We start from the raw sequence: 107420 nt of genomic DNA, 5'->3' as shown, positions 1-107420 counted from the left end.
CGAGCACCTGCAGGTCGTGCTCGGTGCCTTCGATGCGCAGGCTGAAGTGGGTTTCATTGGCCGGGTTGAACATGGCGATATCCTTGCGAAAGCGGTCATCCATTGGCCCGCCGCAACCAGCGTTGCAGGCGGGTCGGCGGGGTGGCCTGTAAGGTGTTCAGCAGCTCGGCGCAGTCGATGCGACGTTGCGCCTCGTCGAACGCCAGCGCGGTGCGCAGCGCCGGCCAGCAATGCGCCGGCAGGCGTTCCGGGCACTGCAGTTCCTTGTCCAGCTCCATGGCCTTGGCCTGCTTGGCGCTGAGGCGGCGGAACGGGTGGCGGCCGCTGCACAGCTCGTAGAGCACGCAACCGATGGCGTAGACATCGGCGGCGGCGGACAGTGGCGCGCCGTCGAGCAGCTCCAGTGCCGCGTAGCGTGGCGTCCAGGCCGCGAAACGGTTGCGGGCGATGCGCGGCAGGCCGGGCAGAACACCCTCCACGGGTTGCCCGAGACCATAATCGAACAGGCGCAGGCCGTCGTCGGCGAGCATCACATTGCTTGGCTTCAGATCGCCATGCAGCACGCCGAGGCTGTGGGAATAGGTGAGCGCTTCGAGCAGCGGGATGGCGATCTCGCGCAGCTCTTCCCAGGGCAAGCCCTCCGGACGCTCGCTGAGCAACTGGTCGAGGGTCGGGCCCTTGAGCAGTTCCAGGGTGATGAAGGCGCGCTGGCTGGCCAGGTCGACGTCGAAACCGAACAGCCGCACCACGTGCCGGTGACTGAGCCGCGCGGTGAGGGCGAACTCGCTGTAGAGCAGGGCGTTGGCGTCGGGGTATTCGGCGAAGTCGTCGCTGAGGGTCTTCAGTGCGACGTAAGGGTCGGGGTCGCCGAACTGCTCGCGCAGCAGGTCGCGGGCACGGTACACCGCGCCCATACCGCCGACGCCGAGCAGGCGTTCGATCTTGTAGCGGCCGCCGAGCACTTCCGGCAGTTCGCCGATGCGCAGGGGCTTGGCCGTTTCCGTTGGCTGGGCAGCGGTCGCGGCCAGGGCGAAATAGGTCAGGTCGGAGGCTTCGTCGGCGGCCAGCAGTTCTTCGCTCATCGGGACTCCTTTAGCGGCGGATCACCACCGCGCTGAGGTTGTCGCGCGCGGGACCGTCCAGGGCCTGCTGGAACAGGCGGGTGAGCGCCAGTTGCGGCGACGGCAGGTTCAGCGCGGCACCCAGGGCATCGGGGGTGAGGCTCTGGTAGAGGCCGTCGCTGCACAGCAGGAAGGTATCGCCGGGCAGGCTGTTCAGTTCGAGGATGTCCAGGCTCAGCTCCTCGCTGGCGCCGATGGCGCGGGTCAGCGCATGGGCGGCGGGGTGACGGGCGGCTTCCTGCGGGCTGAGCTGCTGCTCGTCGATCAGTTGTTGGACCAGCGAGTGGTCGCGCGATAGCTGGTAGAGCCGGCCGCCGCGCCACAGGTAGCAGCGGCTGTCGCCGGCCCAGACGCAGGCCAGGCGATCGCCCGCTGCGAGCAGGGCGACCACCGTGCTGCCGATTACCGGGTCGGGACGCTCGGCGGTCACCGTCAGTTCCTGGCCGAGGCGCCGGTTGAGGTTGTGCAGGCACTGGCGAACGAATGCCAGGCGCTGCTGCAGGTCGCCTGCGGCCGGCAGGTCGGCGAGATTTTCGACGATCAACCGGCTGGCCAGGGCACCGTTGTGATGGCCGCCCATGCCATCGGCGACCACCCAGAGACCCTGCGCCGGCAGGTCGAGAAAGGCGTCCTCGTTGCGCGCCCGCACCTTGCCGGTGTCGGTGCGCGCAGCGCTGCGCCAGGGGCTGGCAACGACCTCCATCAGAGGGTCGCCGGCAGCTTGAAGTCGCGCAGCAGGGCCAGGTCGAACGGGTTCGGCGAGCGCTGGCTGTGCAACAGGTAGTTGGCGCGCAGGCCGCCGAGGTCGGCCTTGACCATCAGCACGTCGCGACCGCTGTGGTACTCCATCTGCATCAGGTCGAGCAGGCGGAACAACGACCACGGGCCGGTGTTCTTCTCGATGCCCACCTTGCGCCCGCCCAGCTCTTCCACCACCAGGCTGGTGCGACCTTCGTCGGCATCGGCCGGCCAGACGAACGCGGTCTGCACGATCGGGCCGTGGCGGTATTCCAGGTGCTGGTTGCCGAAGCGGAAGTCGGCGCGGCCCAGGCTGGAGTCCAGCGAGTAGGGTTCGAGCTTGAAGCGGATCATCGGCTCGGCCGGGTTCTCGGCGAAGAAGCTGCGGCGGATGGTCTGCGCGTGGCTCATCTGCGCGAGGAACTCGCGGGACAGCGGCAGGCCACGGCCATCGACCCGACGCAGCTGGTATTCGCCGGCGCTGCCGCTGACGAAGGGCTTGAGGTAGCGATCGAAGAAGCTGTCGGCGACGCCCTGGGCCTTGAAGAACTCGCGGAAGTCGGCGATTGCCACATCGCTCTCGCTGTGGGCGCTGAACGGATAGCGCTGGCGCAGCGAGCTCTTGTAGACCGCATACAGCTCGTTGCGATAGCGCTGGTTCAGGTAGTGGTAGGCATCGTTGAGCACCAGCATCCAGCTGTCTTCGGCGAGCAGGCCGAGCCAGTTGCCGACCGGCTGTGGCAGCCGTGCGGCGCTGTTGCGAACCTGGTTGATGGCGTCGCGCTGGCCGGCCATGCGTGCCTTGGCCAGCTCGAACGCGGCCTGCTCCGGCGCGCTGGCGTGGGCCAGGCCGGCCAGTTGCAGCTGCAGAGCGTCGAGGGCTTGCAGGGTGGCACCCAGTTCGCCGGTGGCGCCGCCGTTCTCGTCGAGCAGGCGGTGCAGCGGTTCGAAGCGGCGTTCCAGGGTCTTGCGTGCGGTATCCGGCAGGTTCTTGGCCAGCGCGGCCTGGGTCTGCTCGGCGGCGGCGCTGGCCAGCTTGGCTACGCGACCGACCTTGCCCTTGGCGCCTTCCAGGGCTTCGGCGGCGTCGCCGGCGCCTTCAGCGGCCTCGGCCAGGCCGGCGAACTTGGTGTTGTCGCGGATTTCCACCAGCAGTTGCAGCAGCGGCGAGTTGGCGGCGGTCAGGCCGGCCAGTTGCATGGCGCCCTGGTTGGCGCTGCCGATCGGCTCCAGGCTCAGCTGCGCGAGGGCTTCGCCCCAGTAGTTGGCGTAGTCGCGGAAATACAGCTGCTCCATTTCCACCAGCAGGCGGCTGAGGTCGGCGGCGCTGAGGTTGTCGCCTTCGCCGAGCACCCAGTTGTCACGCAGGATCTCGCGTACCAGGTCGGTGCCCTGGGCCTGGTAGTACTTCTGGTAGCCCTTCTGGGTATAGAAGCCGGGAATGGCGTAGTCGGAACCGACGAACAGCGCGCCCTGCGGGCCGAGACGCTGGCTCAGGCGGTAGTCCGGCAGGCTGCGGGCCTGTTCGCGCAGCATGCGGTAGACCACGTTGGCCAGCGATTCGCTGCGCAGCACCTGGCGGGCCTGGGCGATCAGTTGGTCGTTCAGCGCGTAGGGGGCGAAGGATTCGTCGAGCAGGCGCGCAAAGTGGGTGTTCAGGCCTTGCTGGGCGACGGCATTGCCGGCGTAGCGCAGCGACCAGTCGGCGGCCAGCCAGTCCTTGAGGAAGGGCACGTCGCGGCGTTGCTCGAGGTTGAGCATCAGGTAGGCGCGCAGGCTGTTGAGCAGGCGCTCGCGGTCGTTCAGGTTGGCGCGGATCTGCGCTTCCAGCTGACTGGCAACGCGCGGCAGCAGCAGGTTTTCCAGCTCATGGCGATAGGCCTGGTGCACGGTCGGATCGACCTCCTCGCCCTGGTACAGGCCGCCGCGATGGGTGTAGGAAACGTCCTCCACCGGCGGGAATACCTGGGTCGCGGCGTAGCTGTTGTCCAGCGCGGCGAGGGTGCGCAGGGCGTCGTCCTGGGCGGCGATGGACTTGTGCTCGCGCTCCAGCTTGCGGGCGATGTCGCGCAGCTCTTCGAGGCGATCATGGTTGGCCGAGAAACCGTTGGCCCAGATCACGCCGAACAGCGCCAGGCAGGCGAAGGCGCCGGCGTACAGGGCGCGCTGGCCCCAATCGATGCGCCGCACTTCCTTCTGGTCGAGCCCGGCGAGGTCCGCCTCGGGGAAGATCACCCGGCTCAGCAGGTGGTTGATGAAGCGTGCGCGACCACTGCGGAACATCGGCAGGGCGCTGCGCGACAGGCCGAGGTTGCGGCCCAGGCCGGCGGTGTCCGGGTCGAGCTGTTCGGTCAGGTGCGGTGCGCTGGTCAGGTAGAAGCCGCGCAACTGGCTGGCGCGCTGGTAGCGGTTGCCGGAGAAGGCCAGTTCGGTGAACAGGCACAGGCGCTCGCCGATCAGGCCGAGCTGGTGCGGGAAGTCGAGGATGCGGCCGCGGCGCTGGGTGTCGCGCTCCTGGTGCATGCGCAGGATCACCTGGCTGTTCAGGCGGCGCAGCAGTTCCTCGAATTCCTGACGGATGACGTTGATGTCGGTGCCGTTCTGCTCCTTGCGGAAGCTGGCGCCGAGTACCTGGTCGCTTTCCTCGCGGGACAGCTGGTCGAAGAACTCTTCGAAACCGAGCACCTTGTCGGCCTTGCTCAGTACCAGGTAGACCGGCACGTCGGCGCCCAGGCGCTGGTGGATCTCGTGCAGGCGCTGGCGGGTCTGGCGGGCCAGGTTTTCCAGCTCGGCCTCGCTGCCCTCGGTCAGTTGCTCCACCGGGATGTTCACCAGCACGCCGTTGAGCGGGCGGGCACGGCGCTTGCGCAGCAGGCCGAGCAGGGTCTGCCAGGCATTGGCGTCGACCTGCGGGTCCGGCTGGGTCAGGTAACGGCCGGCGGTGTCGATCAGCACGGCGTGGTCGGCGAAGTACCAGTCGGCATAGCGGGTGCCGGAGACGTCCTTGGTCAGGCGCTGGTTGTCGCCGCGGTTGAGCGGGAAGTCCAGGCCGGAGAAGTCCAGCAGGCTGGTCTTGCCGCTGCCCTGCGGGCCGAGCAGCAGGTACCAGGGCAAATCGTTGCGCCAGCGCTCGCTGCGGCCACGATAGAGGTCGGAGCGGCGCAGGGTGCGCAGGGCTTCCTTGAAGCGATTGCGCAGTTCGAGCTGCTCCTCGCTGATCAGGCCTTCGCGGCGCAGGCGTTCCTGGGCCACTTCATCCTTCTCTTCGGCCTTCTTGCGGGCGGTGGCCTTCCAACTGGCGAAGACCATCGCCAGGCCCCAGAGCAGGAACAGCAGGCTGATGCTGAGCAGGCGGCTGGTGGCCGACTCCCAGAACTTGTAGTCGTTGACCGCCAGCAGCGGGCCGGCGAACCAGATCACCAGGGCCAGCACCAGTACCAGGCACAGGCTCCAGACCCAGGTCTTGCGGAAAAAGGCGCCGAGTTTGGCGAAGAAACCTTTCATCTCTTGTCTTCCCTGCTTACGGCTGAGGATCGAGCGCGTTCGAATCGAGCGCCTGATACGGTTGCAGAACGGTCTCGCGCTGTTCGTCGAGCACCCAGGCGAAGCCGGCGTACATCATCGCCAGGCACATCAGGGTGAACAGCGCCACCAGCCACCACGGCACGATGCGCACCAGGCGCCGGCGGGTGTCCTTCAGGCCCTGCCAGTGCGGCGAGATCTCCCGCGGCACGTCGCCACGCAACTGGCGGATCTGCCGGTACAGGCTGTCGCGCACCGCTTCCAGCTCGAGCATGCCGCGCGGCAGCACGCGGTACTTGCCCTCGAAGCCCAGCGACAGGCACAGGTACATCAGCTCCAGCATTGGCAGGTGCTTGACCGGGTTGCGCGACAGCCGCTCGAGCAGCTGGAAGAACTTCTCACCGCCGAAGGTCTCGTTATGGAAGGAGGACAGCAGGCTCATCTGCGACCACTCGCTCTCGTTGCCCCAGGGCGTGGTCACCACCGCCTCGTCGACCACGGTGCAGAGCACGTAGCGTGCGGCCATCACCTGGCTGCTCTCGGCGCCGTCGTGCAGGGCGCGGTGCTCGAACAGCTTGATGGCGCTGGACAGGCGCTGGTTCAGCGCATGCAGGTCTTCGGCCTCGAAACTGTGCTTGAGCCGCACCACTTCCGAGAGCAGCGAAGAAGCCGCGGCCACCAGCGGGTTGAGGCTGATGTTGAAGGTTTCCGCCGGGCGCAGCCGGGCGGCGTAGATCATGCGCTCTTCCAGTTGCTCGAACTTCGGCGCGGCGGCGAAATCGGTCAGCGGACTGTGTGCCGGCGCTTCGCCATGGCGGTTGAGGATGACGGTCTTGTCATCCTGGCCGTATTCCATTTCCTTGGTGCTCATAGTCAGTTCCTGATCGCCCAGAATTTCAGCTCAAGCCCGGAGAACTCCCCGGACACGTGGAAGGCGAAGCCGCCGGAGCCTTCCAGCTGCGCCAGTTCCTCGGAGGTGAGCTCCAAGGCGAAATAGGTCTTGCCGGAGTGGAACGGGATCTGCCGCGGCGCCACCGGCAGCGGTTTGACCTTGATCCCCGGCAGGTGCAGGTTGACCAGTTGGCGGATGCGCTCCACCGGGCCGATCTTGAGGTGTGCCGGCAGGCGCGTGCGCAGCTCTTCCGAGTCGCACTGGGCGCTGGCGGCGAGCACGAAGGAGGCCGAGCCGAGCAGCTTGTGGTCGTGCAGCGGCGACACCTGGATACCGTATTGGCGCTGCTGCAGCAGCAACTCGATGGCGTGCTGCTCGAGCACCATCGACAGCACCTGGCGGATCGCGTCCATCAGCTTGCGGAAGCTCAGGCCCTGGTCGCTGTGCAGGTAGCGGCTGTCCAGGCGCGGGCGTTTGGTTTCGCTGGCGAAGGTCGCCAGTTCGCCGAGCAGGCCGAGCAGTTCGCGGTAGATCTGTTCCGGATGCACCTGCTCCAGGCCGAGGTTGTGGCGCAGCATCGGTTCGTAGCGGTTGATCAGCTGCAGCATCATGAAGTCGCCGACTTCGGCGCCGCCGACCTTGCCGGTGGCGCGGATGCGCTCGGCGAGGATGTCGCCCCGGTGGGCGAGCATGCTGATCACTTCCTTCAGGCAGGACAGCAGGTAGCCGCTGGCGTGGAAGTGCACGAAGGTGGGGATGAATTCCGGGTCGAGGCTGATCACGCCGTCGGGCGTGGTATCCAGCACGTCGCAGAGCTTCAGCTTCACGTAGGCCTGGTCGCTCTGCTGCTCGCCGAGCAGCAGGCGGAAATCCGGGCGGCCGGTGCTGACCTGGCTGGCGCTGCTGTCGCCGGCGTTGGAGTCGGCGACTTCCTCGTCGAAGGCGACGTAGCGCGACAGCACGTCCTTCTGCTCCAGGCGGCGGCTCTCGATGTGGTTGCCGGTGACCAGCGGCAGGGCCAGGTAGACCGGCACGTTGCTGGTGTTCGGCGGCACGTCGAGGGCCAGCGGCTCGCGCTCGGCACCGATGTCGAACAGGGTGCCGTCGGGCAGGATGCCGGCGGCCTGGCTGACCACCAGCTTGCCCATGTTGAGGAACTGCCGGTCGATCTCCAGGCCGAAGAAGCCCCAGGCGTAGCTGTCCAGCTTCTGCGTGCGGGTCTTGAGCTGGTAGTCGTAGTAACGGTCGTTCTGCTGGAAGTGCTGCGGACGCAGCAGCATGCCTTCCTGCCAGACCACTTTATGCATGGTCATGCTTATTCCCCATCCTTGGCGGTAGCCGCCAGATCGCGAATGCCGCGCTCGTCGAGGCTCAGCTCGATGCGCGTGCGTTCCTCTTCTTCCAGCGGAATGACGAAGCGCCAGTTGGCCTCCGGCAGGTCGCGGTAGGCGGCGAGCACACCGACGTAGCGGCTGCCTCCCTGTACCGAGAGTTTCAGTTCGCGGCGTTCGCCAGGGCGCAGTTCGAGTTCTTCCTGGGCCACCAGGTCCGGGGACAGGGCTTCTTTCGGGCGCTGGTAGAGGCTGAAGAAGTCGGCGCTGGTGAAGGCCACCGGGTGCTTGAGTTCGACCAGGCGCACCACGATCGGCGACGGCCGACCGTTGAGATCGGGGTTGAGCCTGTCGCTGCCGGCCAGGGCCAGGTCGAGCTTGGTCATGTGCGAGTAGGGCGAGAGCGCCGAGCAGCCGCCGAGCACGGACAGCGTGGCGAGCAGGGCCAGGGTGAGAAGGCGAGGCATGGCGATCATCCTTGCAGGTCGGTGTTGAGGGTGGCGATCAGGCGCACCTGTTCTTCGTAGGCATGGGCGAAATCGCGGGCAAACAGCCGCTCGCCCCAGTCGTCGTCGCGCTGCATGGCATCGTGCAGGCGCCGATAGGCGCGCCAGCGGCTGCCAGCGGTGGAAATCAGCGGCTTGTTCTCGCGCTCGAAGCGCAGCGCCAGTTGTTGCGGCGAGAGCTGTTCGAGCACGCTCTTGACCGCCGCGCGGCTGGCGGCGAGCAGGGCCACCTGGTGCGCCTGCAGGTCGCGGTAGGCGCGGCTCATGGCCTGTTCGGCGGGCAGCTGGCCGGGTTTGCCGCCGCGCAGCAGGATGCCCAGGGCCTCGCCGGCGTCGGTGCTGTGCTTGAGCGGGTTGTTGCCGGCGCTCTGCACGGTGGTCAGCGCCAGGCGCATCTCGTTCTTCAGCTCGCTGCGGGTGCGCAGGGTCTGCTGCAGGCTGCCGACACTCTGCTTGAGCAGCTTGGCGGCGTTCAGCGCCAGGGCTTCGCGGGCGTCGTCGTCGAGGTCGTCGAGCTTGACTCCGAGGGCGTCGCCGAATTTTTCCCAGAAGGTCGGGGGCAGGCGCTTGGGCGCCGGCTCGGGCTTGGCCGCGGGTGGCGGGGTGGGTTGCACCAGTTCCGGCACCAGCAGGTTTTCCTCGTCGATCTGCGCGTAGTCGCGCTGTTGCGACGGTGTGTGGCGCGGGGTGATCAACGCGGTAAGGTCGTCCGCCTGGGCGTAGATGCGCTCCTGCTGGTCGAGTGCGGTGAGCGGGTCGAGGTCGAGGAAGGCGTCGTCCGGGATGATGCTGCCGGCGGCCTGCGGACGGCCGATATCGCCTTCGAACATGGCCGGGTCCTGGATCAGCCGGGCGCGGATCTCGAAGTCGCCCAGGCAATACACGCTGCCATGCTCGATGCGCTGCGGGCGGCCCTTGGTCAGGGCGGCGCCGCTGTCCTTGAGCTGGATACCGTTGCTGCTGGTGTCGGTCAGGTAGAAGGCGCCGTCGCGATAGCTGACCTGGGCGTGGCGGCTGGATAGCACGCGCTTGCGGTCGGGAATCACCCAGTCGCAGTCCTCGGCACGGCCAATCACACCGCCGGCCTGCTTGAAGCTCTTGGTGGTCAACAGCCCCGGCACGAATTGCTGTGCGCTGACCACATCGAAGACCAGTTCCATTGAAGTTTGCTCCTTGCGGTTACTTGCCGCGGTTGACCGTTTCGGGCTCGCCGAGGGGACGGTATTCGTCGTCGCTGAATTTGTAGTTGCCGGTGCAGCCGGCCAGGGCCAGGACGAGGGCCAGCAGGGCGGTGGTGGGCCAATGGCGCTTTAGCATTCGGTGGGCCTCTTGTCGGTGGATAGGGTGTCGGGGGTGGCATCGAGCAGCGGCTCGCTGGCGGCGCGCTCGGTGGTGTGGATGTTGAGTCGGCGCATGCGATAGAGCAGGGTGCGGCGCGGCAGCCCCAGCTCGTTGGCGGCGTTGGTCTGGTTGCCGCGGTTCTTGCGCAGGCAGTCCAGCAGCAGGTTGCGCTCGAGCCGGTCCATGCGTTCGCGCAGGGTCAGCGGGCCGTCGCCCGAGAGCAGGTCGTGGCGCAGGCTGAAGTGTTCGGGCAGCAGCTCGCCGCCTTCGCAGAGCAGCACGGCGCGCTCCACCAGACCCTTGAGCTCGCGCACGTTGCCGGGGAAGGCGTAGCCGGCGAGGCAGTCGAGGGCCGCGTCGGACCAGCGGCACAGGTCGCGCTGCAGGAAGCTGCTGGCCTTCTCGGCGAAATGCCGGGCGAGGGTCAGGATGTCCTCGCCGCGCTCGCGCAGCGGCGGCAGCTCGATGGGGAAGTGCGACAGCCGGTAGTACAGGTCCTCGCGGAAACGGCCGTCTTCCACCAGGGCGCGCAGGTCGCGATGGGTGGCGGCGAGGATGCGCACGTCGACCTTGTGGGTCTCCGTGCTGCCCAGCGGGCGTACTTCGCCTTCCTGCAGCACGCGCAGCAGCTTGGCCTGCAGCGACAGCGGCATGTCGCCGATCTCGTCGAGGAACAGCGTGCCGCCATCGGCCGCGCCGAACAGACCGGCACGGTCGCGCTCGGCACCGGTGAAGGCGCCCTTGCGGTAGCCGAACAGCTCGCTTTCCAGCAGGTTTTCCGGCAGCGAGGCGCAGTTCTGCACGACGAAAGCCTGGCTGCGGCGCAGGCCGCAATCGTGGATGGCACGGGCCACCAGCTCCTTGCCGGTGCCGGTTTCGCCGGTGAGCAGCACGTTCACCGGGCTGTGCAGGACCTTGCCGATCAGTTGGTAGACCGAGCGCATGCGCGGGCTGTCGCCGATCAGGCCGTAGCCGCTGCTGGCCGGTGCGCTGGCGGCCAGGACGGTTTCGCTCGGCGCGTAGGTCGAGCGCAGGCTGCGCAAGCGCTGCAGCTGGGCGACGACGAAGGCACCGAGGTGGCCGAGGGAGGCGGCGAAACCCTCCAGTTCGCGCGGCACACTGCTGGCGATCAGCAGCAGGCCGTTGACGTGGCCTTCGGCATCCAGCAGCGGCAGGCACAGCAGGCTGCGCCAGGCATGGGCACTGGGCAGGAAGGCGGTTTCGTGCAGGCTGAGGTCGAGTTCGGCGAGGCTCAGCACGCGGTTCTGGCACAGGCAGTACTGCAGCAGTTGCTCGCCGTCATAGTCGCTCGGCAGGCTGGCGGCTTCGCGCGGCTGCAGCAGGCCATCCAGCCACTCGGCGCAGAGCGTCAGGCGGGTGTGGGTCTCGTCCAGCAGATACAACTGGCTGAGTTCGCAGGTGGACAGCTGCGCGGCGGCCTCCACCAGGCCGCCGAGCAGGCCGGCGCCATCGGCGGCGCGGGCCAGGCTGGCGTAGCGTGCCAGCAGGGCCTCGGCGTAGCGCAGCGGCTGCGGGACCTGGGCGAACATCGGCGGCACCTTAGGCAAACTCACAGACCACCGACCCTTCGCCGTCAAGGGTGGCGTGCACGCGTTGCAGGGATTCGCCGGCCGCCATGGCATCCAGCAGGCGGTCGACCACCAGCGGCTGCAGGTGCTGGTCGATCAGGTGATCGATCAGCCGCGCGCCGCTGTCGCTGTGGGTGCAGCGCTCGGCAAGGTTGTCCACCAGCGCGTCGCAGTGGCTGAAGGCGAGCTGGCGGCGGGCCAGGCGCTCGCCGAAGCGGGCCAGCTTGAGGCCGACCAGCTCGCGCAGCACCTCGCCGTCCACCGGGTAGTAGGGCACCACGCGCATGCGGCCGAGCAGGGCGGGCTTGAAGTGCTGCGACAGCGCCGGGCGAATGGCCAGTTCCAGGTCTTCCGCCGCCGGGCGCTGGCCGCCCTGGCAGAGGTTGGCGATGCGCTCGCTGGCGAGGTTGCTGGTCATCAGGATCAGCGTGTTGCGGAAGTTGATCTCGCGCCCTTCGCCGTCGTTGGCCACGCCCTTGTCGAAGATCTGGTAGAAGACGTTCATCACGTCCGGGTCGGCCTTCTCCACCTCGTCGAGCAGCACCACCGAGTAGGGCTTCTGCCGCACCGCCTCGGTGAGCATGCCGCCCTCGCCGTAGCCGACGTAGCCGGGCGGGGCGCCGATCAGGCGGGAGACGGTGTGCTTCTCCTGGAACTCGGACATGTTGATGGTGGTGAGGAAGCGCTCGCCGCCGTACAGCAGGTCGGCCAGGGCCAGGGCGGTCTCGGTCTTGCCGACGCCGCTGGGGCCGACCAGCAGGAACACGCCGACCGGCGCGTCGGGCTTGTTCAGGCCGGCGGCGGTGGCGCGCATGGCCTTGTCCAGCGCGGCGATGGCCTGCTCCTGGCCGCGCACGCGCTGGCGCAGGTCGGCGGCGAAGGTGGTCACCTTGCTGTTGTGCTCGCGGGCCAGCTGCGACAGTGGCACGCCGGTCCAGTGACTGATCACCTCGGCGACCAGGCGCGGGCAGACCTCATGGCTGACCAGGCGCTCGTCGGCCTGGGCGCCGGCCAGCTCGGCCTGGGTGTTGCGCAGCTCGGCTTCCAGTTGCTCCAGGGTCGGCTGATCCTCGCCTGCTTCGGCCTCCGTTGTAGCCGGCGCCTGGCGCGCGCTGGCGCATTGCTTGCGCAGGTCGAGCAGGCGCTCGGCCAGGGAGCGCTGGATGCTCCAGCGGGTTTCCAGCTGTTCCAGTTCGGCGCGGGCCTCGCCCAGGCGGGTTTCCAGCTGGGCCAGGGCCTCGGTGTCGATCTTCAGGCCGGCGTCCAGGTCGCGGCGCACCGCTTCGCGCTGGCGCTCGCCTTCGGCGATCTCGCCGCGCAGGCGCTCCAGGGCTTCCGGCGCGGCGGCCAGGCTGATGCGCACGCGGGCGCAGGCGGTGTCGAGCACATCCACTGCTTTATCGGGCAACTGGCGGCCGGCCAGGTAGCGCGCCGACAGCTCGGCGGCGGCGACCACCGCGTCGTCGCGCAGGTAGATGCCGTGGCTCTTTTCGTAGACCGGGGCCAGGCCGCGCAGGATGGTCACCGCCTCGCCGACGGTGGGTTCGTGCAGTTGCACCGGCTGGAAGCGCCGGGCCAGGGCCGGGTCTTTCTCGAAGTACTTCTTGTACTCGCTCCAGGTGGTGGCGGCGATGGTGCGCAGCTCGCCGCGCGCCAGGGCCGGCTTGAGCAGGTTGGCGGCGTCGCCGCTGCCGGCCTGGCCGCCAGCACCGATCAGGGTGTGGGCTTCGTCGATGAACAGGATGATCGGCTTGGGCGAGCCCTTGACCTCGTCGATCACGCCTTGCAGGCGACGCTCGAACTCGCCCTTGACGCTGGCGCCGGCCTGCAGCAGGCCGAGGTCCAGGCACAGCAGCTCGACGCCCTTGAGCACGTCCGGCACTTCGCCGGTGGCGATGCGCAGGGCCAGGCCTTCGACGATGGCGGTCTTGCCGACCCCGGCCTCGCCGACCACGATCGGATTGTTCTTCCGCCGACGGGCGAGGATGTCGATCATCTGGCGGATCGCCGCGTCGCGGCACAACACCGGATCGAGCTTGCCGTCGCGGGCCTGTTGGGTGAAGTTGTGGGTGAAGCGCTTGAGGTTCGATTCGCCGCTCGCCGCGGCTTTGCCGGCGGCTTCCTGCGGCTGCTGGGCCACGGCGAAGTCGCGCAGGCGCTCGGCGTTGAGCTTGGCCAGCAACGGCTGGTAGTGGCTGCCGGCGTAGCGCAGCGGGTTGCGCAGCAGGGCGAGGATCAGCGCGGCCTGGTCGACCTGGCTCTGGCCGAGCTCCAGGTTGGCCACCAGCAGGGCGTCCTGCAGCCATTGCACCAGTTCGGTGGAGAACACCGGGTTGCGCGATTCGCTGTGCTCGCCGCGCGGTTGCAGGGCGCGAGCCAGCTCGCCGGGTTCCACCTCGGCGTCCTGCAGGGCGCGGCCGAGCAGCCCCTCCGGGCGCTCCAGCAGGCCGAGCAGCAGGTCTTCCACCAGGATCTTGCTGCCGCCACGGATCACGCAGCGCTCGGCGGCGGTTTCCAGGTCGCGGCGGGTGGCGGCGTCCAGGGCCTGTACCAGTTGTTGTAAATCGACGTTGATCATTTCATCGGTCCTTAATGGGCGCTTGATCCATGGTTGATGAGCCGGGTCTGCTCGGTGGGCGCGCTTCTGGCGCTGCCCAGGGTTACCAGGCCGTCGGCGTTCTCGCGGCCGAGCCAGCTGGTCCAACCGAGGCGGCAGGGGTTTTCTTCGCCGATGCGCAGGTCGCGGATTTCGTCCTGCCGCAGTTCCAGGCGGATGTCATAGTCCAGCGGATCGCGCAGGGTGAAGCGCACCAGCGCGCAGAGCGGCTGGTAACCCGTGCCGATCGGCAGGAATTCATGAAAACGGTCCCAGCTGAGCTGGCGGATATGGATGCGGAACTTGCCGCCGCGGTCGCGCACCCGCTCGCCGAGCACCAGGCTTTCGCCCAGCTGGCTGTTGCCCAGGCCCAGGCGGTTGCGCTGTTCGGCGAGGATTTCCACCTGGCGCTCCAGGCACTGTTCGATGAACAGCTCGGCGTGCTTGAAGTAGTAGCGCAGCACCGACTCGATCAGCGCCGCCGAGTGGGCGCGCAGGCTGAGCAGGCCGAGGTACGGCAGCAGGCGCTTCCAGTTCAGCTCCTCGGCCTGGCGAATGGTCTCGCCGCCGAGGCCGATCAGGGCGAACAGCTGGGCGGAGAAGGGGTCCAGCGCGCCGCTGCGAAAACGCGTGCGATAGCGGTATTTCTGCCAGATCGGCAGCAACAGGCGCTGCAGGCGGTTGTTGAACAGATCGAGGAAGTCGCGGGTCGGGTTGCCTTCGACACTGTCGCCCAGCGCCTGGTCGGCATAGAAGGCCGGCAACGGCGAGCCGGCGCCGAACAGGCTCACCAGGTTGATGCGCAGGCGCGCGCGCAGTTCGCCGTGCTCTTCGAAGAACTGCACGCGATCGATATCGCTGCCGGGGAAGCCCAGGCTCGGGTTGGCCTGGAATTCCAGGCGCTGGTACAGCGCCTCCTCATCCAGTTCGGGATGGGCGGCCTGCAAGCGGTCCAGCACCAGCAGCACACCCTGGAACAGGCTGTACTCGCGGATGCCCCGGCTGAGCCGGGTCAGAGCAGGGGCTGTTGCCCCATGCGCGGCGTCCATTGGTACACCTCTCCCTGTGTGCTCCTGACCACCAGCTCGTGATACGAGTTGAGGCTGGCGTAGAGCGCGAAAAATTCATTGAGTACCGAGGCGAAGAGGAACAGGTCGCCCTCGCCCAGGTAACCCTCGGGGTCCATCAGCATCTCGGTGCGCACGCCGCGCACCGGCAGCCCGCGGTGCAGGCGGTCGACGTGCTGGTGGCCGATTTTCTTCAACCCGCCGAGCAGGCGTTTGCTGACCTTCTCCGCGTGCTGGTCGTAGTAGCGCGGCAGGTCGTAGGTCTCGAGGATCACCTTGAGCGCCTCGACGTTGGCCAGCGACAGGTAGTTCAGCGACATGTTGCTGATCAGCTTCCAGAGGAAGTCGCGGTGCAGCGGTGGCGCATAGCTCGGCGTCACCGCGCTGATGTTGCGGAAGCTGAGGAATTCCGGGGTGTCCTCGCTGGGCATGCAGATATCGCCCAGGTGCAGCTGGCGCGGCAGGTTCTGGTTGGTGCAGGTCAGCTCGATGGACAGGGTCTCGTGCTGCTCCAGGTTGCGCAGGCCGAAGCTCAGGTAGGTCTCCAGGCCGTCGCCGAGCAGCGAGGGTTGCTGGCGCACGCTGTAGTGCGGGCGGGCCAGCGGCACGTCGAAGCTGGGGTCGTGCTCGAACGACTCGAACGGCACGTATTCCTCGTAGCCCTTGCCGCCTGGCTTCCAGCCGATCACCCGGTCCACCGAGAACACCCCGCAGTGCTGCGAGTCGAACTCGGCCGGCAGCAGCAGGTACTGGTCCTGCTTGCCGTCCAGGCGGATCGGCGTGGCGTCGTGGGCGAACAGGTTGACCACCGGCGTGCAGTACAGGCGCACGTTGTCCAGGGTCGGGCGGATGCGTTGTACGCCGGCCTTGTGGATATCGAAGCGCAGCTCCAGGCCGCGGGCCTGCTTGAGCAGGTCTTCCGGCAGGCGATTGAGCGCGTCGAGGCCCTTGAGGTCGACGAACAGGAATTTCTCCTGGAAGGCGAAGTATTCCTGCAGGTAGCGATAGCCGCGGAAGGTGTTCAGCGGATAAGGGATCAGCGCCTCGTCCTCGGCGAAGCCCACCGGCTGGACTTGGCTGGCGGCCAGCGACAGCGGCGGGATCGGCTGGCCGTAGCTGTCGTGCAGCGGCTTGCCGCCGTCGTCCAGCAGCACCATCTGGATCCCGCCCAGGTGGCGCAGCAGGCCGAGGTAGAGCAACTGGCTGATATAGCGTTCGCCGGCCAGGTGCAGGCGCAGTTGCTTGAGCTTCAGCTCGCCGAGGTGGCCGTCGGCGGTCATGCCCAGGCGCAGGCTGAGCAGCGCGCCGTCGCCCTTCACCGAATAGTCCAGGCCGTTGAGCGCCAGCGGCAGCACCTCGGTGGCGAAGGCCGTGCGGAAGCGGCAGGTCATGCCCTGGATCGGCTTGGACTCCACCGGTGTGTGGCGCGGTACCGGCAAGGCCGGACCGGGACGCTTGAGCGGGTCGAACTGCAGCATGCTGAACGCCGGCAGCGGGCGCATGTAGTTCGGCCACAACAGGTTCATCAGCGAGTGGGTCAGCTCCGGCAACTCGTCGTCGAGCTTTTGCCGCAGGCGTCCGGTGAGAAAGGCAAAGCCCTCCAGCAGGCGCTCGACATCCGGGTCGCGCCCGCTCTGGCCGAGGAACGGCGCCAGCGCCGGGCTGCGCTCGGCGAAGCGTTTGCCGAGCTGGCGCAGGGCGGTGAGTTCGCTCTGGTAGTAGTGATTGAAGGACATCAGCGGACCGTCCCTGTGGTGGGGGCGTCGAGCTGGACGGCAGGTTTGGCGGACATCGGGGATTTCCTTATTGGACCTTCACTTGTCCGCTGCCATCCAGGCGTGCGGAGAAACTCACTTGGCGTTTGAAACCGTCCACCTCCAGCAGCCCTTCGATGGCGAAGGACAGGGTCAGCGGATCGTGGTCGCGCGGCAACGACACCACGCGCACCTGGGACAAACGCGGCTCGTACGCTTCGATGAAGCGTTCGATGGCGGCACGCGCCTGCTGCAGCGAGTCGTGCAGCGACAGGCGCATGTCGTTCAAATCGGGCAACCCGTAGTCGGGCAGCGTTTGCACGCTGCCCGCACGGGTGCTGAGCATCTTGGCCAGATGGGCAGCCACCGAGGCCATCGCGGCGACTTCGCGACTCCAACCAGCACGCTGGTCGGCTTCGCCACCGAGACGTTCGAACAGGCTGCCGTAGGCCATGAGTGCTTACTCCTTGTCCAGCTTGCCGACCAAGGACAGGGTGAAATCGGCACCCATGTACTTGAAGTGCGGACGCACGTTGAGGCTGACGCGGTACCAGCCCGGCTCGCCTTCCACGTCGCTGACGATCACTTGCGCGGCGCGCAGCGGGCGACGGCTGCGGACTTCGGAGCTGGGGTTCTCCTGGTCGGCCACGTACTGGCGGATCCACTTGTTCAGTTCCAGCTCGAGGTCGGTACGCTCTTTCCAGGCGCCGATCTGCTCGCGCTGCAGGACCTTCAGGTAGTGGGCCAGGCGGTTGACGATGAACATGTACGGCAGCTGGGTGCCGAGCTTGTAGTTCAGCTCCGCGGTCTTGCCTTCTTCGCTGATGCCGAAGAACTTCGGCTTCTGGGTGGAGTTGGCGGAGAAGAACGCGGCATTGTCGCTGCCCTTGCGCATGGTCAGGGCGATGAAGCCCTCTTCGGCCAGTTCGTATTCACGACGGTCGGAGACCAGCACTTCGGTCGGGATCTTGGTCTCGATCTCGCCCATGCTTTCGAAGTGGTGCAGCGGCAGGTCTTCCACCGCGCCACCGCTCTGCGGGCCGATGATGTTCGGGCACCAGCGGAACTTGGCGAAGCTGTCGGTCAGACGGCTGGCGAAGGTGTAGGCGGTGTTGCCCCACAGGTAGTGCTCGTGGCTGTTGGCGACGTTCTCTTTGTAGACGAAGGTCTTCACCGGGTTGTCTTCCGGGTCGTACGGGTTGCGCAGCAGGAAGCGCGGTACGGTCAGGCCGACGTAGCGGGCATCTTCCTGCTCGCGGAAGCTCTGCCACTTGGCGAACTGCGGGCCTTCGAAGTGATCCTTCAGGTCCTTCAGGTCCGGCAGGCCGGTGAAGCTTTCCAGGCCGAAGAATTTCGGGCCGGCGGCGGCGATGAACGGCGCGTGGGACATGCAGGCCACGGAAGCGACGTACTGCAGGGTCTTGATGTCCGGCGCGCTCGGGTCGAAGAAGTAGTTGGCGATCAGGGCGCCGACCGGCTGGCCGCCGAACTGGCCGTACTCGGCGGTGTAGATGTGCTTGTACAGGCCGGACTGGACGATTTCCGGGCTGTCCTCGAAGTCGTCCAGCAGGTCCTGCTTGGAGGCGTTGAGGATTTCCAGCTTGATGTTTTCGCGGAAATTGGTGCGGTCCACCAGCAGCTTGAGGCCGCGCCAGGAGGATTCCAGGGCCTGGAAGTCCGGGTGGTGGAGGATTTCGTCCATCTGCCGGCTGAGCTTGGCGTCGATCTCCGCGATCATGCGGTCGACCATGGCCTTCTTCACCGGCTCGTTTTCGTTCTGCGGCTTGAGCAGTTCTTCGATGAAAGCGGAGACGCCGCGCTTGGCGATGTCGTAGGCCTCGTCGTCCGGAGTCAGCTTGGTTTCGGCGATGATGCGGTCGAGGATGCCGAGTTCGGCAACGCTCTGGCCGCTTTCTACTGCTGCGCTAGTAGTGCTCATAAAGATGCGTCCTTGTCAGAGGGGATCAGGAGTCCAGCTTGTCTTGCGCGGCCAGGCCGAGTTCGCCCAGCACGCGGTCGCGCGAGTCGTCGTCGGAGAGCACGCTTTCGATCGCCTTGCGGAAGGCCGGGGCGTTGCCCAGCGGGCCTTTCAGGGCGACCAGGGCGTCGCGCAGTTCCATCAGCTTCTTCAGTTCCGGAACCTGCTCGACCAGGTTGGCCGGGTTGAAGTCCTTCATCGAGTTGATGTTCAGCTGCACGGCCAGCTCGTCGTCGGTGGGCTCGTCCTGCAGGCGGTTAGGCACGCCGAAGGTCAGGCTCAGCTCCTGCTTGGCCAGCACTTCGTCGAAGCTGTTCTTGTCGATGCTGATCGGCTTGCGGTCTTCGATCTTGCGATCGTCGGCGCGCTGGGTGAAATCGCCGAGCACCATGAGTTTCAGGGGAAGTTCGATCTCTTCCTGGGCTCCGCCGGTGGCGGGCTTGAAGGTGACGTTGATGCGTTCCTTGGGGGCTACCGAGCCTTCTTTGGCCATGGTCGTTCTCCGTTGCGTTATGGCCCGGGGGCCTAGTCAAGTACCACTTCGAGGTCGAGGTGGCACAGCCTGCGATAGATCTCATCCTTGCGTTCGCGCACCGCGTGGTTCTGCGGCAGCAGCTCGCAGCAGCTGTGCAGGAGGCGCAGTACTTCCAGGGCGAGATCGGGTTCCCAGGCGCCGAGGCCGGAGGCTTCGAGCGTCTGGTCGAGTGTTTCCAATTGGTTCTTGGCCAGTTCGTACTTCTTCGCCTGGAAGCACAGGCGCGCCAGGGCGAGCTGCCAGAAGAAGCGTTCGCGGCCGCCGCGGGCGCCGGCCAGGCCCTGCTTGAGCTGTTGCACGGCGGGCTTGAGGCCATCCTTGCGCAGCTGCGGCAGCACCTGTTGCAGGGCCTCTTCCCAGGGCGGGGTGGCGCCTTGCTCGCTGGGTGCGCTGTCGCGTCCGGTATCCGGGGCTTGCAGGTGAGGCAGCACATGGGCACCGATCCAGGCGCGGGTGCCGGCGTCGGCGAACGGGCTGCCGTCGTGGAAGCGCAGTTCTTCCAGACCGGGCACGCGTTGCAGGAACAGCGCCAGCTGGATTTCCACTTCGCGCATGGCCTGCTCGGCGTTCAGCTCCTGCAGGCATTCCCAGACCAGGTGCTGGCCGTCCAGCCAGAAGGGTGCGCGGGCGATGCTGGCTTCCAGATCGGCCAGCAGGTCGGCGTACAGGCCCTGCTGGAAGCGTTCGCGGAAACTGGTCAGTTTGTCCGCCGGCAGGCCGCGCAGGGCGGTGATGTTTTCCGCGTTGCGTTCCGGCAGGCCGTCGATCGGCAGCCACAGCAGGGTGCGCGCCAGGCGCAGCGGCTTGAGGTCGGTGACTTTCTGCTTCAGCCACCAGGCGCACAGCGGGCGGGCAGCGTCCTGCTGGGCGCGCAGGGCCTTGTGGGCGTCCTTCTCGTTGTCGATCGGCGTGTTGGCGCCGAGCAGCTGGGTGGCGACCTGCTTGACCTGGGCGATGGCCGCGACCACTGCGCCGGACTCCGGCTGGCCCTTGTCGGCGCGGCTGACCATCTCGTCCAGGCGGCGGCACAGCGGCAGCAGCAGCGGGGCTTCCTCGCCGAGACGGGCGGACAGGCATTCTTCGAGGCCGCGCATGTGTTCGGCGAGCTTGCGGAACAGCGGCAGTTGCTCGGCCACCGGTACGTGTTCGGCGAGGGCCTGCTCCAGGCGCGGAATCAGCCAGGTGATGGCGGCGATGCGGGTGCGCGGCTTGCGTGGATGCAGCACGTCCCAGTGCTGCGCGCAGAGCTGGTGCAGCAGGCTGATGCCGGCCTGCAGGCCGGCGAAGGATTCACGCTGGTACAGGCCCCAGGTCAGCCAGGCGGCAGCGCGCAGATCCTTGGAGTGGCTGCGCAGCAGCGTTTCGCTGCCGTCACGCACCTTCTGCCAGTCGATGCCGCCGGTTTCGTGCAGGGAGCTGGCCTTGCTCAGCTCGTTTTCCAGCAGTTCGTATTCCGCTGAATAACGCACATCTTCGCCGGCGAAATTGCCTTCGTTAATAGGCAGTTGCGCAAGTTCGAGGTAGTGGGCGGTGAGCTTGTTTGAATAGGTCATTCCCTGACTCGGCAGATATATGCAAATTGGCAGAGCCTTCTTTGTAAGAAGGGTGGGTGAAGCCTGCGAAGTTGCTATGAGTGAGCAACTTCTTGCGCACTTGAGTTGTGCAATAAGTTGCGCATGTCCCTATGGGCTGGGCATGCTAGCGATGTGACGGCAGGGCGGCAACCCGTGAAAGTGTGAGGCAGGTAGCAATCGAAGCGTTTCGCCGACAATTAGTTGGGACGTTGGTTCTGCGCTTTTTTGCTATTCAGTTTGCAAGCTGGATGAGTGCCGAAAGTTGTAAGCAGGACTATTTGCGCGATGTAAGTAATTGCTTACTGGCAAATTGGTATTAGTTCACGAAAGTGTCGTGCGCTTTTCTGGTTTATGTGACGAGCGACAAGGTTCCAAGGCGATGGATATGCGAATCGCGCGAACCGCCGAGGCCGGGAACAATGGGTTGTCCGCCGGCTCGTTGACGTCATTATTACGCTTGTTGCGGAGCCGGTTTTCCGGCTCGCTGTTCAACCGTCGAGCGGCTCGCTCCACAGGCTGACTTCCAGGGTATGGCTGGCACCGGGTGCCAGATGCAGCGCATCGTCGAGCACGTTGGCGGTTTCGATGCAGAGCATGCGCTGCCAGGCATCGTCGGCGAACTGCGAGAGGCGCCGGGCCTTGTCGATCCACGGGTTCCAGACGACGGCCGAGCGCGAGCCGCTGGCCTGCAGGTGGATGCGCCGCTGCCACTGTTCGTCGCGAATGCTCAGGCGGGCCGGCACGTCGAGGTAGAGGCGGTCGGTCTCACCGGCGAAGCGTACTTCGCCGTGCTGGGGCAGCTCGCGCCAGTCCTGCAGGCTGTCCACGTAGCGGCAGCCGTCCAGGCCATCGATGGCGGCCTGGCGGATATCGCCGATGGCGAAGTAGGTGTGCAGCGCCTGGCTCAGCGCCACCGGCGTATCGCCCTGGTTGTGGCTGGTCAGGCCGAGGGTCAGGCGTTGTGCGTCGAGGCGAATGCGCAGGCTCGGCTGCACCGCATGGGGCCAGTCCGGCAGTCCGCCTTCCGGCAGCGGGAGAGTGAAGTCGAGGGTCACCGCGTCGCCGCTGTCATCGATACCGAGCAGTTGCCAGTCGAGATTGCGCACCTCGCCGTGGGCCGGCGCCGTACTCTGCGCCCGGCGCATGGCCTGCACCGCCGGCGGGTTGCGGGCGAGATCGCCGAACCATGGCCAGCACACCGGCACGCCGCCGCGCACGCCCTGGCCATGCAGGAAAGCCGCCTGCTCGCTGAGCCAGATCAAGGGCTGCTCACCATCGCGCTGGTAGCTTAGGACCTGGGCGCCTTGCTGGGCGACCAGCAATTCCGCACTGGCCGTGCGCACGCGCCAGCACACCAGTTCGCCGAGTTCCACGCGTTCCACTTGCGGTGTTTGGGTCTGTCCGGTCATGTCCGATTTCCACGCTGAGGGCATGTCCGCATTAGAAACCGGATGCCGGCAAAGGCCAACCTCGGCTTGCGGCTGACGCGAAACACTGAACGAATCGCTCACGCAGGCTAACCTGAGGCGGCCTGCTCGCAGAGGGAAGTTGCATGCGCAATACGCTGATCGTCCTGCCATTGGTGCTGTTGTGCGGCGTCCTGGCCTGGTGGTGGAGCCGTCCGCAGCCGCTGGCCGTGGTGCTGCTGGAGGTGACGCGCGGGCCGGTGGAGAGCCTGGTGGCCAATACCCGCGCCGGCACGCTCAAGGCCTGCCGGCGTACCCAGCTGTCGTTCAGCCTGGGCGACCAGGTCAGCGAGCGCCTGGTGGAAGAAGGGCAGCGGGTCGAGCCGGGCCAGGTGCTGATGCGCCTGCGCCAGGACGACCAGCGCTCCCGCGTGGCGGAAGCCGAAGCGCGCCTGGCGCTGCAGCGCAACCTGCGCCAGCAACGCTGCCAGCAGGCCGAGCTGGATCGCCGCGACTACCAGCGCCTGCGCCGTCTTGGCGAGCGGCAATTGGCCGCCGCCGACCGCATCGACCAGGCCCGCACCAGAGCCGAGCTGGCGCAACTGGTATGCGATGCCGGCGCGGCGCAGATCGACGAGGCCGAGGCCAGCCTGGCGCTGCAGCGCTCGCTGCTCGACCAGAGCACGCTGTATGCGCCCTTTGCCGGCATCATTGCCGAGATCAACGGCGAGGTTGGCGAGTACGTCACCCCGTCGCCGCCGGGCATCCCCACCCCGCCGGCGGTGGATCTGATCGACGACAGCTGCCTCTACGTGGAGGCGCCCATCGACGAGGTGGATGCCTCGCGGGTGCGCCTGGGCATGCCGGTGCGGGTCAGCCTGGATGCCTTCCGCGGCCGCCATTTCGACGGCCGTGTCAGCCGCATCGCTCCCTTTGTCCGCGATCTGGAGAGGCAGGCGCGCACGGTGGATATCGAGGTGCGCTTCGACCGGCCGCCAGCGGATGTCCAACTGCTCACCGGCTACAGCGCCGACGTGGAGATCCTCCTGGAGCAGAAGCCGCAGGCCCTGCGCATTCCTACCGAGACCCTGCTGGAAGGCCGGCACGTGCTGCGCTACGACGCCGAGGCCGGGGTCCTGCGGGAGGTCCCGGTGGAAACCGGTCTGAGCAACTGGCACTGGACCGAAGTGCTCGGCGGCCTGGAGGAAGGTCAGCGCATTCTCGCCAGCCTGGAACAGGAGGGCCTGGTCGACGGCGTAGCAGTCACGCCGCAGGCGGACCCGGCGCGATGATCCGCCTGCGTGGCGTGAGCCGCTGCTTCCAGCTCGGCGATCAGCAGGTCAAGGGCCTGGATGCGGTGGACCTGGACGTGGCCGCCGGCGACTACCTGGCGGTGATGGGCCCGTCCGGCTCGGGCAAGTCCACGCTGCTCAACATCCTCGGCCTGCTCGACGCACCGGATGCCGGTGAATACTGGCTGAACGGCGAGGCCACGGCGGCCCTCAGCGAGGACCGCCGGGCCGAGCTGCGCAGCCGACACATTGGCTTCGTGTTCCAGTCCTACCATCTGATCCCGCGCCTTACCGCTCTGGAAAACATCGAGCTGCCGATGGTGCTGGCCGGCATCGACCCGACCGAGCGGCGTCGGCGCAGCAATCGTCTGATCGAGCGCCTGGGGTTGGGCGACCGGGTGCGCCACCGCCCCTCCGAGCTGTCCGGCGGCCAGCGTCAGCGGGTCGCCATCGCCCGCGCCATGGTCATGCAGCCGGCGCTGCTGCTGGCCGACGAACCCACCGGCAACCTCGACAGCGGTTCCGGCGCCGAAGTGGTGGCGCTGCTGGAGGAACTCAATGGCGAGGGCCTGACCCTGCTGGTGGTGACCCACGATGCGGCGCTTGGCGCCCGCGCCGCGCGGCGCCTGGAAATGCGCGACGGCCGCGTGGTCAGCGATGTGCGCAAGGAATCCGACGATGCGCGCGGCTGATGCCGTCGGCCTGTGGCTCAGCGGCCTGCGCGGACATCGTTCGCGCAGCCTGATGCTGCTGCTGGCGATCGGCATCGGAGTGATCGCGGTCAACCTGCTGACCGGCCTGGCCGAGGGTGCGCGCGGTTTCGTCATCGGCGAGTTCTCGGTGCTCGGGCGTAACACCGTGATCGTCCTGCCGGGACGCAAGGAAACCACCGGCGGCATGCCGCCGATCACCGGGCTGGCGCCGCGCGACCTGACCCTGCGCGACGCCGAGGCCATTGCCCGTCTGCCCGGCGTGCGCCGGGTGGCACCGCTGCAGGCGGGGCAGGCCGAGGTCACGGCGGGCAACCGCAACCGCGAGGCCTTCACCCTGGGCACCAGTCGCGAATTCTTCGCCATTCGCCAGTTGCAGGTGACCCAGGGGCAGATGCTGCCGGCGCTGCCGCTGCACCAGGCCGAGGCGGTCTGCGTGATCGGCGCCAAGTTGCGCCGCGAGCTGTTCGGCAACCGGCCAGCGCTCGGCGAGTGGTTGCGTGCCGGCGACCGGCGCTTCCGGGTGATCGGCATCCTCGGCGAGCGCGGCGAGTCGCTGGGCATGGACTTCGGCGAGATGCTGATCATCCCGGTGGCCAGCGCCCAGGCGCTGTTCAATCGCGAAGGGCTGTTCCGGGTGTTCGCCGAAGTGCGCGGGCCGAGCTTTCTCGATAGCGGCAAGCGGCAGATCGTCGCCGCGATCAAGGCGCGCCACGAAGGAGAGGAGGACATCACGGTGATCAGCCAGGACAGCATGCTGGCGGCCTTCGACGGCATTCTCGATGCGCTCGGCCTGGCGCTGGCCGGTATTGCCGCGATCAGCCTGCTGGTGGCGGGCATTCTGATCATGAATGTCACCTGGATCTCGGTGAACCAGCGCACCGCCGAGATCGGCCTGCTCAAGGCCATCGGCGCGACGTCGGCGCAGGTGCGGCTGCTGTTTCTCGGCGAGGCCGGTGTGCTGGCGCTGAGCGGTGGCCTCGCCGGCCTGGCGCTCGGCGAGGTGCTGTTATGGCTGGGCCGGCAGGCCTGGGACATTCCCTTGCAGACGCCGGGCTGGGCCCGCGTCGGCTCGCTGCTGCTGGCGGTGGGCGCCGCCCTGCTGTTCGCCTGGCTGCCGGCCAGCCAGGCGGCCCGACTGGCGCCGCTGGTGGCGCTGCGCCCGCCGGGAGCGCGGGGATGAACAGAGACGGGATCGCGGACATGGCCCGCGAGAACCGGCGTCGTAGCCCGGATAAAGCGCGGAACGCAGTGCAATCAGGGAAACATGGACCCGGATTGCGCTGGCGCTTATCCGGGCTACGACCGGTACGCGGCAGGCAGTCGGTAGGAGCGGGCCAGGTCCGCGTAAACCAGGCGCCATGCAGGCAACCCCTGCATGGCCGGCGCCTGCCTGCCGGGAGCCGACAGCCATGATGCGCTGGCAGGACGGTTTCAAACTGACCGCCTCGGCGCTCACCAGCCGGCCGCTGCGCAGCCTGCTGACGCTGCTCGGCGTGGCCATCGGCATTGCCGCGGTGGCGTTGCTCACCGCCATCGGCGAGGGCCTGCGCCACTACGTGCTGGACAACTTCTCGCAGTTCGGCACGCGTATCGTCGCCATCCATCCCGGCAAGACCCAGACCGGCGGCATCGGCGGCATTCTCAGCAGCGTGCGCCCGCTGACCGTGCGCGACGGCGAGGCGTTGCGCGGGCTTGCCCATGTCGAGGCGGTGGTGCCGATCATCCAGGGGGCTGGTGAAATCCAGTACGGGGCCCTGGCGCGGCGCAGCGACGTGATCGGTGGCGGCTATCAGTTGGCCGAGGCCTGGCGCTTCGAACTGGCCCTCGGGCAGTTCCTGCCGCCGGATCGCGACGGCCGCTCACCGCCCTACGTGGTGCTCGGCCACAAGCTGCGCCAGGAGCTGTTCGGCACCGCCAATCCACTGGGCGAGCGGGTGCGGGTCGGCGGGATGCGCTTCCGGGTGATCGGCGTGATGGCGGAGAAGGGCCAACTGCTCGGCTTCGATCTGGACGATATCGCCTACATCCCGGTGGACTGGGCGCAGACCCTGTTCAACCGCGAGGGGCTGATGGAAATCGACGTGATCTTCAACGCCGGCACCCACTCCGCGCGGCTGGCCGAGCGCATCCGCCAGACCCTGATCGAACGCCACGGCGAGGAAGACTTCAGCCTGACCACCCAGGACGACATGCTGGCCAGCCTCGACCGCATCCTCGGCACCCTGACCGTCGCCATCGGCGCGCTCGGCGGGGTGTCGCTGCTGGTGGGGGCGGTGGGCATCCTCACCATCATGACCACCACGGTGGGCGAGCGCACGGCGGAGATCGGCCTGTTGCGCGCCCTCGGTGCCAGTTCGCGGCAGGTGCTCGGGCTGTTCCTCGCCGAGGCCACCTTGCTGTCCCTGGCTGGCGGCCTGCTCGGTCTGGCGCTGATGGGCCTGCTGCTGATCGCACTGCACCTGGCCGCGCCAGCGCTGCCGCTGGCCCTGCAGCCGCTGTTCCTGCTGCTGGCGCTGCTGCTCGCCGGGCTCATCGGCATGCTCGCCGGCATCGCGCCGGCGCGCCGTGCCGCGCGGTTGCACCCGGTCGACGCCTTGCGCAGCGAGTAGCGCGTCGCCGCGACTATTGCTCAACGGGGTCGGATCGCTCCGGCCAGTCGCCACGGTACTGCTGGGTCGGCGGCTCCTGTGCGTCGCGTTGCGAACCGGCGGCGGCCGGTTGCCGCTGGAGCATGCGCGAGAATGCCTCGCTTTCGTCGCCAGGCATCTCCTCGGATGGCTCCAGGTGCTGGTACAGCGGGGTCTGGTCGAAACCGTCTTCGGCCATGGCGAAGGGGCTCAGGGCGGCCAGCAGCAAGCATCTCGATAGCGTCTTCATCGTCGATCCCTCCTCAAGTGACGTCGTACTGCCGTGTCACCGAAAAGTGTAGTGCGCGCGCCCCTGCACCCGGCTTCCGGGTGACCGGAGGCCGAAAATTTTTCAGTTTGAAATCAATCGGTTGGACAGCGAAACGCGTATTTCCGCCCAATGGTCGTGGCGTCTTGCGTCGAGCGAAGCCCGCTTGGGGCGCACGGGCGCGCCCCAAGCGCAGCGCGGCTCAGTGGCCGTAGACCTCGTTCGGCAGCCAGGTAATCAGCTGTGGCCAGAGATAGGCCACCACCAGCATGATCAGTTGGATGACGATGAACGGCAGCACGCCCTTGTACATCACGCTGGTCGGCACCGAATCGGGCGTTACCCCGCGCAGGTAGAACAGCGAGAAGCCAAAGGGCGGGGTAAGGAACGAGGTCTGCAGGTTCAGCGCGATCATCACGCCCAGCCATACCGGGTCCAGGCCCATGGCCAGCAGCACCGGGCCGACGATGGGCACCACCACGAAGGTGATCTCGATGAAGTCGAGGATGAAGCCGAGCAGGAAGATCACCAGCATCACCATGAAGAAGGCGCCGAGCACGCCACCGGGCAGGTGGGCGAAGGCGTCCTCGATCAGGATTTCGCCGCCGAAGCCGCGGAACACCAGGGAGAACAGCGAGGCGCCGATCAGGATCAGGAACACCATCGAGGTGATCTCGGTGGTGCCGTAGGCGACGTCGCGTAGCTGGGCGAACTTCAGCTGGCCCTTGAGCAGGGCCAGCACGGTGGCGCCGAGCGCACCGATGGCGGCGGCCTCGGTGGGCGTGGCGTAGCCGGCGAGGATCGAGCCGAGCACCGCGGCGATCAACACCAGCGGCGGCAGCAGCGCGGCGAACAGCTTGCCCCACTCGATCGGCCCCAGTTCCTCCTGCGGCAGTGCCGGCAGTTTCTTCGGCTGCATCACCGCGACGAAGATCAGGTAGAGAATGTACAGGCCCACCAGCAGCAGGCCCGGCAACAGCGCCCCGACGAACAGGTCGCCGACCGAGACGGTCTTGGGCGAGAAGATGCCGAGCTTCAGCTGGGCCTGCTGGTAGGCGCTGGACATCACGTCGCCGAGCAGCACCAGGATGATCGACGGCGGGATGATTTGCCCGAGCGTACCGGTGGCCGCCAGGGTGCCGGTGGCCACCGCCGGGTCGTAGCCGCGGCGCAGCATGGTCGGCAGGGCCAGCAGGCCCATGGTCACCACGGTGGCGCCGACGATGCCGGTGCTGGCGGCGAGCAGCGCGCCGACCAAGCACACGGAGATCGCCAGGCCGCCGCGCAGGGTACCGAACAGGCGCGACATGGATTCCAGCAGGTCTTCGGCGACCCGCGACTTTTCCAGCATCACCCCCATGAACACGAACAGCGGCACGGCCAGCATGGTCTGGTTGTTCATGATGCCGAACAGCCGGTTGGGCAGGGCATGCAAGAAGCTGGGGTCGAAGGTGCCGGTGAGAATGCCGAGGCCGGCGAAGGCCAGGGCCATGCCGCCGAGGGTGAAGGCCACCGGGTAACCGGCCATCAGCGCCAGGCAGATGCAGACGAACAGCAGGATCGCCATCAACTCAGCCATGCTTCACCTCCGCCGACAGGCGCCCGGTGACCAGGTAGCCGCCCTTGATCAGGTCGGCCAGGCTTTGCAGCAACAGGCTGGCGACCAGCAGCAGGATGATGCTCTTCTGCACGTAGACGAAGGCCAGGCCGCCGGACTCGCTGGATTTCTCCAGGGTCGACCAGGAGGCGCTGACGTAGTCCCAGCTGTTCCAGCCGAGGAACAGGCACACCGGAATGAGGAACAGCAGGTTGCCGAGCATGTCGACCAGTGCCTGCCGCCGGCCGGAGAACTTCTGGTAGAAGATGTCCACGCGCACATGGGCGCCGCGTTGCAGGGTCCAGGCGGCGGCGCCCATGAACACCAGGGCATGGGCGTACATCACCCCTTCCTGCAGGGCGGTGGCACCGATGCCGAAGCCGTAGCGCAGCACCACCACCACGGCGGTGCCGAGCACCATGAACAGGGTCAACCAGGCGCAGGCCTGGCCGAGTACGCTATTGATCTTGTCGAACAGGCGCGCAGCGCCTAGCAGAGGAGGGGCCTTGGCGGACATCGTGGGTCCTTATCGTTATTGGTGAGGGGACACGCAGGCCCCCGATTTTAGGCAGGCGGCGGCGGGTGCAGCAATCGACCTACGACTTTAGTCTCAGCGGCTAGGCTTGAGGGGCACGCCACCCTATGTTACTCAGGCCCGGTCCAGCTTCGACGAAAACCGTGGTCAGACCATCGACCGCGGTCGCTACGTACAACCGCTAACAACAACAAGGAGTACACCATGAAACGTCGTGAGATTCTCGCCGCCGCGGGCGTGGGGCTGGCAGCCACCGCGCTGGCCGGCTGCCAAAAGCAAACCGACGTTGCCTGCGAACAGCAGAGCAGCGGCCCGACCTTCACCTGGAAGATGGTCACCTCCTGGCCGAAGAACTTCCCCGGTGTCGGCGTCGGCGCCGAGCGTTTCGCCAAGCTGGTCGACGAGATGAGCAGCGGCCGCCTGAAGATCAAGGTCTACGCTGCTGGCGAACTGGTGCCGGCCCTGGAAGTGTTCGACGCGGTATCCCGCGGCACCGCCGAAATGGGCCATGGCGCGCCCTACTACTGGAAGGGCAAGGTGCCCGCCGCGCAGTTCTTCTGCGCCCTGCCGTTCGGCCCCAATGCCCAGGAAATGAACGCCTGGCTGCACAAGGGCGGCGGCCTGCAGCTGTGGGAAGAGGTGTACAAGCCGTTCGGCGTGCTGCCGATGGCCTGCGGCGCCACCGGCGTGCAGACCGCCGGCTGGTTCAACAAGGAAATCACCTCGGTCGATGACTTCAAGGGCCTGAAGATGCGCACCCCGGGCCTCGGCGGCGAAGTGCTGACCAAGATGGGCGGCACCGTGGTCAACATGCCCGCCGGCGAGATCTTCACCGCGCTGCAGACCGGCGCCATCGACGCTACCGAGTGGATCGGCCCATACAACGACCTCGCCCTCGGCCTGCACAAGGCGGCCAAGTACTACTACACCCCGGGCTGGCAGGAGCCCAACGTCACCTTCGAGCTGGACGTCAACCTCAAGGCCTGGGAAAGCCTGCCGGCCGACCTGCAGGCGATCGTTCGCGCCGCCGCCCGCGACGTCAACGGCGACATGCTCGACGACTACAACGCACGCAACATGGAAGCGCTGGAGCAGCTCAAGGCCGAAGGTGTCGAGGTCCGCCGGCTGCCCGACGAGGTGCTCGCCAAGCTCAAGGAGGTCGCCGCCGAGGTGGTCGACGCCAGCGCCGCCGCCGATCCGGTGGCGAGCAAGGTGTGGGAGCAGCAGAAGGCCTATATGGCGCGTCTGTTCGCCTACGCGGAAGTTTCCGAGAAGGACATCTACAACATCCGCGGCTGACGCTGCGGGGCTCCGAGGAATGCCGGCAACTGCCGGCATTCTGCTTTCCGGGCACCTGAAATGCGCAATCCGGGTTAACCGACGGCGCTTAAGGTCGACTTACGCCGTGGCGACCGCCGCGGCGCGAACAGGGAGTCATCCATGAAAGCCGCCACTCGCCAACGCTACGCCGTCGCCTTGCAGCAGGTCCTCGACTGGCTGCTGGCGCACCTCGACGAGCCGGTGGATTTCTATCGCCTGGCCGACGAGGCCTGCCTTTCGCCGTTCCACTTCCACCGCGTATACCGCGGCCTGACCGGCGAAACCCCGCAGGACACCCAGCGGCGCATGCGCCTGCACCGGGCCGCGGTGGCCTTGTGCGGTTCCTCGCAGAGCATCGCCCGGTTGGCCCGCGAGGCCGGCTACGGCAGCGTTCAGGCCTTCAGCCGTGCGTTCCGCGAGGCCTATGGCGAAGCGCCCACGGCGTACCGGGCGCGCACGCAAGCGGTGGCTCCCCTGATCTTTCCGCCCATTCAGGAGCACACAACCATGTATCAAGTACACATCCGCACCCTCGACGCGCATCCGGTCGCCGCCCTGGCCCATCGCGGCAACTATCAGGATATCGGGGAGACCTTCGAGCGGCTCAATGCCTGGGCCGCCGGCCAGGGATTGCTCGGCCCGCAGAGCCGCTCGTTCGGCATCTACTACGACGACCCGCAGTCGCGGCCGGTGGCGACACTGCGCTCCGAGGCCTGCATCCAGGTACCGGAGGACCTGCCGCTGGAGGCGCCGTTCCGCCGTCTGAAGACACCTGGTGGGCGCTGCGCGGTGCTGGAGTTCGTCGGCCCCTATGCCGAGCTGGACCAGGCCTACCAGTGGCTGTTCAGTCAGTGGTTACCGAACTCCGGCGAGCAGCCCGGTGATGCACCCTGCTTCGAGGAGTACCTGAACGACCCGCGCAGCGTGCCGCCGGCCCAGTTGCGCACGGCGATCTGCATTCCGCTGGCGAGTTGAGCGTCGCCCTGACGGGAGACCGTAGGGCGGCTGGGGTTTCACCCGCCCTACGCCGGAGCGGTGAGAATGCCATCCCTCGCCTTATGTGAGGGCGGTGCTCAGCTGCGCTTCGGTACCGGCCGGGTGCGGCCGCTGCCGTCGATGGCGACGAACACGAACACTGCCTCGGTGACCTTGCGCCATTCGCTGGACAGCGGGTCGTCGCTCCAGACTTCCACCAGCATCTGGATCGAGCTGCGTCCAACCTCCAGGGTCTGGGTATAGAAGGACAGCTGCGCGCCGACCGCCACCGGTACCAGGAAGGCCATGCGGTCGATGGCCACGGTGGCCACCCGGCCGCCGGCGACCTTGCTGGCCATGGCGGTGCCGGCCAGATCCATCTGCGAGACCAGCCAGCCGCCGTAGATATCGCCGAAACCGTTGGTTTCGCGCGGCAGCGCGGTGATCTGCAAAGCCAGATCACCCTGGGGGATCGGGTCGTCCTGTTCTAAATCGTTCATCTGTGGAGGCTCGCGGCGCGGTTGTTGTTGTATGCGCGGGGACCGCTGGGGTGCGGAAGCGGGCAGTATACCGACTGAGCGGTCGGCCGGCGACCATGGCTACTTGCCGTTACGCTTGGCCGTGCGGGTAAACGGGGCGTCGGCAATCATGCCGTCGTCATGCAACTGTCATATTGCTTTCATAGAGTGTTAACGCGGCCTGCAGATACTTGGGCCCGTTCCATCCAACACGAACCTGCTAGGGAGCAAGGTATGAAATTCAAGCGTTTGATGGCGGCCCTGACTGTTGTCGCCGCTGGCGTGAGTGCCGCCAACGCGGTTGCCGCTGTCGATCCGGCTCTGCCGACCTATGAAAAGACCTCCGGCGTGTCGGGTAACCTGTCCAGCGTTGGCTCCGATACCCTGGCCAACCTGATGACCATGTGGGCGGAAAACTACAAGAAGCTCTACCCCAACGTGAACATCCAGATCCAGGCTGCCGGTTCCTCCACCGCGCCGCCGGCGCTGACCGAGGGGACCTCCAACCTCGGCCCGATGAGCCGCGCCATGAAGGATGCCGAACTGCAGTCCTTCGAAGAAAAATACGGCTACAAGCCGACCCAGATTCCGGTGGCCATCGATGCCCTGGCCGTGTTCGTGCACAAGGACAACCCGATCCAGAGCCTGACCATGGAGCAGGTCGACGGCATCTTCTCCGCCAACCGTCTGTGCGGCGGCAGCGATGTGAAGACCTGGGGCGACGTCGGCCTGACTGGCGACTGGGCTGCCAAGCCGGTGCAACTGTTCGGCCGCAACTCGGTATCCGGCACCTACGGCTACTTCAAGGAAGAAGCCCTGTGCAAGGGTGACTTCAAGGCCAACGTCAACGAGCAGCCGGGTTCGGCCTCGGTGGTGCAGTCGGTCTCCAGCACCCTGAACGGCATCGGCTACTCCGGCATCGGCTACAAGACTTCCAGCGTGCGCGCCGTGCCGCTGGTGGACAAGAAGGGCGTCGCCGAGGAGGCCAACGAGGCTAACGCGGTCGCCGGCAAGTACCCGCTGTCGCGCTACCTCTACATCTATGTGAACAAGGCGCCGAACAAGCCGCTGGACCCGCTGGAAGCCGAGTTCGTCAAGCTGGTGCTGTCCAAGCAAGGCCAGGAAGTGGTGGTGAAGGATGGCTACATCCCGCTGCCGAGCAAGGTGGTCGAGAAGACCATGAAGGACCTGGGCCTGTAACACGCCCCCTCGGCACGGACGCTGAGTCAGCCGCGCCCGCCCCTGTCCCAGGGGTGGGCGTTGGCGCGTCACCACGCTGTAATCTTTCTGTCACACAAGCCCTTTAGGGTGTGCGCATGAATAATCTGGCTAATGACTCCATGACCGCCTCACAGACCCCGCATCGGCTGGATTTCCATACTCCAGCGCTACGGCGCAAGCGTCGCCTGCGCGCCCTCAAGGACCGCCTTGCGCGGTGGTACGTGTCCATCGGCGGCCTGGCCGTGCTTGGCGCCATTACCCTGATCTTCTTCTACCTCGGCTATGTCGTGCTGCCGATGTTCCAGGGCGCGGAAATCACCCCGCGCAAAGCGCAGCAGCCGGCCTGGCTGGCCGAGCAGGCGGCCCCGCTGCGGCTGGCCATCGAGGAGCAGAACAAGGTCGCGATGCGCCTGGATGCCAATGGCCAGGTGCAATTCTTCGATCTCAAGAGCGGCGAGCTGCGCCAGCAACTGGCTCTGCCGCTGCCGGCCGACAGCCGCATCGTCTCCATCGGCGAGGACAGCCCCGGTAGCCGCCGGCTGGTGCTCGGCCTGTCCAACGGGCAGGTGCTGGTGGTCCAGCACGACTACAAGGTCAGCTATCCGAACAACCAGAAGACCATTCGCGCGCAACTGAGCTATCCGTTTGGCGAGGCGCCGATCACGCTCGATCCGCAGCAGCGTCCGCTGGACCAGGTGGTGCTGAACTACTTCGGCTCCACCCTGATGCTCGCCGGTGCCACCGGCAACGAGTTGCAGGTGCTGGCTCTCAGCCGCGAAGAAAACATGATGACCGGCGAGGTCAGCCTGGAGGAGCAGCGGCTGAATCTGCCGCCGGTCGCCGGTCCGGTCCGCGCGCTGGTGATCGATCCGCGCCAGCTGTGGCTGCACGTGATCAGCGGTGCCGCCACCGCCGACGTATTCGACCTGCGCAGCAAGACGCTCAACGGTCACTACAAGCTGCTCAAGGGGGCCGCCACGGTCACCACCGTGACCCCGCTGCTCGGTGGCATCTCGCTGATGATCGGCGACTCCACCGGCGGCATCCACCAGTGGTTCATGGTGCGCGACGAGGACGGCAAGTCCGAGCTCACGTCGATTCGCGACTTCCGCCTGGGCACCGAGCCGATCACCCAGATCCTGCCCGAGGAGCGGCGCAAGGGCTTCCTCGCCCTGGACGCCGCCGGCAACCTGGGCATCTTCCACAGCACCGCGCACCGCACCCTGCTCACCGAGCGGATCGCCGATGGCGCCGCCGTCGGTGCCCTGTCGCCGCGTGCCAACCAGTTGCTGGTGGAGTCCGGCGGGCAGCTGCGCCGGGTCAGCATCGACAACCCGCACCCGGAAGTCTCCTGGAGCGCGCTGTGGGGCAAGGTCTGGTACGAAAGCTACGACGAGCCGAAATACGTCTGGCAGTCGACCTCGGCCAACTCCGACTTCGAACCCAAGCTGAGCCTGTCGCCGCTGGCCTTCGGCACGCTCAAGGCGGCGTTCTACGCCATGCTGCTGGCCGCCCCGCTGGCCATCGCCGCGGCGATCTACACCGCCTACTTCATGGCCCCGGCGATGCGCCGCAAGGTCAAGCCGGTGATCGAGCTGATGGAGGCGCTGCCGACGGTGATCCTCGGCTTCTTCGCCGGTCTGTTCCTGGCCCCCTACGTGGAAGGCCACCTGCCGGGCATCTTCAGCCTGCTGCTGTTCACCCCGTTGGGCATCCTGCTCGCCGCCTACGCCTGGAGCCGGCTGCCGGAGAGCATTCGCCTGCGGGTGCCGGATGGCTGGGAGGCGGCGCTGCTGATTCCGGTGATTCTCGGGGTCGGCGCGCTGTCGCTGGGCATGAGCGGGCATCTGGAGAACTGGCTGTTCGACGGCAACATGCGCCAGTGGCTGTCCAACGACCTGGGCATTCCGTTCGACCAGCGCAACGCCCTGGTGGTCGGCCTGGCGATGGGCTTCGCGGTGATCCCGAACATCTATTCGATCGCCGAGGACGCCGTGTTCAGCGTGCCCAAGAGCCTCACCTTCGGCTCCCTGGCCCTCGGCGCGACCCCTTGGCAGACCTTGACTCGGGTGGTCATCCTCACCGCCAGCCCGGGCATCTTCTCGGCGCTGATGATCGGCATGGGCCGCGCGGTCGGCGAAACCATGATCGTGCTGATGGCCACCGGCAACACGCCGATCATGGACGTGAACATCTTCGAGGGCCTGCGCACCCTGTCGGCCAACGTGGCGGTGGAAATGCCCGAGTCCGAGGTTGGCAGCACCCATTACCGCGTGCTGTTCCTCGCCGCGCTGGTGTTGCTGTCCTTCACCTTCGTGATGAATACGCTGGCGGAGCTGATTCGCCAGCGCCTGCGCGGCAAGTACGCGTCGCTCTGAGGCTTGGAAAGGTAGATGTCCGTGAAGCAGAAAAACCTGAAAACCTGGTTCAAGAGCGGCGCGCCCTGGGTCTGGATGACCGGCGGCGGCGTCTCCATCGCGGTAATCATGACCCTCGGCCTGCTGGCGGTGATCGCTGTGCGCGGCCTCGGGCACTTCTGGCCGGCGGATATCCTCGAAGCCGATTACCGCGTGCCGGGCAGCGAGGCCAAGGTGGTCGCCGGCGAAGTGGTGCAGAGCGAGGAGGTGCCGCGTGCGCGCCTGGCCGCCGCCGGGCTGCCGGTGGATACCCAGGGCGGCGAGTTCATGACCCGCGAACTGCTCAAGGTCGGTAACCGCGATGTATTCGGCGCCGATTTCACCTGGGTGGTCGGCGAATGGCTGAGCGCGCCGCGCCATCCCGACGAGCTGATGGCCGTCGAGCGCCGCGAGTGGGGCAACCTCTACGGTCGCCTGGTGGACGTCAAGGAAAACGGCCAGGTGGTCGCCGCGGGCGATGCCGCCTGGGCCGAGCTGCAGCAGCGCCTGCAGCGGGTCGATGAGCTGTACGGGCGCATCGAGCGGCTGGAGCGCAAGGATATCGGCCGCATCAACCACGGCCTCGAGCGCTTGCGCCTGAAGACCCGCAAGCTGGAGCTGCAGGGCGAGCTGGATGCCGTGGCCCAGACCGAGCTGGATGCCGAACGCGCCCAATGGGACGCCGAGTACAAGGTGCTGGAAGCCCAGCTGACCGACCTGCACCGCGAATACCAGCGCGACAGCATGACCGTACGGGTCAGCGACGGGCGCGAGCTGGACGTCAACCTGGGCAAGGTGGTGCGGGCCTACCGGCCGAATGCCATGGGGCTGACCGACAAGTTCGGGTTCTATTTCGCCAAGCTGTGGGAATTCGTCAGCGACGAACCGCGCGAGGCGAACACCGAGGGCGGTATCTTCCCGGCGATCTTCGGCACAGTGCTGATGACCCTGATCATGGCGGTGATCGTTACCCCGTTCGGTGTGATCGCCGCGGTCTACCTGCGCGAATACGCCAAGCAGGGCCTGCTCACCCGCATCATCCGCATCGCCGTGAACAACCTCGCCGGGGTGCCGTCGATCGTCTATGGCGTGTTCGGCCTGGGCTTCTTCGTCTACGTGCTGGGCGGCTCGCTGGACCGGCTGTTCTTCCCCGAGGCCGCACCGGCGCCGACCTTTGGCACGCCGGGACTGATGTGGGCCTCGCTGACCCTGGCGATCCTCACCCTGCCGGTGGTGATCGTCGCCACCGAGGAAGGCCTGGCGCGCATTCCGCGGGCGGTGCGCGAGGGCTCCCTGGCGCTCGGCGCGACCAAGGCCGAGACGCTGTGGAAGGTGGTCATTCCGATGGCCAGCCCGGCGATGATGACCGGGCTGATCCTGGCCGTGGCGCGTGCCGCCGGCGAGGTGGCACCGCTGATGCTGGTGGGCGTGGTGAAGCTGGCGCCGAGCCTGCCGTTGAACGCCAACTACCCGTACCTGCACCTCGACCAGAAGATCATGCACCTCGGCTTCCATATCTACGACGTCGGCTTCCAGAGCCCCAACGTCGAGGCCGCGCGGCCGCTGGTGTACGCCACCGCGTTGCTGCTGGTCGTGGTGATCGCCCTGTTGAACATGAGCGCGGTGTATATCCGCAACCACCTGCGCGAGAAGTACAAGGCGCTGGAACACTAATCCCGGCTGGCAGCACCGGGCGAGAGCGCCCGCGCTGCAAGCTCCACGCGTGAACGGAGTGAGTTTATGCAACGCGAATCCCACAGCCATGGCATCGACCTCGCCGCCCTGGGGCGTAGCAAGCAGGGCTTGAGCCTGGCTGAAGAGTCCACCGCCATCGAAGTGCCGGGGCTGAACCTGTTCTACGGCGACAAGCAGGCGCTCCACGACGTGCGCCTGAACATCCCGCACAAGCGCGTCACCGCGTTCATCGGACCGAGCGGTTGCGGCAAGTCTACCCTGCTGCGCTGCTTCAACCGCATGAACGATCTGGTCGACGGTTGCCGCGTGGAAGGTGCCATCAACCTCGACGGCAAGAACATCTATCGCAAGGGCGAAGATGTTGCTGAACTGCGGCGCCGCGTCGGCATGGTGTTCCAGAAGCCCAACCCGTTCCCCAAGACCATCTACGAAAACGTGGTCTACGGCCTGCGCATCCAGGGCATCAACCAGAAGCGCGTGCTCGACGAGGCGGTGGAATGGGCGCTGAAGGGCGCCGCGCTGTGGGACGAGGTCAAGGACCGCCTGCACGACTCGGCGCTGGGGCTCTCCGGCGGCCAGCAACAGCGGCTGATCATCGCCCGTACCATCGCCGTGCAGCCGGAGGTGCTGTTGCTCGACGAACCCTGCTCGGCGCTGGACCCGATCTCGACGCTGAAGGTCGAGGAGCTGATCTACGAGCTGAAGACCAAGTACACCATCGTCATCGTCACCCACAACATGCAGCAGGCCGCGCGGGTGTCCGACTACACCGCGTTCATGTACATGGGCAAACTGATCGAATACGGCGACACCGACACCCTGTTCACCAACCCGGCGAAGAAGCAGACCGAGGACTACATCACCGGTCGTTACGGTTAACCCAGGACAGTCCCCTCTCCCCTTGGGAGAGGGTCAGGGTGAGGGGTTCCCTCGCCTGAACGCGGCCTGCCCCACGCCTCTTAGCGGGTGTGAGAGGAAAGATGCAAACCCCGGCTCAGGACTCTTACATGATCAACAAAGACAGCCTCACCCATCACATCTCCCAGCAGTTCAACGCCGAACTCGAAGAAGTCCGCAGCCATCTGCTGGCGATGGGCGGCCTGGTCGAGAAGCAGGTCAACGACGCGGTGACCGCGCTGATCGATGCCGACTCCGGCCTGGCCCAGCAGGTGCGCGAGATCGACGACCAGATCAACCAGATGGAGCGCAACATCGACGAGGAATGCGTGCGCATCCTCGCCCGGCGCCAGCCGGCGGCCTCCGACCTGCGCCTGATCATCAGCATCTCCAAGTCGGTGATCGATCTCGAACGCATCGGTGACGAGGCGAGCAAGATCGCCCGGCGAGCCATCCAGCTGTGCGAGGAGGGCGAGGCCCCCCGCGGCTACGTCGAGGTGCGCCACATCGGCGACCAGGTGCGCAGGATGGTGCAGGAGGCGCTGGATGCCTTCGCCCGCTTCGACGCCGAGCTGGCGCTGTCGGTGGCACAGTACGACAAGACCGTCGACCGCGAGTACAAGACCGCGCTGCGCGAGCTGGTCACCTACATGATGGAAGATCCGCGCTCGATTTCCCGCGTGCTCAACGTGATCTGGGCCCTGCGCTCGCTGGAGCGCATCGGCGACCACGCGCGCAACATCGCCGAGCTGGTGATTTACCTGGTGCGCGGTACCGACGTACGCCACCTGGGCCTGGCGCGCATGCAGGAAGAAGTGCAGGGCAGCAAGGAATAGCGGCTGCCGGCGCCGTCCGCCGCTCCGTTTTGTCGGGGCTGCGCCTTTGCGGCTATGCTTAAGCCCATTCTGCAGGAGTGGCCGATGAGCAAAGTCAGCGTGCTGGTGGTGGACGATGCGTCCTTTATTCGAGATCTGGTGAAGAAAGGCTTGCGCGACCACTTTCCCGGCATCCACATCGACGAGGCGGTGAACGGACGCAAGGCCCAGCAGTTCCTCAGTCGTCATCCGGCCGACCTGATCCTCTGCGATTGGGAAATGCCCGAGATGTCGGGGCTGGAACTGCTCAACTGGTGCCGCGAAAACGAAGAGCTGAAAACCACACCGTTCATCATGGTCACCAGTCGCGGCGACAAGGACAACGTGGTCCAGGCCATCCAGGCCGGGGTTTCCGACTTCATCGGCAAGCCCTTCTCCAACGACCAACTGGTCACCAAGGTCAAGAAGGCCCTGCACCGTGCCGGCAAGCTCGAAGCCCTGAATGCCAGCGCACGTGCCAAGCCGACCACGGCGTTCTCCAACGACTCCCTGGCGGCGCTGACCGGCGGCCGCGCCGAAGTCATCCAGCCCGCCGCCGCTGCCATTCCGGCGGCGGCGCCTCGCCCGGCCGTGCCGCGCGCCTCGTCCAAGCCGGCAGCCCAGGCGCCCGGCGGCCGCGGTCAGGGGCAACTGCGCCTGCCGTCCGGCAACCAGGCGTGTGTGATCAAGGCCCTGAGCCTCAAGGAGGCGCTGCTGGTGGTCAAGCGCACGGAAAGCCTGCCGCAAGTACTGGAGAGCGCGGTGCTCGACCTGGAACAGGGCGAGGGCGGCGAAGTGGCACGCCTGAACGGCTACCTGCACGCGGTGGCGGCGCTGGAGCCGAAGCCGGACAGCGAGTGGCTGCAGCTGACCTTTCGCTTCGTCGACCGCGATCCGCAGAAGCTCGACTACCTGTCCCGGCTGATCGCCCGCGGTTCGGCGCAGAAGCACTTCGTGCCCGGCGCCTGACGTGGCGCGACTGTGCCGTCCGTCCAGAAGTTCCCCGATGCGCCGCGAGCTTCGTCACAGCCCGACGGCTGGTGCCTCGCGAGGTGCCGGTCCCGCTGCTAGTCTTACCGACCCGGACTCCAATAAGTATTAGCTCCGAGATTCGTATGCTAGGGCGCCTGTTTCTTCTCTGCAGTCTGTCGGCCTTCGCCGTTCCCGGCATGGCCCTGACCATCTACAAGTACACCGATGCCAACGGTGTGGTCACCTATAGCGACCAGGCGGCGCCCGGTGCGCAGGTATTCGTCTTCCGCGACCGCATGGTCGAACGCCTGGACAGCCAGGTGAAGCTGGAGACCAAGAAGCACGAGGCGGGCGAGACCCTGCTGGTACGCAACGACCTCTACTCGCCGGTGGAAGTGGAACTGAGTCTGAAGAAGGTGGAAAACGCCGTCGGCGCGCCGGACAAGCCGTTGCGCTGGGTATTGCCGCCACGCAGCAAGATCCGCCTGGTCACCCTGGCGCCGCGCGATGCCGACAAACCCATGCGCTACACGCCGAAGCTGCGCTACGCCATGGGCGATCCGCGCCTGCAGCCGTCGATCCACCGTTATCCGCTGCCCTGGCGCGGCGGTCCGTTCCGCCTGACCCAGGGCGCCAATGGCAAATACAGCCACTTCACGCCCAAAGGCCGCTACGCCATGGACATCGCCATGCCCGAAGGCACGCCGATCGTCGCCGCGCGTGGCGGTGTGGTGGTCAAAATCGAGAACAACCAGAGCGGCCGCGGTAACAACCCGTCCGGCAACTACGTGCGCATCCTGCACGACGACGGCACCATGGGCGTCTACCTGCACCTGATGCGCGGCTCGGTCGTCGTGCGCGAGGGGCAGCGGGTCGAAACCCGGACCCTCATCGCCCGCTCCGGCAACACTGGCAACAGCACCGGCCCGCACCTGCACTTCGTGGTGCAGCGTAACGTCGGCCTGGCCCTCGAATCGATCCCCTTCAAGTTCGCCCGCCCGGTGGACAGCCTGCCGAACTTCGCTGTAGGTGGGGAATAGAGGCGGCTACGGGCTACGAGCGGCAAGCCAGTCGGTGCCGCCCATAGTTGCGTTCAATCGAGCTTCAGCACCTTGGCCAGCACGATCTTCGGGCCCTTCATCTTCTTCACGATGATGCGCAGGCCGTCCACCTGCAGGGCCTCTTCCTCTTCCGGCACGCGCTTGAGCGTCTCGTAGACCAGCCCGGCCAGCGTCTCGGCCTCCACGTCCTGCAGGTTCAGCCCCAGCAGGCGCTCGACCTTGAACAGCGGGGTATCGCCGCGCACCAGCAGCTTGCCGGGCTGGTAGGCGAGGATGCCGCGCTCGGCCTTGTGGTGCTCGTCCTGGATATCGCCCACCAGTACTTCCAGCACGTCCTCCATGGTCAGGTAGCCCACCACCTTGTGGTCGGCTTCTTCCACCAGGGCGAAGTGCGCGCCGCCCTGGCGGAACTGTTCCAGCAGGCTGGACAGCGGCATGTGCTTGGACACGCGCTCCAGCGGACGCAGCAGGTCGCTGAGGGCGAAGCTCTCGGCCAGGCTGTCGAGGCCGGCGAGGGCGAGCAGCAGGTCCTTGATGTGCAGCAGCCCGACGAACTCGCCCTGCTCGGGATCGAACACCGGGTAGCGGCTGTACTTGTGGCGACGGATCACCGAGAGGATCTCCGACAGCGGCGCATCCAGCGGCAGGTGCACCAGATCCTCGCGGGAGTTGGCCCAGTCCACCACCTCCAGTTCGCCCAGCTCCACCGCCGAGGCCAGCACGCGCATGTCCTGGTCGCCGGGGTCGCGGGCGCGGCTGGAGTGCAGGATCAGCTTCAGCTCGTCGCGGCTGTAGTGGTGCTCGTGATGCGGCCCCGGCTCGCCCTGGCCGGCGATCCGCAGAATGCCGTTGGCGCTGGCATTGAGCAGCCAGATCGCCGGGTACATGGCCCAGTAGAACCCGTACAGCGGCACCGCCGTCCATAGCGACAGCGTTTCCGGCTTGCGGATCGCCCAGGACTTGGGCGCCAGTTCGCCGACCACGATGTGCAGGTAGGAAATGATGAAGAACGCGCAGAAGAAGGCGATGCCATGCACCACCGCCGGCGATGCGATGCCGGCCATGGTCAGCAGCGGTTCGAGCAAATGAGCGAAGGCCGGTTCGCCCACCCAGCCGAGGCCGAGGGAGGCGAGGGTGATGCCCAGCTGGCAGGCCGACAGGTAGGCATCCAGCTGGTTGTGCACGGTGCGCAGGATGTGCCCGCGCCAGCCATGGCGCTCGGCGATGGCTTCGACGCGGGTGGCGCGCAGCTTGACCATGGCGAACTCGGCGGCGACGAAGAAGCCGTTGAGCAAGACCAGGAGCCCGGCGAAGAGAATGAGTCCGAAATCGGCGAAGTAGGTGCTGGCGGCGTAACTGGGGGAAGGGTCCATGGAGGGTTCGATGGCTGAATGACCGCTAAAGGGTGGCGGCTGTCGGTCGGCTTTGCAAGCCCGCCGCGGACCGTGCGCGACAGGCTGGGATCTGCCGCGTGCCGCTGCCACCCGTCGACGACCGGCGCCGCGGCGAGCGGGCCATCAGCGGCGGGCCACCTGGGCGTTGGCAAAGTGGCAGGTGAACGTGCTGCCCTTGCCGATGCTGCTACTGATGTCGAGGCGGCCGCGATGGCGCAGCAGCACGTGCTTGACGATCGCCAGGCCGAGGCCGGTGCCGCCGGTCTGGCTGGCGCGGCTGGAATCGACCCGGTAGAAGCGCTCGGTCAGGCGCGGCAGATGCTTGGCCTCGATGCCGACGCCGGTGTCCTGCACCGCCAGGTGCGCGCCCTGCTCGTCGCCCCACCAGCGGATCTGGATCTCGCCCTCGGCCGGAGTGTACTTCACTGCGTTGAACACCAGGTTGGAGAAGGCGCTGCGCAGCTCCGCCTCGCTGCCCTTGAGGCGCAGGTGCGGGTCGGCCTGCAGGCTGATGCGATGCTGGCGCTCGCCGGACAGGGCCTGGGCGTCGTTCTTGATCGACAAGAGCAACAGGTCCACCGCCACCGGCTGGTTGTCCGAGGGGTAGTCGGTGGCCTCCAGCTTGGCCAGCAGCAGCAGGTCGTTGAGCAGGTTCTGCATGCGTCCGCCCTGCTGCTGCATCTGCTGCAGCGCGCGCAGCCAGCGCGGATTCACGTTCTCGACATTGTCGGCGAGGGTTTCCAGGTAGCCGGTGATCACCGTGAGCGGCGTGCGCAGCTCGTGGGACACGTTGGCGACGAAGTCCTTGCGCATCTGCTCCAGTTGGTGGATGCGCGTCACGTCGCGCACCAGCATCAGGTGCTCGCGATTGCCGTAGCGGGTGATCTGGAACTGCAGGCGCAGTCGGTCGTTGACCGGCGAGGGCAGCTCCAGCGGCTCGTGGTAGGCGCCCTTGTCGAAGTATTCCTTGAAGCGTGGATGGCGCACCAGGTTGCTCACCGGCTGGCCGCTGTCCTGCGGCGTCTTCAGGCCGAGCAGGCGTTCGGCGGCGCGGTTCCACCATTCCAGGTTGCCGTCGCTGTCGAGCATGATCACCGCGTCGCGCAAGGCGGCGGTGGACTCCTGCACGCGATCGATCACCGCCTGCAGGCGGCCGCGGGCGCGCTGGTCGCGGCGCTGCAGGTGATAGATGCTGTCGAACACCTCGCCCCACAGGCCGTAGCCTTCCGGCGGTGCTTCCTCCGACTTGTGCTCGCGCAGCCACTTGTGCAGCCGCAGCAGCTGCATCTGGTTCCACACCAGGTAGCCACCCAGGCCAAGCAACAGGGCCCACGCGTACTCGCCGGTGACCAGGCCGAGCAGGCCGCAGCCGGCCAACAGCAACAGCAGGCGGCGCACCATGGCACCACGCCAGTTTTGATTCACGGCCGAGTCAGTCCTTTTCGGTGCCCGCTGGGCGCCGCTTAGCTTTTGGTGGAGAAACGATAGCCGGTGCCGCGTACCGTCTGCACCAGGTTTTCGTAGGCATCGCCGAGAGCCTTGCGCAGCCGGCGGATGTGCACGTCGACGGTGCGCTCCTCGACGTAGACGTTGCCGCCCCAGACCTGGTCGAGCAACTGGCCGCGGGTGTAGGCGCGCTCCTGGTGGGTCATGAAGAACTGCAGCAGGCGGTACTCGGTGGGGCCCATCTCGGCCGGCTTGCCGTCGATGGTGACGCGGTGGCTGATGGGGTCGAGCAGCAGGCCACCGACTTCGATCGGCGTTTCGCCGTCGCTGGGCGCGGCGCGGCGCAGCACGGCTTTCAACCGGGCCACCAGCTCGCGTGGGGAGAACGGCTTGGTGATGTAGTCGTCGGCGCCGACCTCCAGGCCCTGGATCTTGTTGTCCTCTTCACCCTTGGCGGTGAGCATGATGATCGGGATGTTGCCGGTCAGCTCGTCGCGCTTCAGCCGGCGTGCCAGCTCGATACCGGAGGTGCCGGGCAGCATCCAGTCGAGCAGGATCAGGTCCGGCTTGCGGTCGACGATGATGGCGTGGGCCTGCTGGGTGTTCTCCGCTTCCAGGCACTCGTAGCCGGCCATTTCCAGGGCCACGGCGATCATTTCGCGAATCGGCGCCTCGTCATCGACGATCAAGATGTTCTTGCCAACCATGGTCGAGCCTCGGGTCGTTCAAATCATGCGTCCGCATTAGATAACGGAATTATTGCAGGCATGTGACAGGACGAAGCCGGCGCCCAGACGAGCCGCTGCTTTGCGGGCAGCCGCACAGGACGCAGGTTCAGGCCAGCGCGTAGTCCAGCGCCAGGCCGAGGAAGATCGCCAGCCCGGCCCAGTGGTTGTGCAGGAAGGCGTTGAAGCAGGCCATCGGCTTGCGGTTGCGGGTCTTGCGGTATTCCCAGGCGAAGCAGGCGGCGGCGCCGAGCAGGCCGAGATGGAACCAGACGCCCAGTTCGAAGCGGCTGCCGGCCAGCAGCAGGCAGAGCAGGGCCAGGCCCTGCAGGGTGGCGATGATCAGGCGGTCGGCGTCGCCGAACAGGATGGCGGTGGATTTGACGCCGATCTTCAGGTCGTCCTCGCGGTCGGCCATGGCGTAATAGGTGTCGTAGGCCACCGTCCACAGCAGGTTGGCGATGTACAGCAGCCAGGCTTCGGCCGGCAGGTTGCCGGTCTCGGCGGTGAACGCCATGGGCATGCCCCAGGAGAAGGCCGCGCCGAGTACCACCTGAGGGTAGAAGGTGTAGCGCTTCATGAAGGGGTAGGTGGCGGCCAGGGCCAGGCCGCCGAAGGACAGCCAGATGGTGGTGGCATTGGTCAGCAGCACCAGGCCGAAGCTCAGGGCCACCAGCACGGCGAACAGGATCAGCGCCTCGCGCGGCTTGACCCGTCCGCTGGCCAGCGGACGCGCGCGGGTACGGCTGACGTGGCCATCGAAATGGCGGTCGGCGTAGTCGTTGATCACGCAGCCGGCCGAGCGCATCAGGATCACGCCGAACACGAAGACGAACAGGTTCAACGCGCTCGGCACACCCTTGGCGGCCACCCACAGCGCCCACAGGGTCGGCCACAGCAGCAGGTAGATACCGATCGGCTTGTCCAGCCGGGTCAGTTGCACGAAGTCCCAGGCGCGCGGGTGCAGGCGGTTCAGCGATTTCAGCAGGCGGGTGTACATCGGGCGGCTCTCCATGCGGATGACGCGCATTATACGAACAAGCGGGAACGAGCTGGTCGCGCCTCAGGCTTCGACGCCGGCCTGTCGCCACAGTGCCGGCAGGAACACCTCGGCCACCAGCACACCCAGGTCACCCCGGCGGAAACACGAACGCCGCGCCCACAGGCGCTCGGCGCGGACCTGCTCAGGCAGCCAGGCGGCAGGATAGCGGGTCGCCTCGATGGGACCGCGGCGAAACGCCGCGTCGCTGAACAGCAGTTCGCCGAGGGAGCGGCTGCCCAGCTCGTCCAGTGCCAGCCCGGAGCCTTCCAGAGCCGTGCGGGCGGCCACGCTGCGGGCGAATACCCAGGGCTCGCCGTGGCCGCGCAGGTACACCTCGCGCACCCAGCCCTGGCTGCCGGCCGGCACCCCCAGGGCAGCGCATTCGTCGGCACGCAACACCTGCCAGCCTTCTTCCCGCGGGGTGACGCTGAAACCGTCGTTGGAAAGGGCGACCAGGCGGCGGGTCAGCGACTCCTCGTTGAACAGCCAGGCGCGCACGCCGGTCGATGGCGCGGGGTGCAACTGCGCGCTGCTGAACCAGCGGGGTGGATGGGCAAGGACGGCGTGGGGCACGGTGACGGGCTTTGGCGGCGATCGGCTCGGGCCGGCGAGCTTAGCATGTTTGCCTGGGCCCGGCCGAAGGTCGGGATTGTCCGACAGCACTTGCGCGGCGGCGCTTGCATCAGTACAAAAAGCGCCTGAGCCGAACGGCGCCCCGAGAGAGGGCGTGGCGGCAATCCGCTTTAGCCTTGAGGTGCAGTGATGAAGAAGTGGCAATGTGTGGTTTGTGGCCTGGTCTATGACGAAGCCCTCGGTTGGCCCGACGAAGGCATCGTCGCCGGTACCCGCTGGGAAGATGTGCCGGAAGACTGGCTGTGCCCCGATTGCGGCGTGGGCAAGCTGGACTTCGAAATGATCGAGATCGCCTGATGCCGCCGCGGGTGCCTTGGCAGCCCGCACGGAGTTGGCTAGGGTCGGCTTTTCCCTGGCGGAGGCGAACATGCGCAAATGGCAATGCGTGATCTGCGGCTTCATCTACGACGAGGCCGCTGGCCTGCCGGAAGAGGGCATCGCCCCCGGCACGGCCTGGCAGGACATTCCCGCCGACTGGCTGTGTCCGGATTGCGGCACCGGCAAGCAGGACTTCGAAATGATCGAGATCGGCTGAGCGTCGATCCTCCCCTTGCGGCGGCCACTGGCCGCCGCGTCGTTTACAGGAGCTGAGCATGAGCACCCCCCTGGTGATCGTCGGGACCGGCCTGGCGGGCTACAACCTGGCCAAGGAATTCCGCAAGCTGGACAGCGAGACCCCGTTGCTGCTGATCACCGCCGACGACGGGCGCTCCTATTCCAAGCCGATGCTGTCCACCGGCTTCGGCAAGGACAAGGATGCCGACGGGCTGACCATGGCCGAGGCCGGTACCATGGCCGAGCAGCTCAACGCGGAAATCCGCACCCATACTCGCATCACCGGTATCGACCCGGGCCACCGCCAACTGTGGATCGGCGAGGAAGCAGTGCCCTATCGCGACCTGGTGCTGGCCTGGGGCGCCGAGCCGATCCGCGTGCCGGTGGCCGGCGATGCTGGCGACGCGATCTTCCCGATCAACGACCTGGAAGACTACGCGCGCTTTCGCGCCGCCGCCGCCGGCAAGAAGCGCGTCCTGCTGCTCGGCGCCGGGCTGATCGGCTGCGAATTCGCCAACGACCTGACCCTCGGCGGCTACCAGGTCGAGCTGGTGGCGCCCTGCGAGCAGGTCATGCCGGCGCTGCTGCATCCGGCTGCCGCTGCGGCGGTGCAGGCCGGGCTGGAAGGCATCGGCGCCCGCTTTCACCTCGGCCCGACCCTGGCCAGCCTCAACCACGTGGAAAGCGGCCTGGAAGCGCATCTGTCCGACGGCACCTGCCTGCCCTGCGACCTGGTGGTATCCGCCGTTGGCCTGCGTCCGCGCATCGAACTGGCCGCTGCCGCCGGCCTGGCGGTGAACCGTGGAATCATGGTCGACCGCGAGCTGCGCAGCTCCCATGCCAACATCTATGCCCTGGGCGACTGTGCCGAGGTGGACGGCCTCAATCTGCTCTATGTGATGCCGCTGATGGCCTGTGCCCGTGCCCTGGCGCAGACCCTGGCGGGCAAGCCGACGGCGGTCGTCTACGGGCCGATGCCGGTGACGGTGAAGACCCCGGCCTGCCCGCTGGTGGTCTCGCCGCCGCCACGTGGCCAGGAAGGTGAATGGAGCGTGGAAGGCAGCGGCCAGAACCTCAAGGTGCTCTGCCGCGACGTCGAGGGGCGCCTGCTCGGCTATGCCCTGACCGGCAGCGCCGTGCAGGAAAAACTGGCCCTGAACAAGCAGTTGCCGCCGTTGCTGGCTTGAATGGCCTCTGTTCTGTCGGTTGCAGCACGAAAAACGCTCGACAAACTGTCCGACAAGACTGGCGCGGGTGACGGCGACATGCCATTCTCCCTGGGTCTGCCGCAGCGCAGAGCTGTTGCGGCGCCTTGGGCGCTGTTCTGGAAGAACAGCACGGAGACAACAACAAAAAACCGTCAAAGAGGCAATTATGCGTAAACCGGAACTCGCCGCCGCCATCGCCGAAAAAGCCGATCTCACCAAGGATCAGGCCAGCCGCGTTCTCAATGCCGTACTCGAGGAAATTACCAGCGCGCTGAACCGCAAGGACAGCGTCACCCTCGTTGGCTTTGGCACCTTCATGCAGCGCCATCGTGGCGCCCGGACCGGGAAGAACCCGCAAACCGGACAGCCGGTCAAGATCAAGGCCAGCAATACCGTCTCCTTCAAGCCGGGCAAGTCGCTGCGCGACGCAGTCAACTGAGCCCGTGCGCCCGGGGCCGGATGCCCCGGGCGCTCCCGCCTGTCACCAGCCGAAAGGCTGGCTGTAGTGCCCGCCGCCAATCGCTACAATGCGCCGCCGTTTCACTTCCCCGCCGAGGCCGTGCGCATGAAATTCCGTTTTCTTCTATGGATGCTGGGCCGCCTGATGTCCAAGGCCAGCCGCACCAATGCCGAGTTCCAGCAGCAACTGGCCGGCAAGGACCTGGTATTCCAGCTGCACACCCTGGACGGCAAGGTCACCCGTCATTTCGTCGTCAAGAACCAGCGCATCGTCAGCAAGCGCGGCGCCTGCAGCGAGCCGGCCTTCGCCCTCGGCTTCAAGGATGCCGCCTACGGCTTCGACACCATGACCGCGAAGAACAAGCAGCTGGCCTTCATGCAGGGCATCCAGAACAAGGACATCCAGGTCCAGGGCAATCCCGCACTGGTGATGTGGTTCCAGGGCCTGATGAAGTACGTGGTGCCGAAGAAGAAAAAGGCCGCCAACCCGGGCGATAAAAAGGCCGCCTGAATCCCACTGCGCCGTGCCGCCACTGGTGGCTGCACGGCGGTTTCGCTAGGCTGGGCGGGAGCTATCCTGGAAGACCCCGCCCATGCGTATCCTGCTGTTGCTGCCGCTGCTGCTCGCCGCCATCGTCGCTCGCGCCGAACCGGTCCCCGCCAAAGCCTTCGACCGCCTGTTCGACCTTTCCGGCATTCGCTTGCTCTGCGAACAGAGCGCGCCCTTGCTGGTACGGGGGCTGCCGGAGGATCAGCAGGCGGAATTGAGCCAGCGCTTCTCCGCCGATGCCCTCTGCGGTGACTTGGCCAAGCGCCTCGGCGCCCGCATCGAGGCGACCCAGTTGCGCCAGGCCGAGGCGCTGCTCGATACGCCCCTGGCGCGGCGCTTCACCGAGGCCGAGCGTGCGGTGGGCGAGAGCGGCTCACAGGGACTGGCCGACTACCGCCTCAAGCTGGCCGAGCGCCCGCCGCTGGGACTTCGCCTGGAACTGGTGCGTCGCCTGGACCGGGCCGCGCAGACCACCGCGCTGGCTACCCTGTTGCGCTACGAAGTGGGCAAGACCCAGGCCCTGCTGGCGCTCAAGGCCCGCGGTGAAACCCTCGACGAGCAGGCCTTGAGCGAGCAAACCGCCAAACAGGAGCAGCTGTTGCGCGAGTCCAGCGCCAAGGCAGTGGAGTCCTTCATGTTCTACGCCTACCGGCAGATGCCCAGCGACCAGCTCGCCGACTACGTGGCGCTCTACGAGCAGGAACCGCTCGGCGACCTATTGCAGGCCTGCGTGGAGGAGCTGCGCGCGGTCTTCGCCGAGCGCCGTGCAGCGTTGAGATAGCGCCGCCTGGTGTCAACGAAAAAGGGAGCCAGGCCTCCCGGGTCTGTCTCAGGTCGATGACGGAAACTGCGAGGCCAGCTCGCGCAGCGCCACTTCGGCCTCCAGCACCTTGCTGACCGCATCGTCGGCCTTTTCCCGGCTGACGCCCAGGCGATCGAACAATGCCTGGGGAATCGGCTGCTGCGGGCCGGCGCCAATACCGCGGTTGCGCAGCAGGTTGACCGCCAGGCAGACCAGGTTCGGATAGGCCGCGTGATCGCCCTCGTAGCTCGGGTCGTGCTGGAAGCGCAGGGCCGTGGCCAGTTCCTCCGGCATGTCCCAGTAGCGCATCAGCCAGGCGCCGATCTGCTCGCGGGTGATGCCCAGCAGGTGCTGCTCGACATAGCTGTGGGACAGGTGCGGATTGGCCTCCAGATGCCGGCAGATCAGGGAGAAATGCGGCGGAAAGACATGGGCCAGGACCAGGTAGCCGAAGTTGTGCAGCAGCCCGGCGAGATAGGTCAGCCCCGCCTCCGGCCGCTGGCCGCGCGGCATGGCGCGGGTCAGCCCCTCGATCACCGCGGCGGTGTAGATCGCCTGCTGCCAGTAGGGCGTGGATTGCTGCGGCTTGTCCTTGGGCAGTGCCAGGGTCTTGCCCAGGGCCAGGCCGAGGGCCAGGTTGATCACCAGGTCGAAGCCGAGCACGCGCACGATGGCATCTTCCACCGAGCGGATCTTGCCCGGCGCGGCGTAGTAGGGCGATGCCGCCCAGCTGACCACCTGGGCGGCCAGCGCCGGGTCGGTCTCCACCACCCCGGTGATGTCGTCCACGGTGGCATCCGGATCGACCCGCAGCTTGATGATCTTCTGCGCGGTTTCCGGCAGCGGCGGGATCTCGATGGTTTCTTCCAGGCGCTGCTGGATGCGCCGCGCGGTGAACGCCTGCACCGCGTGGGTGATTTCGGCGCGGTCGTCGTCCGGGCGGTCCAGGTTCGGTCGGATGCTCGCCAGCGGTTCGCCGAAGCGGGCGGCGCTGGCCTTGCTGAGCAAGGAGGTCTTGAAGGCGTCGCTGGCGATTTCCAGCAATACGCCGGGCTGGCCGGACTCGATCAGCAGTGGGCTCGCCTGCAGCAGGCGCTCGTCGTACAGGCAGGGCGAACTGGTCAGCGGCGGCAACCCCGGCAGCAGGCCGAGGTTGTGCTTGCCGAGCATGCGCTCGAGGCGCTCGGGCTTGACCGCGGTGAGCTTGCGCCCGGTGAGTTCGGCCAGACGGTTGAGGTCGAGCAACTGGCTCTGCGGGTAGAGCACCAGCAGGGCGCCCACCTCGTCGTCGAGCAGTACGGCCTGGACCCGTTGCGCCGGGTCCATGTCGGTCTGTGCGGGGCGCACCTTATAGGCGAGGCCGAGCTTGGCGAGCAGTTGCTGGATCATGGCCGGGGGCTGCGAGGCGTTGTCGGGAGCGAGGGCGGCGTCGGTCATAAGCGAGGTCCGGCTGAGGAATTTCGGGTTGCAGTATAACCAGCCTAGTCGCCAAGCGAGGGCTTGCACGACCAGTGCACCGGAAAACCGTCACACTTGGCCGTACTGCTGCCCGTGGCGCAGCCAGCGTTCCAGCAGCGGGCTGACATGCTGCGGCCAGCGCGCCAGCAGGGCCTGGGCGGCGTCGCGCACCGCCGGCAGCAGCTCGGCGTCGCGCATCAGGTCGGCCACCTTGAACTGCAACAGACCGGTCTGGCGGGTGCCGAGCATCTCGCCGGGGCCGCGCAGCTCCAGGTCTTTCTCGGCGATGACGAAGCCGTCGCAGGTCTCGCGCATGATCGCCAGCCGTTCGCGCCCGAGCTGCGACAGCGGCGGGTGATAGAGCAGCACGCAGTGGCTGGCGGCGCTGCCGCGGCCGACTCGTCCGCGCAGCTGGTGCAGTTGCGCCAGGCCGAGGCGTTCGGGGTTTTCGATGATCATCAGGCTGGCATTGGGCACGTCGACGCCCACTTCGATCACCGTGGTTGCCACCAGCAGTTGCAGCTCGCCGCGCTTGAATTCGTCCATCACCGCCGCCTTCTCCGCCGGCTTCATGCGCCCGTGGATCAGGCCGACGCGCAGTTCGCCGAGGGCGGCGGAGAGTTCCTCGAAGCTGGTTTCCGCCGCCTGGCAGGTGAGTTCCTCGGATTCCTCGATCAGGGTGCATACCCAGTAGGCCTGGCGGCCTTCGCGGCAGGCAGCGCGGACCCGCTCGATCACCTCGATACGGCGGCTGTCGGCGATCACCAGGGTGTTCACCGGTGTGCGGCCGGGCGGCAGCTCGTCGAGGATCGAAGTATCCAGGTCGGCGTAGGCGCTCATCGCCAGGGTCCGCGGGATTGGCGTGGCGGTCATGATCAACTGGTGCGGGCACATGCGGCCGCCCACGCCCTTCTGCCGCAACGCCAGGCGTTGCTGCACGCCGAAGCGATGTTGTTCGTCGATGATCACCAGGGCCAGGCGCTGGAATTGCACCTCGTCCTGGAACAGCGCATGGGTGCCCACCACCATGGGCGCGCCGCCGGCGATCTGCGCCAGCGCGGCGGTGCGGGCCTTGCCCTTGAGCTTGCCGGCCAGCCAGGCGACTTCGATGCCGAGCGGCTCCAGCCAGCGGCTGAAATTGAGAAAGTGCTGCTCGGCGAGGATCTCGGTCGGCGCCATCAAGGCCACCTGATAGCCGGCCTCCAGCGCTTGCAGAGCGGCCAGCGCCGCGACCACCGTCTTGCCGGCGCCGACGTCGCCCTGCACCAGGCGCAGCATGGGCTCGGGCTGGCACAGGTCGTAGGCGATCTCGGCGCCGACCCGTTGCTGGGCGCCGGTGGGGGTGAAGCCGAGGTTGGCGAGAAAGCGCTTGGGCAGCTTTTCGGCTTTCGGCAGTTGCGGTGCCTCCTGGGCGCGCAGGGTTTCGCGAAGGCGTTGCAGGGAGAGCTGGTGGGTCAGCAGTTCTTCGAAGGCCAGTCGGTGCTGGGCCCAGTGGCGGCCTTCGGCCAGCTCTTCCAGGTCGGCGTCGGGCGGCGGCCGGTGCAGGTAGCGAATGGCTTCGTCGAGCGGCCCGAGTCGGTAGTCGCGGGCCAGTTCGGCGGGCAGCCAGTCCGGCAGGCTGTGCGGGCCGAGGCGGGCCAGTGCCTGCTGGCTGAGTTGGCGCAGGCGCTGCTGGGTCAGGCCCTCGGTGGTCGGGTAGATCGGCGTCAGGGTCTGTTCCACCGCGATCGGCTCGGCGCCGCTCAGCGCACGGTACTCCGGGTGGTAGATCTCCAGGCCGGTGGCGCCGGGGCGCACCTCGCCATAGCAGCGCAGCGAGGTGCCGCGCTTGAGGCCATCCTTTTGCGCTTGGCTGAAGTGGAAGAAGCGCAGGCTCAGGGTGCCGCTGCCGTCCTGCAGGCGCACCAGCAAACTGCGGCGACGGCCCATGACCACATCGGCGCCGGCGACGATGCCCTCGACCACCGCATCCTGGCCGGGTCGCAGGGCGCCGATGGGGGTGACGCGGGTGCGGTCCTGGTAACGCAGCGGCAGGTGGAACAGCATGTCCTGCAGGGTTTCCAGGCCGACCCGCGCAAGCTTCTCGGCCAGCGCCGCCCCCACGCCCTTCAGCGCGGTGACCGGTACCTGGGCCAGCTCGCTCATGCCGGTTGCTTGTCCGCTACGCCCTGCGGTTGCGCGACCGAGCACAGGCGAATGGAGTCGGCCAGGACCTCGATGGCCTTCGGCCGCGGGAAGCTGGCGCGCCAGGCGATGGCCACGGTGCGGAACGGCACCGGCGGGGTCAGTGGACGGATCTCGATCACGCCAGGGGCGTAGTGGTGGCTGTCCACCGCCGAGAACGGCAGGATCGACACGCCGAGACCGGAGGCGACCATGTGGCGAATGGTTTCCAGCGAGCTGGATTCGACCGTGGTGTGCTTGGCGTGGTCCTCGCCGCCCTTGCGCAGGCTGGGGCAGGCCTCCAGCACCTGGTCGCGGAAGCAGTGGCCCTCGCCGAGCAGCAGCAGGCTCTTGTCATTGAGCAGCTCGCTGTCGATGGTTTCCTTCGCCGTCCACGGGTGGCCGCTCGGCAGCAGCACGTAGAAGGGTTCGTCGTAGAGCGGCTTGGTCAGCACATCGGCTTCCTGGAAGGGCAGCGCGATGATGATTGCGTCCAGCTCGCCGGTGCGCAGTTTGTCGCGCAGCACGTGGGTGAAGTTTTCCTCGATGTACAGCGGCATCTGCGGTGCGACCCGGTGCAGCTGCGGCACCAGGTGGGGGAACAGGTAGGGCCCGACGGTGTAGATGGCGCCGATCTTCAACGGCGCGGTCAACTGGTTCTTGCCGGCCTGGGCCAGCTCGCGAATGCCCTGGGCCTGCTCCAGCACCTTCTGCGCCTGGGTGACGATGCCCTCGCCGACCGGGGTCAGGCGCACCGCGCTTTTGCTGCGCTCGAAGATCAGCACGCCGAGTTCGTCCTCGAGCTTCTTCACCCCCACCGACAGCGTCGGCTGGCTGACATGGCAGCGCTCGGCGGCGCGGCCGAAGTGCTGTTCCTGGGCGAGGGTGACGATGTAGCGCAGTTCGGTGAGGGTCATAGCGGTTTTCCATTAGGCTGCGGCCAAGCATAGCCTTTGCTCTGCGGCGAACCAACAACGCCGCACGCAAAGCTTGCCGTCCTGCGCGCCTGGCGGCAGGCTGCCACATTCGAGTCACGCGGAGTTGCCATGAAACCCAGTGTATTGATCGCCGGTTGTGGCGATGTCGGCTGTCGCCTCGGCCTGTTGCTGAATGCTGCCGGCTGGACGGTGCATGGCCTGCGCCGCCAGGTCGAGGCCTTGCCATCCGGTATCCATCCGGTGGCCGGCGACCTCTTCTCGGCGCAGGTCCCGGCGGGCTGGCCGCAGGGGCCGCTGGACTATCTGGTGTACAGCGCCGCTGCCAGCCGGCACGACGAGGCCGGCTACCGGGCGGCCTATGTCGAGGGCCTGGCCCATATGCTCGACTGGCTGGCACGGCATGGCCAACGGCCCAAGCGGTTGCTGTTCGTTTCCAGCAGTGGCGTCTATGGCCAGCAGCAGGGCGAGTGGGTGGATGAGACCTCGCCGGCCGAGGGTGGGGGCTTTTCCGCACGCATCATGCGCGAAGCCGAACAACTGGCGCTTGCCAGCGGCCATCCGGCCACCTGCGTGCGCCTCACCGGCCTCTACGGGCCGGGCCGCCGGCGTCTGCTCGAACAGGTGCGCCAGGGTTATCGCGTTGTCGTGGAACCGCCGCTGTACGCCAACCGCATTCATGTCGACGATGCCGCCGGCCTGCTGGCCCTCCTGTTGCAGGCGGCCGAGCGCGGCACGGCACTGGAGTCTTGCTATCTGGGCGTGGACGACACGCCGGCCCCCTTGCACGAGGTGGTCGACTGGCTGCGTGGGCAGATGGGCGTCAGCCACTGGGCCGACGAGGCCAGCGTGCGCCGCGCCGGCAGCAAGCGCTGCAGCAACGCCCGCGCCCGGGCGCTGGGCTGGGTGCCGCGTTATCCGAGTTTTCGCGAAGGCTACGCGGCGCTGCTGACGGAGGGGTGAGATGGACGCCAATCGCCTGCTGGCACGGCCCTGGTTGCCGGGAGTGGAGCTGTTCCATGCCGACTTTTCCGGCCAGGCGTTCGGCCGCCACAGTCACGACGCCTTCGCCATCGGCGCCATCCTGCAGGGCGTCGGCGGCTACCAGTGCCGCGGCGCACGGCATGCCATCCCGGCCGGCAGGCTGTCGCTGATGAACCCGGAGGAGCCGCACACCGGCCACGCGGAAACGGACCGCCTGATCTATCGCATGCTCTATGTGGAGGAGGTGCGCCTGCCCGCGCTGCTCGGGCGCAAGGCGTTGCCGCGGGGCTTTGCCGAGCTCAACCCGGCCGACGATGGCCGCGTGGCCGCCGGCCTGGCACGTCTCGCCCGGGAGTTCGAGCAGGGCGACGTGCTGGCCCTGGAAAGCGAGCTGCTGGCATTGCTGGAACTGGTCTTCGTCCGCCACGGCGGCTTGCCGGAGCCCGCCAGGGCCCGACGCGACGGCGAGGTCTGTGCCCGGCTGCGCGACTATCTGGAAAGCCACTACGCCGAGCCGGTACGCCTGGAGCAACTGGGGCGGTTGCTGCAGCGCCATCCGCGCCACCTGATCGAGGCCTTCCGCCGTGCCTACGGCGTGCCGCCGCACACCTACCTGCTGCAACGCCGGGTGCGCGAGGCCAAGCGGCGGCTGCTGGCCGGCGAAAAGCCGCTGGAGGTGGCGCTGGGCCTGGGCTTCTACGACCAGGCGCACTTCTCCGGCACCTTCAAGCGCTTCACCGGCGTGGCGCCAGGACGCTTCCAGCGCATGGCCTGCGCCTGAGCACGCGCCGCACACCTGAGTTTTCTCCAAGACGAAGGCCGTGCCGCTGTCGAGACTGACCGCCGGTTTCACGGAGGTCGTCCATGTTCGCGCTATTCCTGCTGGTTGCCGGTACTCACTTCACCGCCGTGCTCTCTCCCGGCCCGGATTTCTTCCTGCTGTTGCGCACCGCGCTGCGTGAGGGGCGCGCGCAGGCCGATGGCTGCGCCGCGGGAATTGCCCTGGCCAACCTGCTGAGCATGCTGCTGGTGCTCGCCGGTCTGCAGTTGCTGCCGGCCGGCGGCTGGCTGTGGCGCTTGCTGCAGGGGCTCGGTGGCACCTATTTCGTCTGGCTCGGCGCGCAGGCGCTGCGCTCTACTCGCCAGCTGCAATGGCGCCCGGCCCCTGCGTCGGAGGCCGTGCCGCCCCGGCGCGGGTTCCGCCAGGGCCTGTTGGCCAGCAGTCTCAACCCCAAGCTGCCGCTGTTCTACGCGGGGCTGTTCGGTGTGTTGCGGGAGGCGGCCGTGCCGGCCTGGGGGCTGGCGCTGGCGATGCTGTGGATGACGCTTGTGGTGCTGCTCTGGGACCTGGCTCTGGTGCGCCTGCTGGTCCGCCCGCGCTGGCAGCGCTGGCTGCAGCATCGGGTGGTGCGGCTCGATCAGCTGTGCGGCGGTCTGCTGCTGGTGCTGGGTGGGTGCCTGCTGGTTGCTGCGCTGCGCTGAGCGAGGCTATTGGCGACGCAGCAGCCAGGCGCGTCGACCCGGCCGGTACACCGGCATCTCGTCCGGATGGGCATGGTTGACCGCTTCGAAGATTTCCAGGCGTCGGCCGCTGAGTTCGAACAGCCAGGTCTGGCCTTGGCGGCCCTGCTGCAGCCACAGGCTGTCGTGTTCGCCGCTCATGGTCGCGCAGTCGCCGGCCAGGCAGAGCGCGAAATACTCGGCATCCGGCAGGCCGTCGACCTGCCCGTCGGGGTGGAAGCGCACCCGGTTGCCTTCACCGGGGCCCTGGCTGATCGTCCAATTGCCGCCCAGGTAGCTGGCGTACAGGGCCTGTTCGAAGCTGCTGCCGGTGGGACCGTCGACGGTGGGCGCCGGGACGAAGCGCTGCTCGGGCCAGCTGTCACTGGCGAGTTGCACCAGCTCGTCGTCTTCCAGGGCCAGCGCCTCGCGGTAGTCGCCGTAGAACAGCACGCCCCAGTTGGCGCCGCGCTCGCCGATGAGCTGACCCTCGCCCAATTCGAAGCCGTTGCTGAAGACAGCCCGCCGGCGCAGGGCATCGATGCGCCATTCGAGATTGGGGCCGTGCTCGGCCAGCGCCTCGCGCAGCCTGCCGCTGCTGCTGGCGGCATCGATGGCTGCCTGGTTGATCCAGGTCCCGCTGGGGTCGGGCTCGGCGGGCCTGCTGGCGCAGCCGCCGAGCAGGACGCCGCACAGCAGCGCAAGCGCGGTCAGGCGCATGGGTGCCACTCCTGAAGAGGGCGGGGGCGAGCCCCGCCGAATCGCTTAGTCGAGAACCAGAATAGCGTCCATTTCCACTTGCGCGCCCTTCGGCAGGGCGGCCACGCCAATGGCGGCGCGGGCCGGGTAGGGCTGCTGGAAGTAGCGACCCATCACTTCGTTGACGGTGGCGAAGTGGGAAAGGTCGGTGAGGAAGATGTTCAGCTTGACCACATCCTTGAAGCCGCCGCCGGCTGCTTCCATCACCGCCTTGAGGTTCTCGAACACCTGCACGGTCTGCGCTTCGAAGCCTTCCACCAGCTCCATGGTCTTCGGGTCCAGCGGAATCTGCCCGGACAGGTAGACGGTGTTGCCGGCCTTGATCGCCTGGGAATAGGTGCCGATGGCGGCCGGGGCCTTGTCGCTGCTGATGACGGTCTTGCTCATGGGGGATTTCCTTATTGTCGAGGTTGTTGTGTTTGTTTTGCGTGCGGCGCGGACGGCCAGGTGCCGGCTCGGCTACGCGCGCACGCGGGTGATGCGCACGACGCCCTTGAGGGCGCGCAGCTTCTTGATCACCCGGGCCAGGTGCACGCGGTCGTGCACGCTGACCACCAGCTGGACCACGCTGATGCGGCCATCGCGCTCGTCCATGCCGATTTTCTCGATGTTGCCGTCGGCGGCGGCGACGGTGCCGGCCAGCACAGCGATCAGGCCGCGCTGGTGTTCCAGTTCGACGCGCAACTCGACGTTGAACTCGCCGGTGACGTCCTTGGCCCACGAGAGCTGGATGCATTTCTCGGGGTTGTGGCGGATCTCGCTGATGTTGCGGCAGCTCTCCAGGTGCACGACCATGCCCTTGCCCGCCGACAGGTGGCCGACGATGGGGTCGCCGGGAATCGGCGTGCAGCACTTTGCGTAGCTCAGCACCAGGCCTTCGGTCCCGCGGATGGCCAGCGGGCTCTCGCTGTTCGGTGCCTGCTCGCCGTCGCTGGCGAGCAGGCGGCGGGCCACCACGTAGGCCATGCGATTGCCCAGACCGATGTCTTCCAGCAGGTCTTCGATCACCTCCTGGCGATATTCCGCCAGGACCTGCTGCACGCGCTCGGCGGGAACCTTCTCCAGGCTGGTATCGAAGCCGGCGAGCACCTTGTTCAACAGGCGCTCGCCGAGGTTGATGGACTCCGAGCGGCGCTGCTGCTTGAGCGCGTGACGAATATGGGTGCGGGCCTTGCCGGTGACCACGAAGTTGAGCCAGGCCGGATTCGGCCGGGCGCCGGGCGCGGTGACGATTTCCACGGTCGAGCCGCTCTGCAGTGGCTCGGAGAGCGGCGCCAGGCGGCGGTTGATGCGGCAGGCGATACAGGTGTTGCCGACGTCGGTGTGCACCGCATAGGCGAAATCGACCGCAGTGGAGCCCTTCGGCAGCTCCATGATGCGGCCCTTGGGGGTGAATACGTAGACCTCGTCGGGGAACAGGTCGATCTTCACGCTCTCGATGAATTCCAGGGAATTGCCGGCGCGCTGCTGCAGCTCCAGCACGCCCTTGACCCACTGACGGGCGCGGGCGTGGGTGCCCTTGGGCTGGTCTTCCTCGTTGGACTTGTACAGCCAGTGCGCGGCGATGCCGTTGTTGGCCATCTCTTCCATTTCGCGGGTGCGGATCTGGATCTCGATGGGCACGCCATGCATGCCGAACAGCGTGGTATGCAACGACTGGTAGCCGTTGGCCTTGGGAATCGCGATGTAGTCCTTGAAGCGCCCCGGCAGCGGCTTGTACAGGTTGTGCACGGCGCCGAGTACGCGGTAGCAGGTATCGACCTTGTCGACGATGATGCGGAAGGCGTAGACATCCATGATCTCGTTGAACGCCCGGCGCTTGCCGCGCATCTTCTGGTAGATGCTGTAGAGGTGCTTCTCGCGGCCGACCACCTGGCCTTCCAGGCCTTCGCGGGCGAGGCAGTGCACCAGCGAGTCTTCGATCTTGTTGAGGATTTCCTTGCGATTGCCGCGGGCGCGCTTGACCGCCTGGCGGATGCGCTCGGAACGCATCGGGTGCATGGCCTTGAAGCCCAGGTCCTCGAACTCGATGCGCATGCTGTGCATGCCCAGCCGGTTGGCGATCGGCGCGTAGATTTCCAGGGTTTCCTTGGCGATGCGCCGGCGCTTCTCGCCGGACAGCACCTCCAGGGTGCGCATGTTGTGCAGGCGGTCGGCCAGCTTGACCAGAATCACGCGGATGTCGCGGGCCATGGCCATGGCCATCTTCTGGAAGTTCTCGGCCTGAGCCTCGGCCTTGGTCTCGAAGTTCATCTGGGTCAGCTTGCTGACCCCGTCCACCAGCTCGGCGACGGTTTCGCCGAATTGCGCGTTGAGCGCTTCCTTGGCGATGCCGGTGTCTTCGATGACGTCGTGCAGCATGGCGGCCATCAGGCTCTGATGGTCCATGTGCATGTCGGCGAGAATGCCGGCTACCGCCAGCGGATGGGTGACGTAGGCTTCGCCGCTGCGGCGTCGCTGCCCGTCGTGGGCCTGTTCGGCGTAGAAGTAAGCGCGGCGGACCAGGTTGACCTGGTCCGCGCCGAGGTAGGTCGTCAGTCGTTCGGCAAGCCCGTCTATGCTCGGCAAGGTGCTACCCCCCGCCGGTCGGGTCGCCTGGTTGGCGTATGACTTCGACCTGGCATGGGCTGCTTACAGGGCCTCGTTGGCCTCGTCCTCGAAGGCGGCGAACAGCGGCTCTTCCTCGACGATCTCGTCCTGGGCGATGACGTCGTAGTCGACCAGACCGGCGGCGATTTCGCGCAGCGCCACGACGGTCGGCTTGTCGTTTTCCCAGGCCAGCTTGGGCTCCTTGCCGCCGGTGGCCAGTTGGCGGGAACGCTTGGTGGCGAGCATCACCAGCTCGAAGCGGTTATCGACGTTGTCCAGGCAGTCTTCAACGGTCACGCGGGCCATGGTGTTCCTCTAATACGGATAGCAAAAGAAGCTGAGCCCGAATGGGCGAGCGGACTGGGTAGTCTAAAAAATCGCCAGCCTTAAGGGAAGCCCCGATAGCGAGCTTCCCCACGCGGCTCGTCAGGCCAGCAGGCGACTGAGCAGTTCGCTGTGGCGCTGCTGCTGCACCGATTGCAGGAGCTGGTTGGCGCGGAACACCGCCTTGAGGTCGTCCAGTGCCAGGGCGAAGTCGTCATTGATCACCAGGTAGTCGTACTCGACATAGTGGCTCATCTCGCTGACGGCCTCGCGCATGCGTCGCTCGATGACCTCGTCGCTGTCCTGGCCGCGGTTGGTCAGGCGCTGGCGCAGGGCGGTCTGGGTCGGCGGCAGGATGAAGATGGACTTCGCCGCGGGCATCAGCCGGCGTACCTGCTGCGCGCCTTGCCAGTCGATCTCGAGGATCAGGTCGTAGCCCTCGGCGAGAGTCTGTTCCAGCCAGCGCTGCGAGGTGCCGTAGAGATTGCCGAAGACTTCCGCGTGTTCGAGGAATTCGTTGCGGCCGAGCATTTCGATGAAGCTCTCGCGGCTGACGAAGTGGTAGTTCACCCCGCCGACTTCGCCCGGGCGCATGGCGCGTGTGGTGTGCGAGACCGATACGCGCACCTGAGGCAGGGCGTCGATCAGGGCCTTGACCAGGCTGGTCTTGCCGGCGCCGGAGGGCGCGGAAACGATGTACAGGGTGCCGGTTGTGGGCTTCATAGGATCACTCGATGTTCTGGACTTGTTCGCGCATCTGTTCGATCAGCACCTTGAGGTTGACCGCGGCCTGGGTGCTGCGCGGGTCGAAGGCCTTGGAGCCGAGGGTGTTGGCCTCGCGGTTTAGCTCCTGCATGAGGAAATCCAGGCGCCGCCCGGCCGCGCCGCCGGCCTTGAGCACCCGGCGCACTTCCCCGACATGGGTGCTCAGGCGGTCCAGTTCCTCGGCGACGTCGCTCTTCTGGGCCAGCAGCACCAGTTCCTGTTCCAGGCGCTGCGGGTCCAGCTCGGCCTGCATTTCGGCGCAGCGATCGAGGATCTTTTGCCGTTGGGCGGCAAGCATCTGCGGCACCAGTTCGCGCAGGGCGACAACTTCTTCCAGCATGGCATCCAGGCGTTCGTTGAGCAGCTTGGCCAGCTCGGCGCCTTCGCGGGCGCGGCCGTTCTTCAGCTCGGCCAGGGCCTCGCCAAACAGCTCCAGGGCGGCGTTGTTCATGGCGTGCGGATCGGCGGCATCGGCCACCAGCACGCCGGGCCAGGCCAACACTTCGAGGGGATTGAGCGGGGCCGGCTGCTTGATCAGCGCGGCGACGCTCTCGGCGGCGGCGACCAACTGCGCGGCGCGCTCGCTGTCCACCTGCAGCGGCTGGCCGGCGGTTTCCTCGGCGAGCCGCAAGGTGCATTCGACCTTGCCGCGGGACAGGCCCTGGCGCAGCGCTTCGCGTACCGCGCCTTCGAGGTCGCGGAAGGCTTCCGGCAGGCGCAGGCTGGGTTCCAGATAGCGATGGTTGACCGAACGCAGTTCCCAGCTCAGGGTGCCCCGGGCGCCTGCCCGTTCGAGGCGGGCGAAGGCGGTCATGCTATGCACCATGGGGATACCTCTCGGAAAGATGGAACGAAAGGCGAGGGATTGTAACGCATAGCGGCGCCAATCGGCTCTAGCGGGGCATCCGACCGCCCGTGGTACGGCACGCAAAAGCGCAACGACGGGCAACCGGGAGTGCCTCCCGTCAAGAATGTGTCCCGCGCGCGGCATGCCCCCTATAATGGCCGCAGATTTCCATGTCGTGAGTAGGTATTTCCAATGAAGCGTCCTAGTGGCCGCGCCGCCGACCAGCTGCGTTCGATCCGCATCACCCGCAACTACACCAAGCATGCCGAGGGTTCGGTGCTGGTGGAGTTCGGCGATACCAAGGTGATCTGCACCGCCAGCGTGGAAAGCGGCGTGCCGCGCTTCCTCAAGGGCCAGGGCCAGGGCTGGCTGACCGCCGAGTACGGCATGCTGCCCCGGGCCACCGGCGAGCGCAACCAGCGCGAAGCGTCCCGCGGCAAGCAGGGCGGCCGCACCCTGGAGATCCAACGACTGATCGGTCGCTCGCTGCGCGCGGCGCTGGACATGTCCAAGCTGGGCGAGAACACCATCTACATCGATTGCGATGTGATCCAGGCCGACGGCGGCACCCGCACGGCGTCCATTACCGGCGCCATGGTCGCCCTGGTCGATGCGCTGCGGGTCCTGAAAAAGCGCGGCGCCCTGCGTGGCGGCGAGCCCCTCAAGCAGATGATCGCCGCGGTATCGGTGGGCATGTATCAGGGCGAGCCGGTACTGGATCTGGATTACCTGGAGGATTCCGCCGCCGAGACCGACCTCAACGTGGTGATGACCAGCGCCGGTGGCTTCATCGAAGTGCAGGGCACCGCCGAAGGGGCACCGTTCCAGCCGGAAGAGTTGACCGCCATGCTCGACCTGGCGCGCCAGGGCATGGCGCAACTGTTCGAGTTGCAACAGGCGGCTTTGGCCGACTGAAATGCCAAGGCGTCGGCATCGCTCGCTTATTTCTGCAGGCAGGATATTTCGCCGCTAGGCTTAGCGAGCGACCGTTATCAACCCAGGAGATGAACCATGAGCGAAAGCCAGGCGCCGTTGCCTTCACCGAGTCCGGAAGCCCGCCAGTGGGCGATGTTCTGCCACTTCGCGGCCTTTTTCGGGCTGATCATTCCCTTCGGCAACCTGCTCGGGCCGCTGATCGTTTGGCAGATCAAGAAAGAGATGGACCCGTTCGTCAACGAGCAGGGCAAGGAGGCGCTGAATTTTCAAATCAGCGTGTCGCTGGCCGCCATCGTGTGTTTCATGCTGATGGTGGTGGTGATCGGCTTCCCGCTGCTGGTCCTGGTCAGCATCGCGGCGCTGGTCCTGACCATCATCGCCGGAATCAAGGCCAACGAAGGTCAGTCCTATCGCTACCCGTTCAGCTGGCGGGTCGTGAAGTAGGCTCCCCGCACCGGGGCTGGAGTCGATCTGCCCACGGTAGCAGCGGGCGAAGGTGAAACGAAAAACGGCAAGCCCAGGCTTGCCGTCTTTCATTGGTGCTAGACGGTCAGCATCCAGTCGTAGTCGACGATCAGCGGCGCGTGCTGGGAGAAGCGCGGCTGACGGGGCAGGCGCGCGCTGCGCACGGCACGACGCAGGCCGGGAGTCAGCAACTGGTAGTCGAAGCGCCAGCCGAGGTTGAGCAACTGCGCCTGTTCGCTATCCGGCCACCAGCTGTACTGGTCGCCTTCGCGACTGGCTTCGCGCAGCGCATCGACATAGCCCATGGTGCCGATCACCTCATCCAGCCAGGCGCGCTCGGGCGCCAGGAAGCCCGGCAGCTGCTGGCAGTCGCGCCAGTTCTTCACGTCCAGCTTCTGGTGCGCAACGTACAGCGAGCCGCAGTAGATATATTCGCGACGCTTGCGTCGCTGCTTGTCCAGGTAGTGGGCGAAGTCGTCCATGAACTTGAACTTGTGGTTCAGGCTCTCGTCGCCGCTCTGCCCCGAGGGCAGCAGCAAGGTGGCAATGCTCACCTTGTCGAAGTCGGCTTGCAGGTAGCGCCCATAACGGTCGGCCATTTCAAAGCCGAGGCCGCTGATCACCGCCTTGGGTTGCAGCCGCGAATACAGCGCCACGCCGCCCTGGCTGGGCACTTCGGCATCGCAGGCATAGAGGAAATAGCCATCCAGTTGGTAGGCCGGGTCATCCAGTTCGAAGGCGGAGGCGCGGGTATCCTGCAGGCAGACGACGTCGGCATTCTGCGCTTGCAGCCAGCTGAGCAGACCCCGCTCGACCGCAGCTTGAATGCCATTCACGTTCACACTGATGATCCGCATAAATGGCCCCTAAAAACAGTGGCGTGTATGATACCCGAGCTCTTCCCAATAAGCTAAATCCGTGCCGTCCCGAGGCTTTCCATGCAGGCGTACCAGCGTGAATTCATCCGATTTGCCATTGAGCGCGGCGTGCTGCGCTTTGGCGAATTCACTCTCAAGTCCGGGCGCACCAGCCCTTATTTCTTCAATGCCGGCTTGTTCAACAGCGGCCTGGCACTGGCCCAGCTGGGTCGTTTCTACGCCTCGGCGGTAGTCGACAGCCAGATTCCCTTCGACGTGCTGTTCGGCCCTGCCTACAAGGGAATTCCGTTGGCGGCGGCGACCGCCGTGGCGCTGGCCGAGCAGCATGGCCGCGATCTGCCCTGGTGCTTCAACCGCAAGGAGGCCAAGGATCATGGCGAAGGCGGTAGTCTGGTCGGCGCACCGCTCGCCGGTCGCGTATTGATTGTCGACGATGTGATCACGGCCGGTACGGCGATTCGCGAAGTGATGCAAATTATCCAGGCGCAAGGTGCGCGGGCGGCCGGCGTGCTGATCGCGCTGAACCGCCAGGAGCGCGGCCAGGGCGAGCTGTCGGCGATCCAGGAGGTTGAACGCGACTTTGCCATGCCGGTGGTCAGCATCGTGGCCCTCGACCAGGTACTGGAATATCTGGCCGGGGATGCTGAACTGAACAAGCATCTGCCGGCGGTGGAGGCCTACCGCGCGCAATACGGCATCTGAATACCCATACCGAGTAGTGGTTTCTATGGTCAGTCTGGACGCAATCCGCCTTACCCTGTTGCTCACGGTGCTGTTGCCGGTAGCCGCAGACGCCACCGAGCTGTACCGCTATGTCAACGACAAGGGCATCGTGGTGCTCGACCGCATGGGCGTGCCGCCGCAGTACATCGGCAAGGGCTACGAGGTGCTCAACGAGCAGGGGCGGGTGATCCGCGTGGTGCCCCCGGCGCCTACCGCCGAGGAGTTCAAGCGCCGGCAGGAGGAAAAGGCGCAGGCGGAGGTCGACGCCAAGTTGCTGCGCCTGTACTCCAGCGTGGAAGACGTCGATCGCGCCAAGGCACGTAAACTGGCCGAACTGGATAGCCTGATCAGCGTGGCCCGCGGCAACATGCAGGCGGCGCGTCAGCAGCAGGGCAACCTGCAGAGCCAGGCGGCCGACCATGAGCGCGCGGGGCGCCAGGTGCCGGAAGGTTTGCTGGTGCAAATCAACAATCTGCAGGAAGAGCAGCAGCGCCTGAAGAAGGATATCGAGCGGTACCGCGAAATGCGCAAGCTGGCGGAGTCGAGCTTTGCCGTGGAGCGTTCCCGCATTGCCGAACTGCTCGGGCAGCGCCGCTAGCCTGTCCGTTTGAGCCAGGCCGCCCGCAACGGGCGGCTGGCGCGTCCCGCCGGATCAGTGGCGCTTGTTGCGATTGCTGATCAGCGTGCCGACACCGGTATCGGTGAAGATTTCCAGCAGCACCGCATTGGGCACCCGACCATCGATGATATGCGAGCTGGTGACGCCGCCTTGCACGGCCTCCAGGGCGCAGCGGATCTTCGGCAACATGCCGCCGTAGATGGTGCCGTCGGCGATCAGCTCGTTGACCTGCTCGGTGGACAGGCCGGTGAGCACCTGCCCCTGCTTGTCCATCAGGCCGGCGATATTGGTCAGCAGCATCAGCTTTTCGGCTTTCAGCGCTTCGGCCACTTTGCCGGCCACCAGGTCGGCATTGATGTTGTACGACTCGCCGTCCGGGCCGACCCCGATGGGGGCGATCACCGGAATGAAGTCGCCTTTCACCAGCATGTTCAAGAGATCGGTGTTGACCCCGGTCACCTCGCCGACATGGCCGATGTCGATGATTTCCGGCTTGGTCATCTCCGGCGTCTGGCGGGTCACGGTGAGCTTCTTGGCGCGGATCAGCTCGGCGTCCTTGCCGGTCAGGCCGATGGCGCTGCCGCCGTGCTGATTGATCAGGTTGACGATGCTCTTGTTGACCTGGCCGCCGAGCACCATTTCCACCACGTCCATGGTGGCGGTGTCGGTGACGCGCATGCCATCGATGAAGTGGCTCTCGATGGACAGGCGCTTGAGCAGGTCGCCGATCTGCGGGCCGCCGCCGTGCACCACCACCGGATTGATGCCGACCGCTTTCATCAGCACGATGTCGCGGGCGAAACCTTCCTTGAGCTCTTCGCTCTCCATGGCGTTGCCGCCGTACTTGATCACCAGGGTCTTGCCGACGAAGCGGCGGATGTAGGGCAGTGCTTCGGACAGGACCTTGGCGACTTGGGTGGCGGCATCACGGCTGAGGGTCATGCGGGGCTCCAACGGCGATCAGAACGGCAGGTTGAGGTCGGGGGCGACATTATAGAGCTGGGCGCGGAACACTTCCTGGATGCGCTGAAGCTCTTCGGCGCTTTCGGCCTCGAAGCGCAGCACCAGCACCGGCGTGGTGTTGGAGGCGCGTACCAGGCCCCAGCCCTTGGGGTAGTCGACGCGCACGCCGTCCAGGGTGGTCAGGTTGGCCTCGCCCCAATGGGCGTCGCGCTGCAGGGCGTCGATGATGGTGAACTTGCTGTCGTCGGTCACCTGGATGTTGATTTCCGGTGTGCTGATGTCGTTGGGGAAGGCGGCGAAGACCTTCTCCGCATCGCGTTTGTCCTGGCTGAGGATTTCCAGTAGGCGGGCGGCGCTGTAGATGCCGTCGTCGAAGCCGAACCAGCGTTCCTTGAAGAAGATGTGCCCGCTCATTTCGCCGGCCAGCAACGCGCCGCTTTCCTTCATTTTCTTCTTGATCAGCGAGTGACCGGTCTTCCACATCACCGGGCGGCCGCCGTAGCCGCTGATCAGTGCGGTCAGGCGGCGCGTGCATTTGACGTCGAAGATGATGTCCGCGCCGGGATTGCGCGAGACCACGTCCTTGGCGAACAGCATCAGCAGGCGGTCCGGGTAGACGATGGTGCCGGTGTTGGTCACCACGCCGACGCGATCGCCGTCGCCGTCGAAGGCCAGGCCGAGGTCGGCGCCGGTTTCCTTGACCTTGGCGATCAGATCCTTGAGGTTTTCCGGCTTGCCCGGGTCCGGGTGGTGGTTGGGGAAGTTGCCGTCCACCTCGCAGTACAGCGGGATCACGTCGCAGCCGAGCGCTTCGATCAGCTGCGGGGCGATGACGCCGGCGACGCCGTTGCCGCAGTCGACCACCACCTTCATGCGTTTGGCCAGGGCGATGTCGTCGCGGATCTGCTTGAAGTAGCGCTCCAGCACGTCGACCTGTTCGGCGCTGCCGACGCCGCTGGCCAGGTCGTTGTTTTCGATGCGCTGGCGCAGCGCCTGGATCTGCTCGTTGGCCAGGGTGTCGCCAGCGATGACGATCTTGAAGCCGTTATAGTCCGGCGGATTGTGGCTGCCGGTGAGCATTACCCCGGATTTGCCGGCGAGAACGTTGGCGGCGTAGTACAGCGCCGGGGTCGGCACCATGCCGATGTCGCTGACATTGCAGCCGCAGTCGAGCAGCCCCTGGATCAGTTGCTGGACCAGTTGCGGGCCGGACAGGCGGCCGTCGCGGCCGACCGACACGTTGGGCTCGCCGCGGGCCAGGCTTTCCGAGCCGATGGCGCGGCCGATCCAGTAGGCGGTTTCCGGGGTCAGGCTGTCGCCCACCACGCCGCGGATGTCGTAGGCGCGGAAGATGCTGGCGGGAAGCTTGGGGGCTTGTTGGAAGCTGTTCATAGCGGGGTCTCGCTCAATGATGTCGAGGCCAAGCAGGTCCTGATCTTCGTCCAGGATGTCGATGTCGAGAATATCGGTGTCCTGGAACAGCGGATCGACCAGATCGGCAACTTTTCCTGGCGCAGCGGCCGGAGGCTCGGCGCTTGCGCGGGCGGATGGCAGGTCTGGGGCAGGGGCGGAAGCCGCCTCGCTCTTGCGGCGGGGTAGGCGAACCAGGCTCTGTGCCAGAGCCCTCAGCGCCGGCAAGTGCAGGCTGGGGGTTTTGATGGCTTTGCCGGCAGAGAGTTCCTGAATGAGCTGGCCGAGTTGCATGACGTCTTCGCGCAATTGGCGGCGCTGACTGCTCAGTACCAGCTGCAGGCCGAGCACCGTGCCACCGAGGGCGATCAGCAGGGCGAGACCGAGCGGCACCGGCGAATTGCCGCCGGCAACGGCCGGGCCCGGGGTGAAGCTGAGCTTCCAGTTCGGGTTGCTGCTGTCGAGGGCGATCGGCGCGCCGCCGTTCGCCTGGCCGCGCTGCGCGAGCACCTGCGGCGGCGCATTGCCGAACTGCTGGATGATCTGGAACTGGCCGACGTCGGCGGGCAGCGGCGGCAGGGCATCGAGCAGACGGTTGAGGTCGACCGCCAGCAGCAGCGTGCCCTGGGTCGGCGCGCCTTCGCTCAGGCGCAGCGGTGCGGCGCTGTAGGCCAGCCAGCGCTCGCCGACCTTGTAGGCCTCGACGGCGGGTTGCTGGCCGGCTTCGACACGGCGCAGCAGATCCAGTGCCGCGAAGTTCATTGGCGCCGCGCGGCTGCTGTCCTGGCGGGCCTGGCCGTAGGCGTTGAGCTGGGCATCGATCACGCTGTCCCAGTACAGCAGGCTGCGCTCTGCGGCCCGCAGTTGTTCGGGATCCTGGCTTTGCACGGCCTGGATCAACTGCGGGTTGCGGGCGGCCGCCTGGGTGTCGGCGCTCAGCTGTTTCAGCGCCTGTTGCAGGGCGGCGGCCTGGCTGTCGCCCCAGGCCCTGGCGGTCTGTGCCTGCTGTTGCTGCAGGCTGCCGCCCAGAGACAGCCAGACCAGTGCGGCGGCGGCGAGCAGGCCGGCGAGGGCGCAGAGCAGTCCCGGTAGCAGGGCCTGCAGCGGCTGTGCCTGGCTGGCGCCGTTGGAGTTGCCGTTGTCGGTGTCCTTGGCGGTGCGCTGGAAGAGTTTCACGTCAAGCTCCTCGGCGGGGGTCCTGAAAGGGGGGTTAGTGGCTGCCGGAGTGGCCGAAGCCGCCGGCACCGCGCTCGCTGGTGTGGAATTCGTCGACCAGCTCGAAATGCGCCTGTACCACCGGCACCAGCATCAGCTGGGCGATGCGCTCGCCCACGGCGATGGTGAAGCTGTCCTGGCCGCGGTTCCAGCAGGACACCATCAGCTCGCCCTGGTAGTCCGAATCGATCAGCCCGACCAGGTTGCCGAGCACGATGCCGTGCTTGTGGCCGAGGCCGGAGCGCGGCAGGATCAACGCGGCCAGCCCGGGGTCGGCGATATGGATGGACAGGCCGGTGGGGATCAGCACGGTCTGGCCCGGCTCCAGGGTCAGGTCTTCCTGCAGCATGGCGCGCAGATCGAGGCCGGCGGAGCCCGGCGTGGCGTACTGCGGCAGCGGGAAGTCGCGGCCGAGGCGGGGGTCGAGGATCTTGGCTTGCAGTGAGTGCATGGGGTTCAAATCTTGTGCAGGCGGTCGGCGATAAAGGCGATCAGCTGGCGCGCGATCTTGCCTTTGCTGGTCTGGGTGAAGCGGGTCTCCAGGAGTTCGCGGTCGATCACGCTGACGGCGTTCTCTTCACTATTGAAGCCGATACTGGGATTGGCCACGTCGTTGGCGACGATCAGGTCGAGGTTCTTGTCCTTCAGCTTGCGCGCGGCATAGGTCAGGAGGTTCTCGGTTTCCGCGGCGAAGCCGACGCTGAACGGGCGATCCGCGCGCTGGGCCAGGGTGGCAAGGATGTCGGGGTTGCGCACCAGCTGCAACAAAAGGCCATCACCGCTGGTGGGGTCTTTCTTCAATTTGTGCTGTGCGACCACTTCCGGACGGTAGTCGGCCACGGCGGCGGCGGCGATCAGCAGGTCGCAGGGCATCTCCCCTTCGCAGGCCGCCAGCATGTCGCGGGCGCTGACCACGTCGATGCGCTTGACCCGGTCGGGGGTCGGCAGGTGCACCGGGCCGGTGATCAGGGTGACCTGGGCACCGGCCTCGGCGGCCGCCTCGGCGAGGGCGAAGCCCATCTTGCCGGAGCTGTGGTTGGTGATGTAGCGCACCGGATCGATGTTTTCCTGGGTCGGTCCGGCGGTGATCAGTACGCGCACGCCGCTCAGGGCCTGCCGTTCGAAGCAGTCGGCGGCAAGCTGGGCCAGTTCGTCGGCTTCCAGCATGCGGCCGGGGCCGACATCGCCACAGGCCTGGCTGCCGGCGGCGGGGCCGAACAGGCGCATGCCGCGTTCGCCGAGCAGGCGCGCATTGGCCTGGGTTGCGGGGTCGCGCCACATGGCCTGGTTCATCGCCGGGGCGAGGGCGACCTGGGCATCGGTGGCCAGCACCAGGGTGGTCAGCAGGTCGTCGGCGACGCCCTGGGCCAGGCGTGCCATCAGGTCGGCGGTCGCCGGGGCGATCAGGACCAGGTCCGCCCAGCGGGCCAGTTCGATATGGCCCATGGCGGCTTCGGCGGCCGGGTCGAGCAGGTCGAGGTGGACCGGATGGCCGGAGAGCGCCTGCAGGGTCAGCGGCGTGATGAATTCGCGGCCGCCATGGGTCATCACCACCCGTACTTCGGCGCCCTGGTCGCGCAAGCGGCGAACCAACTCGGCACTCTTGTAAGCGGCGATACCGCCACCGACGCCCAAGACGATGCGTTTCCGATACAGCCGCTGCATAGGCCTGCCTTATATAGATGCAAAGGGAGTCTGCGCTGCGGCGATGCCGCCTCCCCAGGCGGGTCGCCGAGCGAAAAAGATGGGCTAAGATAGCACAGCGCCCGCGACCGGAAAGCGGGCCAACTCGACAGGGAGGTTCAATGAGTATTCGCGATTGGCCTGCGGCGGAACGCCCGCGGGAAAAACTGCTGGAACAGGGTGCGGCGGCCCTGACCGACGCCGAGCTTCTCGCCATTTTCTTGCGTACCGGGGTCGCCGGGCAGAGCGCCGTCGACCTCGCGCGGCGCCTGCTGCTGGAGTTCGGCAGCCTGCGCGCGCTGCTGGAGGCGGACCTGGCCAGCTTCAGCCAGCATCTGGGCCTGGGGCCGGCGAAGTTCGCCCAGCTGCAGGCAGTGCTGGAGATGGCCCGCCGGCACCTGGCCGAGCGGCTGCGGCGGGATTCGGCGCTGGAGAGCCCGCAGGCGGTGCGAGACTACCTGAAGGCGCGCCTGCGCCATGAGCCCCATGAGGTGTTCGGTTGCCTGTTCCTCGACGCCAAGCACCGGGTACTGGCCTTCGAGGTGCTGTTCCAGGGCTCCATCGACGGGGCCAGCGTCTACCCGCGGCAGGTGGTCAAGCGAGCCCTGGCGCACAACGCGGCGGCGTTGATCCTGACCCATAATCATCCGTCTGGCGTCGCCGAGCCGAGTCAGGCCGACCGCCTGCTCACCCAGCGGCTGAAGGAGGCGCTGGCTCTGATCGATGTGCGCGTGCTGGATCATTTCATCGTCGGCGACGGGGAACCGCTGTCCATGGCCGAGTATGGCTGGCTATAGCTGACGAACGGTCGGAGCGCGCTTGCCGCGCTCCTGACTGGTCCAGGGAGTAGGGGTGCCCGATAGGTGGTCGGCAAAAGTGCGGCGATCCTTGCTGCGTTGGGGGCTTTCTGATATAAAGCAGCGCTCTTTTCTGGGGGCCCGCCTTTCGCATCAGTGCAGTGGCCGGTAAGACCCCGAGGAAATACGGCGCAAGCGCCGATTGACTGAGAGATAAGCGGCCAACCCATGCCGGGTTGGGCATGTGGTTTTAGAGGGCTGAGGCATGTCGAGAGTCTGTCAAGTTACCGGTAAGGGTCCGGTAACCGGGAACAACATTTCCCACGCGAACAACAAAACCCGTCGTCGTTTCCTGCCGAACCTGCAGCATCATCGCTTCTGGGTCGAGTCCGAGAAGCGTTTCGTCCGTCTGCGCGTTTCCGCCAAGGGCATGCGTGTGATCGACAAGCGCGGTATCGATGTAGTGCTGGCCGAGCTGCGCGCTCGCGGCGAAAAGGTCTAAGGAGCTAATCATGCGTGAACTGATCCGTTTGGTGTCCAGCGCCGGTACCGGCCACTTCTACACCACCGACAAGAACAAGCGCACTACTCCCGACAAGATCGAAATCAAGAAATTCGATCCGGTCGTGCGTAAGCACGTGATGTACAAGGAAGCCAAGATCAAGTAATTGATCCGGCCCTTGCCGAAAAAACCCGCCTCCTGGCGGGTTTTTTCTTGCCTGCGATTCAGGGGGCGGGTGTGTCGTCGATGAAGCGCACCACGATCCGCGCCAGCTCCTCGCCGCAGTCTTCCTGCAGGAAGTGGCCGCCACCCGCGAGCGTGGCATGGGCCTGGCCGCGGGTGCCGGGAATCACCTTCTGCATCAGTTGGTCGCCGCCGGCGGTGATTGGGTCCGAGTCGCTGAAGGCGGTGAGGAAGGGCTTCTGCCACTGCGACAGTACCTGCCAGGCGGCCCGGTTCTTCGCCGAGGCGGGGTCGTCCGGGGTGATCGGCACCAGCAGCGGGAATTGCCGGGCGCCCTCCTTGTAGCGCTCCTCCGGAAACGGCGCCTCGTAGGCGTCGATCACCGCCTGCGGCAGCTCGCGGCAGGTGCCGCGCTGGATGATGGCGCCGGCGGGAAATACCGGCACCTCCTGGGAATACTTCTGCCAGCCGAGGAAAGCCGGACCGGGTGCGTGATCGCCGGTCGGCAGCATGGTGTTGGCCGCCACCACACGGGCGAAGCGCTCGGGATCGGCGGCCACCAGGCGCAGGCCGATCAGCCCGCCCCAGTCTTGGCAGACCAGGGTGATCCGGTCGAGATCAAGCTGGTCGAGCCACTCCTGCATCCAATCCACATGGCGCTGGTAGCTGTAGTCTTCGCGCCGGGACGGTTTGTCGGAGCGGCCGAAGCCGACGAGGTCGGGAGCGATCGCTCGATGGCCGGCGGCGACCAGGATCGGCAGCATCTTGCGATACAGGTAGCACCAGGACGGCTCGCCGTGCATCAGCAGCACCGGGGCGGCGTCGCGCGGCCCTTCGTCCAGATAGTGCACGCGCAGCTCGCCGCCCTCGCGGTCGTCCACCTGAACGTAGTGCGGGGCGAAGTCGTAGCCGGGCAGGTTGAGGAAACGCTCGTCGGGGGTCCGCAGAAAGTCCATGGGGGTTCTCCTTATGGATGACCCCTCATTGTGGTCGCCCGGGCTGTTGTCGGTCGGCGGCTAAGCGCGCCGAATGGCGCACCATCAGCCTGGTCGATGGGCTCGCGTCGACAGGGCGCAGGGTCGCTCAGCCTGCGGTTTTTTCGAAGATCACATAGACCTTGCGGCACGGCTCCAGCACTTCCCAGGTACCGGAAAAACCGGCGGGAATGACGAAACGGTCGCCGGCGCGCACGGTCTTGCCGTGGCCGTCGGCATCGCGGATCACCGAGACGCCCTGGAGAATCTCGCAGTACTCGTGCTCCGTGTAGCTCACCGTCCACTGGCCGACGGCGCCTTCCCAGATGCCGACGTTGAACTGGCCACAGGGACTGCCGTAGTGGTTGCGCACGCTCTGTTCGGGGTCGCCCTTGAGTACCTTTTCCGCGGCTGGGCGGTAGTGCTCCGGTGCGGTGGCGGCCTGGGCGAAGTCGATGATCTGGTCGATGTTCATGGAGTCTCCGGAGAGTGGGCTTGGCGAATGGCGCTGGCGAGTCGTTCGGCCAGGTTGTCGGCCGGGGCAGGAATTCCGGCGAGTCTATGTTTAAAAAAACGAACATGACAAGGGTGTTTTAGTACTCCATGTAAAAAATATTGAAACAGTCTGGCCGCTGGTTTAGGGTTGCCCACATGACCCGGCGCGCGCCGGGCACCCGCGAATTTTTTGTCGATGGCGACGCCCAATACGTCGTCACTCAACCGATAAGAGGACGTTTCCATGACTACCCTGACCCGCGCCGACTGGGAACAGCGTGCCCAACGCCTGGCCATCGAAGGCCGCGCCTTTATCCATGGCGAATACACGGCTGCCGTCTCGGGCGAGACGTTCGACTGCATCAGCCCGGTGGACGGCCGGGTGCTGGGGCAGGTCGCCAGCTGCGATCAGGCCGACGCAGAGCGTGCCGTGCAGGATGCCCGCGCCACCTTCGAGTCCGGCGTGTGGTCGCGTCTGGCGCCGGTCAAGCGCAAGGAAACGATGATCCGTTTCGCTGCGCTGCTGGAAACCCATGCCGAGGAGCTGGCGCTGCTGGAAACCCTCGACATGGGTAAGCCGATCGGCGACTCGCTGAACGTCGACGTGCCCAGCGCCGCCCGCGCGATTCGCTGGAGTGGCGAGGCGATCGACAAGATCTACGACGAAGTGGCCGCCACCCCCCATGACGAACTGGGCCTGGTGACCCGCGAGCCGATCGGTGTGGTCGCCGCCATCGTGCCGTGGAACTTCCCGCTGTTGATGAGCTGCTGGAAGCTCGGCCCGGCGCTGGCCACCGGCAACTCGGTGATCCTCAAGCCCTCCGAGAAGTCGCCGCTGACGGCGATCCGCATCGCCCAGCTGGCCATCGAGGCCGGCATCCCGGCCGGGGTGTTCAACGTGCTGCCGGGCTTCGGCCACACCGTCGGCAAGGCCCTGGCCCTGCACATGGACGTCGATACCCTGGTGTTCACCGGCTCGACCAAGATCGCCAAGCAGCTGATGATCTATGCCGGCGAGTCGAACATGAAGCGCGTCTGGCTGGAAGCCGGCGGCAAGAGCCCGAACATCGTCTTCGGCGACGCGCCGGACCTCAAGGCCGCTGCCGAAGCGGCGGCCGGCGCCATCGCCTTCAACCAGGGCGAGGTCTGCACCGCCGGCTCGCGCCTGCTGGTGGAGAACTCGATCAAGGCGCAGTTCGTGCCGCTGGTGGTCGAGGCGCTGAAGACCTGGAAGCCGGGCAACCCGCTGGACCCGAGTACCAACGTCGGTGCGCTGGTGGATACCCAGCAGCTGAACACCGTGCTCTCCTACATCCAGGCCGGCCATGACGACGGCGCCCAGCTGGTGGCTGGCGGCAAACGGGTGATGGAGGAGACTGGCGGCACCTACGTCGAGCCGACCATCTTCGACGGCGTGAACAACGCCATGCGCATCGCCAAGGAGGAAATCTTCGGTCCGGTGCTGTCGGTGATCGGCTTCGACAGCGTCGACGAGGCTATCGCCATTGCCAACGACACCGTCTACGGCCTGGCCGCGGCGGTGTGGACCAGCAACCTGTCCAAGGCCCACCTGACCGCGCGGGCGCTGCGCGCCGGCAGCGTCTGGGTCAACCAGTACGACGGCGGCGACATGACCGCGCCGTTCGGCGGCTTCAAGCAGTCCGGCAACGGCCGCGACAAGTCGCTACATGCCTTCGACAAGTACACCGAGCTGAAGGCCACCTGGATCAAGCTGTAACCCTGCGAGCCGGATAGCTTCCGGCCCGCACAAGGTCGGCCCACAGGGCCGGCTCGAATGAGCCACACCCGCGGCCGGGTTCCTGCAAGGGAGCCCGGCCGCGTTGTTTGCGTGGAGAAAGCACATGCGTTGGGCAACTTACTTCGCGGTCTGCGCGGCGGTGATCAGTGTCGGGCTGGCCCTTGGCGTGACCCTGCCGCTGGTTTCGCTGCGCCTGGAGGGTTGGGGCTACGGTGCCTTCGCCATCGGTGTGATGGCGGCGATGCCGGCCGTTGGCGTGCTGCTCGGCGCCAGCGTCGCCAGCCGGCTGGCGGCCTGGCTCGGCAGTGCCCGACTGATGCGCCTGTGCCTGCTGGCGGGGGCGCTGTCGGTGGCGCTGCTGGCACTGTGGCCGAGCTATGCGCTGTGGCTGTTGCTGCGGCTGCTGATCGGCGTGGTGCTGACGGTGGTGTTCATCCTCGGCGAAAGCTGGATCAACCAGCTCGCCGTCGAGCAGTGGCGCGGCCGGCTGGTGGCGCTGTACGGCACCGGCTATGCCTTGAGCCAGCTGTCCGGGCCGGTGCTGCTGAGTCTGCTCGGCAGCGAAGGCGATCTGGGGTTCTGGGTCGGTGCCGGCTTGCTGATCGCCGGCGCGGCGATCCTGCTCGGCCGTGACGGTGCGCCTCGGGTGGAAGCCCACAGCCCCTCGGGGCGCGGCCTGTTGGAGTTCTGCCAGCGCATGCCGAGCATCGCCTGGGCGGTGGCGCTGTTTGCCGCATTCGAGGCGATGATCCTCACCCTGTTGCCGATCTACGGGCTGCGCCAGGGCTTCGGCCAGGAAACGGCGCTGTTGATGGCCAGCGTGGTGGTGATCGGCGATGCACTGTTGCAACTGCCGATCGGTTGGCTCGCCGACCGCCTGCCGCGCCAGTCGCTGTTCCGCGGCTGCGGGCTGTTGCTGCTGCTGTCGAGCCTGGCGCTGCCGCTGCTGCTGCACACGCCGTTGATGTGGCCGCTGCTGGTGCTGTTCGGCGCCGGCGCCGGCGGCCTGTTTACGCTGGCGCTGATCCTGATAGGCGAGCGCTTTCGCGACGATGCGCTGGTGCGGGCCAATGCCCATGTCGCCCAGCTCTGGGGCATCGGTTGCCTGCTTGGCCCGCTGGCTACCGGCGCCGCCAGCCAATGGCTGAGCGGGCATGCCTTGCCGCTGTTGATGGCCCTGGGGGCCGCCGGCTTCGTGGTGCTGGCCTGGCGCGACCCGCTGGGCGAACTGGCATCCGAGAGCAGTCACTGATCCGCACTAGAGCAGGTTCTCCAAGCCGACGATGTCCGCCAGCCAGGCATTGAAGCGGCGCCAGCGGCTGCCGGGCTCGCGTTCCAGAACATGGCGCTCGCCATTGTCCTCGGCGATCCAGACGATGTGATCGCCGCGCAGGCGCAGCTCGTAGCTGACCGCCGGATGCATGCCCTCCAGGGTCAGCGCGCGCACCTGTTCGGCCAGCGCCGGGCTTTCCACCAGCACGCCGACTTCGGTGTTCCACAGTACCGAGCGGGGATCGAAGTTCAGCGAGCCGATGAAGACCTTGCGCCCGTCGAACACCGCCGCCTTGCTGTGCAGGCTCGACTGCGAGGAGCCGAAACTGTACGGCGAGGGGCCGTCCGGCTGGCGGCGCAGCTCGTAGAGGTGCACGCCGCTTTCCAGCAGCTCCTTGCGGTAGGGCGCGTAACCGCCGTGCACCGCCGGCACGTCGGTGGCTTCCAGGGAGTTGGTCAGCAGGCGGACTGACACGCCGGCGTCGGCGCGTCCGGTCAGGTAGTCGAGGCCGGTCTGTGCCGGTACGAAGTAAGCGGAGATCAGCATCAGCTCGTCTTCCACCTCCGCCAGCGCCGGCGCCAGTTGCGTGGTCAGCAGCAGCCGCGGGTCCGGTTCGCCCTGCGACAGAACCTTGGCCGGTGCGTCCCACAGCGCCTGGCCGTAGGCCCAGTCGAGTTCCTCGTCGATCCAGCGTGCGAGCCGCGGTTCGCGCAGGTAAGTGATCAGCCGGTCGTAGAGCGGCTTCTGCCGATGGCGCGCGCGGGCCAGTTCGGCGCGCAGCGCGGCGTGGCGTCGCTTCAGTGCTTCGGTGGAAGGGGGCCGCCAGAGAAACTGCTGGATCGGCTTGCTCAGCGCACTGTTCCAGTACTCGTCGAAGCTGTGCGCCAGCTGCTCGGCCACCGGGCCGGCGCAGAGCAGGTCGATATCGGTGAAATTCAGCGTCCGCTCGGCATCGAAGTATTCGTCGCCGAGGTTGCGGCCGCCGACGATGGCCAGGCTGCTGTCGGCCAGCCACAGCTTGTTGTGCATGCGCTGGTGCTGGCGCGACAGGTGCAACAGTCGGCCGAGGCTGCGGGTCACCACGGTGCTGCGGCCCAGGTGCAGCGGATTGAACACCCGTACCTCCACTTGCGGGTGGGCGGCGAGCGCGGCGATCTGGTCGTCGCGGCCGTCGCTGGCGGTGTCGTCGAGCAGCAGGCGTACGCGCACGCCGCGTTCGGCGGCTGCCAGCAACTCATCGATCAGCAGCCGGGTGCTGAGGCCGTCGTGCATGATGTAGTACTGCAGGTCGAGGCTGCGCTGGGCATTGCGGATCAACTCGGCCCGGGCGCTGAACGCCTCGCTGCTGGATGACAGCAGGCGGAACCCCGATTGCCCCGGCGGCCGCTGCAGGGTCTCCTGCTGCACGCTCTCGCCGAGCCGCGTGCCGGTCCCCGGCAGCGCCTGGCTGGGCTGCGGCGGGACGGCCGCGCAGCCGGCCAGGCAGAGCAGGGCCAAGAGCAACAGGCGGATGGGCAACGGAGCCTCCAGGGCGGAGTCATCTGTGCATCTAGACGCCGCCCGTCCGGCAAAGATTCAGCACCGCCTGGCTAGTCGCCGCCCTCGGCGAGTAGCTCGGCGACTTGTTCGCCGACCTTGCGCACCGCCTGTTCCTGCTCTGCCGTAGGTTTTGCCGCGTAGTTCAGGCGCAGGCAATTGCGGTACTTGCCGGCGGCGGAAAAGATGCTGCCCGGGCCGATCTGTACGCCCTGTGGCCGCAGCAGGCGGTTGAGTCGCTGGCTGTCGAAGTGCTCGGGCATTTCCACCCAGAGCATGAAGCCGCCCTGCGGCCGGCTGACCCGGGTGCCGGCCGGGAAGTAACGACTGACCCAGTCGGTCATCAGGTCGCGGTTGCGCTGGTACTGCGCGCGCATGCGCCGCAGGTGCGGCTCGTAGTGGCCGCCGGCGATGAACTCGGCCAGCGCCAGCTGCGGCAATTGGGCGGTCATGCCGGTGCCCATGTACTTCATGTGCAGGATCTGCTGCAGGTAGCGGCCGGGGGCGATCCAGCCGATGCGCAGGCCCGGCGCCAGGGTCTTGGAAAATGAACTGCAGAGCAGTACGCGGCCGTCCTCGTCGAAGGACTTGATGGTGCGCGGGCGCGGGTAGCGATAGGCCAGCTCGCCGTAGATGTCATCCTCGATGATCGCCACGTCGTAGCGCTGGGCCAGGCGCAGCAGGGCCCGCTTGTTGGCGTCCGGCATGATGTAGCCGAGCGGATTGTTGCAGGTCGGCGTGAGCTGGATGGCCTTGATCGGCCACTGCTCCAGGGCCAGCTCCAGCGCCTCCAGGCTGATGCCGCTGATCGGGTCGGTGGGCAGCTCCAGCGCCTTCATGCCGAAGCCCTTCAGGGCCTGCATCACCCCATGGAAGCTCGGCGAGTCCACCGCGACGATATCGCCCGGCTGGCACAGGGCACGGATCGACGCCGACAGCGCTTCGTGGCAGCCGGTAGTGGTGACGATCTCCTCGGCGGGGATGCGGCATCCGGAGTCCAGCAACAGGCGCGAAATCTGTTCCCGCAGGCTCGCCTCGCCTTGCACGCTGCCGTAGCTCAGCTCGACGGAGGTCTGGCGGCGGCTGCGCCGCGACAGCATGCGCAGCAGCGGTTTCAGGGACGGGCTGGTCAGGTCGGGAATGCCGCGGCCCAGCTGCACCAGCGAGTCTGTCGGCGCGCCGCTGATCAACTCCAGCACCTGATCCCACTGCGATACCTCGACCGGTCGCTGTGCTGTACGGCTGACCATCGGCAGTGCCGGCTTCTGTCTGCTCTGCGGCACGAAGTAACCGGACTTCGGCCGGGGCTCGGCCAGGCCGCCGTCCTCCAGTTGGCGATAGGCCTGCTGCACGGTGCTCAGGCTGACCCCGTGCTCCTGGCTGAGGGCGCGCACCGAAGGCAGGCGGTCGCCCGGGCGATACAGACCCTGCTCGATGCGCTCGCCGAGCAGCTCGGCGAGCTTCAGGTACAGCGTCATGCAAGTACTCCCTGGGAGCATTACAGATTGGTGGGAAGTGGACCATTCAGATGGCGAAACGGCAGATCTGTATGCTCCAAGAATCGATAGTTTGGCTCTGTAATGTACATTCGTCGAGCGGCATCCTTTGCTTCCATGCACGAGGAGGAAAGGACAATGACTGGATGGAGCGACGTCTATGTGACCGTACGCGAGCGGGAAGAGGTGGCGTCCAGGCCTGCGCTACCGCATTGGCGCCTGCTCTGGCGCCACCTGACCACCCGCCGCGCCCTGCGCGAACTGGATGCGCATCTGCTGCGTGATATCGGCCTGACCCGCGAGCAGGCACTGGCAGAGGCCGAGCGGCCGTTCTGGCGGTTGTTGGGGCAGAAGTAGTAGGGCATGCCTGTATGGGGGCGGAGAGTCCGGCTTTGCCGGTGAGAAGAGGCGGGAATCGGCCAGAAGCAGACCAAGCCGGTGCCAGACTACTTTGCCTCGAAGATAGCCGCGTCTTTGAGTGGCAGATCGCCACTTGATCAGCTACTGTCGTCCAGCGTCCGCAGCTCCCTTCGGGGAGTGACGTATAACTCCCTAATACGGTCAGTATCCTTCGAAAACGCCCAGCTTAGAGAGGGAAGTCGAGATGATAAGGAATCTTATCCGTCAGACGTTTGCAGCGTGTTATACATCAAATGACGTCTAATTATAGTTAGCCAACAAGGAAACCATGAACGTTAAACCAATTATTTACGCAATAACTTCCACCCTTCTTTCATCTTGTGCCTTGACCTCGCCAGTTAATTTCGAAGGCCAAAGCTTTGCCACTCCTCAACTCAAACGTGATGTGACAAATATGATCATCATGACCGCAAATGCCAAGGGTTGCTCGGAAATCAAGAAGATCGAAACATCTGTAATAAAAGAGCCTAGTGGCAAACCAGGATATCAAGAGTCAACTGAGCTATGGCGTGCGCATGGCTGTAATCAACAATTTGATTTTAGTGTTGCATTTAAAGGTGACGGAATGGGCGGCGCTTATTTTGGCATTGGAATCGCGAAGTAAGTCGGCTAACAACCTCAATTGTCTCTCTTCGTTCGCTGGACGTCCAAAAGCTGCGCTATTGGTCGCCCGTTAGCTTAATCGTTAGCCACTAAAGAAAACTCATGCGTAAAATGAACCCCCAAGATGTTAAAAATGATTTCTCCGCTTTCGTCGCAGAACGGCTGGCGTACTTTGATCGCGTTGAAATAGCACTAATGGGCACCCCACACGAAAAGCGTGATATTAGTGTTTTAGCTGAAACCACTCTGCACTCTGCTTACGTGGCCTTTGAGTGTTTCATTTCAGATTTAATTCTTGCATATATAAATCGGGATTTCTCTCAATATCAGAGGGGCTTGGCGGCAAGAATATCTCAATCCATACAGGATAAATTTGGCGCATGGGCGAATTCGCGCACCCCTTTTAATGCAGTAAAACACATCAAGGTCGATGAACTTGAGGAGATGCTAGATCCTGATGCCTACAACCTAACATTCAAAAATGTAGCCACTCTAAAGCAGCGCTGCAACGAGTGGGTAGCCGCACCTCACAAGAACGGGATAATCAATCTAAACATCCCGGACTCGCAGCTCATTGATACGGTACATGCCATTCGAAACTTTATTGCCCATCAAAGCCCGAATGCAAAAATAATAATGAATCAAAGCCTTGCGGGCATTGTTACTGGCGCAAACTGCCCAAACGTAAATTTAGGTCGTGGTGTTCATGACGTACATGACGCAGGTGCCTTCCTCAAATCAGTTGTTGCTGGCAATAGGCGCGTGAAGATTTACATTTTCCGCCTAGATGCAATAGCCCAAGCCTTATGAGTCAGCGATGGCTAACACGTCGCTCAACACCGTTCGCTCCGCTCGCTGGACTCGCAAAAGCTGCGCTTTTCCTCGCCTGTTAGCTTAATTGTTAGAGCTTTCCAAAAATCGTAAATACACCAGTCAAAGAACTATGAAGCCACTAAGAGTCACACTAAAAATTTCAATATGCATACTCTGGCTGGCCGCCAGCCTTTTCGCTATCGGCGGAACCCTTGCTGTGATTTTTATCCCGAAATTCTTTACAGCACTATTCGTATCTTCAATATTTACAGCGATTCTTTCTATACCATTCACTATCGCAAGCTTGGTCTTGGCCTACAAAGCAAAAATAATTACTGGCAGCTATGTTTTGTTTTCAACTTTATTCTCATGCTTCATCGCCGGCCTTGGCTGGTTCATAATTCCGTTCCTCTTAAACAAAGACATTAACTCCCTAGAGCCACAAGCAGAGAGTGCAGAACTCTAACAATGCGTATATGGACTCTCCCCACAAGCAGTGAGGACAGCTTTTTTCGATCCTGTCGTCAGCGCGGTTGCATTCGTATATCCGGCCTGTCACCGGGCATTGCCCTGGCCATTCTGTAGTTCGCGCAGCGGGGGCCAAGCGTTCAAGCGATCACGTAGATCATCATAGTTATCGGCCTTGTTCCGCTGCCTGATCGGCTATCCATCAGGTCCGCTTCTGGCCGATTACTGTCCGTCATATCCCTGCCCATGCCTGAACTAACTCGGGCGAGCCTTTTGCTTTTCATTTCGAGGCGCGAGGTTAAGTGGCTGCACGTCCCACGCCCTTCGACGATCTCTAGAACAGATCCTTGAACCGATACCAGAGCATGCCCAGCGCCAGCAGCGGCGAGCGCAGGCGCGGGCCGCCGGGGAAAGTCATATGCGGTACCCGGGCGAACAGGTCGAAGCCATGGCTCCGCTGCCCGGCGATGGCTTCGGCGAGCAGTTTGCCAGCCAGGTGGGTGGCGTTCACCCCGTGGCCGGAGTAAGCCTGGGCGTAGAACACGTTGCGTTGGTCGCCAAGGCGGCCGATCTGCGGCAGGCGGTTGGCGCCGATGCCGATCATGCCGCCCCATTGGTAGTCGATGCGCACGTTCGCCAGTTGCGGGAACACGTCGAGCATCTTGGGACGCATGTAGGCGGCCACGTCCTTGGGGTCGCGTCCGGAATAGTGGCAGGCGCCGCCGAACAGCAGGCGGTGGTCGGCGGAGAGGCGGAAGTAGTCCAGGGCCACGCGCTGGTCGCAGACCGCCATGTTCCGTGGCAACAGTTCGCGTGCCAGGGCTTCGTCGAGCGGTTCGGTGGCGATCACATAGCTGCCGGCTGGCAGGACCTTGCCGCCCAGCTCGGGGTGCAGTTGGTTGAGGTAGGCGTTGCAGCCGAGCACCAGGTTGTCCGCCCGCACCACTCCCGTGGCGGTCTGCACGCGAACCTCCGGGCCGTAGTCGATGCGCGTGGCCGGCGACTGCTCGAACAGGCGCACGCCCAGGCCCTGGGCGGCGGCGGCTTCGCCGAGCGCCAGGTTGAGTGGATGCAGGTGGCCGGAGCCCATGTCGATCAGGCCCCCGATATAGTTGTCCGAGCCGACCACTTGGCGCATTTCGGAGGCCGCCAGCAGGCGCGTTTCGTGGCGATAGCCGAGGCTCTTCAGTTCCGCCTGGCTGGCCTGGAAGTCTTCCAGGTGACGGGGCTTGGTGGCCAGGTCGCAATAGCCCCACGTCAAGTCGCAGTCGATGGCGTACTTCGCCACCCGTTCGCGCACCAGCTCCACCGCCTCCAGCCCCATCAGCTTGAGTGCCTTGACGCCATCGTCGCCGAGTTGCGGACGGAACTGGTCGACGTCATGGCCGACGCCGCGGATCAGCTGCCCGCCGTTGCGCCCGCTGGCCCCCCAACCGATGCGCCGGGCCTCCAGCAGCACCACCGAAAAGCCGCGCTCGGCCAGCTCGATGGCGGTGTTGAGGCCGGTGAAGCCGCCCCCCACCACGCAGACATCGGCGCGCACCTCGCCGGCCAGGGGCGGGTAGTCGAGCTGACGATTGGCCGTGGCGGCGTAATAGGAAGGGGCATGCTGCTCGGTATGCACGGCGGAGCCAGCGGCGGTCATGTGCGGAATCCTGATTTTTGTGTTTGGAAAATTTTACGGAGCATACGGCGGGGAGGCGAGGCGCCGCAAGTCGCAGGTAGGGGCGAATTCATTCGCCAGGCAGGTCCGAGTAGGCGAATAAATTCGCCCCTACAGGTCAATCGGGGACCGGCAGGTTCAGCGATTCCTTCACTTCCTCCATCACGATGTAGCTCTTCGATTCGCGTACATGGGGCAGTTTGAGCAGGATGTCGCCGAGCAGCTTGCGGTAGCTGGCCATCTCGTTGATGCGCGCCTTCACCAGGTAGTCGAAGTCGCCGGACACCAGGTGGCACTCCAGCACGTGGGGCAGCTTGAGCACGGCGCGGCGGAACTCCTCGAAGATGTCGCCGGATTTGTAGGCCAGGCTGATCTCGACGAATACCAGCAGGTTGGCCTTCAGGTGCTGCGGGTTGAGCCGCGCCGAGTAGCCCATGATGATGCCCTCGCGCTCCAGGCGGCGGACCCGTTCGGTGCAGGGGGTGGTGGAGAGGCCCACGCGTTCGCCCAGTTCGGTGAAGGAGATGCGTCCCTCCTGCTGGATGATGCGTAAAATATTCCGGTCGATCTTGTCCAGTTCACGCTTGGTCTGATGCTGGGTGCGCACGGTGGATGCCCCTCCATAGAAGCCGTTTAGGCCGATAATTCTCGCCAAATATAGCCAGTTAAATAGTGAATTGCACTGGCTATGCCTGCATATACTGCGCCGCATCCAGGCTCAAGATAACCAACGCCCGTGAAAGCTCGGGTGAGGAGGCGGCGATGCGTATTCTGGTACTCGGCAGTGGTGTGATCGGCACCGTCAGCGCTTACTACCTGGCCCGTGCGGGCTTCGAGGTGGTGGTGGTCGACCGGCAGCCGGCCCCGGCCATGGAGACCAGCTTCGCCAACGCCGGCCAGGTCTCCCCCGGCTACGCTTCGCCCTGGGCCGCCCCCGGCGTGCCGCTGAAAGCCATCAAGTGGCTGCTGCAGCGCCACGCACCGCTGGCCATCAAGGCCACTGCCGATATCGACCAGTACCTGTGGATGGCGCAGATGCTGCGCAACTGCACCGCCGCCCGCTATGCGGTGAACAAGGAGCGCATGGTGCGGCTGTCCGAGTACAGCCGCGATTGCCTCGACGAGCTGCGCGCCGAAACCGGTATTGCCTATGAGGGTCGTCAGCTCGGCACCACCCAGCTGTTCCGTACCCAGGCTCAGGTCGACAACGCCGCCAAGGACATCGCCGTGCTGGAAGCCTCCGGCGTGCCGTACGAACTGCTCGACCGCGACGCCATCGCCCGCGCCGAGCCGGCCCTGGCCAGCGTCAAGCACAAGCTGGCCGGTGCCCTGCGCCTGCCCAACGACCAGACCGGCGATTGCCAGATGTTCACCACCAAGCTTGCCGCCATGGCGGTCGAGCTGGGCGTCGAGTTCCGCTTCGGGCAGAACATCCAGCATCTGGACTTCGCGGGCGACCGCATCAACGGTGTTTACATCGACGGCAAGCTGGAAACCGCCGACCGCTACGTGCTGGCCCTCGGCAGCTACAGCCCGCAATTGCTCAAGCCGCTGGGCATCAAGGCGCCGGTCTACCCGCTGAAGGGTTTCTCGCTGACCGCCGATATCCTCGACCCGGCGATGGCGCCGAACTCGACCATTCTCGACGAGAGCTACAAGGTCGCCATCACCCGCTTCGACAACCGCATCCGCGTCGGCGGCATGGCCGAGATCGCCGGCTTCGACCTGTCGCTCAACCCGCGACGCCGCGAGACCCTGGAAATGGTTGCCGGCGACCTCTACCCGCAGGGCGCCGACTTCAGCAAGGCCGAATTCTGGACCGGCCTGCGCCCGGCGACCCCGGACGGCACGCCCATCGTCGGCGCCACGCCCTATCGCAACCTGTTCCTCAATACCGGGCATGGCACACTGGGCTGGACCATGGCCTGTGGTTCCGGTCGCCTGCTCGCCGACCTGATGGCGAAGAAGCGCCCGCAGATCAGCGCCGAAGGCCTCGACATCTTCCGCTACGGCAATTCCAAGGAGATTTCCGCCCATGGCAATCCAGCGCCTGCACACTGAAGCCCGTTACAGCGAGATCGTCATCCACAACGGCACGGTCTACCTGTCCGGCCAACTGGACGAGGACCTGCAAGACGGCATCGAGGCACAGACTCGCGCGACCCTGGACAGCATCGACCGCTTTCTCGCCGAAGCCGGCACCGACAAGTCGCGCATCCTCTCGGTGACCATCTACCTGAAGGACATGGCCGCCGACTACGCCGCGATGAACAAGTTGTGGGACGCCTGGGTCGCCGAAGGCGCGGCACCGGCTCGTGCCTGCGTCGAGGCGAAGATGTACACCCCGGCGTGCCTGGTCGAGATGACCGTTGTCGCCGCACTGCCCTGATTTCCTGCTTGCCCGGCTGCCCGCCGGGCTTTTTTGTTCGAGATAGCTGCCGTCATGCGTCCCGCTCAAGCCCTGATCGACCTGCAAGCCCTGCGTCATAACTATCGACTGGCCCGTGAACTCAGCGGCGACAAGGCCCTGGCCGTGATCAAGGCCGATGCCTACGGCCACGGTGCGGTGCGCTGCGCCCAAGCGCTGGAAGAGGAGGCCGACGGCTTCGCCGTGGCCTGCATCGAAGAGGCGCTGGAGCTGCGCTATGCGGCGATCCGCAAACCGATCCTGCTGCTCGAAGGCATCTTCGAAGCGGACGAACTGGCGCTGGTCGACCAGCATCAGCTGTGGTGCGTGGTGCATTCGCTGTGGCAGGTGGAGCTCATCGAGCGCGCCAAGCTGGCGCGGCCGCTGAATGTCTGGCTGAAACTGGACTCGGGCATGCACCGGGTGGGCATCGACCCGGACGACTGCCAGTCCGCCTATCGTCGTCTGCTGGCCAGCGGCAAGGTGGCGAAGATCGTGCTGATGAGCCATTTCGCCCGCGCCGACGAAATCGACTGCCCGCGCAGCGCCGAACAGCTAGCGGTGTTCCAGGCCGCCCGCGAGGGGCTGGCCGCCGACATCAGCCTGTGCAACTCACCGGCACTGCTCGGCTGGCCGCAGATCGCCAGCCAGCAGCAATGGGGCCGCGCCGGCATCATGCTCTACGGCGCTTCGCCGTTCGAACAGCCCCATGAGCAGGCCGCGCGGCTGCAGCCGGTAATGACCCTGGAGTCGAAGATCATCGCCGTGCGCGACCTCCCCACCGGCGAGCCGGTGGGCTATGGCGCGCGCTTCGTCTGTGAACGGCCGACCCGCGTCGGCGTGGTTGCCATGGGCTATGCCGACGGCTATCCGCGCCACGCGCCGAGCGGCACGCCGGTGGCTATCAATGGCCAGGCGGCCAGGTTGATCGGCCGGGTGTCGATGGACATGCTCACCGTCGATCTCACCGACCTGCCGCAGGCCGGGCTCGGCAGTCGGGTCGAGTTGTGGGGCCGGCAGGTTGCGGCCAGCGACGTGGCGGCCCGGGCGGGCACCATTCCCTACCAGCTGTTCTGCAACCTGAAGCGGGTGAAGCGGGTCTATTCCGGAAGCTGAGACCTGGCCGGGGGAGTAACTTCGGGCAAAGTGTTGAAAATACTGAACGCTGTTGCCATGATACGGCCACTTTCCGTTTGCTCTCCCGGAGGACTCCCGTATTGGACGTCGGTGCTCGACTGCAATCCATCCGTAAGCTCAAGGGCCTCTCCCAGCGCGAACTCGCCAAGCGGGCAGGCGTTACCAATAGCACCATTTCGATGATCGAGAAGAACAGCGTCAGCCCCTCGATCAGTTCGCTGAAGAAGGTGCTCGGCGGCATTCCCATGTCGCTTGTGGAGTTTTTTTCCATCGATTTCGAACAGGAAAACACCGCCCAGGTGGTCTATCGCGCCAACGAGCTGACCGACCTGTCCAGCGGCGCGGTGACCATGAAACTCGTGGGCAAGGCGCACCCCAGCCGGGCCCTGGCCTTTCTCGACGAAACCTACCCGCCGGGCGCCGATACCGGCGACGAGATGCTCAACCACGAAGGCGAAGAAGCCGGTGTGCTGGTCGAAGGCCAGCTTGAACTGACCGTGGGCAGCGAAATCTACATTCTCGAAAGCGGCGACAGCTACTATTTCGAAAGCAACAAACCGCACCGCTTTCGCAATCCGTTCGACAAACCGGCGCGCCTGATCAGCGCCACCACGCCTGCGAATTTCTAAAGCGGCAGCCAGGGGCCGCACGCTGCGCGGCAGGTTAGGGCCTATACAAGGCTCCGGCTTGCGCTGGTGGTTTGAAGCTTGCGACTTGCGCCAATATCCCTGCGACAACTTGGGTTGTTTCGGCGCGGCGGGTGAGCCGCTATACTGGCGCCCGCTCGCGAAACCGTGGCCGCGGGCGTGACTAGCCACATGAGGGTGAGACGTGAACCTGAATAAATCGATGCTGGTGGCCAAAGCCGCTCTGTTGGCCCTGTGGGCTGTAAGCGCTCAGGCCGCGACGAACGAAGAGATCGCCGAGCGCATCAAGCCGGTGGGTGAAGTCTGCGTACAGGGCCAGGAGTGCCCGGGCGTTGGCGAAGTGGCCACGGCCGCCGCAGGTGGCGGCGCGCGCAGCGCTGACGATGTCATCGCCAAGCACTGCAACGCCTGCCATGGCGCTGGCGTGCTGGGTGCGCCGAAAATCGGCGACGGCGCTGCCTGGAAGGCGCGTGCCGATGCCGCTGGCGGTATCGACGGCCTGCTGGCTCATGCCATTTCCGGCATCAACGCCATGCCGCCGAAGGGCACCTGTGGCGACTGCTCGGATGACGAGCTGAAGGCCGCCATCGAGAAAATGTCCGGCCTCTGACCGGTCGTTTTCCTAACGCAAAGCCGCCTGAGGGCGGCTTTGTCGTTTCTGCGGCGGCTGCGTTGAGCAAACCTCTCCCTGTCCGGTCCAACCTGGGTGCAACCGACCAGGAGAGACCCCGGTGCGTCTTTGCTCTTTGGAACAGGCCGTCGACCAGGTGCTACAGCGCATCGAAGGGCCGATACACCTTGGCCTGCCGCTCGGCCTGGGCAAGCCCAATCGCTTCGTCAACCTGCTCTACCGACGCATCAAGCAGCAACCGCAGCGTTCGCTGGTGGTGTATACCGCGCTGAGCCTCGGCCGGCCGCAGCCCGGCGGCGAGCTGGAGCGGCGCTTCAGCGAGCCCCTGCTGGCGCGCCTCTACGGCGACTACCCGGAACTGGACTACCTGCGCGATCTGCACCGCGGCACCCTGCCGGCCAACGTGCGGCTGGAGGAGTTCTACCTGCCCCCGGGCGACCTGCTGGACAACCCGCAGGCGCAGCAGGACTACGTCAGCCTCAACTACAGCCAGGTGGCCCGCGAACTCGACCGCAAGGGCCTCAACGTGCTGGCGCAACTGGTGGCCGCCGATCCCGAGCGGCCGCAGCATCTGAGCCTGTCGTGCAACCCGGACGTGACCCTCGACCTGCTGCCGCTGCTGCAGGCCCGCCGTGCCGCCGGCGAGTGCGTGCTCTGCGTGGCGCAGGTACACGCCGAGCTGCCGTACCTGGGCAACGCCGCCGAACTGCCGCGCGAGGCGTTCGATCTGCTGATCGATCCGCCGGAGCGCAGCACCCTGTTTTCCCTGCCCCGCCAGCCGCTCAGCCTGCAGGACCAAGCCATCGGCCTTTACGCCAGCAGCCTGGTGCGCGATGGCGGCACCCTGCAGATCGGTATCGGCGCGCTCGGCGATGCGCTGGTGGCGGCGTTGCTTTGTCGCCAGCGGGACAACGACGACTACCGCAGCCTGCTGACGGACATGGGCGCGCAGCAGCGCCACGGCGCACTGATCTTCGAGCAGGGCGGCCTCGGCCCGTTCCGCGAGGGGCTCTATGGCTGCAGCGAAATGCTGGTGCACGGCCTGCTGCAGTTGGCCGATGCCGGCGTGGTCGGACGACGGGTCTATCCCGATGCGAGATTGCAGCGGCTGGCCAACGCCGGGGCGCTGGCCGCCGACGGCCGTCCGCGCAGCCTGGCTGCGCTGCTGGATGCCGGACTGCCGGCACGCTTGCAGGCAGACGACCTGAGTTGGCTGCAGCACCACGGGTTGTTGGCCGACGGCATCAGCCTGGAGGAGGGCGGCACCCTGCGCCTGCCCAATGGCTGGCATGTCGCCGCCGACCTGCGCGACTCGCATACTGCGGCGGCGCTCGAAGCCTACCTGGGCGCGGCTCGCGGCGGCGTGGTGCTGCACGGTGGGTTCATTCTCGGCCCGCAGGCGTTCTACCGACAGCTCGCCGCGCTGGAGCCCGAGCAGCGCCGGCGCATCGGCATGACGGCCATCGGCTTCACCAATCGCCTGTACGGTGACGAACCGCTCAAACGCCTGCAGCGGCGCGATGCCCGCTTCGTCAACTGCGCGCTCGGCATGACCCTGCTCGGTGCCGGCATCGCCGACCAGCTGGAGGATGGCCGGGTGGTCAGCGGCGTCGGCGGCCAGCAGGACTTCGTTGCCCAGGCCCATGAGCTGGAGGGCGCCCGGTCCATCCTGCTGCTGCGCAGTTGGCGCGAGGTCGGCGGGGCGGCGCAATCGAACCTCTACTGGCGCTATGCCCACACCACCATCGCCCGGCATCAGCGTGATCTGGTGGTGACCGAATACGGTATCGCCGACCTGCGTGGCAAGAGCGATGCGGAGGTGATCGAGGCGCTGCTGAAGATCGCCGACTCGCGCTTCCAGGATGAGCTGATCCGGCAGGCCCGGCAGGCCGGCAAGCTGCCGGCGGACTTCCAGTTGGCGGACGAGTACCGCCAGAACACTCCCGAGCGGCTGCGCGGCTGGCAGGCGCGCTACCCGCTGGTGTTCAGCGAGTATCCCCTGGGGTGCGACTTCAGCCGCGAGGAGCGCGACCTGCTGCGCGCCCTGCGCTGGCTGAAGGGGCGCCTGCGCCCGCGGGCGCTGCTCGGGCTGGGCGGCCGGCTGCTGTTCGGCCAGCCTGCGGCGGGCTGCTACCTCAAGCATCTGCAGCGCATGGACCTGATGCGTCCGCAGAGCGCCCGCGAGTGGCTGTACCGCCGCTTGCTGCTGGCCGGGCTCAAGGCCAGCGTCGACTGCGAGACCGCCGGTGCGCGCCAGGCCCGCCTGCGTCTCGAGCCGAAGGCGGCACGCCGCTAGGGCCGGGGGCGTCCGCGCTAGTCGATGAAACTGACCTGGCCGTCCTGCAGCGAGCGGATGCGTGCCAGCGATTCGACCCGCAGGTCCAGCGCTTCGAGTTTCTGCCGGCCGGCCTGGAAGGATTTCTCGATGACGATGCCGACCCCGACGATCCGCGCACCGGCCTGGCGAATGATGTTGATCAGGCCCAGCGAGGCCTCGCCGTTGGCGAGGAAGTCGTCGATCACCAGCACGCGGTCCTCGGCGTGCAGATGGGTGGTGGAGATGGCCACGGTGCTTTCCACCTGCTTGGTGTACGAGTACACCGAGGCCACCAGCAGGTTGTCGGTGAGGGTCAGCGACTGATGCTTGCGGGCGAAGATCACCGGCACGCCCAGTTCCAGCCCGGCCATCACCGCCGGGGCGATGCCCGAGGCCTCGATGGTGACGATCTTGGTCACGCCCTGGTCGCGGAAGCGCCGGGCGAATTCATGGCCGATCTCGCGCATCAGCAAGGGGTCGATCTGGTGGTTGAGAAAGGCATCGACCTTGAGCACGTGCTCGGACAACACGGTGCCTTGCTGGCGAATCATCTGCTTGAGCCGCTCCACGGCATGCGGTCCCCTAAGTGGCGAATTGGCGGGCATTTTCGCGCACTTTGCGACGGATCGCAGCCCGCCTCAGCCGAACAATTGCTGTTTGCGGCGCAGCCAGCGGTAGCCATAGCCCGTCAGGCGCAGGTGCAGCGGGTGGCCCTGCGGTTGCTCATAGTCGCAGTCAGCCAGGATGTCGACGAAGTCCTGAAGGTCGCGATCATGCACCTGGACCCTCACTTCGTCCGCCGACAGGTTGGCGAGCATCAGCACGGTGGAGTCGCCCTGGTCGTGACGCACGGCGAACACCGCCGGGCCGTCCACCTGTACCGCGCGGCAGCGGCCGCCGCTGATTTCCCGCAGGCCGATGCGGGTGCGCACCAGGGTGCCCATCTTCGCCAGCAGCGAGCTTTCCTTCAGGGTCTGGGCATAGACGTTGCGCCGCGGATAGCCGAACTCGCCGGCGTCGATCAGCGGCGCCACCAACTGGCCGGCCTCAGCGGTGGAGAAGCCGGCGTTGGGCTCGTTGGACCACTGCATCGGCGTGCGCACCGCCAGCCGCTCGGGGCGCTCCAGATCGTCGCCCATGCCGATTTCTTCGCCGTAGCGCAGGATCGGCGTGCCCGGCAGGGAGAACAGCAGCGCATGGGCCATGGCCAGCCGACGGTTGTCGCCGCCGAGCATCGGCGCCAGGCGCCGGCGGATGCCCCGGCCATAGGCACGCATGCGCGGCTCCGGGGCGAAGGCCTGCATGACTTCCTCGCGCTGCTCCGCGCTCAGTCGCTCCAGGTCCAGTTCGTCGTGGTTGCGCAGCCAGATGGCGTACTGCGCCCGGGGCGGCGGCACCGGCTGGGTCTGCAGTGCCTCGACCAGCGGCGCTGCCTGGCTGCGCGCCAGGGCCAGGAACAGGTAGTTGTTGATCCAGAAATCCAGCAGCAGGGTGACCCGGCGTCCGTCGCCGAGAAAGTCGGCGTACTGCTCCGGCGGCACGTCGATCTCGCCCAGCAGAATGGCCTCCGGCCGGCGCAGGGTGGCGTAGTCGCGCATGTGCTCCAGCAGCCAGAGACCGTCCTGGGTGCTGCCGCCGCCGGCCTGGCGGATGAGGTGGGCGGCGGCATCGACGCGAAAGCCGGACACGCCCAGGCGCAGCCAGAACGCCATGATGCGCTCGACTTCGCGGATCACCCGTGGGTTGGCCAGGTTCAGGTCGGGCTCGTGCCGGTAGAACAAGTGCCGGTAGTACTGGCCGGCCTCTTCGTCCCAGGTCCAGATGCTGTCTTCGACGGTCGGGAAGATCGGCTGCAGGCTATCGTCGCTGGGCGGCTCGTCGGCCCACAGGTAATAGCCGCGGTAGGGCGAATGGCGGTCGCGGCGGGCTTCCCGGAACCAGGGGTGGTCGACCGAGGTGTGCTGCACCACCAGTTCGATGACCACGTGCAGGCCCAGTTCCTCGGCCTTTTCCAGCAGGGCGACCATGTCCGCGAGGTTGCCGAAGCGCGGGTCTACCGCCAGGTGGTCGCTGACGTCGTAGCCGGCATCGCGGAACGGCGAGCGATAGAACGGCATCAGCCAGATGGCGGTGGCGCCGAGGCCGCGCACGTAGTCGAGGCGGTCGGCGATGCCGAGCAGGTCGCCGGTGCCGTCGCCGTTGCTGTCGAGGAACTGCGACGGATCGATCTGGTAGATCACCGCGTTGCGGTACCACAGCGGTTTCATCGCGGCGCGCTCGCCGGACTGAGGATGACGGCCTGCTGTGCCGCGAGCCGACCGTCGAAGTTGCCACCTTCGCCGTGGCCGTCGCTGGCCAGGTCGACCTGCCAGGCGCCCTCCAGCGGACAGGCCAGTGGGTGTTCGGCGAAGTTGATGCAGACGATGCGCTGGTCGTTGCCTTGGCGCCGTCGATAGACCAGTGCCTGCGGGTCGGACGGCAACTCCTGCCAGTCGCCGACGCGCAGAGCCGGGCTGGCCTTGCGTTGCTGCAGCAGGCGCCGGTAGAGGTGCAGGATCGAGCCGTCGTCCTGCCACAGCCTGTCGGCGGCCAGCTCGCTGGCCTGCGGTGGGAACGGCAGCCAGGTCGCCGCGCCCGGCCAGCCGTGGGGTGGCTCGGCGCTCCACGGCATAGGCGCGCGACAGCCGTCGCGGCCCCCCGGGTCGACCTGGCGCTCGGGCGGGATCACCGCGTCCTCCAGGCCGAGTTCGTCGCCCTGGTAGATGAACGGCGTGCCGCGCAAGGTCAGCAGCAGTACCGCCGCCGCCCGGACGCGGGCCAGCGAACCGCCGTAGCGGGTGCGCTGGCGGCGGTTGTCGTGGTTCGACAGCACCCAGGTCGGCCAGGCTTCGAGGGGCGCGATCAGGCGCTCGACGCCGCGCACGCAGGTACGGAAGGTCACCGGGTCCCAGGGCGCGTCCAGCGGCGAGAAGTTGAACACCAGGTGCAGCTCATCGCCGGCGCCGTAGTACTCGATCACCCGTTCGGTCGAGCGGATGTTCACCTCGCCGACCAGCACCCGCTCGCCGGGGTATTCGTCGACCACCGTGCGCAGGCCGCGCAGCACTTCGTGGCTGTAGGGCTGGTCGTTGAAATCGGCCAGCGGCTCGCCGGCCAGGCAGCGCGGGTTGTCGGCGAAGCTCAGGTCCTTGCCGGTGCAGTGCGCGACGTCGATGCGAAAGCCATCGACGCCGCGGTCGAGCCAGAAACGCAGCACGTCGTGCATGGCCGCGACCACCTCGGGGTTGTGCCAGTTGAGGTCGGGCTGCTGCGGCAGGAACAGGTGCAGGTAGTACTGCTCGCTGTGTTCGTCCCAGGTCCAGGCGCTGCCGGCGTTTAGTGCGGCACGCCAGTTGTTCGGCTGGTCGCGCCAGATGTACCAGTCGCGCTTGGGGTTTTCCCGCGAGGAGCGCGACGCCTGGAACCACGGGTGGCGGTCGGAAGTGTGGTTGGGCACGAAGTCCAGCAGCACGCGGATATTGCGCTGGTGCGCCGCGGCAATCAGGCGGTCGGCGTTCTCCAGCGAGCCGAACAGCGGGTCGATGTCGCAGTAGTCGCTGATGTCGTAGCCGGCGTCGGCCATCGGCGAGCGGAAGATCGGCGAGATCCAGATGGCGTCGACGCCGAGCCGCTGCAGGTGATCGAGGTGGCGCTCGATGCCGGCGAGATCGCCGATGCCGTCGCCGTTGCTGTCGGCGAACGAGCGCGGGTAGATCTGGTAGATCACCGCGCCCTGCCACCAGGGCGATTGTTGCGGATTGCGCGCTGGGCTCATGCGGCCTCCTCGCTGCCAGAACAATGGTCGCTAAGAGGTACGACTGGCACAGCGCAAACAGGTTCGTCCGAACCAAGCCATCGGCCCGGGACAACCCATCCGTGCTTCGCACTGGCCGCCCAGACCCATCCGCCCCCGTCGGTTGCGGTTGAGGAGCGTAGCGACGAAGCCCAACGGGCTGGGCTTGTTCAAGCCACTGAAGTACCGGGCCGGGCCACGCTCACTGTGTCATTGGCCTCAGGCCTTGTTGAGCATCGCCCGCATGGCCGCCAGGGCGTCGTTGCCGCGTGCGGCCTTCTGCTCCACCGGAGCGTCTTCCAGGCCTTCCCAGACCAGATCCTCCTGGGGCAGCTCGTCGAGGAAACGGCTCGGCGTGCAGTCGACGATCTCGCCGTACTGCTTGCGCTTGGCGGCGTAGGTCAACGCCAGGTTGCGCTTGGCGCGGGTGATGCCGACGTAGGCCAGGCGCCGCTCTTCCTCGATGGTGTCGGCCTCGATGCTGGAGCGATGGGGCAGGATTTCCTCCTCGAAGCCGATGATGTACACCGAGGGGAATTCCAGGCCCTTGGAGGCGTGCATGGTCATCATCTGCACGCCCTCGGCGCCTTCTTCCTCTTCCTGCTGGCGTTCGAGCATGTCGCGCAGCACCAGCTTGCCGATGGCGTCCTCGATGGTCATGCCGCCGTCTTCGTCTTTCTCCAGGGTGTTCTTCAGCGCGTCGACGAGGAACCAGACGTTGCCCATGCGCGCCTCGGCGACCTTGTCGCTGGATGCGTTCTGGCGCAGCCACTGCTCATAGTCGATATCCATCACCATGCTGCGAATGGCGGCGATCGGGTCGTTCTGCGCGCACTGCTGGCGCAGGTTGTCCATGTAGCGCTTGAAGCGCGACAGGCGCTCGGTGAAGCGTGCGTCCAGGTGCTCGGCCAGGCCGATCTCGTCGCTGGCCGCGTACATGCTGATGCCCCGCTCGCTGGCGTAGTTGCCGAGCTTCTCCAGGGTCGTGGAGCCGATCTCCCGGCGCGGCACGTTGATCACCCGCAGGTAGGCGTTGTCGTCGTCAGGGTTGACCAGCAGGCGGAAGTAACTCATCAGGTCCTTCACCTCCTGGCGGGCGAAGAAGCTGGTGCCGCCGGACAAGCGATAAGGGATCTGGTGGTGCTGCAGCTTCAGCTCCATCAGCTTGGCCTGGTAGTTGCCGCGGTAGAGGATGGCGAACTCGCTGTAGGGGCGGCCGGTGCGCAGGTGCTCGGTGAGGATCTCCAGGGCCACCCGTTCGCACTCGGCATCCTCGTTGCGGGTGCGGATGACGCGGATCTCGTCGCCGTGGCCCATGTCCGACCACAGCTGCTTCTCGAACACGTGGGGGTTGTTGGCGATCAGCACGTTGGCGCACTTGAGGATGCGGCTGGTGGAGCGGTAGTTCTGCTCCAGCATCACCACCTTCAGCGAGGGGTAATCCTCCTTCAGCAGCATCAGGTTTTCCGGCCGCGCGCCGCGCCAGGCATAGATCGACTGGTCGTCGTCGCCGACCACGGTGAACTGGTTGCGCATGCCCACCAGCAGCTTGACCAGCAGGTACTGGCTGGCGTTGGTGTCCTGGTATTCGTCCACCAACAGGTAGCGGATGCGGTTCTGCCATTTTTCCAGGATATCGGCATGCTCCTGGAACAGCTTCACCGGCAGCAGGATCAGGTCGTCGAAGTCCACCGCGTTGTACGCCTTGAGGGTGCGCTGGTAGTGCAGGTAGACGATGGCGGCGGTCTGCTCCTTGGGATTGCGCGCCGCGGCCAGGGCCTGCTCGGGCAGGATCAGGTCGTTCTTCCACGCGCCGATGTAGTTCTTGATCTCGTCGATGCCGTCGTCGCCGGCGTACTCCTTCTGCATGATGTCCGACAGCAGCGCCTTGATGTCACCGTCGTCGAAGATCGAGAAGCCGGGCTTGTAGCCCAGGCGGGCGTACTCCTTGCGGATGATGTTCATGCCCAGGTTGTGGAAGGTCGACACCGTCAGGCCACGGGCTTCGGCGCCCTTGAGCAGGGTGCCGACGCGTTCCTTCATCTCGCGCGCGGCCTTGTTGGTGAAGGTCATGGCGACGATGTGCTGGGCGCGGATGCCGCAGTTCTGCACCAGATGGGCGATCTTGCGGGTGATCACGCTGGTCTTGCCGGAGCCCGCGCCGGCGAGCACCAACAGGGGGCCGCCGACGTAGTTCACGGCTTCCTGTTGCCGAGGATTGAGTCGGGACATGGAGAGAATTCGCGGGTGGGCTGAAAAGGCCGCCGATTCTAGCAGGCTTGCGCCCTGCGGTTGCGCCCGGCTGCCGGATGGCGAACGTCGTCTTAACAAAATTCCACTATAAATTAAGTGGATAGCTCGCTAACCTGAAGCGCTCTATCAGGTCGTGCCCAGGCATCGTGCACAGCTTGATATGACATCGCTCACAGGTTTCGGCAAAGCCGCTGGCGAGCGTGCCCGTGCCTGGACTAAGTTGGTCGGGATTTCGCCAGCAACTCGTCAGTTCCAGCGCACAACGTGCGGCAAGTGGCCGCCCGCGCACGGATGCGCCCGGGCATGACGGCCGACGCTTTTGCCTGTAACGTGCACCCTCAGCATCCAACCTGACCGGGAGGTCGTTTGTCAGCGCTTGCCGAATCCTTGCGTCTGGTCCTATTGGCCGAAGCACCGGAGTGGGCTGAGTTGCTGCGCGCGCGATTGACCCTGCTCGGCGATGGTTTCCCGCTGATCACCGCCCCCTCCTGGGAGGCCGCCAGCGCATTGTTCGATGACGATGGCCATGGCCTGCTGCTGTGCACGCCTGCCTGCCTGCCGGCGCCGGGCAAGTGCCCACTGCCCATCGTGCTGCTGCTCGAACAGGAGCCGGAACAGCCCCCGGTGGGGGTCAGCGACTGGCTGGTACGCGACCAGCTGTCCCTCGATGTGCTGCGTCGTTGCCTGCGCTACCAGCGCGAACGCGGCACCCTGCAAGACACCCTGCAGCGCCTGGCCGAGCAAGACCCGCTGACCGGGATCGCCAACCGTCAGGGCTTTCACACCCTGCTCGCCGCGCGCCTGGCCGAGTTCGGCGGCCACGGTCTGGCCCTCGGCCATCTCGATCTGGACAATTTCCGCCACGTCAACGACGCCCTCGGTCATCAGGCCGGCGACCGCCTGATCCTGCAGGTGGTGGCGCGCCTCAAGGGTCAGCTGGAGGCCGGCGACATGCTGGCACGCCTGGGCAGCGACGAATTCGCCCTGCTGCTGGATATCCGCCGCGACCCGGCACGCGTCGAGCGCCTGGCCGAGCGCATTACCGAAGCCCTCGGCGAGCCATACTGGGTCGACGGCGAGAGCCTGCTGCTCGGCTGCAGCCTGGGCCTGGCCTACGCCCGTTCCGACAGCGACGCCGACCCGCTGATGTGGCATGCGCACATCGCCATGCAGCAGGCCAAGAGCGCCCAGGGCTGCACCTTCCATGTCTTCGACGAACGCATCAACCGCAACGCCCGCAGCCTCGCCGACCTGGAAAGCGAGCTGCGCCGCGCCCTGCGCCGCGACGAACTGGAGTTGCACTACCAGCCGCGGCTGTGCCTGAGCAGCGGGCGCATTCTCGGGCTGGAAGCGCTGGTGCGCTGGCAGCATGCCGAACGCGGCCTGCTCACGCCCAATGAGTTCGTGCCCCTGGCCGAGGAAAGCGGGCTGATCGTGCCGCTCGGCTACTGGGTCATCTCCCGCGCCTTGCGCGATATGCAGTGGCTGCGCGGACGCGGCCTGCCGGCGCTGCACATGGCGGTGAACCTGTCGTTCCGCCAGTTCCAGGACAGCCAGTTGCTGCCGACGCTCAACCGGCTGATCCTCGAACGCGGCGTGGATGCCGAATGGCTGGAGTTCGAACTCACCGAAACCGCCGTGATGCGCCGTAGCGATCAGGTCCAGCAGACCATGCTGGCGCTCGGCCGGCTCGGGGTGCGCTTCTCTCTCGACGATTTCGGCACCGGCTTCTCCTCCTTCGTGCACCTCAACAGCCTGCCGATCACTCTGCTGAAGATCGACAAGAGCTTCGTCGGCGGCATGAGCCAGCGGCCGGAAAATCAGCAACTGGTTCGGGCGATGATCAACCTGGCGCACAACCTCAACCTGGAGGTGGTGGCCGAGGGTGTGGAGGAGGCCGAGCAGCTCAGCTTGCTGCGGCAGTTCGGTTGCGACCAGGTACAGGGGTTCCTGATCAGCAAGCCGCTGCCGCTGGCCGAACTGGCGCGCTTCCTGATCTTCGGCGGGCGCCAGCCGCTGGCGGGGCAACAACCGAGCTGACCGCATGCCAGGTTGGCTGCGCGCGTCTGGCCGGAACAGCGAAATGTTGGGCTTCGCTTCGCTCAACGCCAACCTGCAGCCGACTCCCGCCATTTGGGTTGGGCTGCAGGTTGCGGCGGGGCGCGTAGCCTGGGGAGCGCAGCGACGACGCCCAACGCCCCCGCTCGCTACGTCGCGCACATCCCTGCAACCGGAGCCGCTGGCCGCAGCAGGCGCGCGGTCTTCCATTCGAAGCCCAGGGTCAGGCCGGTTGCCGCGCAGGCCAGGCCCAGCGCCAGCCCCCACCAGACGCCGTCGGCGCCCCAGCCCAGCGGGAAGGCCAGCAGCCAGGCCGCCGGCACGCCGATCAGCCAGTAGCAGACCAGGCCGACCCATAAGGTGGTCTTGCCGTCCTTCAGCCCGCGGATCGCGCCCATGGCGATGGTCTGGGTGCCATCGAACAGCTCGAACCAGGCCGCCACCGCCAGCAGCGATACCGCCAGCTCGACGACCTCGCGATAGGCCGGGTCGAAGCGGTCGAGGAACAACCCCACCACCCACTCCGGTGCCTGCCAGAACAGTGCCGCGAAGCCGAGCATGCAGGTGGCGCCGAAGCCGATGCCCAGGCGTCCGGCGCGCCGCGCCTCTTCCAGCCTGCCGGCGCCGAAGTGCTGGCCGATGCGCAGGGTCACCGCATAGGACAGCCCCACCGGCACCATGAAGGCCACATACACCGACTGAATGGCGATCTGGTGCGCGGCAAGTTGCGCACTGCCCAGCGCGCCCATGCACAGCGCGGAGAACGCGAACAGGCCGGATTCCACCGCATAGGTGCCGCCGATCGGCAGGCCCAGGCGCAGCATGTCGCCCAGCGCTTCCCGCGACGGCCGCAGCAGGCCGGTGAGCAAGGCGTAGGCGCGATAGGCCGGGTGCCGGCCGATATGCAGTGCCAGCAGCAGCGCCATGCTGTTCATCACCAGCGCCGTGACCAGGCCGATACCGGCCAGACCCAGGCGCGGCAGGCCGAACCAGCCATGGATCAGCGCGTAGTTGAGCAGGAAGTTGGCCAGCGCGCCGCCGATGCTGATGGCCATTACCGGGCCGACCCGGCCGATGGCGCTGGTGAAGCCGCGCAGCGCCATGAAGCTGAGATAACCGGGCAGGGCAAATACCAGGGTAGAGAGAAAACTCATCGCCCCGGCGACGCTCTCCGGGGCCTGGCCGAACGCCAGCAACGGCCGGTGCAGCCCCAGCAGCAGCGCGCCGGCGGCCACCGCCAGCACCCAACCGATCCACAATCCGGCCTGGGTCATGCGCGCCGCACCGGCGACATCCTCGGCGCCGTGCCGGATCGCCACCAGGTTGCCCACCGCCGCCATTACCCCGACGCAGAAGATCGACACGAACGAATAGCTGGCCGCGCCAAGGCCGCCGCCGGCCAGTGCCGCCGGGCCGAGCTGGCCCATCATCAAGGTGTCGGTGAACACCATCAGCACATGGGCCAACTGCGCCGCGATCAGCGGCCCGGCCAGATGCAGGATGGCTTTCAGTTCGTTGCGTGCAGTCATGAGTCTGGCTCAGCGAGAGGTCTTGCCGGCGCACGACGCGCAGGCTGAGAATGGCGCCAATTCTCCGGGTGTTAACCGTCGCTGCACAAAAGGATAAAAGCGATGGAAGGCATGATTAAAACTCATAGGTAATCGCCGTGCGCCGACTTCCTCCCCTGTATGCCTTGCGCGCCTTCGAAGCCGCTGCCCGGCACGCCTCCTTCACCCGCGCGGCGGATGAACTGGCGATCACCCAGAGTGCGGTGAGCCGGCATGTCCGCACCCTGGAGGAACACTTCGGCTGCCGGCTGTTCCAGCGCCAGGGCCGCAACCTGCAGCTCACCGAGCCGGCGCGGCTGCTGCTGCCCGGCCTGCGCGACGGCTTCGATGCGCTGGAGCGGGCCTGCGCCAGCCTGCGGGTGGACGACAGCATCCTGCGCCTGAAGGCCCCCTCGACCCTGACCATGCGCTGGTTGCTGGCGCGCCTCAGCCGCTACCGCCACCTGCACAGCGACAGCGAGGTGCAGCTGACCAGCGCCTGGATGGACGTGGACAAGGTCGATTTCCTCAACGAGCCCTTCGACTGCGCCGTCTTGCTGCTTGGCGAAGGTGCGAGCAATCCGGAGTGGGAGTGCACGCTGCTGTTTCGCGAGTGGCTGATCCCGGTCTGCGAACCCGGGCTGGCTGCTTCCGGCCCCTGGACCGCCGAGCGCCTGGCCGCCGCCGACCTGTTGCACCCGACCCCCGACCGCCGTGACTGGCGCCAGTGGCTGAACCGCATGGGTCTGGACGGCACGGTATCGCTCAAGGGCGGCCAGGTGTTCGACACCCTGGAACTGGGCATGGTCGCCGCCTCGCGCGGCTACGGCATTTCCATCGGCGACCTGGTGATGGTCGCCGAAGACGTCGAAGCCGGCCGCCTCGGCTTGCCCTGGCCCAACGCGGTGGCCAGCGGCGACAGCTACTACCTGGTCTGGCCGAGGGCCCGCAGCGGCCAGGAGCGCCTGCAGCGCCTGCGCGACTTTCTGCTGGCGGAAATCACGGCAATGCGTTTGCCGCAGGTGCAGTTGCTGGACAGCCGAGAGGCCTAGCAGGCGGTTGAAAAACTACCTGCGTCAAAAAACAGGCTGGATCGCCAGCCCGGTCGGAAGGCTCATCTACAGCGCGTAAGTCGGGTGCGACCCCTGCCGCTTCCGCGCCAGTCTTGCGGGGCCGTCTAGGCCTTGTCTTGCGTGCCTCGCCGACGCTATTCAACGGCCTGCCGGTCGCTTGTGTCGGAGGCGGGCAGGGCGTCGGCGAGCCAGTCGAGGAATGCCCTGACCGGCGCATGGCGTTCGCGGCCGGGCACGCACGCCGCCAGGTAGCGGCCACCGGGTAGCTTGATTTCCGGCCGGTAGGGCAGCAGCAGGCCATGTTCGACCGCCTCGGCCACCAGCACGGTGCTGGCCAGTACCAGGCCCTGCCCGGCGATGGCGGCTTGCAGCGCATAGTGCTCGTCGTCGAACTCCCGCAGGCTGGCGCCGTCGAGCCAGCTCTCGGCCCGGGCGGCAGCGCACCAGGCCGGCCAGTCGATGGCGGCCATCGGTGGCGAGGTCCAATGCACCTTGATCAGCTCGAGACGGCCTTGCTCCGCTCGCCGCAGGCAGGACGCGGCGCCGTAGACGCCGAACTGCTCATCCAGCAAGGGCATCTGGTACAGCTCCCCCGGTTCGCCGAAGCAGCAGCGCAGCGCCAGATCGATGCCGGCATTCCGTGTCAGGTCCACCAGCTCGTTGCTGGTCTCGACGCGCACGTGCACCCGGGGATGACGGCGGTGGAATTCGCCCAGCCGGGGAATCAGGCGCAGCGCGGCGAATGCCGGGGTGGTCGTCAGGGTAAGGCTGTCGGCGTCGAGGGACGGGCGCAGCCGGTCCAGGCTTCGGTTGATTTCAATGAATGCGTCGTGCAGACGACCGAAGAGCTGTTCGCCCGCCTGGGTGAGCTGAACACCCTTGCCGGCACGGTCGAACAGCAACACGCCGAGCCCGCTCTCCAGCGCCTTGATCTGGTGGGAGATCGCCGTTGGCGTGACCGCCAGCTCGATGGCGGCGGCCTTGAAGCTGCCAAGCCGGGCGGCGGATTCGAACGTGCGCAGTGCGGTCAGCGGCAGCCGGGCGAACATGATTGGGTATCCAGAGATGAAATGAATTCAGCCTGGCGGACTATAGCTCATTTGCCTGCTCACCCTCGCCTGCCTAGCGTAGGCAGCCTGTTCGAAGGCGTGGAGGCGGATATGCAGGGGCCCGTGAGGAAAGTTATACAGGCGTTGCTGTACGAGGCGCTGGCAGTGTTGTGCATCTCCCCGGCCCTCGCGCTGGTCCATGACCAGGGGCTGGCCTACTCGACCACGCTGGCGGTGTTGATTTCGGTGATCGCGCTGCTCTGGAACATGGGCTACAACGCGGCGTTCGAGGCCTGGGAAGCGCGTCAGGCCCGCCGGTCGCGCACGCTGGCGCGGCGGATTGTGCATGCGCTGGGGTTCGAAGGGGGCTTGGTGCTGATCCTGCTGCCGCTGGTGGCCTTCTGGCTGGACATTTCCTGGCTGGCGGCACTGGCGACCAACCTGAGCCTGTTCATCTTCTTCCTGCTCTATGCCTTCGTGTTCCAGTGGCTGTTCGACCGGCTATTCGGAGTTCCCGACTCGGCGAAGCCGCTCTCATGCGAGTTGCCGTGAGCGCCTCGGCTGGCCAAATCCGCTACGCGGCCTAGATTGGTGGGATCCCCCGCGAAAAGGAATTCCCATGAGCTCCCCGTTCATCAGCCACAGCGAGGCGTTCCGCGACGTGCTCGGCGCCGATCCACAGTTCTTCACCGTGATCGAAACCGATGCCCATGAAGGGCCGGTGTATGTGCCCGAGGAGGACGCCCTCTACTTCACTACGCTGCCACAGAGCGGAAACGTGCCGCTGCCTGGTTTCCTGCAGGTAGACATCAGGCGCATCGACCTGCGCGGCGGCGATTTTCCGTTGCCGCCCGACGCCGCGACCACGGTGTGCGCCGCCAGCAACGCGGCCAACGGCATGACCCTCGACCGCGAAGGCTACCTGCTGGTCTGCGAGCAGGGCAGCAAGACATCGCCTGCGCGCATCAGCCGCTTGCACCGGGCCAGCGGGGCGCAGGAAACCGTCGTCGACCAATGGCGCGGCCTGCGTTTCAACTCGCCCAACGACGTGGTGGTCAAGAGCGACGGCACCATTTGGTTCACCGACCCCGCTTACGGTGCGCTGCAAGGCTTCAAGGAAGCGCCGCTGCTCGGCGACTTCGTCTATCGCTACGATCCGTGCTCGCGGGGCTTGAGCGTGGTAGCGGACAGCTTCGACAAGCCCAACGGCCTGGCCTTTTCGCCGGACGAGTCGGTGCTCTATATCACCGACAGTGGCGCCATCCAGGTGCCCGGCAGCTACTTCGTCGAGCGGCCGCACCATATCCGTGCGTTCGATGTACGGGGCGGTCGGCATCTGGCCAACGAGCGGCTGTTCGCCGTGGTGAGTCCGGGCATTCCGGACGGCATCAAACTGGACACCGCCGGACGGGTCTACAGTTCCTCGGCCAGCGGCGTGCAGGTATTCGACCCCAGCGGCGACCTGCTCGGCGAGATCATCGCGCCGGGCGTGGCGAACTTCTGCTTCGGCGGGCCGGGCAACGACACCTTGTTCATGCTGGCGGACACGGTGATCTGGGCGGCGCGCCTGGCGGCGGTCGGCGCAGCGCGCAGCTAGCCCAGATTGGTGCGGTATTGCAGCGCTTCGCCCAGATGCTGCCGATCGATTCGTTCGGACTGCTGCAGGTCGGCCAGGGTGCGCGCCACCTTCAGGATGCGATGGGCGGCACGCAAGGACAGCCCGAGACGTTCGCAGGCTTTTTCCAGCCAGGCCTGGTCGTCGCCGTGCAGCGCGCAGTGCTGGCGCAGGCCCGGCAGGTCGAGGAAGGCATTGGCACGGCCCTGGCGAGCGAGCTGTCGTTGTCGCGCGGCACTGACCTGGGCGGCGGCGCTGGCGCTGTCCGGGCCGCCGCCGGGGGCGACATGCAGTGCGGTGGCCTCGCGGGCGACGGTGACGTGCAGGTCGATGCGATCGAGCAGCGGCCCGGACAGCTTGGCGCGGTAGCGCTGGATCTGCTCTGGCGTGCAACGGCAGCGGCCGCTGGGGTCGCCCAGGTAACCGCAGGGGCAGGGGTTCATCGCCGCGACGAGCTGGAAACGTGCGGGGAAACGCACCTTGTCATGGGCGCGGGCGATCACGATTTCGCCCGATTCCAGGGGCTCTCGAAGCACCTCCAGAACCTTGCGATCGAATTCCGGCAGCTCGTCGAGAAACAGCACGCCCTGGTGCGCCAGGGTGATCTCGCCCGGCCGCGGGCGGCTGCCGCCGCCGACCAACGCCGGGCCGGACGCACTGTGGTGGGGCTGGCGAAACGGGCGTTGCGGCCAGGCATCCAGCGGCGAATGGCTGGCTACCGAATGGATGGCAGCGACCTGCAGTGCCTCCTCCTCGTCCAGCGGCGGCAACAGGCCGGGCAGGCGGCTGGCCAGCAGGGTCTTGCCGGTCCCCGGCGGGCCGCTGAACAGCAGGTTGTGCGAGCCGGCGGCGGCCACCAGCAGGGCGCGCTTGGCGGCGGCCTGGCCCTGCACGTCGGCCAGGTCGGGGTAGGGCTGGCTGCGCCGGATCAGCCCCTGGGCCTGGTAGGGCGCCAGCGGCGTCTGGCCGTTGAAGTGGGCCGCCAGTTGCAGCAGATGGTCGGCGGCCAGCACGGTCAGCCCGGCGGCGAGGCAGGCTTCCTCGGCGTTGGCGCTCGGCACCACCAGGGTGCGCCCGGCGGCACGGGCGGCCAGGGCGGCGGGCAGCACGCCCTGCACCGGGCGCAGGGCGCCGGACAGCGCCAGCTCGCCCAGGCATTCGACGTCCGCCAGGCGTTCGGCAGGCAACTGGCCGCTGGCGGCAAGAATGCCCAGGGCGATGGCCAGGTCGAAGCGACCACCGTCCTTCGGCAGGTCGGCGGGAGCCAAATTCAATGTGATTCGGCGAGGCGGAAAATCGAAGCCGGAGGTGAGGATGGCGCTGCGTACGCGGTCCTTGCTTTCTTTGACCGCGGTTTCCGGCAGGCCGACCAACGCCAGGGACGGCAGGCCGTTGGCCAAATGGGCCTCGACGGTGACGGCGGGGGCTTCGACGCCGACCTGGGCGCGGCTGTGGACAATGGCCAGGGACATGCATCACTCCTTGATGGCATGCCGCGCGGCGAGCGTTTACTCGGCGGGCGGCGTCTGCGGCGACTGCGGTGGAATCTTGGCTTCGAGTTCGGCGACCTTGGCCTCCAGTGCCTCGAGGCGGGCGCGGGTCCGCGCGAGCACTGTCATCTGGCTGTCGAATTCTTCCCGGCTGACCAGATCGAGCTTGCTGAAGGCGCTCTGCAACAGGGCCTTGAGCTGGGCTTCCACTTCGCTGCGCGGCAGCGGGGAGTCGCCATTGAACAGGCGCGATGCGTGGGTGCCGAGGGCGTCTAGCAGGGCTTTGGGCGGCAGCATGGGAACGATTCCGGTGAAAAACGCGGTCGGCAGTGTAGCACGAGGCCTTTCGCCCGCAGTGGTGCACGCTTTTTGCGCAGGGGATGAAGGCGGGGCGCACCGTTGTAGTGCGGGTGCGGCCGTGCGAAACCCCGCCATGCTGTCGTTTTGCCGGCTAAGCGCATGAAAAACCGAACTTTTCACCAGAGTGGCAAGATTTCTGCTTTATGCCCCGTGACGCGTGCACCGATGCAGTTCCGGTGCGTCGGGCGGAGCTGGAGCTTTCGCCAGGAGCGGTTGGCTGGTGTCACACGGGCCACGGCGGGCCTGCGGCGCGTTACAAAGCCAGATACTGCGCTTAGACTTGAGCCGGGTTCGCATTCCTGGGGCAAGTCCACCTTACACGGGAGAGAGTTATATGAAGCTAGTCACTGCCATCATCAAGCCGTTCAAGCTGGACGACGTGCGCGAATCGCTGTCGGAGATCGGAGTGCAGGGCATCACCGTCACCGAGGTCAAGGGCTTCGGTCGGCAGAAGGGCCATACCGAGCTGTACCGCGGTGCCGAATACGTGGTCGATTTCCTGCCCAAGGTGAAAATCGACGTGGCTATCGCCGACGACCAGCTCGACCGCGTGATCGAGGCCATCACCAAGGCCGCCAACACCGGCAAGATCGGTGACGGCAAGATCTTCGTGGTCAACCTGGAGCAGGCCATCCGCATCCGTACCGGCGAAACCGGCACCGACGCGATCTAAGCGCCCCCGAACCCCCAAAAAGCCCCAGGAGCCAAACCCATGACTCTGCGAAAAATCGCAGGGCTAGGAGCCCTTTTGTCCCTCGTTCCAGGCATTGCCTGGGCGCAGGAGGCAACCCTCGACAGCGGTGACACGGCCTGGATGCTGGTCGCTACCGTGCTCGTGCTGTTCATGACCATCCCCGGCCTGGCGCTGTTCTATGCCGGCATGGTGCGTTCGAAGAACGTACTCTCGGTGCTCATGCAGTGCTTCGCCATCACCGGCCTGATCAGCATTCTGTGGGTCGTCTACGGCTACAGCCTGGCCTTCGACACCACCGGCATGGAGCAAGGGGTGATCAACCTCAACTCCTTCGTCGGCGGTTTCTCCAGGGCGTTCCTCAGCGGCCTGGGCACCGACAGCCTGGTAGGCAGCATTCCGGAAAGCGT

General features: G+C 66.4%; 99 protein-coding genes and 1 pseudogene (1 of these 100 cut by a window edge). 46 read left to right on the top strand and 54 right to left on the bottom strand.

Annotated features, from left to right (window positions below; genetic code table 11):
* Positions 1 to 95: 95 nt before the first annotated feature.
* From ACWKV7_RS05675 to ACWKV7_RS05595, 17 genes and pseudogenes are all read right to left on the bottom strand, one after another.
* The gene (locus ACWKV7_RS05675) at positions 96 to 1082 is read right to left on the bottom strand and encodes a serine/threonine-protein kinase (RefSeq protein ID WP_483856673.1); all 987 of its coding nucleotides are present in this window, start codon (positions 1080 to 1082) and stop codon (positions 96 to 98) included.
* A 10-nt stretch (positions 1083 to 1092) separates the two neighbouring features.
* On the bottom strand, positions 1093 to 1824 hold the full coding sequence (locus tag ACWKV7_RS05670; protein ID WP_483856672.1) for a PP2C family protein-serine/threonine phosphatase: 732 nt from the start codon (positions 1822 to 1824) through the stop codon (positions 1093 to 1095).
* A complete protein-coding gene (gene tssM / locus ACWKV7_RS05665; RefSeq protein WP_483856671.1) occupies positions 1824 to 5363 on the bottom strand; it encodes a type VI secretion system membrane subunit TssM in 3540 nt (1179 codons plus the stop codon). The genes ACWKV7_RS05670 and tssM overlap by 1 nt, the downstream gene beginning before the upstream one ends.
* Positions 5364 to 5379: 16 nt before the next feature.
* Positions 5380 to 6252 carry a type IVB secretion system protein IcmH/DotU gene (gene icmH, locus ACWKV7_RS05660; RefSeq protein ID WP_483856670.1) on the bottom strand — a complete coding sequence of 291 codons (873 nt, stop codon included), beginning with the start codon at positions 6250 to 6252 and terminating at the stop codon, positions 5380 to 5382.
* Between the two features lie 2 nt (positions 6253 to 6254).
* Positions 6255 to 7586, bottom strand: a complete 1332-nt coding sequence (gene tssK, locus ACWKV7_RS05655; protein WP_483856669.1) for a type VI secretion system baseplate subunit TssK — start codon at positions 7584 to 7586, stop codon at positions 6255 to 6257.
* Between the two features lie 2 nt (positions 7587 to 7588).
* Positions 7589 to 8071 (bottom strand): type VI secretion system lipoprotein TssJ, encoded by a 483-nt coding sequence (tssJ, locus tag ACWKV7_RS05650; protein WP_483856668.1) that lies wholly within the window; start codon positions 8069 to 8071, stop codon positions 7589 to 7591.
* A gap of 5 nt (positions 8072 to 8076) precedes the next feature.
* A complete protein-coding gene (gene tagH / locus ACWKV7_RS05645) occupies positions 8077 to 9270 on the bottom strand; it encodes a type VI secretion system-associated FHA domain protein TagH (RefSeq protein ID WP_483856667.1) in 1194 nt (397 codons plus the stop codon).
* Positions 9271 to 9289: 19 nt separating this feature from the next.
* Positions 9290 to 9427, bottom strand: coding sequence for a type VI secretion protein (locus tag ACWKV7_RS05640; protein WP_483856666.1), 138 nt, complete (start codon positions 9425 to 9427; stop codon positions 9290 to 9292).
* A gap of 80 nt (positions 9428 to 9507) precedes the next feature.
* Positions 9508 to 11001 (bottom strand): annotated as a pseudogene (locus ACWKV7_RS05635) (sigma-54 interaction domain-containing protein); the annotation flags it as partial.
* Between the two features lie 10 nt (positions 11002 to 11011).
* Complete coding sequence (gene tssH / locus ACWKV7_RS05630; protein WP_483856665.1) at positions 11012 to 13618, bottom strand: type VI secretion system ATPase TssH; 2607 nt, start codon at positions 13616 to 13618, stop codon at positions 11012 to 11014.
* Positions 13619 to 13629: 11 nt separating this feature from the next.
* Complete coding sequence (gene tssG / locus ACWKV7_RS05625; RefSeq protein ID WP_483856664.1) at positions 13630 to 14685, bottom strand: type VI secretion system baseplate subunit TssG; 1056 nt, start codon at positions 14683 to 14685, stop codon at positions 13630 to 13632.
* Positions 14649 to 16439 carry a type VI secretion system baseplate subunit TssF gene (gene tssF / locus ACWKV7_RS05620; RefSeq protein WP_483856663.1) on the bottom strand — a complete coding sequence of 597 codons (1791 nt, stop codon included), beginning with the start codon at positions 16437 to 16439 and terminating at the stop codon, positions 14649 to 14651. Before tssF ends, tssG begins: the two co-directional genes overlap by 37 nt.
* 67 nt (positions 16440 to 16506) lie before the next feature.
* Positions 16507 to 16911 carry a type VI secretion system baseplate subunit TssE gene (tssE, locus tag ACWKV7_RS05615; RefSeq protein WP_483856662.1) on the bottom strand — a complete coding sequence of 135 codons (405 nt, stop codon included), beginning with the start codon at positions 16909 to 16911 and terminating at the stop codon, positions 16507 to 16509.
* Positions 16912 to 16917: 6 nt separating this feature from the next.
* Entirely contained in the window at positions 16918 to 18396 is a 1479-nt protein-coding gene (tssC, locus tag ACWKV7_RS05610; protein ID WP_483856661.1) for a type VI secretion system contractile sheath large subunit, read from the bottom strand.
* Positions 18397 to 18421: 25 nt separating this feature from the next.
* Complete coding sequence (tssB, locus tag ACWKV7_RS05605) at positions 18422 to 18928, bottom strand: type VI secretion system contractile sheath small subunit (RefSeq protein ID WP_483856660.1); 507 nt, start codon at positions 18926 to 18928, stop codon at positions 18422 to 18424.
* 32 nt (positions 18929 to 18960) lie between these two features.
* Positions 18961 to 20523 (bottom strand): type VI secretion system protein TssA, encoded by a 1563-nt coding sequence (gene tssA, locus ACWKV7_RS05600; protein ID WP_483856659.1) that lies wholly within the window; start codon positions 20521 to 20523, stop codon positions 18961 to 18963.
* 509 nt (positions 20524 to 21032) lie between these two features.
* The gene (locus tag ACWKV7_RS05595) at positions 21033 to 21953 is read right to left on the bottom strand and encodes a D-hexose-6-phosphate mutarotase (protein WP_483856658.1); all 921 of its coding nucleotides are present in this window, start codon (positions 21951 to 21953) and stop codon (positions 21033 to 21035) included.
* Positions 21954 to 22096: 143 nt separating this feature from the next.
* On the opposite strand from ACWKV7_RS05595, the gene ACWKV7_RS05590 reads away from it, so the two are divergent.
* From ACWKV7_RS05590 to ACWKV7_RS05575, 4 genes are all read left to right on the top strand, one after another.
* Positions 22097 to 23242 carry an efflux RND transporter periplasmic adaptor subunit gene (locus ACWKV7_RS05590; protein WP_483856657.1) on the top strand — a complete coding sequence of 382 codons (1146 nt, stop codon included), beginning with the start codon at positions 22097 to 22099 and terminating at the stop codon, positions 23240 to 23242.
* Entirely contained in the window at positions 23239 to 23934 is a 696-nt protein-coding gene (locus ACWKV7_RS05585) for an ABC transporter ATP-binding protein (RefSeq protein WP_483856656.1), read from the top strand. The genes ACWKV7_RS05590 and ACWKV7_RS05585 overlap by 4 nt, the downstream gene beginning before the upstream one ends.
* Positions 23921 to 25135: an ABC transporter permease gene (locus ACWKV7_RS05580; RefSeq protein WP_483856655.1), complete on the top strand. Its 1215-nt coding sequence runs from the start codon at positions 23921 to 23923 to the stop codon at positions 25133 to 25135. Before ACWKV7_RS05585 ends, ACWKV7_RS05580 begins: the two co-directional genes overlap by 14 nt.
* Positions 25136 to 25367: 232 nt before the next feature.
* The gene (locus tag ACWKV7_RS05575; RefSeq protein ID WP_483856680.1) at positions 25368 to 26564 is read left to right on the top strand and encodes an ABC transporter permease; all 1197 of its coding nucleotides are present in this window, start codon (positions 25368 to 25370) and stop codon (positions 26562 to 26564) included.
* A 13-nt stretch (positions 26565 to 26577) separates the two neighbouring features.
* Here ACWKV7_RS05575 and ACWKV7_RS05570 read toward each other — a convergent pair whose 3' ends face one another.
* The 3 genes from ACWKV7_RS05570 to ACWKV7_RS05560 all read right to left on the bottom strand — a co-directional run bounded on the left by ACWKV7_RS05570 (position 26578) and on the right by ACWKV7_RS05560 (position 28964).
* Positions 26578 to 26832, bottom strand: a complete 255-nt coding sequence (locus tag ACWKV7_RS05570; protein ID WP_483856654.1) for a hypothetical protein — start codon at positions 26830 to 26832, stop codon at positions 26578 to 26580.
* A 220-nt stretch (positions 26833 to 27052) separates the two neighbouring features.
* Complete coding sequence (locus ACWKV7_RS05565) at positions 27053 to 28429, bottom strand: TRAP transporter large permease (protein ID WP_483856653.1); 1377 nt, start codon at positions 28427 to 28429, stop codon at positions 27053 to 27055.
* The gene (locus ACWKV7_RS05560) at positions 28422 to 28964 is read right to left on the bottom strand and encodes a TRAP transporter small permease subunit (protein WP_483856652.1); all 543 of its coding nucleotides are present in this window, start codon (positions 28962 to 28964) and stop codon (positions 28422 to 28424) included. Before ACWKV7_RS05560 ends, ACWKV7_RS05565 begins: the two co-directional genes overlap by 8 nt.
* A gap of 222 nt (positions 28965 to 29186) precedes the next feature.
* On the opposite strand from ACWKV7_RS05560, the gene ACWKV7_RS05555 reads away from it, so the two are divergent.
* Complete coding sequence (locus tag ACWKV7_RS05555) at positions 29187 to 30281, top strand: TRAP transporter substrate-binding protein (RefSeq protein ID WP_483856651.1); 1095 nt, start codon at positions 29187 to 29189, stop codon at positions 30279 to 30281.
* A gap of 141 nt (positions 30282 to 30422) precedes the next feature.
* Positions 30423 to 31277 (top strand): AraC family transcriptional regulator, encoded by an 855-nt coding sequence (locus ACWKV7_RS05550; RefSeq protein WP_483856650.1) that lies wholly within the window; start codon positions 30423 to 30425, stop codon positions 31275 to 31277.
* Positions 31278 to 31375: 98 nt separating this feature from the next.
* Here the strand turns inward: ACWKV7_RS05550 and ACWKV7_RS05545 are convergent, their stop codons facing one another.
* The gene (locus ACWKV7_RS05545; protein ID WP_483856649.1) at positions 31376 to 31777 is read right to left on the bottom strand and encodes an acyl-CoA thioesterase; all 402 of its coding nucleotides are present in this window, start codon (positions 31775 to 31777) and stop codon (positions 31376 to 31378) included.
* A 252-nt stretch (positions 31778 to 32029) separates the two neighbouring features.
* Between ACWKV7_RS05545 and ACWKV7_RS05540 the strand changes: the two genes are divergently transcribed.
* From ACWKV7_RS05540 to ACWKV7_RS05510, 7 genes are all read left to right on the top strand, one after another.
* The gene (locus ACWKV7_RS05540; protein ID WP_483856648.1) at positions 32030 to 32995 is read left to right on the top strand and encodes a PstS family phosphate ABC transporter substrate-binding protein; all 966 of its coding nucleotides are present in this window, start codon (positions 32030 to 32032) and stop codon (positions 32993 to 32995) included.
* A 116-nt stretch (positions 32996 to 33111) separates the two neighbouring features.
* A complete protein-coding gene (locus ACWKV7_RS05535; protein WP_483856647.1) occupies positions 33112 to 35394 on the top strand; it encodes an ABC transporter permease subunit in 2283 nt (760 codons plus the stop codon).
* A gap of 21 nt (positions 35395 to 35415) precedes the next feature.
* Positions 35416 to 37086, top strand: a complete 1671-nt coding sequence (gene pstA / locus ACWKV7_RS05530) for a phosphate ABC transporter permease PstA (RefSeq protein WP_487249194.1) — start codon at positions 35416 to 35418, stop codon at positions 37084 to 37086.
* Between the two features lie 66 nt (positions 37087 to 37152).
* Positions 37153 to 37986 (top strand): phosphate ABC transporter ATP-binding protein PstB, encoded by an 834-nt coding sequence (gene pstB / locus ACWKV7_RS05525; protein WP_483856645.1) that lies wholly within the window; start codon positions 37153 to 37155, stop codon positions 37984 to 37986.
* A gap of 128 nt (positions 37987 to 38114) precedes the next feature.
* The gene (gene phoU / locus ACWKV7_RS05520; protein ID WP_483856644.1) at positions 38115 to 38840 is read left to right on the top strand and encodes a phosphate signaling complex protein PhoU; all 726 of its coding nucleotides are present in this window, start codon (positions 38115 to 38117) and stop codon (positions 38838 to 38840) included.
* Between the two features lie 84 nt (positions 38841 to 38924).
* Positions 38925 to 39827 carry a response regulator gene (locus ACWKV7_RS05515; protein ID WP_483856643.1) on the top strand — a complete coding sequence of 301 codons (903 nt, stop codon included), beginning with the start codon at positions 38925 to 38927 and terminating at the stop codon, positions 39825 to 39827.
* A gap of 146 nt (positions 39828 to 39973) precedes the next feature.
* Complete coding sequence (locus tag ACWKV7_RS05510; protein ID WP_483856642.1) at positions 39974 to 40870, top strand: peptidoglycan DD-metalloendopeptidase family protein; 897 nt, start codon at positions 39974 to 39976, stop codon at positions 40868 to 40870.
* Between the two features lie 53 nt (positions 40871 to 40923).
* Here ACWKV7_RS05510 and ACWKV7_RS05505 read toward each other — a convergent pair whose 3' ends face one another.
* The 5 genes from ACWKV7_RS05505 to ACWKV7_RS05485 all read right to left on the bottom strand — a co-directional run bounded on the left by ACWKV7_RS05505 (position 40924) and on the right by ACWKV7_RS05485 (position 46071).
* Positions 40924 to 42264, bottom strand: a complete 1341-nt coding sequence (locus tag ACWKV7_RS05505) for a hemolysin family protein (RefSeq protein WP_483856641.1) — start codon at positions 42262 to 42264, stop codon at positions 40924 to 40926.
* Between the two features lie 144 nt (positions 42265 to 42408).
* Positions 42409 to 43686 carry a phosphate regulon sensor histidine kinase PhoR gene (gene phoR / locus ACWKV7_RS05500; protein WP_483856679.1) on the bottom strand — a complete coding sequence of 426 codons (1278 nt, stop codon included), beginning with the start codon at positions 43684 to 43686 and terminating at the stop codon, positions 42409 to 42411.
* Positions 43687 to 43748: 62 nt separating this feature from the next.
* A complete protein-coding gene (phoB, locus tag ACWKV7_RS05495; protein WP_483856640.1) occupies positions 43749 to 44438 on the bottom strand; it encodes a phosphate regulon transcriptional regulator PhoB in 690 nt (229 codons plus the stop codon).
* Positions 44439 to 44565: 127 nt separating this feature from the next.
* The gene (ubiA, locus tag ACWKV7_RS05490; protein ID WP_483856639.1) at positions 44566 to 45456 is read right to left on the bottom strand and encodes a 4-hydroxybenzoate octaprenyltransferase; all 891 of its coding nucleotides are present in this window, start codon (positions 45454 to 45456) and stop codon (positions 44566 to 44568) included.
* A 63-nt stretch (positions 45457 to 45519) separates the two neighbouring features.
* The gene (locus tag ACWKV7_RS05485) at positions 45520 to 46071 is read right to left on the bottom strand and encodes a chorismate--pyruvate lyase family protein (RefSeq protein ID WP_483856638.1); all 552 of its coding nucleotides are present in this window, start codon (positions 46069 to 46071) and stop codon (positions 45520 to 45522) included.
* Between the two features lie 189 nt (positions 46072 to 46260).
* On the opposite strand from ACWKV7_RS05485, the gene ACWKV7_RS05480 reads away from it, so the two are divergent.
* The 6 genes from ACWKV7_RS05480 (at position 46261) to ACWKV7_RS05455 (ending at position 49684) form a co-directional block, all read left to right on the top strand.
* Positions 46261 to 46428 (top strand): rubredoxin, encoded by a 168-nt coding sequence (locus ACWKV7_RS05480; RefSeq protein ID WP_483856637.1) that lies wholly within the window; start codon positions 46261 to 46263, stop codon positions 46426 to 46428.
* A gap of 70 nt (positions 46429 to 46498) precedes the next feature.
* Positions 46499 to 46666, top strand: a complete 168-nt coding sequence (locus ACWKV7_RS05475) for a rubredoxin (protein ID WP_483856636.1) — start codon at positions 46499 to 46501, stop codon at positions 46664 to 46666.
* Between the two features lie 52 nt (positions 46667 to 46718).
* On the top strand, positions 46719 to 47873 hold the full coding sequence (locus ACWKV7_RS05470; protein ID WP_483856678.1) for an NAD(P)/FAD-dependent oxidoreductase: 1155 nt from the start codon (positions 46719 to 46721) through the stop codon (positions 47871 to 47873).
* A 187-nt stretch (positions 47874 to 48060) separates the two neighbouring features.
* Positions 48061 to 48333 (top strand): HU family DNA-binding protein, encoded by a 273-nt coding sequence (locus ACWKV7_RS05465; RefSeq protein WP_483856635.1) that lies wholly within the window; start codon positions 48061 to 48063, stop codon positions 48331 to 48333.
* Positions 48334 to 48459: 126 nt separating this feature from the next.
* Positions 48460 to 48864 (top strand): SCP2 sterol-binding domain-containing protein, encoded by a 405-nt coding sequence (locus tag ACWKV7_RS05460; RefSeq protein WP_483856677.1) that lies wholly within the window; start codon positions 48460 to 48462, stop codon positions 48862 to 48864.
* Between the two features lie 82 nt (positions 48865 to 48946).
* Positions 48947 to 49684, top strand: a complete 738-nt coding sequence (locus tag ACWKV7_RS05455; protein WP_483856634.1) for a hypothetical protein — start codon at positions 48947 to 48949, stop codon at positions 49682 to 49684.
* A 48-nt stretch (positions 49685 to 49732) separates the two neighbouring features.
* Here the strand turns inward: ACWKV7_RS05455 and ACWKV7_RS05450 are convergent, their stop codons facing one another.
* The 3 genes from ACWKV7_RS05450 to ACWKV7_RS05440 form a co-directional block, all read right to left on the bottom strand.
* Positions 49733 to 51142 carry an HDOD domain-containing protein gene (locus ACWKV7_RS05450; protein ID WP_483856633.1) on the bottom strand — a complete coding sequence of 470 codons (1410 nt, stop codon included), beginning with the start codon at positions 51140 to 51142 and terminating at the stop codon, positions 49733 to 49735.
* Between the two features lie 90 nt (positions 51143 to 51232).
* Entirely contained in the window at positions 51233 to 53308 is a 2076-nt protein-coding gene (gene recG, locus ACWKV7_RS05445) for an ATP-dependent DNA helicase RecG (RefSeq protein ID WP_483856632.1), read from the bottom strand.
* On the bottom strand, positions 53305 to 54243 hold the full coding sequence (locus ACWKV7_RS05440) for a hydrogen peroxide-inducible genes activator (RefSeq protein ID WP_483856631.1): 939 nt from the start codon (positions 54241 to 54243) through the stop codon (positions 53305 to 53307). The genes recG and ACWKV7_RS05440 overlap by 4 nt, the downstream gene beginning before the upstream one ends.
* Positions 54244 to 54372: 129 nt before the next feature.
* On the opposite strand from ACWKV7_RS05440, the gene ACWKV7_RS05435 reads away from it, so the two are divergent.
* The 3 genes from ACWKV7_RS05435 (at position 54373) to ACWKV7_RS05425 (ending at position 56727) form a co-directional block, all read left to right on the top strand.
* Positions 54373 to 55224: an NAD-dependent epimerase/dehydratase family protein gene (locus ACWKV7_RS05435; protein ID WP_483856630.1), complete on the top strand. Its 852-nt coding sequence runs from the start codon at positions 54373 to 54375 to the stop codon at positions 55222 to 55224.
* A 1-nt stretch (position 55225) separates the two neighbouring features.
* Positions 55226 to 56026 (top strand): AraC family transcriptional regulator, encoded by an 801-nt coding sequence (locus ACWKV7_RS05430; protein WP_483856629.1) that lies wholly within the window; start codon positions 55226 to 55228, stop codon positions 56024 to 56026.
* 83 nt (positions 56027 to 56109) lie between these two features.
* A complete protein-coding gene (locus tag ACWKV7_RS05425; RefSeq protein ID WP_483856628.1) occupies positions 56110 to 56727 on the top strand; it encodes a LysE family translocator in 618 nt (205 codons plus the stop codon).
* A 6-nt stretch (positions 56728 to 56733) separates the two neighbouring features.
* On the opposite strand, the gene ACWKV7_RS05420 is transcribed toward ACWKV7_RS05425, so the two are convergent.
* From ACWKV7_RS05420 to ACWKV7_RS05395, 6 genes are all read right to left on the bottom strand, one after another.
* Positions 56734 to 57465, bottom strand: coding sequence for a hypothetical protein (locus tag ACWKV7_RS05420; protein ID WP_483856627.1), 732 nt, complete (start codon positions 57463 to 57465; stop codon positions 56734 to 56736).
* 45 nt (positions 57466 to 57510) lie between these two features.
* Complete coding sequence (locus tag ACWKV7_RS05415; RefSeq protein ID WP_483856626.1) at positions 57511 to 57891, bottom strand: RidA family protein; 381 nt, start codon at positions 57889 to 57891, stop codon at positions 57511 to 57513.
* A 72-nt stretch (positions 57892 to 57963) separates the two neighbouring features.
* Positions 57964 to 60072, bottom strand: a complete 2109-nt coding sequence (gene spoT / locus ACWKV7_RS05410; RefSeq protein ID WP_483856625.1) for a bifunctional GTP diphosphokinase/guanosine-3',5'-bis pyrophosphate 3'-pyrophosphohydrolase — start codon at positions 60070 to 60072, stop codon at positions 57964 to 57966.
* A 63-nt stretch (positions 60073 to 60135) separates the two neighbouring features.
* A complete protein-coding gene (gene rpoZ / locus ACWKV7_RS05405) occupies positions 60136 to 60399 on the bottom strand; it encodes a DNA-directed RNA polymerase subunit omega (protein WP_483856624.1) in 264 nt (87 codons plus the stop codon).
* 120 nt (positions 60400 to 60519) lie between these two features.
* On the bottom strand, positions 60520 to 61140 hold the full coding sequence (gene gmk, locus ACWKV7_RS05400) for a guanylate kinase (RefSeq protein ID WP_483856623.1): 621 nt from the start codon (positions 61138 to 61140) through the stop codon (positions 60520 to 60522).
* Positions 61141 to 61144: 4 nt separating this feature from the next.
* Positions 61145 to 62008 (bottom strand): YicC/YloC family endoribonuclease, encoded by an 864-nt coding sequence (locus tag ACWKV7_RS05395; RefSeq protein ID WP_483856622.1) that lies wholly within the window; start codon positions 62006 to 62008, stop codon positions 61145 to 61147.
* A gap of 213 nt (positions 62009 to 62221) precedes the next feature.
* Between ACWKV7_RS05395 and rph the strand changes: the two genes are divergently transcribed.
* Together rph and ACWKV7_RS05385 are read left to right on the top strand one after the other, a co-directional pair.
* Positions 62222 to 62944, top strand: a complete 723-nt coding sequence (gene rph, locus ACWKV7_RS05390; RefSeq protein ID WP_483856621.1) for a ribonuclease PH — start codon at positions 62222 to 62224, stop codon at positions 62942 to 62944.
* Positions 62945 to 63040: 96 nt separating this feature from the next.
* A complete protein-coding gene (locus ACWKV7_RS05385) occupies positions 63041 to 63409 on the top strand; it encodes a DUF4870 domain-containing protein (RefSeq protein ID WP_483856620.1) in 369 nt (122 codons plus the stop codon).
* Positions 63410 to 63507: 98 nt separating this feature from the next.
* Here the strand turns inward: ACWKV7_RS05385 and ACWKV7_RS05380 are convergent, their stop codons facing one another.
* Positions 63508 to 64287 (bottom strand): catabolite repression control protein Crc, encoded by a 780-nt coding sequence (locus ACWKV7_RS05380; RefSeq protein WP_483856619.1) that lies wholly within the window; start codon positions 64285 to 64287, stop codon positions 63508 to 63510.
* A gap of 81 nt (positions 64288 to 64368) precedes the next feature.
* On the opposite strand from ACWKV7_RS05380, the gene pyrE reads away from it, so the two are divergent.
* Complete coding sequence (gene pyrE / locus ACWKV7_RS05375; protein WP_483856618.1) at positions 64369 to 65010, top strand: orotate phosphoribosyltransferase; 642 nt, start codon at positions 64369 to 64371, stop codon at positions 65008 to 65010.
* 25 nt (positions 65011 to 65035) lie between these two features.
* Positions 65036 to 65629: a DUF4124 domain-containing protein gene (locus ACWKV7_RS05370; protein WP_483856617.1), complete on the top strand. Its 594-nt coding sequence runs from the start codon at positions 65036 to 65038 to the stop codon at positions 65627 to 65629.
* A 54-nt stretch (positions 65630 to 65683) separates the two neighbouring features.
* Here ACWKV7_RS05370 and argB read toward each other — a convergent pair whose 3' ends face one another.
* From argB to coaBC, 4 genes are all read right to left on the bottom strand, one after another.
* Entirely contained in the window at positions 65684 to 66592 is a 909-nt protein-coding gene (gene argB, locus ACWKV7_RS05365; protein WP_483856616.1) for an acetylglutamate kinase, read from the bottom strand.
* An 18-nt stretch (positions 66593 to 66610) separates the two neighbouring features.
* Positions 66611 to 68005, bottom strand: coding sequence for a phosphomannomutase/phosphoglucomutase (gene algC, locus ACWKV7_RS05360; protein WP_483856676.1), 1395 nt, complete (start codon positions 68003 to 68005; stop codon positions 66611 to 66613).
* A 1228-nt stretch (positions 68006 to 69233) separates the two neighbouring features.
* Positions 69234 to 69689 carry a dUTP diphosphatase gene (dut, locus tag ACWKV7_RS05355; protein ID WP_483856615.1) on the bottom strand — a complete coding sequence of 152 codons (456 nt, stop codon included), beginning with the start codon at positions 69687 to 69689 and terminating at the stop codon, positions 69234 to 69236.
* 5 nt (positions 69690 to 69694) lie between these two features.
* Positions 69695 to 70903 carry a bifunctional phosphopantothenoylcysteine decarboxylase/phosphopantothenate--cysteine ligase CoaBC gene (gene coaBC, locus ACWKV7_RS05350; RefSeq protein ID WP_483856614.1) on the bottom strand — a complete coding sequence of 403 codons (1209 nt, stop codon included), beginning with the start codon at positions 70901 to 70903 and terminating at the stop codon, positions 69695 to 69697.
* Between the two features lie 140 nt (positions 70904 to 71043).
* On the opposite strand from coaBC, the gene radC reads away from it, so the two are divergent.
* The 3 genes from radC to rpmG all read left to right on the top strand — a co-directional run bounded on the left by radC (position 71044) and on the right by rpmG (position 72386).
* Positions 71044 to 71718 carry a RadC family protein gene (radC, locus tag ACWKV7_RS05345; protein ID WP_483856613.1) on the top strand — a complete coding sequence of 225 codons (675 nt, stop codon included), beginning with the start codon at positions 71044 to 71046 and terminating at the stop codon, positions 71716 to 71718.
* Positions 71719 to 71983: 265 nt separating this feature from the next.
* Positions 71984 to 72220: a 50S ribosomal protein L28 gene (rpmB, locus tag ACWKV7_RS05340; protein WP_003242523.1), complete on the top strand. Its 237-nt coding sequence runs from the start codon at positions 71984 to 71986 to the stop codon at positions 72218 to 72220.
* Between the two features lie 10 nt (positions 72221 to 72230).
* Positions 72231 to 72386: a 50S ribosomal protein L33 gene (gene rpmG / locus ACWKV7_RS05335; RefSeq protein WP_003464575.1), complete on the top strand. Its 156-nt coding sequence runs from the start codon at positions 72231 to 72233 to the stop codon at positions 72384 to 72386.
* Between the two features lie 58 nt (positions 72387 to 72444).
* On the opposite strand, the gene ACWKV7_RS05330 is transcribed toward rpmG, so the two are convergent.
* Entirely contained in the window at positions 72445 to 73359 is a 915-nt protein-coding gene (locus ACWKV7_RS05330; RefSeq protein ID WP_483856612.1) for a haloalkane dehalogenase, read from the bottom strand.
* Between the two features lie 127 nt (positions 73360 to 73486).
* Positions 73487 to 73852 (bottom strand): cupin domain-containing protein, encoded by a 366-nt coding sequence (locus tag ACWKV7_RS05325; RefSeq protein ID WP_483856611.1) that lies wholly within the window; start codon positions 73850 to 73852, stop codon positions 73487 to 73489.
* Between the two features lie 264 nt (positions 73853 to 74116).
* Here ACWKV7_RS05325 and ACWKV7_RS05320 point away from each other — a divergent pair, with 264 nt between their 5' ends.
* Together ACWKV7_RS05320 and ACWKV7_RS05315 are read left to right on the top strand one after the other, a co-directional pair.
* Positions 74117 to 75610, top strand: a complete 1494-nt coding sequence (locus ACWKV7_RS05320; protein WP_483856610.1) for an aldehyde dehydrogenase — start codon at positions 74117 to 74119, stop codon at positions 75608 to 75610.
* Between the two features lie 124 nt (positions 75611 to 75734).
* The gene (locus tag ACWKV7_RS05315; RefSeq protein WP_483856609.1) at positions 75735 to 76883 is read left to right on the top strand and encodes an MFS transporter; all 1149 of its coding nucleotides are present in this window, start codon (positions 75735 to 75737) and stop codon (positions 76881 to 76883) included.
* A gap of 6 nt (positions 76884 to 76889) precedes the next feature.
* Here the strand turns inward: ACWKV7_RS05315 and ACWKV7_RS05310 are convergent, their stop codons facing one another.
* Positions 76890 to 78422: a phospholipase D family protein gene (locus ACWKV7_RS05310; protein ID WP_483856608.1), complete on the bottom strand. Its 1533-nt coding sequence runs from the start codon at positions 78420 to 78422 to the stop codon at positions 76890 to 76892.
* 71 nt (positions 78423 to 78493) lie between these two features.
* A complete protein-coding gene (locus ACWKV7_RS05305) occupies positions 78494 to 79918 on the bottom strand; it encodes an aminotransferase-like domain-containing protein (RefSeq protein WP_483856607.1) in 1425 nt (474 codons plus the stop codon).
* Between the two features lie 156 nt (positions 79919 to 80074).
* Here ACWKV7_RS05305 and ACWKV7_RS05300 point away from each other — a divergent pair, with 156 nt between their 5' ends.
* The 3 genes from ACWKV7_RS05300 to ACWKV7_RS05290 all read left to right on the top strand — a co-directional run bounded on the left by ACWKV7_RS05300 (position 80075) and on the right by ACWKV7_RS05290 (position 81769).
* Positions 80075 to 80293, top strand: a complete 219-nt coding sequence (locus ACWKV7_RS05300) for a DUF1127 domain-containing protein (RefSeq protein ID WP_483856606.1) — start codon at positions 80075 to 80077, stop codon at positions 80291 to 80293.
* A 331-nt stretch (positions 80294 to 80624) separates the two neighbouring features.
* Positions 80625 to 80960 carry a hypothetical protein gene (locus tag ACWKV7_RS05295; protein ID WP_483856605.1) on the top strand — a complete coding sequence of 112 codons (336 nt, stop codon included), beginning with the start codon at positions 80625 to 80627 and terminating at the stop codon, positions 80958 to 80960.
* Positions 80961 to 81061: 101 nt separating this feature from the next.
* Positions 81062 to 81769: a hypothetical protein gene (locus tag ACWKV7_RS05290; RefSeq protein WP_483856604.1), complete on the top strand. Its 708-nt coding sequence runs from the start codon at positions 81062 to 81064 to the stop codon at positions 81767 to 81769.
* Between the two features lie 805 nt (positions 81770 to 82574).
* Here the strand turns inward: ACWKV7_RS05290 and ACWKV7_RS05285 are convergent.
* Positions 82575 to 83885, bottom strand: a complete 1311-nt coding sequence (locus tag ACWKV7_RS05285; RefSeq protein ID WP_483856603.1) for an NAD(P)/FAD-dependent oxidoreductase — start codon at positions 83883 to 83885, stop codon at positions 82575 to 82577.
* A gap of 136 nt (positions 83886 to 84021) precedes the next feature.
* A complete protein-coding gene (locus ACWKV7_RS05280; protein WP_483856602.1) occupies positions 84022 to 84510 on the bottom strand; it encodes an Lrp/AsnC ligand binding domain-containing protein in 489 nt (162 codons plus the stop codon).
* 155 nt (positions 84511 to 84665) lie between these two features.
* Here ACWKV7_RS05280 and dadA point away from each other — a divergent pair, with 155 nt between their 5' ends.
* The 6 genes from dadA (at position 84666) to ACWKV7_RS05250 (ending at position 91021) form a co-directional block, all read left to right on the top strand.
* Positions 84666 to 85964, top strand: coding sequence for a D-amino acid dehydrogenase (gene dadA, locus ACWKV7_RS05275; protein WP_483856601.1), 1299 nt, complete (start codon positions 84666 to 84668; stop codon positions 85962 to 85964).
* The gene (locus ACWKV7_RS05270; protein WP_483856600.1) at positions 85939 to 86292 is read left to right on the top strand and encodes a RidA family protein; all 354 of its coding nucleotides are present in this window, start codon (positions 85939 to 85941) and stop codon (positions 86290 to 86292) included. The genes dadA and ACWKV7_RS05270 overlap by 26 nt, the downstream gene beginning before the upstream one ends.
* 54 nt (positions 86293 to 86346) lie before the next feature.
* Complete coding sequence (gene alr, locus ACWKV7_RS05265) at positions 86347 to 87426, top strand: alanine racemase (protein WP_483856599.1); 1080 nt, start codon at positions 86347 to 86349, stop codon at positions 87424 to 87426.
* 101 nt (positions 87427 to 87527) lie between these two features.
* Positions 87528 to 88076, top strand: a complete 549-nt coding sequence (locus tag ACWKV7_RS05260; protein ID WP_483856598.1) for a cupin domain-containing protein — start codon at positions 87528 to 87530, stop codon at positions 88074 to 88076.
* A 202-nt stretch (positions 88077 to 88278) separates the two neighbouring features.
* Complete coding sequence (locus tag ACWKV7_RS05255) at positions 88279 to 88704, top strand: c-type cytochrome (protein WP_483856597.1); 426 nt, start codon at positions 88279 to 88281, stop codon at positions 88702 to 88704.
* Between the two features lie 121 nt (positions 88705 to 88825).
* Complete coding sequence (locus ACWKV7_RS05250) at positions 88826 to 91021, top strand: acetyl-CoA hydrolase/transferase C-terminal domain-containing protein (RefSeq protein WP_483856596.1); 2196 nt, start codon at positions 88826 to 88828, stop codon at positions 91019 to 91021.
* A gap of 17 nt (positions 91022 to 91038) precedes the next feature.
* Here ACWKV7_RS05250 and ACWKV7_RS05245 read toward each other — a convergent pair whose 3' ends face one another.
* From ACWKV7_RS05245 to rep, 4 genes are all read right to left on the bottom strand, one after another.
* The gene (locus ACWKV7_RS05245) at positions 91039 to 91611 is read right to left on the bottom strand and encodes a xanthine phosphoribosyltransferase (RefSeq protein WP_483856595.1); all 573 of its coding nucleotides are present in this window, start codon (positions 91609 to 91611) and stop codon (positions 91039 to 91041) included.
* Positions 91612 to 91680: 69 nt separating this feature from the next.
* Positions 91681 to 93309, bottom strand: coding sequence for an alpha-amylase family protein (locus ACWKV7_RS05240; RefSeq protein WP_483856594.1), 1629 nt, complete (start codon positions 93307 to 93309; stop codon positions 91681 to 91683).
* A complete protein-coding gene (locus tag ACWKV7_RS05235; RefSeq protein ID WP_483856593.1) occupies positions 93306 to 94856 on the bottom strand; it encodes an alpha-amylase family glycosyl hydrolase in 1551 nt (516 codons plus the stop codon). The genes ACWKV7_RS05240 and ACWKV7_RS05235 overlap by 4 nt, the downstream gene beginning before the upstream one ends.
* Positions 94857 to 95093: 237 nt before the next feature.
* Entirely contained in the window at positions 95094 to 97106 is a 2013-nt protein-coding gene (gene rep / locus ACWKV7_RS05230; protein WP_483856592.1) for a DNA helicase Rep, read from the bottom strand.
* Positions 97107 to 97493: 387 nt separating this feature from the next.
* Between rep and ACWKV7_RS05225 the strand changes: the two genes are divergently transcribed.
* Positions 97494 to 99167 (top strand): putative bifunctional diguanylate cyclase/phosphodiesterase, encoded by a 1674-nt coding sequence (locus ACWKV7_RS05225; RefSeq protein WP_483856591.1) that lies wholly within the window; start codon positions 97494 to 97496, stop codon positions 99165 to 99167.
* Positions 99168 to 99334: 167 nt separating this feature from the next.
* Here the strand turns inward: ACWKV7_RS05225 and ACWKV7_RS05220 are convergent, their stop codons facing one another.
* On the bottom strand, positions 99335 to 100714 hold the full coding sequence (locus tag ACWKV7_RS05220) for a NorM family multidrug efflux MATE transporter (protein ID WP_483856590.1): 1380 nt from the start codon (positions 100712 to 100714) through the stop codon (positions 99335 to 99337).
* 137 nt (positions 100715 to 100851) lie between these two features.
* On the opposite strand from ACWKV7_RS05220, the gene ACWKV7_RS05215 reads away from it, so the two are divergent.
* Positions 100852 to 101784, top strand: coding sequence for a LysR substrate-binding domain-containing protein (locus ACWKV7_RS05215; RefSeq protein WP_483856589.1), 933 nt, complete (start codon positions 100852 to 100854; stop codon positions 101782 to 101784).
* A 155-nt stretch (positions 101785 to 101939) separates the two neighbouring features.
* Here the strand turns inward: ACWKV7_RS05215 and ACWKV7_RS05210 are convergent, their stop codons facing one another.
* Positions 101940 to 102854, bottom strand: coding sequence for a LysR substrate-binding domain-containing protein (locus ACWKV7_RS05210; protein WP_483856588.1), 915 nt, complete (start codon positions 102852 to 102854; stop codon positions 101940 to 101942).
* 111 nt (positions 102855 to 102965) lie between these two features.
* Here ACWKV7_RS05210 and ACWKV7_RS05205 point away from each other — a divergent pair, with 111 nt between their 5' ends.
* Together ACWKV7_RS05205 and ACWKV7_RS05200 are read left to right on the top strand one after the other, a co-directional pair.
* Positions 102966 to 103406, top strand: a complete 441-nt coding sequence (locus ACWKV7_RS05205; protein WP_483856587.1) for a PACE efflux transporter — start codon at positions 102966 to 102968, stop codon at positions 103404 to 103406.
* A gap of 67 nt (positions 103407 to 103473) precedes the next feature.
* On the top strand, positions 103474 to 104451 hold the full coding sequence (locus tag ACWKV7_RS05200; protein WP_483856586.1) for an SMP-30/gluconolactonase/LRE family protein: 978 nt from the start codon (positions 103474 to 103476) through the stop codon (positions 104449 to 104451).
* On the opposite strand, the gene ACWKV7_RS05195 is transcribed toward ACWKV7_RS05200, so the two are convergent.
* Positions 104448 to 105941 carry a YifB family Mg chelatase-like AAA ATPase gene (locus tag ACWKV7_RS05195; RefSeq protein ID WP_483856585.1) on the bottom strand — a complete coding sequence of 498 codons (1494 nt, stop codon included), beginning with the start codon at positions 105939 to 105941 and terminating at the stop codon, positions 104448 to 104450. The two genes, ACWKV7_RS05200 and ACWKV7_RS05195, sit on opposite strands and share 4 nt — an antisense overlap.
* Before the next feature lie 36 nt (positions 105942 to 105977).
* Positions 105978 to 106256 carry an accessory factor UbiK family protein gene (locus ACWKV7_RS05190; protein ID WP_483856584.1) on the bottom strand — a complete coding sequence of 93 codons (279 nt, stop codon included), beginning with the start codon at positions 106254 to 106256 and terminating at the stop codon, positions 105978 to 105980.
* A 397-nt stretch (positions 106257 to 106653) separates the two neighbouring features.
* Here ACWKV7_RS05190 and glnK point away from each other — a divergent pair, with 397 nt between their 5' ends.
* On the top strand, positions 106654 to 106992 hold the full coding sequence (glnK, locus tag ACWKV7_RS05185) for a P-II family nitrogen regulator (RefSeq protein ID WP_003457590.1): 339 nt from the start codon (positions 106654 to 106656) through the stop codon (positions 106990 to 106992).
* 39 nt (positions 106993 to 107031) lie between these two features.
* A protein-coding gene (locus ACWKV7_RS05180; protein WP_483856583.1) for an ammonium transporter crosses the window boundary here: on the top strand, positions 107032 to 107420 show its start. Its footprint extends 925 nt past the window's final position; the window shows 389 of its 1314 coding nt (coding positions 1-389); its start codon is at positions 107032 to 107034; its stop codon lies beyond the right edge, outside the window.

This window comes from Zestomonas ipomoeae (genome assembly GCF_057128665.1).
Note: the sequence above shows the minus strand (reverse complement) of the source record. Positions and strands in the feature narration are given on the sequence as shown.

Bases quoted from the DNA above. Each gene is read 5' to 3' on its own strand.
- ACWKV7_RS05675 (WP_483856673.1), bottom strand. From the start codon at position 1,082: ATGAGCGAAGAACTGCTGGCCGCCGACGAAGCCTCCGACCTGACCTAT.
- ACWKV7_RS05670 (WP_483856672.1), bottom strand. From the start codon at position 1,824: ATGGAGGTCGTTGCCAGCCCCTGGCGCAGCGCTGCGCGCACCGACACC.
- tssM (WP_483856671.1), bottom strand. From the start codon at position 5,363: ATGAAAGGTTTCTTCGCCAAACTCGGCGCCTTTTTCCGCAAGACCTGG.
- icmH (WP_483856670.1), bottom strand. From the start codon at position 6,252: ATGAGCACCAAGGAAATGGAATACGGCCAGGATGACAAGACCGTCATC.
- tssK (WP_483856669.1), bottom strand. From the start codon at position 7,586: ATGACCATGCATAAAGTGGTCTGGCAGGAAGGCATGCTGCTGCGTCCG.
- tssJ (WP_483856668.1), bottom strand. From the start codon at position 8,071: ATGCCTCGCCTTCTCACCCTGGCCCTGCTCGCCACGCTGTCCGTGCTC.
- tagH (WP_483856667.1), bottom strand. From the start codon at position 9,270: ATGGAACTGGTCTTCGATGTGGTCAGCGCACAGCAATTCGTGCCGGGG.
- ACWKV7_RS05640 (WP_483856666.1), bottom strand. From the start codon at position 9,427: ATGCTAAAGCGCCATTGGCCCACCACCGCCCTGCTGGCCCTCGTCCTG.
- tssH (WP_483856665.1), bottom strand. From the start codon at position 13,618: ATGATCAACGTCGATTTACAACAACTGGTACAGGCCCTGGACGCCGCC.
- tssG (WP_483856664.1), bottom strand. From the start codon at position 14,685: ATGGACGCCGCGCATGGGGCAACAGCCCCTGCTCTGACCCGGCTCAGC.
- tssF (WP_483856663.1), bottom strand. From the start codon at position 16,439: ATGTCCTTCAATCACTACTACCAGAGCGAACTCACCGCCCTGCGCCAG.
- tssE (WP_483856662.1), bottom strand. From the start codon at position 16,911: ATGGCCTACGGCAGCCTGTTCGAACGTCTCGGTGGCGAAGCCGACCAG.
- tssC (WP_483856661.1), bottom strand. From the start codon at position 18,396: ATGAGCACTACTAGCGCAGCAGTAGAAAGCGGCCAGAGCGTTGCCGAA.
- tssB (WP_483856660.1), bottom strand. From the start codon at position 18,928: ATGGCCAAAGAAGGCTCGGTAGCCCCCAAGGAACGCATCAACGTCACC.
- tssA (WP_483856659.1), bottom strand. From the start codon at position 20,523: ATGACCTATTCAAACAAGCTCACCGCCCACTACCTCGAACTTGCGCAA.
- ACWKV7_RS05595 (WP_483856658.1), bottom strand. From the start codon at position 21,953: ATGACCGGACAGACCCAAACACCGCAAGTGGAACGCGTGGAACTCGGC.
- ACWKV7_RS05590 (WP_483856657.1), top strand. From the start codon at position 22,097: ATGCGCAATACGCTGATCGTCCTGCCATTGGTGCTGTTGTGCGGCGTC.
- ACWKV7_RS05585 (WP_483856656.1), top strand. From the start codon at position 23,239: ATGATCCGCCTGCGTGGCGTGAGCCGCTGCTTCCAGCTCGGCGATCAG.
- ACWKV7_RS05580 (WP_483856655.1), top strand. From the start codon at position 23,921: ATGCGCGCGGCTGATGCCGTCGGCCTGTGGCTCAGCGGCCTGCGCGGA.
- ACWKV7_RS05575 (WP_483856680.1), top strand. From the start codon at position 25,368: ATGCGCTGGCAGGACGGTTTCAAACTGACCGCCTCGGCGCTCACCAGC.
- ACWKV7_RS05570 (WP_483856654.1), bottom strand. From the start codon at position 26,832: ATGAAGACGCTATCGAGATGCTTGCTGCTGGCCGCCCTGAGCCCCTTC.
- ACWKV7_RS05565 (WP_483856653.1), bottom strand. From the start codon at position 28,429: ATGGCTGAGTTGATGGCGATCCTGCTGTTCGTCTGCATCTGCCTGGCG.
- ACWKV7_RS05560 (WP_483856652.1), bottom strand. From the start codon at position 28,964: ATGTCCGCCAAGGCCCCTCCTCTGCTAGGCGCTGCGCGCCTGTTCGAC.
- ACWKV7_RS05555 (WP_483856651.1), top strand. From the start codon at position 29,187: ATGAAACGTCGTGAGATTCTCGCCGCCGCGGGCGTGGGGCTGGCAGCC.
- ACWKV7_RS05550 (WP_483856650.1), top strand. From the start codon at position 30,423: ATGAAAGCCGCCACTCGCCAACGCTACGCCGTCGCCTTGCAGCAGGTC.
- ACWKV7_RS05545 (WP_483856649.1), bottom strand. From the start codon at position 31,777: ATGAACGATTTAGAACAGGACGACCCGATCCCCCAGGGTGATCTGGCT.
- ACWKV7_RS05540 (WP_483856648.1), top strand. From the start codon at position 32,030: ATGAAATTCAAGCGTTTGATGGCGGCCCTGACTGTTGTCGCCGCTGGC.
- ACWKV7_RS05535 (WP_483856647.1), top strand. From the start codon at position 33,112: ATGAATAATCTGGCTAATGACTCCATGACCGCCTCACAGACCCCGCAT.
- pstB (WP_483856645.1), top strand. From the start codon at position 37,153: ATGCAACGCGAATCCCACAGCCATGGCATCGACCTCGCCGCCCTGGGG.
- phoU (WP_483856644.1), top strand. From the start codon at position 38,115: ATGATCAACAAAGACAGCCTCACCCATCACATCTCCCAGCAGTTCAAC.
- ACWKV7_RS05515 (WP_483856643.1), top strand. From the start codon at position 38,925: ATGAGCAAAGTCAGCGTGCTGGTGGTGGACGATGCGTCCTTTATTCGA.
- ACWKV7_RS05510 (WP_483856642.1), top strand. From the start codon at position 39,974: ATGCTAGGGCGCCTGTTTCTTCTCTGCAGTCTGTCGGCCTTCGCCGTT.
- ACWKV7_RS05505 (WP_483856641.1), bottom strand. From the start codon at position 42,264: ATGGACCCTTCCCCCAGTTACGCCGCCAGCACCTACTTCGCCGATTTC.
- phoR (WP_483856679.1), bottom strand. From the start codon at position 43,686: ATGGTGCGCCGCCTGCTGTTGCTGTTGGCCGGCTGCGGCCTGCTCGGC.
- phoB (WP_483856640.1), bottom strand. From the start codon at position 44,438: ATGGTTGGCAAGAACATCTTGATCGTCGATGACGAGGCGCCGATTCGC.
- ubiA (WP_483856639.1), bottom strand. From the start codon at position 45,456: ATGTACACCCGCCTGCTGAAATCGCTGAACCGCCTGCACCCGCGCGCC.
- ACWKV7_RS05480 (WP_483856637.1), top strand. From the start codon at position 46,261: ATGAAGAAGTGGCAATGTGTGGTTTGTGGCCTGGTCTATGACGAAGCC.
- ACWKV7_RS05475 (WP_483856636.1), top strand. From the start codon at position 46,499: ATGCGCAAATGGCAATGCGTGATCTGCGGCTTCATCTACGACGAGGCC.
- ACWKV7_RS05465 (WP_483856635.1), top strand. From the start codon at position 48,061: ATGCGTAAACCGGAACTCGCCGCCGCCATCGCCGAAAAAGCCGATCTC.
- ACWKV7_RS05460 (WP_483856677.1), top strand. From the start codon at position 48,460: ATGAAATTCCGTTTTCTTCTATGGATGCTGGGCCGCCTGATGTCCAAG.
- ACWKV7_RS05455 (WP_483856634.1), top strand. From the start codon at position 48,947: ATGCGTATCCTGCTGTTGCTGCCGCTGCTGCTCGCCGCCATCGTCGCT.
- ACWKV7_RS05450 (WP_483856633.1), bottom strand. From the start codon at position 51,142: ATGACCGACGCCGCCCTCGCTCCCGACAACGCCTCGCAGCCCCCGGCC.
- recG (WP_483856632.1), bottom strand. From the start codon at position 53,308: ATGAGCGAGCTGGCCCAGGTACCGGTCACCGCGCTGAAGGGCGTGGGG.
- ACWKV7_RS05440 (WP_483856631.1), bottom strand. From the start codon at position 54,243: ATGACCCTCACCGAACTGCGCTACATCGTCACCCTCGCCCAGGAACAG.
- ACWKV7_RS05435 (WP_483856630.1), top strand. From the start codon at position 54,373: ATGAAACCCAGTGTATTGATCGCCGGTTGTGGCGATGTCGGCTGTCGC.
- ACWKV7_RS05430 (WP_483856629.1), top strand. From the start codon at position 55,226: ATGGACGCCAATCGCCTGCTGGCACGGCCCTGGTTGCCGGGAGTGGAG.
- ACWKV7_RS05425 (WP_483856628.1), top strand. From the start codon at position 56,110: ATGTTCGCGCTATTCCTGCTGGTTGCCGGTACTCACTTCACCGCCGTG.
- ACWKV7_RS05420 (WP_483856627.1), bottom strand. From the start codon at position 57,465: ATGCGCCTGACCGCGCTTGCGCTGCTGTGCGGCGTCCTGCTCGGCGGC.
- ACWKV7_RS05415 (WP_483856626.1), bottom strand. From the start codon at position 57,891: ATGAGCAAGACCGTCATCAGCAGCGACAAGGCCCCGGCCGCCATCGGC.
- rpoZ (WP_483856624.1), bottom strand. From the start codon at position 60,399: ATGGCCCGCGTGACCGTTGAAGACTGCCTGGACAACGTCGATAACCGC.
- gmk (WP_483856623.1), bottom strand. From the start codon at position 61,140: ATGAAGCCCACAACCGGCACCCTGTACATCGTTTCCGCGCCCTCCGGC.
- ACWKV7_RS05395 (WP_483856622.1), bottom strand. From the start codon at position 62,008: ATGGTGCATAGCATGACCGCCTTCGCCCGCCTCGAACGGGCAGGCGCC.
- rph (WP_483856621.1), top strand. From the start codon at position 62,222: ATGAAGCGTCCTAGTGGCCGCGCCGCCGACCAGCTGCGTTCGATCCGC.
- ACWKV7_RS05385 (WP_483856620.1), top strand. From the start codon at position 63,041: ATGAGCGAAAGCCAGGCGCCGTTGCCTTCACCGAGTCCGGAAGCCCGC.
- ACWKV7_RS05380 (WP_483856619.1), bottom strand. From the start codon at position 64,287: ATGCGGATCATCAGTGTGAACGTGAATGGCATTCAAGCTGCGGTCGAG.
- pyrE (WP_483856618.1), top strand. From the start codon at position 64,369: ATGCAGGCGTACCAGCGTGAATTCATCCGATTTGCCATTGAGCGCGGC.
- ACWKV7_RS05370 (WP_483856617.1), top strand. From the start codon at position 65,036: ATGGTCAGTCTGGACGCAATCCGCCTTACCCTGTTGCTCACGGTGCTG.
- argB (WP_483856616.1), bottom strand. From the start codon at position 66,592: ATGACCCTCAGCCGTGATGCCGCCACCCAAGTCGCCAAGGTCCTGTCC.
- algC (WP_483856676.1), bottom strand. From the start codon at position 68,005: ATGAACAGCTTCCAACAAGCCCCCAAGCTTCCCGCCAGCATCTTCCGC.
- dut (WP_483856615.1), bottom strand. From the start codon at position 69,689: ATGCACTCACTGCAAGCCAAGATCCTCGACCCCCGCCTCGGCCGCGAC.
- coaBC (WP_483856614.1), bottom strand. From the start codon at position 70,903: ATGCAGCGGCTGTATCGGAAACGCATCGTCTTGGGCGTCGGTGGCGGT.
- radC (WP_483856613.1), top strand. From the start codon at position 71,044: ATGAGTATTCGCGATTGGCCTGCGGCGGAACGCCCGCGGGAAAAACTG.
- rpmB (WP_003242523.1), top strand. From the start codon at position 71,984: ATGTCGAGAGTCTGTCAAGTTACCGGTAAGGGTCCGGTAACCGGGAAC.
- rpmG (WP_003464575.1), top strand. From the start codon at position 72,231: ATGCGTGAACTGATCCGTTTGGTGTCCAGCGCCGGTACCGGCCACTTC.
- ACWKV7_RS05330 (WP_483856612.1), bottom strand. From the start codon at position 73,359: ATGGACTTTCTGCGGACCCCCGACGAGCGTTTCCTCAACCTGCCCGGC.
- ACWKV7_RS05325 (WP_483856611.1), bottom strand. From the start codon at position 73,852: ATGAACATCGACCAGATCATCGACTTCGCCCAGGCCGCCACCGCACCG.
- ACWKV7_RS05320 (WP_483856610.1), top strand. From the start codon at position 74,117: ATGACTACCCTGACCCGCGCCGACTGGGAACAGCGTGCCCAACGCCTG.
- ACWKV7_RS05315 (WP_483856609.1), top strand. From the start codon at position 75,735: ATGCGTTGGGCAACTTACTTCGCGGTCTGCGCGGCGGTGATCAGTGTC.
- ACWKV7_RS05305 (WP_483856607.1), bottom strand. From the start codon at position 79,918: ATGACGCTGTACCTGAAGCTCGCCGAGCTGCTCGGCGAGCGCATCGAG.
- ACWKV7_RS05300 (WP_483856606.1), top strand. From the start codon at position 80,075: ATGACTGGATGGAGCGACGTCTATGTGACCGTACGCGAGCGGGAAGAG.
- ACWKV7_RS05295 (WP_483856605.1), top strand. From the start codon at position 80,625: ATGAACGTTAAACCAATTATTTACGCAATAACTTCCACCCTTCTTTCA.
- ACWKV7_RS05290 (WP_483856604.1), top strand. From the start codon at position 81,062: ATGCGTAAAATGAACCCCCAAGATGTTAAAAATGATTTCTCCGCTTTC.
- ACWKV7_RS05285 (WP_483856603.1), bottom strand. From the start codon at position 83,885: ATGACCGCCGCTGGCTCCGCCGTGCATACCGAGCAGCATGCCCCTTCC.
- dadA (WP_483856601.1), top strand. From the start codon at position 84,666: ATGCGTATTCTGGTACTCGGCAGTGGTGTGATCGGCACCGTCAGCGCT.
- ACWKV7_RS05270 (WP_483856600.1), top strand. From the start codon at position 85,939: ATGGCAATCCAGCGCCTGCACACTGAAGCCCGTTACAGCGAGATCGTC.
- alr (WP_483856599.1), top strand. From the start codon at position 86,347: ATGCGTCCCGCTCAAGCCCTGATCGACCTGCAAGCCCTGCGTCATAAC.
- ACWKV7_RS05240 (WP_483856594.1), bottom strand. From the start codon at position 93,309: ATGAAACCGCTGTGGTACCGCAACGCGGTGATCTACCAGATCGATCCG.
- ACWKV7_RS05235 (WP_483856593.1), bottom strand. From the start codon at position 94,856: ATGAGCCCAGCGCGCAATCCGCAACAATCGCCCTGGTGGCAGGGCGCG.
- rep (WP_483856592.1), bottom strand. From the start codon at position 97,106: ATGTCCCGACTCAATCCTCGGCAACAGGAAGCCGTGAACTACGTCGGC.
- ACWKV7_RS05220 (WP_483856590.1), bottom strand. From the start codon at position 100,714: ATGACTGCACGCAACGAACTGAAAGCCATCCTGCATCTGGCCGGGCCG.
- ACWKV7_RS05210 (WP_483856588.1), bottom strand. From the start codon at position 102,854: ATGTTCGCCCGGCTGCCGCTGACCGCACTGCGCACGTTCGAATCCGCC.
- ACWKV7_RS05205 (WP_483856587.1), top strand. From the start codon at position 102,966: ATGCAGGGGCCCGTGAGGAAAGTTATACAGGCGTTGCTGTACGAGGCG.
- ACWKV7_RS05200 (WP_483856586.1), top strand. From the start codon at position 103,474: ATGAGCTCCCCGTTCATCAGCCACAGCGAGGCGTTCCGCGACGTGCTC.
- ACWKV7_RS05195 (WP_483856585.1), bottom strand. From the start codon at position 105,941: ATGTCCCTGGCCATTGTCCACAGCCGCGCCCAGGTCGGCGTCGAAGCC.
- ACWKV7_RS05190 (WP_483856584.1), bottom strand. From the start codon at position 106,256: ATGCTGCCGCCCAAAGCCCTGCTAGACGCCCTCGGCACCCACGCATCG.
- glnK (WP_003457590.1), top strand. From the start codon at position 106,654: ATGAAGCTAGTCACTGCCATCATCAAGCCGTTCAAGCTGGACGACGTG.